Raw genomic sequence first — 114373 nt, 5'->3', positions numbered from 1 at the left:
CGGCGTGCCCCTGGCCGAGGCGGTGCTCGGCTGGGGCGCCGAAGCCTACGTGGCGTCCCGGGCGGCCCAGGCCGAGCGGACCGCCGAGCCGGACCCCGGCCCGCACCTCGCCGCCGGGCCCGGTGGAGGCGAGCACGCGGCCGGGTTCGCGGGCGGCGAGTCCTTCACGTCCACGGCACCCCCACCCGCACCCGCGGGCGGCGAGTCCTTCACCGGCACCGCCCCCGAACTCCCGGACGGCGAGCCGCTCGCCGCCCCGGCAGCGAGCCTCGCGGACGCCGGACCCTTCGCCGCCACCGAACCCGCCGCCACGGCGAGCGAGGGCCTCGCCGGCGCCCCCGCCCCCGAACCCCGCCGCCCCCGTTCCGCGCGCCGCGCCGAGTCCCGCCCCGCCTCGGGCCGTTCCGCGCCGCGCACCGGTCGGCGTGCCGCCTCTCGCGCGTCCGCCCCCGGCACGGAGCCCGCTGCCGACTCCGGCTCCGGCGCGGCGGACACCGAGCCCCGTTCCGCCTCCCGCCGCTCCGCGCTGCGGGCGGTCCGCCGGGCCCGCCGCCGCAACCTCGCCCTGGCCGTGGCGACCGTGAGCGGTCTGGTCGTACTGCCGCTGGTGCTGTGGACGGTGCTCGGCTCCGGCGACGGCGCCGCCCCCGCCGCGAGCGGCAAGGACGCGAAGACGCCCGGCTCAGGCTCCTCGACCACGAACCCGTCCTGGGTCGGTTCCGGGGAGACGGCCAAGGGCAATCTGCGCGGCCGGCTGCACAACCTCGCCTCCGGGCTCTGCGTCGGCATCGTCGGCAAGAAGGCCGTCGAGGGCGCCGAGACCGAGCTCACCACCTGCTCCTCGGCGGCGAGCCAGCAGTGGACGTACGAGACCGACGGACTGCTGCGCAGCGCCGACGCCCCCGACCTGTGCCTGGACTCCCGCCTCGGCTACTCGGTGCAGCTCGCCCCGTGCACCGGCGCGGGCGGCAAGGACATCCGCTACGACTTCACGCTCCAGGGCGCCCTGGTGCCCCGGGGCGACCAGGACCTGGCGCTCACCCCCGCCGCCACCGACGGCGCGGGCGCCCTCGTCCTCAAGACCCGCGCGGACACGGACGTCCAGCGCTGGGTCATCGACACCTCCAAGCCCGACCTGGAGATACAGAACGTCAACTGGGACGCCGACACCACTCCCTTGACGACCCCCTCCGCCCCGGCCACGCCCAAGGCGGCGAAGAGCCCGTCGCCGACCCCCACACCGTCGGCGACGGCGTCGGCCCCGCGGTCGACACCGTCGAGCACCAGCTCCGCGGACCCGTGCGCGTACAACCCGTACTTCTGCTCCGGCGACGGGCAGTACGGCGGCGGATGGGGCCACGGCCCCGGATACGGCGGCTATGGCGGTTACGGCCCCGGATACGGGGGCCGCTGACCAACGAAACGGCGCCCGGCGAAGCGGCGTCTCAGCCGTGGTGCGGCGGCGGGGGAGGCGGCATCGTCGTCAGGTCGGGCGCCGCCTCCGGCCACACCAGCAGCACCGGGCAGGGCGCGTGGTCGACGGCGAAGCGCACGGCCGGGCCCAGGCTGCGCGGGCCGAGCCGCGCCCGGTCCCCGTCGCGGGCCAGCACCAGCAGATCGGCGCCCTCGGCGGCGGCCACCACCTCACGCTCGACCCGGCCGGTCCGCTCCAGCCGGGTGCAGGGCCGCCCGAGCCGTCCGGCCGCCGCTTCTAGGAGCGCGGCGGCCGAACTGCCGCCGAGGTCCTCCAGCCGGGTGCCGGGATCGCGTTCCGGATGGCCGCGGCCGAGCAGTCCGGCGAAGGCGCCGTGCGCCACGCCCGGCACGTCCGGCCCGCTGACGTGCAGCAGCACCACCTCGGACGCGGTGGCGGCGTGCGTGCGCACCGCGTCCACACAGGCGGGCCAGGTGCCCTCCACCAGCCACACGATCACACGCATCCGCGTCCTGCCTCCCTCGGTCCCACCGGCCCGTCCCACCGGCCCGTCTCACACCACCTGGAGCGATCCCCACAGTGCCACCACGGCCAGGGCGAGCGAAGCGGGCACGGCGAGCAGCCCCAGCCGGGTGAACTCCCCGAGGTCCACGTCGTGCTCGTGCTGGTGCACGATCCGCCGCCACAGCAGCGTCGCCAGCGAACCCGCGTACGTCAGGTTCGGGCCGATGTTCACCCCGAGCAGCACCGCCAGCACCGCGCCGGGCCCGGCCGGCGTGGCCAGCGGCAGCAGGACCAGCACGGCGGGCAGGTTGTTGATCAGGTTGGCCAGGACGGCGGCCAGCGCGGCGACACCGAGCAGCGCGGGCAGCCCCGTACCGCCGGGCAGTACGTGCCCCAGCGCGTCGGCGAGCCCGTTGTCCACGACCGCGCGCACCACGATGCCCAGCGCCAGCACGAACGCCAGGAAGCCCGGGGCCGCCGCCCGCACCACCGTCATCGGCGTCGCCCGCCGCCGCAGCAGCGCCCGCCCGGCGAGCGCCAGCGCCCCCGCCGTCGCCGCCCAGGCCGGGTCGACACCGGCCGCGGACGCCACCACGAAGCCCGCCAGCGTGCAGGCCACGGTCACCAGCGCGAACAGCGGCAGCCCGGGCGCCTCGGCGGCCTCCTGGGGCGTGGGGGCCGCCGCCGACAGGTCACGGGCGAAGAACCGCCGGAACACCGCGTACTCGGCCCCGATCGCCACCAGCCACGGCAGTGCCATCAGCGCGGCGAACCGGGTGAAGCTCAGCCCGCTCGCCGCGAACGCCAGCAGGTTGGTCAGGTTGGACACCGGCAGCAGCAGCGACGCCGTGTTCGACAGATGGGTGCAGGCGTACACATGCGGCTTGGGCCGTACCCCGGTCCGGGCGGCCGTGGCGAACACCACCGGCGTCAGCAGCACCACCGTCGCGTCCAGGCTGAGTACGGCCGTGATCACCGACGCCAGCGCGAACACCGCCGTCAGCAGCCGCACCGGCCGCCCGGCCGCCCGGCCGGCCATCCACGCCCCGCACGCCTGGAACAGCCCCTCGACGTCGCAGAAGTGGGCGAGCACCAGGACCGCCGCGAGGAACCCGACCACCGGGCCCAGCCGCTCCGCCTCGGCCCGGGCGTGGTCCAGCGAGATCGCGCCGGTGGCGACGGCGATCCCGGCGGCGGGGACGGCCAGCACCGCCTCCGGCCACCCGAAGGGCCGTACGACGGCCCAGGCGAGCACGGCGACGAGCAGGACGACGGACAGGGCCTCGGCGAGCGGGGTGTTCAGGGCTCGGTCCTCCGCGAGGTGATCGGCTGGTGCGCGCCCATGAAAACAGACGCCGGTAAGAGGTCTACGACGCCCCGGTACCCGCTCCGCCCAGGAACTCCGCCCAGCCGCCCACCGGGGACTGCCCCGGCGAGAGGGTGCGCAGCTTGCGCAGCACGGCCGGGTCCTGCGCCTCCAGCCATGCCACGAGCTGCTTGAAGGAGACGAACCGCACGTCGTCGTACTCGGCCATCCGGCCGAAGGCCTCCTCGACGGCGTCCATGTAGATGCCGCCGTTCCAGCGCTCGAAGTGGTTGCCGATGAAGAAGGGCGCCCGGTTGCTCTCGTACGCGCGGCGGAAGCCCGCCAGGTAGGTGTCGCGGGCCTGGGCGCGCCATGTGCCGTACTGGGCGCGGTCGCCCAGCGGGTCCCCGGAGGACTGGTTGAACATCAGGTTGTAGTCCATCGACAGCACCTGGAAGGAGTGGCCGGAGAACGGTATGGACTGCAGCGGGAAGTCCCAGATCCGGCCGCCCTGCACCTTGCCCGGCCAGATCTGCAGCCCGCCGGGCGAGCTGGCGTCGTACTTCCAGCCCAGCGCGGCGGCCGTGGGCAGCAGCGCCGCCTGGCCCTCCAGGCACGGGGTGCGCCCGCCGATCAGCTCCTTGCGGTAGTCGAAGGGCAGCGGGTCGAGATCGGTGAAGCCGGTGTTCGTCCTCCACTCGGTGACGAAGCGGACGGCCTGGTCGATCTCGCTGCGCCACTCGGCGCTCGACCAGTCGCGCACGCCGCCCGCGCCGCAGAAGTGCCCGTTGAAGTGCGTGCCGATCTCGTGGCCCTCCAGCCAGGCGCCGCGCACCTGCTGCAGCGTGGCGTGGACGTGCCGGTCGGCGAGGTAGCCGATCGCGGACGCGCCGACCGGGTGCTGCGGCGGGTGGTACAGGTGCTTCTTGGACTCGGGCAGTGTGTAGATGCCGCTGAGGAAGAAGGTCATCGAGGCGTCGTGGTCGGCGGCCACCTTGCGGAACCGGGAGAACAGCTTGTTGCTGAGCTCGCCCGCGCCGTCCCAGGAGAACACCACGAACTGCGGCGGCCGGCTCCCCGCCTTCATCCGCGTCGCCTTCGGCTGGTGCGGCTGCGCCCCGGTGTCGGCGGTGGAGCCGTCGCCGATCGGCTTCACCGGCCGGGCCTGGGCCGTCTTCCCGCCGCCCCCGGAGCCGTCGCCGCCCACCGACAGTCCCCCGGCGGAGCAGGCGGACAGCGCGCCGAGCGTGCCCGCCGTCGCCCCCGCGGTCAGCAGACGCCTGCGTGAGATGCCGCTCATGTCTCGTCCCCGATTCCCTCGTCGCGGCCCCGTCGGGGCCGCCTCGCTGTGTGGTCGAGGGGTTCGATGAGGGGGTGCGGCGGAAAGATCGCGGCAGTCGGTGCCTGTTTCCTTCCTGTGACAGTCGTGGCCGTGTCATGACGAACCCCGCTGCCGGGGGAGGGGCGGCGGGGTCCGGGACCGGTGGGGCGTGGTGGGGCTCAGGCGCCCGTGCCGGGACTGAAGACGGTCAGGAAGACGGACGAGGAGTTGCCGGACACCGGCACCGGGCCGGCCGTCCACTTCGCCTTCAGCTGGTCCCGCTCGTCCGGCGGGGTGACCAGCAGCGCCGCCGGCTTCGCCGACTTGGCGCCGCTGACCTCCGGGTTGGAGAAGGACAGCCCCGCCCAGGCGCTCTGGCCGGGCTTCAGCGTGACCGTGGCGGGCTTGCCCGGGGAACGCTTGGGGTCCGGGCCGAGCTGGGTGCCGGAGGCGTTCACGAAGGCGGCGCCCGGATAGCCGTGCAGCGTGCAGGTCCGGGCGGACTTGTTGGTGAGCACGACGGGGAAGTTCTCCTGGCCCGCGCCCGGGTTGTTGCGGCCCACCGCGGCGCTCAGCTCCGAGGTGTGGCAGCGGGTGCTCGTGGCGGCGGTCGCGGTGCCGTCACCGCCCGCGCTCGCCCTGTCGGCCGGCTTCGCCGAGGACGCCGTGCCCGCCGGGACGACGGTACTCGGCGACACCGAGTCGCTGCTGCCCGCCGTGCCGGTCGCGTCCTTCGACTCGTCGGACGCGGGCGAGGCGTTCCCCGGCACCTTCTGCGGGGCACCGCCGCCGGTGTCGTCACCGCAGGCGCTCAGGAGGCCGAGCACGGCGACCGCACTTCCGAGCACGGCCGCTCGACACAAGGACTGGGACGTGTACGCCATGTCTGTCAACACTCCTGGAAGTCATGGCACGCGCCGCGCCGACGCGCACCTGCGGCGCGTGGTGCGCCGTCATGGGAGTCCGATGCGCGGGCCGCCGGAGAAGTTCGCGGTCCGCACGGTTTTCTCGCCGTTCTTCCGCGCGGTTGTTCACGTCACCCGTCAGGTGACCCGGAGCGAGCCGAGTATGCGTTCCGTGACGTCGGAGCCACCGCTCCGGCGGATCTGCACGTACACCTGGGGCTGGGCCGCGCCGCTCGCCGGGCGCAGCGCCGTCTCCGTGATCGAGCCGCCGCTGCCCGAGCAGTCGTCCCAGGCGCGTATTCGCCCCTCCCACGCCGTGCCCGTGTAGGCGCGGCTGCCCGCGTAGCGGCAGCCGCTGTGGGCGAGGGCGTTCACCTTCGCCGTCACGTCGCCGCGCTCGCTCAGGCCGATGAACACGCCGTCCACGTCCGCGCCGAGGTCGGGCCACTTCGCCAGGTCGTCGGCGACCGCCAGCCCCGGTTCGTGCCCGGACGCCAGGCCCAGGGCCGTCGGATTCCAGCCGGCGTCGCGCAGCCGGCGGCCCCAGCCGGAGGGCACCTCGGCCACGATCCGGCCGGTGGAGTCGGCGACCCGCACCTCACCGGCCGGTGAATCCGCCGAGGAGCGTCCGTGCAGCAGCGTGACCGTGACGGCCGCGGCGGCTGCGGCCAGGGCCGCGGCGACGGAGAGCGTGACGATGCCGATCCTGCCGCGCACACCGTCGAGCCGGCGCCGGGGCCGTACCCCGGACGCCCGCGCGGACAGCCGGTCCAGCTCGTCCGCGAACGCCGCGGCGCCGGGCCAGCGCCGCTCCCGGTCCGGCTCCAGGGCGCGCATCAGCGCGCGCTGGACCTCGTCGCCGAGGTCCGGACGCAGCCGCCGCGGCGGTACGACCCGGCCCGGCGCCCCGGGCACCGTGCCGGTGACCAGCTCGTAGCCGACCGCGCCCAGGCTGTAGACGTCGGCCCGCGCGTCGATGCCCGCGCCGGGCTCGGCCTGCTCCGGCGGCTGGTACCCGGCCGAGCCGGCGGCCAGGGTCAGGCCCGAGGCCTGCGCCAGGCTCTTGGCCAGCCCCAGGTCGGCCAGCAGCACCCGCCGGGTGCCGTCCGGCGCGGTGCGCAGCAGCACGTTGCTCGGCTTGACGTCCCGGTGCACGATCCCCGCCTCGTGCAGGTCGGCCGCGCTCCGGGCGGCCAACGCCGTGAGCCGCAGCGCCTCGGGCACCGGCAGCGGACCGTGGGCCAGCCGGTCGGCGAGGGTGCCGGCGTCGGCGTACTCCATGACGAAGTACGGCCTGCCGTCCGGGAGTTCACCGATGTCGTAGACCTGCACCACCCGGCCGGAGTCGGCCTTGCGCAGCAACCGCGCCTCGGACAGGAACCGGTCGCGCACATCGAGGCGGTGCGACCAGTTCTCGGCGAGGACCTTCACCGCCACCGGGGCCTGGAGCTGGTCGTCGTGGGCGAGCCACACCGTGCCGAACGCGCCTGCGCCGAGGCGTCGTTCCAGGCGATAGCGGCCGATCCGCTCAAGGGGGTGCATACGACTATCATGCCTGCTCGGAGATCGACTCGAGGGGGGACCCGCGGTGTACGACGCGGCGCTGACCGAAGACCTCGCCCGGCGTGCCGCCGCGGGCGACCGGGCGGCCCTGGAGCGGCTTTTGACGGAGGTCCGGCCCGAGGTCGTCCGGCGCTGCGGACGCTTCCTGCCCTGCCGGGAGGACGCGGAGGAGGCCGCGCAGGAGGTGCTGCTCCAGATAGCCCGGCGGATCTCCACCTTCGAGGGACGCAGCCGGTTCGGCACCTGGCTCTACACCGTCGTCGCCAACTGCGCCCGCCAGAAGTACCGGGAGCTGAAGCGGCGCGCCGCCGAGCAGCCCGCCGCGATCGAACCCTCCCAGTACGTCGACCCGCGCACCACCAGCGTCATCGCGGGCTCCCGCGTCGATCTGCTGGAGGCGCTGGACCGCCTGGAGCGGGAGCACCCGCACCTGGTGGCGCCGCTGGTCTACCGCGACATCTGCCAGCTGGAGTACGCCGAGGTCGCCGAGCGCGTCGGCATACCGCTCGGCACCCTGAAGTCCCGGCTGCACGAGGCCCGCAAGCAGGTGCGGCCCTGGCTGTCGGCGTCCTGAGCCGCCGCTCACCGGCCTACCGCTCGTCCTCGTGCAGCGCCAGCTCCGCCCAGATCGTCTTGCCCTCCCCCGTGTGCCGGCTGCCCCAGCGCTGGGTGAGCTGGGCGACCAGCAGCAGCCCCCGGCCGCCCTCGTCCCAGGTCTTGGCCCGGCGCAGGTGCGGCGCGGTGTGGCTGGTGTCGGACACCTCGCAGATCAGCGTGTCCGCGTCGTGGATGAGCCGCAGCCGGATGGGGCGGGCGCCGTAGCGGATGGCGTTGGTGACCAGCTCGCTGACCACCAGCTCCGCCGTGAAGGCGATCCCGTCGAGCGACCACCGCTCCAGCTGCTGGACGCACTGCTTGCGGATGGGGCCGACCAGTGCCGGATCGGCGGGGATGTCCCAGGTCGCCACCTGGGAGGCGGGCAGTCCCCGGGTGCGGGCGAGCAGCAGCGCCACGTCGTCGGCGGCGCCGTCCGGCGGCAGCAGGGCGTGCAGGATCCGGTCGCAGGTCTCCTCCAGCGAGTCCACGGACGCCGCCAGGGCCTCGTTCAGCAGCCGGTGGCCGGCCTCGGCGTCCCGGTCGCGGGACTCGATCAGACCGTTGGTGTGGAGGGAGAGCACGCTGCCCTCGGGCAGGTACAGCTCGGCGGACTCGAAGGGCAGACCGCCGAGTCCGAGCGGCGGACCGGCGGGCAGCTCCAGTTGCCGGGGCGGACCGCCCGGCGGGAGCAGCACGGGCGGGGGATGCCCGGCCCGGGCCAGGGTGCAGCGGCGGGACACCGGGTCGTAGACGGCGTACAGACAGGTCGCGCCGACCTCGCCGGGGCTGTCCTCGCCGGCCGACTCCTCCGACAGCCGGATCACGAGGTCGTCGAGGTGGGTGAGCAGCTCGTCCGGCGCGAGGTCGATGTCGGCGAGGGTGCGTACGGCGGTGCGCAGCCGGCCCATGGCGGCCGAGGCCTGGATGCCGTGGCCGACGACGTCCCCGACGACCATGGCGACCCGCATCCCGGACAGCGGGATCACGTCGAACCAGTCGCCGCCCACCCCGGCGCGCGCCGCGGGCAGATAGCGGGAGGCGGCCCGTACGGCGGCGGTGCGCGGCAGGGAGCGGGGCAGCAGGCTGCGCTGGAGGGCGAGGGCGGTCTCGCGCTCGCGGGAGTAGCGGCGGGCGTTGTCGATGCAGACGGCGGCGCGGGTGGTGATCTCCTCGGCGAGCAGCACGTCGTCCGCCGTGAACGGGTCGGGCCGCCGGTGCCGGGTGAGCACCGCGACCCCGAGGGTGCGGCCCCGGGCCTGGATCGGCACGGACATCGACGAATGGATGCCGTACTCCCGAACCCGCTCGGCGCGCGCGGGGTTCCAGTTCAGCCACTGCTCCAGATCCCCGGACGGCACCGAGGCGACGATCGTGCGGCCCGCCACCAGCGAGTCGGCCTGCGGGGAGAAGGCGGGGTAGAGCTCGATCTGGCCGGGCTTGGCCACCGCCTCCGGGGTGCCCGGCAGCAGGGACTGGTGGGCGACCCGGCGCAGCCGGACCGGCGCGGTGACCCGGGCCGGGGGCTCGCCGCCGTATTCGAGGAGGTCCAGCAGGTCGATGCTGACGAAGTCGGCGAGCGCGGGCACGCACACGTCCGCCAGCTCCTGCGCCGTACGGCCGACGTCGAGGGTGCTGCCGATGCGCACGCTCGCCTCGTTGACCAGTTGCAGCCGCTCCCGGGCCAGGTAGTTGTCGGTGAAGTCGTGGGCGGCCAGGCACACGCCCCGCACCCGTCCGTCGGCGTCGGTGACCGGGGCCATCCGGGCCAGCCAGGCGTGCGCGACGTCCTCCCCGCCGGCGCGCATGTACATCTGCACGTCCAGCGGGTGGCCGGTGGTGAGCACCTGGTGCAGGTTCCGTTCGAGTTCGTCGCTCTGCGGCTTGCCGCCGATCTCCGACAGCCTGAGTCCCCGTACGCGCTCCTCGGGCAGGCCGGTCACCTCGGCCATCGCCTCGTTCTGCCGGCGTAGCCGCAGCCGCTCGTCGTACACGGCGACGGCGCACGGGGACTGGGTCAGCGCCGCCGAGTCCAGCGGGTCGGCCGGGTCGTGCGGGCCGTCGCGCTCCAGCGGGGTGACGACGAGCCAGTCGGCGGGGCGGTTCTCGTGCGGCGGCCGGCGGTGGGCGAGCAGCCAGACCGAGACCGTACGGCCGTCCCGGTGGCGCAGTTCGACCGTGCCGTCCCAGCGCGGACCCGAGGGGAGCGGCCGGGCACCGTCGACGGCGAGCAGTTGCGCGGCCGGGCGGCCCACGACCTCGGCGGCCGGGTGGCCGAGCAGGCGCCGGGCGCCCTCGTTCCACTCGACCAGGGTGCCGTCGTCGCCGATGACAGCCCGGGCGGTGGCCGCATCGTCGAACGGATAGACCCGGCTCATCGTCGCCACTCCCAGCGCACACGCACAGTGAACAGGTGCACCACTTGGGTTCCAGCGTAGTGCGTGGCTCTCGTCGGCGGAGGGCAACCCCTGTCCGACCGGGCGGGGCGTGGTCAAGGGGGAATCCGGCCGATGGGACGACAGGGTGAGGAGCCGGCCCGCACCCTTGACGGACCGGTGTGCCATCACGTCAGAATCTGTTCGTTCACGATCAGTTGTGAGTACTTCTGGGCCCTATGAGGGAGAGCCGCCATGACGGTCACTCGCAGATCGGTTTTGGTCGCCGCCACGGCGGCCCCGACGGCCGGAGCGCTCCTGGGCGCACCGGACGCCCGGGCCGCCGAGGCGTCCGGCGCCGCAGGGGGACGCCGCACCGTCCCCCTGCGGGACGGCTGGCGCTTCGCGCTGGTCAACCCGGGCGGGATCACCGACCCGACCGGCGCGTACGCGAACGCCGCCGACCCCGGATACGACGACTCGGCCTGGCGCGAGGTCGCGGTGCCCCATGACTGGAGCATCGAGCAGACCCCGACCACCGAGCACGGCACGACCAGCGGCACCGGCTTCTTCCCCGGTGGCCTCGGCTGGTACCGCCTCGCCTTCACCCTGCCGCCGGCCCACGCGGGCAAGCGGATCTCGGTGGAGTTCGACGGCGTCTACATGGACTCGTACGTCTACTGCAACGGAACCCAGGTGGGCCGCCACCCGTACGGCTACACCGGCTTCGCCTTCGACCTCACCGACCTGGTGCACACCGACGGCAGGACGGAGAACGTCCTCGCGGTCAAGGTCCAGAACCAGTTGCCCAGCAGCCGCTGGTACTCGGGCAGCGGCATCTACCGCGAGGCCCGCCTGGTGGTGACCGATCCCGTGCACGTGGCCCGCTGGGGCACGTACGTCACCACGCCGGACATCACCGCCGAGCGGGCCGTCGTACGGGCGAGGACCGCCGTGGTGAACGAGACCGGCGGCGGCACGGACGTCCGGGTCGTCACCCGGATCCTGGACGCGGACGGCCGTACGGTCGCCCGTACGTCCTCCACGGTGGCCGTCTCCGGCACGGCGACCGAGGCCCACGAACTCACCGTCCCGAAGCCCCGCCTGTGGGACTTCGACACCCCCTACCGCTACACCCTGCTGACCGAACTCCGCGTGGACGGCCGGACCACCGACACCTACCGCACCCCGTTCGGCGTCCGCACCTACCGCTTCGACCCCGACGAGGGCTTCTCCCTCAACGGCACCCACGCCAAGATCAAGGGCGTCGACCTCCACCACGACCAGGGCGCCCTCGGCGCGGCGATAAGCGTCGACGCGGTGCGCCGGCAGATGACCATCATGAAGTCGATGGGCGTCAACGCCTTCCGCACCTCGCACAACCCGCCCTCGCCGCAGATGATCGAGGTCTGCGAGGAGCTGGGCATCGTGATGATGGTCGAGGCCTTCGACTGCTGGAAGACCGGCAAGACCAAGTACGACTACGGGCGGTTCTTCGACGAGTGGTGCGAGAAGGACGCCACCGAGATGGTCCTCGCCGCCCGCAACTCGCCCGCCGTCGTCCTGTGGTCGATCGGTAACGAGATCCCCGACTCCACCACCACCGCCGGTCTCGCCATGGCGGACCGGATCATCGGCGCCATCAAGGCGGCGGACGACACCAGGCCGGTCGTCATCGGCTCGAACAAGTACCACGGTGTGCCCGCCACCGGCTCCCCGGCCGACCTGATGCTCGCCAAACTGGACGGGCTCGGCCTCAACTACAACACCGCCAAGTCGGTGGACGCGCTGCACGCGAAGTACCCCGAGCTGTTCCTCTTCGAGTCGGAGTCGTCGTCGGAGACCTCGACGCGCGGCACCTACCAGGAGCCCGAACACCTCAACACCGGCGAGAACCACACACCGGGCCGGCGCGAGGTCTCCTCGTACGACAACAACCTCGCCTCCTGGACGATGAGCGGCGAGTACGGCCACAAGAAGGACCGGGACCGCAAGTGGTTCGCCGGGCAGTTCCTGTGGTCGGGCATCGACTACATCGGCGAGCCCACCCCGTACGACGTCTTCCCGGTCAAGGCGTCCTTCTTCGGCGCGGTCGACACCGCCGGCTTCCCCAAGGACATGTACCACCTGTTCCGCAGCCAGTGGGTGAGCGAACCGATGGTGCACCTGGTGCCGATGACCTGGAACCACGAAGCCGGGGACACGGTCGAGGTCTGGGCCTACGCGAACGTCCCCTCCGTCGAGCTGTTCCTCAACGGAAAGTCCCTGGGCGTGCGGGAGTTCGACACCAAGAAGACCACCGACGGCCGCGCCTACCTGGAGACCACCGAGGCCACCGGCGACGACAAGACCTTCACCGGCGGCCCCTACCCGGGCAGTTACACCAGCCCGAACGGCAGCGCGGGCAAGCTGCACCTGACCTGGAAGGTGCCGTTCGCCCCCGGTGAGCTGAAGGCCGTGGCCCGGCGGGACGGCAAGGCGGTCGCCTCCGACGTGCTGCGCACGGCCGGTGAGCCGCACGCGGTGCGCCTGACCGCCGACCGCGAGTCCCTTGCCGCCGACGGCCGTTCGCTGGTCTTCGTGACCGCCGACGTCGTCGACGCGCACGGCGTGGTGGTGCCCGGCGCCGAGCACCTCATCGCGTTCGACGTCAGCGGCGGCTCCCTCGCCGGACTCGACAACGGCCGCGAGGAGAGCGCCGAGCGCTATCAGGCGAGCACCCGCACCGCCTTCCACGGCAAGGCGCTGGCCATCGTGCGGTCGGGCACGAAGGCGGGCACCCTCAAGGTCACGGCACGGGTGGACGGCCTGCGCACGGGCACGGTCAGGGTGCGCACCACGACCGCCCGCTCGGTGGCCCGCACCCCCGCCCCCGACTTCCGGCCCGACCACCCCACGCCCCTCGACCATCCCTTCGCGGACGCCAGTTACTCCGGCCGCCCCGACACCCTCCCCGCCGCCGTGCTCGACGGCGACACGGCGACCGGTTGGTCCAACGCCTTCGCCAAGTCGGCGACCGCCCTGCTGCCCGCGTTCAACGGGGCCCGGACTGAGGACTGGGTGTCGGTCGACTTCGGCCGCGCCCGTGCCTTCGACCGGGTGGACGTGTCCTTCACGGTGGACGCCACCCACTCCCTGCCCGCCTCGGTCGAGGTCGCGGTCTGGGACGGGAACCGGTACGTGCCGGTGACGGGCGCGGCGGTGAACTGGGCCACCGCCTCGGACGCCCCGACCGTGATCACCTTCGACTCCGTGCGCGGCTCCCGGCTCCGGCTCACCCTGACGAGCCGCCATCCGGGCGAGCCGAAGGGCGCGGTACGGATCAGCCGTCTGGAGGTGTAGCGGCACACGGTGAACGGTCCGGACGGGACGTCGGTCGGCTTCTGTCCCGTCCGGACCGTTGACGGGGCGTCATGTCTCGCACAGCATGGCCTGCGTCCGTTCTCTGGGAGCGCTCCCACCTCGTACCGAGGAGCCCGACGTGAAACGACGCAGAACCGCACTGCTCGCCGTGGCCACCCTCCTCGCCACGGCGTTCACCGCCCTGCCGGCCGCCCAGGCCGGCGCCGAGGAGGTCGAACAGGTCAGGAACGGCACCTTCGACACCACCTCCGACCCGTGGTGGACGAGCAACGTCACCGCGGGTCTGTCCGGCGGGCAGCTCTGCGCACAGGTGCCCGCCGGCACGACGAACCGCTGGGACGCCGCCGTCGGGCAGAACGACATCACCCTGGTCAAGGGGGAGTCGTACCGGTTCGCCTTCAAGGCGTCCGGTTCCCCCGAGGGACACGTGGTGCGGGCGGTCGTCGGGCTCCAGGTGTCCCCGTACGACACCTGGCACGAGGTCAGCCCCCAACTGACCGTCTCCGGCGACGAGTACGCCTACACCTTCACCTCGCCCGTCGACACCGGTCAGGCGCAGGTCGCTTTCCAGGTCGGCGGCGCCGCGGACGCCTGGCGGTTCTGCCTGGACGACGTGTCGCTCCTCGGCGGGGTCCCGCCGGAGGTCTACGAGCCCGACACCGGACCGCGCGTCCGCGTCAACCAGGTCGCCTACCTGCCCAGGGGCCCGAAGAGCGCCACCCTGGTCACCGACGCCACCACGAAGCTGCCCTGGCGGCTGAGGAACGCCGGCGGCGCGACGGTCGCCCACGGCTGGACCGCCCCGCGTGGCACCGACGCGTCCTCCGGGCAGAACGTGCAGTCGATCGACTTCGGCGCCTACCGGGGCCGGGGCAAAAACTTCACGCTGGTCGCCGACGGGGAGACGAGCCACCCGTTCGACATCGGCACCGCTGCCTACGAGCGACTGCGCCTCGACTCGCTGAAGTACTACTACACGCAGCGCAGCGGCATCGCGATCAGCGACGCACTCCGGCCCGGCTACGGCAGGGCCGCCGGGCACCTGAACACCGCGCCCAACCAGGGCGACGCGAACGTCCCCTGCCGGCCCGGTCTGTGCGACTACACCCTCGACGTCACCGGCGGCTGGTACGACGCGGGCGACCACGGCAAGTACGTCGTCAACGGCGGCATCGCCACCTGGGAGCTGCTGAGCACCTACGAACGCGCCCTGCTGGCCCGCACCGGCCACCCCGGCAGACTCGGCGACGCGACCCTCGCCCTGCCCGAGAGCGGCGACAAGGTGCCCGACGTCCTGGACGAGGCCCGCTGGGAGCTGGAGTTCCTGCTGAAGATGCAGGTGCCGGACGGGCAGCCGCTGGCCGGTATGGCGCACGGCAAGATTCACGACGCGCAGTGGACCGGCCTGCCCCTGCTGCCCGCCGACGACCCGCAGAAGCGGGAGCTGCACGCCCCGACCACCCAGGCGACCCTGAACCTGGCGGCGACGGCCGCCCAGGCGGCCCGTCTGTACCGCCCCTACGACCGCGCCTTCGCCTCCCGCGCCCTGACCGCCGCCCGCAAGGCGTGGACGGCCGCGCTGGCCCACCCCGAGGTGTATCCCGACCCGGACGACGGCACGGGCGGCGGCGCCTACCCCGACGACGACGCGACCGACGAGTTCTACTGGGCGGCGGCCGAGCTCTACCTGACCACGGGGGAGAAGGGGTTCGCGGACCACGTCCTCGACTCCCCGCTCCACTCGGCCGATGTCTTCGGTCCCCTCGGCTTCGACTGGGGCCGCACGGCCGCGGCGGGCCGCCTGGACCTCGCGACCGTGCCCAGTGGGCTCCCCGGCCGGGACAAGGTGCGCCGGTCGGTGACCAAGGCCGCCGACACCTACCTGGCGACCCTGAGGTCACAGCCGTACGGCATGCCGTACGCGCCCGACGGCAACCGCTACGACTGGGGCTCCAACGCCCAGATCCTCAACAACGCCCATGTCGTCGCGACCGCCTACGACCTCACCGGCGCCGCGAAGTACCGTGACGGCGCACTCCAGAGCATGGACTACGTCCTCGGCCGCAACGCGCTGAACATCTCGTACGTCACGGGCTACGGCGAGGTCGACTCCCACAACCAGCACAGCCGCTGGTACGCCCACGAACTCGATCCGCAACTCCCGAACCCACCCCGGGGCACCCTCGCCGGAGGGCCCAACTCGAGCATCCAGGACCCCTACGCGCAGAGCCGACTCGGCGGCTGCGTGGGCCAGTTCTGCTACATCGACGACATCCAGTCCTGGTCGACGAACGAGACCGCGGTCAACTGGAACGCGGCGCTGGCCTGGATGGCGTCGTTCGTGGCGGATCAGGGGTAGCCGGTCTCAGGCCGCGTCGTGGAAGACCAGCCCCAGGGTCCGGCGGCGGCCGGAGCGGACGGTGCTCACGCCGTGCCGCATCGCTCCGGCCGACCAGCCGCGCTTGGTGCGGACCGGATGGTCCCGGGTGGTGAACACCAGGCCGTGGCCCTGGCGCAGGACGGTCGCGGTGCCCCGGGACTGGGCGCGGGGCCGCTGCTCGACCATCAGGAACTCGCCGCCGGTGTAGTCGGTCCCGTACTCGTCGAGGGCGACGACGACCTGGAGCGGGAAGAGCAACTCGCCGAAGACGTCGCGGTGCAGGGCGTTCCAGTCGCCCGGGCCGTAGCTCAGCAGGATCTGCGCCGAGCGGTCCTGGCCGGCGGCGTGGCAGCGGGCCAGCCAGTCCGTTAGGTCGTCGGGCCAGGGGGCGCTCCGGCCCAGCCGGGCCGCCCAGTCGCGGGCGATCGGCAGCAGCCGCGGGTAGAGGGCGGCGCGCAGCGCGGCCACCGGGACGGGCAGGTCGTGCGTGAAGTAGCGGTACGTGCCGGAGCCGAACCGGTGCCGGGCCAGGTCGACGGTGGTCCGGAACAGCTCCGGCCGCTCGTACAGGGCGGCCAGTTCGCCGCACTCGTCGGGCGTCAGCAGCCGGGCGGTCGGCGCGCAGCCGAGCGCGTCCAGTTCCTCGGCCAGTGCGGTCCAGTCGGTGCCCGCCACTCGGCGGCGGGCCCGGTCGGGGGTGAGCGTCATGACACGAGTCTGCCGCCGCGCCCGCCCTCGTACCGGCGGAAATCGGACCTGGCGCCCGGACGGCGTGGTACGCGCAAGGTACCGTTGAAAATACCATCTGACCTGCGGCTATTTACGCTTGAGTACCCGCGCGCTACCGTTGGGGCATGCCAGCCCTCAACGTGGAGTTCAGTGAGCGCGAGCTAGAGGACCTGCGGCAGATCGCCAAGGAGCGGGGTACGTCGATGAAGGCCCTGGTGCGCGAGGCGGCAGCCGCCGACATAGCGCGGCACCGCGCGCTGCAGGAGGGCGCGGAGGCGTTCCGCCGCTTCTTCGCCACCCACGCCGACGAGTTCGCGGCCGCGTTCCCCGACGACGAGCCCCCCGGCAAGGGCGAGGCCGCCTGACCATGCCGCCCGTCCTCCATATCGACGTGCCCTGGCTGCTCCAGCGCCACGAGGAAGTGCTGCCGGACCAGCCGACCATCAACGACTTCTCCGCCCTGGTCGCCGCCGTCGCCCGGCACCGAGTCGACCCGCCGCGCCTCGGCGTGGACTCCGACCCGGCCTGGCGGGCCGCCGCCCTGCTGCACACCCTCGCCCTGCTCAAGCCGCTGCCGTCGGCCAACGCGCGCTTCGCCTGCGCGACGGCGGTGGCGTACATGTTCGTCAGCGGGGCCGGTATCGACCCGCCCTACGGCGCCCTCGTCGACCTCGCCCGGGACCTGATGTCCGGCAAGAGCGATGTCTACGGCGCGGCGGACCGGCTCCGTTCCTGGCAGATCTGATCGCCGAACACGGTCGCCGATCCGGTACCCGCCCCCGCCGGCAGGGGAAGCCGCCCGGGGCTCGTGGTGCCGGCCCGGGGCCGCCGGCCGAGGGCGGGAGGAACGGGGCCGGCGGCCGGTTTCGCGCAGCAGAGCCGCCGTCCTGCGCGGGGCCTCCGAGAAGGGCCGGTTCCCAGTGCACTACCGGGCGGCGGAGGCCGGGAGCGTGCGCGGCGGCCCGGCGCGTGTGCGCGGTTCACACGGGGCGCACGGCGGAGCGAGTGCGCCTCCCCCAACGCCTTGTTGGGCTTTGGTCAGTTGTGCGAAGGTGAACCACTCGAGCGCACACGCACCAAAGGATTCCCTCCGTGCCCACCGCCCACCCCCCTCGTCCTCCTTACCCGCCGCCCGGCGGGGTCCCGGGAGAGTCCGACGAGTCACTCGCCGTCCGGCTGCGCGGCCGGGCGGAGGGAGAGGCCGGCTCGACCGTCGCGCTGCTGATGGCGCGGCACTGGCAGCCGGTCCAGGACTACGCGGCCATCTGCCTCGCCACCCAGGGCTCCAGCGTCCACATGGCCACCGCCGCCGCCTTCCACCAGGTCCTCGACCGGCTGGCGGCGGGCGAACCGGCCGCCGCGCTGCGGCCCCGGCTGCTGGTGACGGTACGCGACACGATCGCGCACTGGTCGGCCGACGACGGTCTGCCCGAGGTACTGCCGGACCTGGCGAAACCCGCCGGTGGCCGCGGCATGCGCGCGGTGCGGTCCATGACCCCCGACAACCGCGCCCTCGCCGCGCGGTCGTTCCAGGGACTGATTCCGCTCGCGCGGTGCCTGCTGTGGCACACCGAGGTCGAGGCGGAGCCGCTCGGCGTCCCGGCCGGTCTGCTCGGCATGGACGCCGACACCGCGGCAGCCGCGCTCGACCAGGCCCGGGAGGCGTTCCGCCAGGGCTGCGTCCGCGCCCACCGGGAACTCGCGCCGACGAAGGACTGCCGCTTCTACAACCGGCTCCTCGACGTGCCGATCCGCCGGGGCGGCGCCCTGCTCCCGGACGTACAGCAGCACCTCACCGCATGCCGCTACTGCCGCTACGCCGCCGAGCAGCTCGGCCATGTCGAGGCCGGCCTCGGCGTCCTGCTCGCCGAGGCGGTGCTCGGCTGGGGCGCCCGCCGCTACCTCGACTCCCGCCCGGGCCGGGCCGGTTCGGCGGTCCCGCACACCCGGGGCACCTCCCGCAGGGCCGGACGGCCCGGCGGGGGAGGGCGGCACCGTGTGCTGGGGCGGATCCCCCTCGCGGCGCGCGGCGCCCCCTGGGCGGCCCGGGTGCCGCGGACCCTGCTCACCGGCGTCGGGCTGGCCTCGGCCGGCCTGCTCGCGAGCGTCCTGGTGGCCGGACTTCTGCCGGACGGCGGGGACGGCACCGACCCGGTCGCCTCGACGGGCGCCTCCGGCGCCCGGGGCTCGGTGCCCGGAACCGGCTCCCAGGCCACGCCCGACGCCTCCGCCTCCCCGCCCGGTACGGCTCAGCTGCCCGTCGCGCCCCGGCGGACGCGGCTGCGCAACGCCGCCGCCGGACTGTGCCTGGACATCGAGGGCAGACCGAAGGCCGGCGGGAGGGTCACCCTGGCGGCGTGCTCGACGGCCTCGACCCAGCAGTGGACGTACGAGACCGACGGGTTGCTGCGCAGCGCGGCCGACTCCGACCTGTGCCTCGACTCGCGCGCGGACGCCGGCGTGGTGATCCTCGGCGGCTGCGCGGACGACAAGGCCCGGCGGGCCGACGACGTGCGCTACGACCTCACCGTCCGGGGCGAGTTGCTGCCCCGCTGGGACGAGAGCCTCGCCCTCGCCGCCACCACCGAGGACGCCGGCGCCGACATCGTCGTCAAGGTCCGCGACAGGTCCACCGGCCAGCGCTGGCTCACCGACCCGCCACGGGCGAGCCCCGGCTCCCTGTCGATCACCGGAACCGGCGGACCGTCCGCTCGGCCGACGCAGCTCTCGCGCCGGGGCACACACGCCTGACGGGCGCCCGGCCCCGGCGACCGAACGGGCCGGCGTCAGGCCTCGGCGGCCGACTCGCGCAGGATCCGGGCCAGTTCGCGCGGCCGGGAGAACATCGGCCAGTGCCCGGTGTTCATCTCGGCCGACTCCCAGCGCTCGCTCTTCAGCAGTTCGGCCACCGCGGGCAGCGGTGCGCGTCCGTCCAGCACGCACTTGATGTACGTCGCCGGCAGCTCGCTCAACGGGCGCTTGAGGACGGCCGGTTCGGTCAGGGTGGCGCCCGGGTGCGGGGTGCCGTCGGTGACGATGCGCCGGATCTGCTCGTCGGTCAGGTCCTGGCCTTCGTAGGCGGCCGGGGGAAGCGGCGGCCAGACGCCTCCGTGCGCGTCGAGGGCCTGCCGTATGTGGTCACTGGGGAAGCCCGCGAGGAACGACTCCCCGTCGGCCGGCACATTGGAGTCCACGAACACCACGCGCCGCAGCCGCTCGCCGATCCGCTCGGCCGCCTGCCCGACGGGCACGCCCGAGTAGCTGTGCCCGACCAGGACGATGTCCCGCAGACCGAGGCGTTCGACCTCGTCCACGATGTCCTGGACGTGCGTCTGCTGTCCGGCCGGGATCCCCCGCTTCTCGGCGAGGCCGGACAGGGTCACCGCATGGACGTCGTGCCCCGCCGCGCGCAGCTCGGCCGCCACCTCGTCCCACGCCCACGCTCCGAGCCAAGCACCCGCCACCAGTACGTAGTTGGTCATGACGACAACCTAGCGGACGGGTCTGACAACGCCCTGGGAACGGGACGTTCACGCCTCTTCGGCGTCCGGACCGGTCGTCTCCTGCGCGTCCGGCCCCTGCGCCCGTACCCGCTGGACGTGTTCGAGGGACTCCCGGAGTTCCGTGAGCCAGTCGTCGGTGTGCCGCTGGACCAGCCGTACGCACCAGGCGAGGGCGTCGCTGCGGCTGCGCGCGACCCCGGCCGCGATCAGCGTGTCGAGCACCTGGCGCTCGGGCTGCCGCAGGCGGGTCATCACGGGCGCCGCCACGTGTGTGAACAGGGCGCGCTCACCGTCGCACTCCACGCCCCAGGACACCTTCCTGCGGAACTGGTGCTCGGTCTCCCGGGCCACGGCGATCCGGGCCTCCCGGGTGCGTTCCCGGAACTCCTGGATCCGGCCCTGGACGGCCGCCTCCCGTTCGGCGGCCGAGACGTCCTCGGCGAGCCGGGGTGCGGGGATGCGGCCGATCACGGTGATCTCCTCGCGGTCGGCGGTCACCTCGACCAGCTCCTCGAAGAGGTCGTCGGGCAGGCGGCCGGTGAGCCACCCGCGCAGCTTCTCGTGGTGTTCTGAAGTAATCATGTAATAACGATTACTCTGCTTTCTCATGAACACAAGGGGTGGCGGAGGGGTGTGCCGAGAGCTGAACCGGAATGTTTCAGGCCTATTAACGAACTGATGAAATTCGGCCATTTGGCTGCTTGAGGCGATCAAGAACCGCACAGTTCCGGGGTTGGAACGCTCGAACTCCGTGACTTCACGCCACTGTTTCAACACGCAAGGTTACTGAAACCTGTGGGTTCGATGTGAGTTTCGACGGCGGACTCGGCAGAGTGGCGCACGCCGCTCCGGCACCTACCGGGCCGGACCGGCACCCCGTCTAATCGAGCGGAAGGATGCACACAATGCGGACCACCGCGCGCTGGGCAGCGACCCTCGGCCTCACGGCCGCCACTGTCTGCGGAACCCTCACCGGGGCCGCCGTCGCCGCACCGGGCAGCGCCCCGTCGTCGCTCTACGCCCCCTCGGCCCTGGTGCTCACCACCGGCCACGGCCAGAGCGCCGCGACGGCCACCCCCGAGCGCGCCGTCACCCTGACCTGCGCCCCGACGGCCTCCGGCACCCATCCGGCCGCCGCCGACGCCTGCGCGGAACTGCGCGGCGCGGGAGGCGACTTCGACGCCCTCAAGAGCAGCGGCGACGTGTTCTGCACCAAGCTGTACGACCCCGTGGTCGTCACGGTCGAGGGCGTCTGGCAGGGCAAGCGCGTCTCCTACGAACGCACCTTCGGCAACGCGTGTGTGAAGGACGCCTACGGCTCCCTCTTCGCGTTCTGAGGACCGGGATCGCCCGGTCCCCGCGACCGCCGGAACAGGCCCGCAGCTGGGGAGTGCGGACCCCTGTCTCGGGGACCTGAGTGATCTCGCACCGGGGGTCGGACGGGCGGAGTGGGGCCGCCCGCCGACCCCCGGTTTCATGTCCGCTTCCCGGGCCGCCCGTCCCGGGGCATCCCGGGAAGCGGCGGAAAACGTCCCAGCAGCCCGGCCGCGCGCAGCAGCCGGAGCAGCCGCGGCGCCTCGCACACCAGGCGCAGCCGCCCGCCGCGTTCCCCGGCCCGGGCCTCGGCCCGGCACAGCACACGCAGCCCCGAGCAGTCGAAGAACTCCACGGACCGCAGGTCGACCAGCACGTCCGGCCGCGGCCCCGCGGTCGCGGCGTCCAGATGTTCGGCCAGGAGGTCCGCCGTCGCGATGTCGATCTCACCCGAGACCACGACCACGGTGAACGGCCCGCCCGTCCACGTGCGGGCACACGGGTTCGCCGCCGGGCCCTGGGATCGGCGGGACTGCGCACCGACGCCCGGCAGGGGTCGTGGCTCGTCGAGGTCGTCGGCTTCCGGCGTCATTCTTCGCTCCACGTCGCCCGGTACGCCTTGGACCCGGGTAGTTACCCCGTCGGACACGCGGCCATCCCCGCCAGGCGGGTCCGCAAGATCAAATCCGCCCGATCGGGTGAACTCCAGACTGTGAGATTGACGCTGGAGGTGGCTTCGAGGCGGTCCTCAGGCCCTGCGCCGGTGACTGGTGTCGCACCAGGGATAGCGCCGGCTGCGTCGGCAGGTGCACAGGGCGACGCGGAACCGGTCCGAGGACACCGTGGTGCCGTCCTCCAGTTCCACCTCCACGGGGCCGTCGACGAGGATCGGGCCCCGCCGCTGCATGGTGACGCGCCGGGGCGGGGTGGGGCGCTGCGCGTCAGAGGGCACGTTCGGCACGGATGACCACCAGCTCTTCCTTCTCGTCGGCCGCCGACAGCAGTCCGCGCTCCCGCAGCCAGCCCTGCCGCGCCCGCAGTACGGGCCCGAAGGCGATCCAGCGCCGACGGGTCACCGCGGCCTTCAGACCGGCCGCGCGCAGCAGATCCACGGTGCGGTCGGGGTCGCTGAGCGCGGAATGGACGATCAGCAGGACACCACCGGGGCGCAGCAGGCCGGGTGCGTCCCGGCAGATCCGGTCCAGGACGAGACGGCCGTCCCGGCCCGCGTCCCAGGCGCGGGACCGGCCGCGCGGCTCCGGCCCGGTCTCGGGGGCGGGTACGTACGGCGGGTTGGCCAGGATCACGTCGAACGACCGTCCGTTCACCGGACCGAAGAGGTTTCCCCGCCGGATGTGGACCGGAAGCCGGGCCAGCCAGGCGTTCAGCCGGGCCGTCCACACCGCCCGCCGTGACACGTCCACCGCGGTCACCTCGGCGCCCCGCCGGGCGGCGACCAGGGCGAGGGCACCGCTTCCGGTACCCACGTCCAGCACCCGGGCGCCCGGTTCCAAGGGCTCCTCGGACAGGGCTTCGGCCAGCAGCTCGGTGTCGTGCTGGGGGGCGTAGACGCCCGGAAGTACCAGTGCATTCACACGGCGCGAGTACCCCGACATTCAGGAGATATGGTTCAAATCCCTGGTGATGGGAGTGCGCAGCGCGGAGCGTCCCGCCCGCCAGTCGTCCAGCAGCCGCCGGGCGAGGCGCTCCTCCAGGTATCCGGTGGCGTCGATACCGAAGGCGATGTCGTCCGCCAGGTGCGGCTCCTCGTCGAGCAGCCCGCCGATCACGTCGTGGCGCACCACCTGCTCGTGCACCGCGTCGGCCTCGACGTGCTCGTCGTAGAAGAACTCCGCGGCCGGCCCGGCGCCCGTACGGCGCATCGCCTCGGCCAGTCGCCGGGAGCCGGGGGAGGAGGTGATCTCGACCGCGGCGAAGTGGCCCACCAAGGCGCCGCGCAGCTCCCGGTGCAGGCCGAAGAGGGACATCAGGTTCACCGTCGCCAGCATCTCGGCCGTCGCGGCGTCCAGGTAGCGGCCGTAGGCGGTGTCCAGGCCCAGGTCCGTCATCAGGTCGGCGAACAGGCGGGCGTGCACCCGCTCGGGGCGGCCGCCGCCGTACTCGTCGAACTCCACGGCGGCCATCGCCGCCTTGGCCCGGCCCCACAGCCGCGGCAGCACCCAGGCGTGCGGGTCGGCCTCCTTCAGGTGGTACAGGGAGCGCTGCGCCGCGTACTCGCGCAGCTGCCACAGTTCGCCCTCGTCACGGAGGTAGTGGCTGACGCCGGAGCCGTCCACGGGCTCCACGAGGATCTCCGCGAGCGCGTCGTCGAGGCTGTCGTGGCCCGGGGTGTCGGCGCGCAGGGCGGACAGGAAGCGCCCCTCCATCTCCGCCCGGGCGCGCAGCAGGGCGGGGTCCCACTCGCGATCCGGGGTGACGCCCGCGAAGCCGCGGTAGTGCAGCTCGTAGCAGAGGTACAGGGCGAGCTGGAGATCCTCGCCGTACACGTCCGCCGCCGCGACGGCCTCATCGGCCGGCGGCGCCCCGGCCCCCAGCAGATACTCCTCGACGGCCGCGGACACCGGACCCCGTGCAGAGGGCAGCGCGGGCCCCTGGCTGTGCTCTTCCATGCCGCCCGGGTACCCGGACGAACCCCTGCCATCCCCACGTGACCAGCTGCCTCGATCGGCCGGGGTTCCTCGGCCCCCGGCCGGCCGCCCGTCCTCGGGGCCGCTTGGCCTCCGGGCTGTTCTCGGCTTCCTGGGTCGGTCACCCGGCCTGGGAGCCGCTTGGCATCCTGGGCCGTTCGCCCGGCCTGGGGGCTGCCTGGCTTCCGGGGCTGTTCGCCCGGTTCCCGGGGCGCCCGGCTTGCCGGGCTGGCCTCGGCGTCCTGGGCTGTTCGCCCGGGTCCTGGGCCGCCTGGCTTCCCGGGCTGTTCTCGGTTTCCGGGGCTGGCTGTCCGGCCTCCGGGCCGCCTGGCTTCCGGGGCTGTTCACCCGGCTCCCGGACGCCTGGCTTCCCGGCTGTTCTCGGCTTCCCGGGCCAGCCGCCCGGCCCCCGAGCCGCCCCCCCCGCCTACCCGGGCCGTCCGCCCACCCCCGCCCGGCCCCCGGTCAGTCCCCCCGCGACTCCTCCTGTGCTCGTGTGTTGGGGGTGATGGCCTCGGCGGCCTCGCCTCGGTCGTTGTCGGCGTGGGGGGAGTCGGTGGGGCGCCGCTCGGCCCGGGCGGCCTCGTCGAGGACCTCCTCCAGGGCGGTCTTGGGGTTGGGGTCGCGATTCTCGGGGTGGGACACGGCTGTCTCCTCTTGTACGTCGGTTGTACGTCGGTTGTCCGTCGGGGTCAGGGCGCGGCGCCCGCCACACGCAGCGGCACCGGGTCGGGCGGCGGGGGCTCGTCGGCGCGGCGGGTGGTCTCGGCCCACCAGGCCGGGCCGTCCTCGATGCGCCGCAGCAGGACGCCCTCGCGGATCGCCCACGGGCAGAGGCTGACCGCGCTGAGGCCGGTCAGCTTCATCACGGTGTGGCCCACCACCGCTCCGGCCAGGCTCTGCGCGGCGCGCGGCGCGGAGATGCCGGGCAGCCGGGCGCGCTCGGCGGCGGGCAGCGAGGCCAGCCGGGAGGCCGCCTCGCGCAGGTCGTCACGGCGCAACACCCGCTCCACGAACGGCCCGTGACGCCCCGGCGGGGCACCGCACAGCCGCCCCAGCTGCTGGAAGGTGCGCGAGGTGGCCACCGCGGAGCGCGGGCCCTCCCAGCGGATCCGCGCGGCCACGTCCCGCAGCTGGTGGCGGACCTTGCGTCTGAGGGCCCGCAGCCGCTCGGGCGACGGCGGGTCCTCGTCCGCGAGGAACTCGCGGGTCAGCCGCCCCGCCCCGAGCGGCAGCGAGGCCGCGAAGTCCGGCAACCGGCCGCGTCCGAAGGCGACTTCGAGCGAGCCGCCGCCGATGTCAAGGACCGCCAGCGGCCCGGCCTGCCAGCCCAGCCAGCGCCGGGCGGCGAGAAAGGTGAGCTCGGCCTCGACCTCGCCGGGCAGGGTGCACAGGTCGACCCCCGTCCCCGTCCGGACGGCCCGCAGGACCTCCGCCCGGTTCGGTGCCGCGCGCACCACGGCGGTGGCGAAGGCCAATGGCCCGGCCGCACCCCACCGGGCCGAGGTCCTGCTCGCCGCGGCCACCGCCGCCACCAGCTGCTCCACCGACTCGTCGGGGATCCGTCCCCCGGGCTCGACCTGTTCGGACAGGCGCAGCCGCCACTTGGCGGTGTGCACCGGCAGCGGCACCCCGCCCTCCGCGTCCGCCACCATGAGCCGCACCGTGTTCGACCCGACATCCACCACACTGATCCGCATGGACTGGCAAGTACCCGCTCGCGCCGTCTCATGCCCCTGGTACGGGCCCCGGAAATGACGAGGGGGCCGCCGTCTCCCTGCAGACGGCGGCCCCCTGGCACGGAGCGGCTCCCAGCGCCACGGCCCGGTCGGCCACGCTCACATGTGGACGACCGGCGCGGCGTCCGCGTCCTGCTCCGGCACCCCGCGCCGGAAGAGGGCGAAGCAGATCAGCGCGCCCGCCGCGAAGAAACCGGCCGACCACCAGAAGGCGGTGGTGTAGCTCTCGATGGTCGCCTGTGCCTGGACCAGCTTGCTGGTGGCGTCCCGGCCGGACAGGTAGTCGGTGGCGGCACTCGCCGCGAGGGTGTTCAGCAGTGCCGTACCGACGGAACCGCCCACCTGCTGCATGGCGTTGACGGTCGCGGAGGCGACGCCCGCGTCCTCGGCCGCCACCCCGCCGGTGGCCAGCTGCATGGCGGGCGGCATGACCAGGCCGAGGCCGATGCCGGTCACGACCAGCGGCGGAAGTACCGCGCTCAGGTAGTGCGAGCCGACCCCGATGCCGGTCAGCCAGGCCATGCCGGCCGCGGCGATCGCGAAGCCCAGCGCGATGACCGCCTTCGGGCCGACCCGCGGCACCAGGACGGTGGTGCCGAGCTGCGCGGTCACCATCAGCGCGCCGACCATCGGCAGGAAGGCCACACCCGTCTTCGTCGGGCTGAAGCCGAGGTTGAGCTGGAGGTAGTAGGTCAGGAACAGGAACACGCCGAACATGCCCGCGCCGGATATCAGCACGGCGAGGAAGGAGGCCGCGCGGTTGCGGTCGGTCAGGATGCGCAGCGGCAGCAGCGGGTGCGCGGCCCGGGTCTGCCACCAGGCGAAGGCCGCCAGCAGCACGCCGCCCGCGATCAGGAAGCCCCAGGTCAGCGGCGAACCCCAGTCGTGGGTCTCGGCGTTGGAGAAGCCGTACACCACGGAGAAGAGACCGGTCGCGACGAGGACCGTGCCCGGCACGTCGAGCTTGGAGCCCGCCGCGTCGCGGTGGTTGGCCAGCAGGACCCAGCCGCCGGCGAAGGCGACGACCGCGATGGCCACGTTGACGTACAGCGTCCAGCGCCAGTCGAGCGCGTCGGTCAGCACGCCGCCGAGCAGCAGGCCCACCGCGCCACCGGCACCGGCGATGGCGCCGTACACGCTGAACGCGCGCGCCCGCTCCCGGGCGTCGGTGAAGGTGGTGTTGAGCAGCGACAGCGCGGCCGGCGCGAGCAGCGCGCCGAAGGCGCCCTGCAGGGCGCGTGCCGTGACCAGCATGGTGAAGCCGTTCGCGGCGCCGCCGAGCGCGGAGACGGCCGCGAAGCCGACGACGCCTGTCAGGAAGGCGGTCTTGCGGCCGAACAGGTCCGCGATGCGGCCGCCGAGCAGCAGCAGCGAGGCGAAGGCCAGCGCGTACGCGGTCACGATCCACTGCCGGTTGCCGTCGGAGAAGCCGAGGTCGGCCTGGGCCGAGGGCAGCGCGATGTTCACGATGGTGGCGTCGAGGACCACCATCAGCTGCGCGAGGGCGATGACCGCGAGGATCCACCAGCGCTTCGACGAGGCGGCGGGCGACGACTCGGCGGTGCCCGCGCGGGCATCGTTCAGGGTCTTCTGTGACATGGGGGAACCACTCCAGGGAAGTCGTCCGGGGTCGGGGGATGGCCTGAGAGCAAAGAGAACGTAAACGAAACTGTTTCGTACGCTTCGAGCGTAGAGTACATCCAGCGAAACGGCAACGTTTCGTTGCTAAGTCCTCCCGAGGGGCTGATCCGCATGTCCGCCGCACGCACCGGTACCTACCTGACGTCGGACGACGGCCGCCCCGCCGTCCGCTTCGGCCGCACCTACGAGCACCCGGCCGACCGCGTCTGGCGCTTCGTGACCGACGCCGACGAGCTCGCCCAGTGGTTCCCGTCCCGCGCCGAGTTCGAGCCGCGCCCCGGCGCCACGATCCGCTTCAGCGGCGATCCGAACATGCCCGAGTCGACGGGCCGGGTGATCGCCGCCGACCCGCCCCGGCGACTGTCCTTCGCGTGGGGCGGCGACGAACTCCGCTTCGACCTGGAAGCGCTCGGCGAGGACCGCACCCGGTTCACCCTCACCGACGTCCTGGCCGCCGAGAACACCGCCGCCCGCAACGCCGCCGGCTGGGAGGTCTGCCTGACCGCGCTGGACGCGAAGGCGCGCGGCGAGGGGGCCGAGGGGCCCCATGGCGGGACCGGCGTGCTCTGGAAGGACTTCTACGACGGCTACGTCGAGGCCGGGTTCCCCTCGGGCGCGCCCGTGCCCGGCCTCGACTGACCCCTCACGCCAGCTGCCGCCGCACCAGCTCGTGCAGCCGGCCGCCGGTGTCCGCGAGCAGTTCGGCGGGCGGCCCCTGCTGGGCGACCTTGCCGTCCTCCATCACGATGACCCGGTCCGCGTCCAGCACGGTCGACAGCCGGTGGGCGATGACGACGCGGGTGGCGTTGAGCCCCCGCGTGCTGTCGATGACCGTGCGCTGGGTGTCGTTGTCCAGGGCGCTGGTCGCCTCGTCGAAGAAGAGGATGCGCGGGCGGCGGATCAGGGCCTGGGCGATCATCAGGCGCTGGCGCTGGCCGCCGGAGATCGCGCCGCTGCCCGAGACGATGGTGTGCAGCCCCATCGGCATCCGCTGGATGTCCTCGGCGAGCCCCGCCAGCTGGGCCGCCGCCATCGCCTCCTCCGGCGTGTACGGCTCGGTGCCGCAGATGACGTCCAGGATCGACCCGGTGAACGGCTGCGCGTGCTGGAGCACCACCCCGCACTGCCGCCGCACGGCCGACTGGTCGAGGGCGGCCAGGTCCTGGCCGTCGTACAGGACGCTGCCCGACACCGGCCGGTCGAAGCCGATCAGCAGCCTCAGCAGCGTGGACTTGCCGCAGCCGCTCGGGCCGACGATCGCCACGAACTCACCCGGCCGGATCTCGAAGGACACGTCGTCCAGGACCAGCGGGCCGTCGTCGGCGTACCGGAAGGACAGCCGCCGGGCCTCGAGGGCCCCGGACAGCGGGCCCGGCCTGGTGCTCGCGGCGCGCACCTCGGGGGTCGCCTCCAGCACCGGCTTGATCTCCTCGAACAGCGGCAGCGCGGCCACCGCCGAGACGAAGGAGCCGGTCAGCTGGGTGACCGAGGTGAGCAGCATGGTCACCGAGGTGTTGAAGGTGAGGAAGGCCGCCGCCGACATCGCGCCCCGGGCCGGACCCGCGAGCAGCATGAACATCAGCAGCGTGCACACCGGCAGGTAGACCGCGCCCAGCACCGTGGTGAGGTTCTTGATGCGGCCCACCTTCTGCTGCAGCTCCCGGCTGCGCGCGAACTCGCCCGCCCAGGCCGCGTACGCGTAGTTCTCCGCCGCCGCCACCCGCAGCTTCGGCAGACCGCGCAGGGTCTGGAACGCCTGGTTGTTCAGCTTGTTGCCGAGCACCACCAGACGCCGCTGCCAGCGCACCTGCCACAGCCCGAGCCCCAGGAACACGGCGGCGATGACCACGAGCATGCCGATCGCCGCCATCGCCATCGGCACGCTGTACCAGAACAGCAGCCCCAGGTTCATCGCGCCGATCGTGACCGACTGGGCGACCACCGGGCCGACGCCCGCCAGCAGCCGGCGGATCGCGCTGACGCCCATGGCCGCACTGGCCAGTTCGCCGGTGGACCGCTGGGTGAAGAACTTCGTCGGCAGGCGCAGCAGCCGGTCCCAGACGGCCGGTTGGAGGGTGGCCTCGATACGGCCTTCGAGGCGCAGGATGGTCAGGTTCTCCAGGAGCATGAAGGCGGCGGCCACCACACTGCTGACCATCACCGCCAGGCAGACCTGGACGATCAGCCCCTGCTGGGCCCTGGGCACGTACTCGCCGAGCACCTTGCCGGTGGCGATCGGCACCAGCGCGCCGATCACCACCGTCACCAGCCCGGCGAGCAGCAGGTTCACCAGGTCGCCGCGGGTGCCGCGCATGCTGAACCGGAGCAGGCCGAGCGGGCCGAGGCGCCGCTCGGGCAGCGGGCGGTAGAACATCACCGCGCGCGGCTCGAACTCCTCGGCGTTGGCCTTCTCGATCGGGGTCTCCCGGCCGGTCCCCGGATGCACCGCCACATAGCCGCCGCGCCGCCACAGCAGCGCCACCGGCGCCCCCGACAGCGCCCGGTGCCCCACCAGCGGGCCGACGTTCTCCCGCCACCAGCGCCCGTCCAGGCGTACGGCCCTGGTGCGCACCCGGGAGGCGAGGGCCACGCGCTCGACCGGGTCGAGGTGGTCGCCGCCGGTGCCGCTCTGCGCGGGTTCGGCGAGGGTGATCCCGGCCGCCTGGGCGACCAGCTTGCAGGCCGCGTAGCCGGCGTCGGCGTCGGCGGCCGTGGTGCGCTTCGTCGAGGCCTTGCCGATGGACGCCAGCAGGGTCCGGTCGGCCTGCTCGCGGACCGCCTCACCGGCCTTGATCCCGGCGGCCGTGCGCGTCTCGTGGGTGCGCTCCAGCTGCTCGATCCACCGGTCGAGGGTGGTCAGCAGCCGGTACTGCTGGTCGACCATGCTCTGCCACACGGCCGGGTCCATCAGCAGGTCGGCGGCGGCCTCGGCCCCGTACAGCGACCCGTACTGCACGCTGCCGGGCGGCACCTGCATCCAGAACACGTCGTCGTCGGTCGTCCCGGCGGCCGGATCGCCGGCCATCGGTGCCTGGAAGAGGACGGACAGGCTGCGGCCCGCACCCAGCGCGAGGGCGTACTCCAGCGGGCTGGAGGTCGGTGGCACGTACTGCGGGTTGCCGTACTCGTCGTACGACCAGGTCTGGGTGTTCGCGGGCTGGTACAGCTCGCGCAGCCCGATGCGGTGCACCACGCAGTCGCGCAACGGCCGGGCCACCAGCGTGTGTTGGGGGCCGGTGACCGGGCCGAGCAGCAGCGAGCCCGCCTCCAGGCGGCCGAGGTGGTGCCAGTGGCCCTGCTGCGCGGCGTCCACCGCGAACAGGTCCACGGCGCCCGCCGCGACCAGCCACAGCACCTGCGGGCCTTCCAGGTCCAGCCGGTTGAGCCCGGCGCAGTCGACCGGGGTGCCGAGCGCGCCCAGCGCGCCCAGTACGAGGTCGCCTTCGTGCACGGAGGTCATGTCACCGCTCCCTGACCAGCGCGGCGTACGCGCCGCCGTGTGCCACCAGTTCGGCGTGCCGGCCGCGTTCCACGATCGTCCCGTGCTGGAGCACGACGATCTCGTCGCTGTCGCGCACGGTGCTCAGCCGATGGGCGATCACCACGCAGGCGCAGCCGCGCCGGCGCAGGTTGTCCATCACGGTCTGCTCGGTCTCCGCGTCCAGCGCGCTGGTCACCTCGTCCAGGACGAGGATGCTGGGACGCCGGACCAGGGCCCGGGCGATCTCCAGACGCTGGCGCTGCCCGCCGGAGAAGTTCCGGCCGTCCTGCTCGACCTTGCTGTGGATGCCGCCCGGGCGGCGCATCACCACGTCGTACAGAGCGGCGTCCCTGAGGGCCTCCACCACGGCGTCGTCCGGGATCGAGGGGTCCCACAGGGCCACGTTGTCGCGGACCGAGCCCTCGAAGAGGAACACGTCCTGGTCGACGAAGGAGACGGAGGCGGCGAGCGCGCCGCGCGGGATGTCCTCCAGACGCTGCCCGTCGACGCGGATGACACCCTCCCACGGCGTGTACAGGCCCGAGATCAGCCGGGAGACCGTCGACTTGCCACTGCCCGAGCCGCCGACCAGCGCGACCTGCCGGCCGGGGCCGACGGTCAGGTCGAAGCCGGTGAGCAGGGGCTTGTCGAGGGGGCTGTAGCCGAAGGTGATGTTCTCCAGCTCGACGTGCCCGTGCAGGCGCCGCGTCGAATCGCCGGCGCCCGGACGGGCGTAGAGCGGGTCGGCCTGGAAGTTCTCCACGTCCTTCAGCCGGGCCACGTCGGCGGCGAAGTCCTGGATGCGGCCAGCCACCCCGTTCAGCCGGGTCAGCGGCGCGGTGAAGCGGGTCACCAGCGCCTGGAAGGCGACCAGCAGACCGATCGAGATATGGCCCTCGACCGCCCGCATCCCGCCGATCCACAGGATCAGCGCGCTGTTGAGGGTGGCGAGGGTGGGCGCGACCACGCCCAGCCAGGCGCTCGGCACGCCGAGCCGCTGCTGCTCCTCCAGAGTGGTGGCGTGCTGACCGGCCCACTTGCGGAAGTAGCCGTCCTCGCCGCCGGTCGCCTTCATCGTCTCGATCAGCTGGAGGCCGGTGTAGGAGGTGTTGGTCAGCCGCGCGGTGTCCGCCCGCAGCTTGGCGGTGCGGGTCGCGCGCAGCCGTACGACGAACCGCATCGCCACCACGTTGAGCAGGGCCACGCCGATGCCGACGATCGTCAGCTGCGGGTCGTAGGTGTACAGCAGCACCGCGTACAGCACGACCACGATCGCGTCCACGCCGGCCGCCGCGAGGTCGCGGGCCAGGGTCTCGGCCACCTGGTCGTTGGACTGCAGGCGCTGCACCAGGTCGGCCGGGCTGCGCTGGGCGAAGAAGGTCACCGGCAGCCGCAGCAGATGACGCAGGAAGCGGGCGCTGGAGAGGGTGGAGGAGACGATGCGGCCGTGCAGCAGGTTGGCCTGCTGCAGCCAGGTCAGCACCACCGTGAGCAGCACGCACCCGCCCATCGAGGCGAACAGCACGCCCAGCAGCGAGGTCTGATGGCCGATCAGGAACATGTCGATGTAGGTCCGGCTGAGCGCGGGCACCGCCGCGCCGACCGCCACCAGCAGCAGGCTGGCCAGCACGGCGGCGGGCAGCGTGCCGGCCGTGCCGCGCAGCCGGGCCGGCATCGCGCCGAGGACGCCGGGCCTGCGCCCGCCCCTGACGAAGTCCTCGCCTGGCTCCATCACCAGGACGACCCCGGTGAAGCTCCCGTCGAACTCCTCCATGGGCACGAAACGGCGGCCCTTGGCGGGGTCGTTGACGTACACCCCGCGGCGGCCGAAGCGGCGGCCCATGCCGTCGTAGACGACGTAGTGGTTGAACTCCCAGAACAGGATGGCGGGCGCCCGCACCTCGGCGAGGGCGGCCAGGTCCATCTGCATGCCCTTGGCCGTCAGCCCGTAACCGCGTGCCGCCTTCAGCAGGTTGCTGGCGCGCGAGCCGTCCCGGGAGACGCCGCAGGCGATGCGCAGCTCCTCCAGCGGGACATGACGGCCGTAGTGGCCGAGGACCATGGCGAGGGAGGCGGCGCCGCACTCGACGGCCTCCATCTGGAGGACGGTGGGGGTACGGACCGTCCCGCCCCGCGCCTTGGGGACCGTGCGCCGGGGCGGGGCGGCGCGGCGCCTGCCGCGGGTTTCCTGGGCGGTGGTCACGGCAGCAGCCAATCGACGGGACGCTGGTCGGCCAGCCGGATCGAACCCGTGGCCAGGGTCATGGAGTCGAGCCCGTACGGGGGTCCCCCGGCGGAGCTCCACCGGTAGCCGCTCCTGGTGCTCGACGACCTGTCGAGCCGGACCAGCACGGCCACCGGCCGTCCCTGCCTGGTGAACTGCTCGCCGAGCTGGCTGTCCCCGAGGAACGCGGCGATCGACTGCGCGGACTGGGCGGTGCGGTCCACCGACTGCACATGGCCGCGCAGCACCCCGTACTCCTGCGTGGACACCGACGACACGGTCAGGTCGACGGGGGCGTGCGCGGGGATCGAGGCGAGGTTCTCGGCCGGGACGTACACGGTCGCGTACAGCGGGTCCGAGGCGCGGGCGACCTTCTCCACGGCGGCGACGTCCGCTCCGGTACGGATGATCTGCCCGACGGTGGCGGCGAGCGCGGTGACCCGGCCGGCGGCGACCGTGCGGACGACCGATTCACCCCGGCCCGTACGGACCTTCAGTACGGGCGAGTCGGCGGGCAGCCGCTCGCCCTGCTTGGCGAGGACGGCGGTGACCTGGCCGGCGACCGGGCTCTGCAGGACGTAACTGCCCTCGGCGTGCGTGAGGATGGCGGGCGCGGCGACGGTGGAGGCGACCGATCCGGTCACCGCCCAGACGGAGGCGGCGGCCATGGCGACGACCGCGACGGACAGCGCGAGCCAGCCCTGCGGGCGGGCCAGGCGCACCGGGAGGTCGAGCTCTTCCGGTGACTGGAGCTTGGCGAGGGCCTGTTGGCGGAACTGCACGGAACTTTCCCTCACCTGGGGGAGACGGGACTGCTACGGCATCGACGAGTCCCGGAGCCGGGATCCGGCTCCGGGACTCATCGGCAACGCGGTGCGATCAGAGACCGGCGACCAGGTTGGTGAGCGGCTGGGTGTTCAGGCCGGTGACACCCTCGACCGTGCCGATGGCCGTGTCGGCCAGGCCGGCGACCGGGGCAACGCCGTTCAGGGCACCCGTGGCGCTGTTCAGGGCGTTCACGGAAAGACCGCCGGAGACGTTGTCGAGCTCGGCGTCGGAGATCTCGGCGGTCTGAACCTGGGGGGTGGAGTTCATGGTGGAACTTCCCTTCATATGGATATTTCACAAGGGGGGAGCGGCCCCCTCTGGGGGACAGATGACGGCCGCGACCGCGGGCGCCGGGCGCCCGTCTCCGGAAACCCTCAGCGGGCCCCGCGGTGCGATGGATCAAAGCACGCACGCGGCTCGCGCATCCAATCAACGACCCCTCTCACCTGCGCACTTGCTTTCAGGCAGGGGTCATCCGTGCAGGTGTGCGCACGGCTTGTCGGCGACATGTTCACAAGCGGCACGGCATCGGCGCATCCGATCCCTTGTCGCCGTGGCGGCGAATCCGGCACTCCGCACCAATGCCATGGGCGGGGCCGCGCGCTTGTGCAGATCCGCCGGTCGCCGTGACTTGGTTGGGCAGTCGATGTGCAGATTCCCTGAAGCAGGGATTCCGCTCCGGATGACCGACGGACCGTCACCGGCCGGTCGCGGTGTGTTCGGTGCTCAGCCCAGGAGCGCGTACACCGTGCTCGCGCGGGCGGCGAGTTCGCCCGAGTCCACGTCGGTCAGCGTGATGTCCGCGAACGCCATCCGGCGGCCCAGCTTGGTCAGCACCGCTTCGATCACGACATCCGAACCGGTCACCGCCCGCTGGAACGAGGTCGACTGCTGAACCGTCGTCATCGGGACGTAGGCGCCGCGGGCCGCCGACACCGCGATCACCGTCGCCGTGTCGGCCGCGGCCATGAGCGCCTGCCCCGAGAGCGCCCCGCCCTCCCGGGACAAGCGGTCCGACCAGGGCAGACGCAGGACGGCGCGGTCCTCGCCCACCGCCTCCACCACCAGGGCGAGTTCCAGCACCCAGGGCGCGAAGTTGGCGGAGAGGATCTTGTCGGCTTCGGCGGTGGTCATCGTCATATGGGGGATTGTTCCCGGCGCCGCCCGGCGACACGCGGAACCCGGCCGCGACTGGCCGATTCACCACCGCGCAAATTTTGTTGGCAAACGGAATTGAACACACCGGCCGCCTCCCGCGTACCAACTGCCAACCAGGCGCCCACGATTGACTGCCCCACAGCGGCAGACCCCCCGTTCCCAGGAGGTCGAGTAGTTTGAGTCACAAGCGAATGCCGAAGCGCAAGGCCGCGATAGCGGTGGGCGGTGTTGCGGCGCTCGGAGCGGCGGCACTCCTGCTGCCGAACGCCAACGCCTCCCAGGACGGCGCGGCGGGCGACACCTCCGCCGCCGCCCCCAAGACCCTGAAGGCGACGGACGCCTCGGATCTCGCTTCGCAGTTGGAAAAGCTGCTCGGCGACTCCTTCGCCGGCTCCTACTACGACGGCGACAGCAAGCAGCTGGTCGTCAACGTGGTCAGCGGCGACAACAACGTGATCGTCCAGGCCAAGAAGGCGGGCGCCGTCGTCCGCCAGGTCGAGAACAGCAGGGCCGAACTCCAGGCCGCCGCACGGACGCTGAAGACCAAGGCGACCATCGCGGGCACCTCCTGGGCGGTCGACCCCAAGAGCAACAAGATCCTGGTCACCGCCGACAGCACGGTCACCGGCGCCAAGTGGAACCGACTGGAGTCGACCGTCAAGGGCCTCGGCTCCGACATGGCGACCGTCAAGAAGTCCGCGGGCACCTTCAAGACCTTCGTGTCGGGCGGCGACGCCATCTTCGCCCAGGCGGAGGGCGGCACCGTCCGCTGCTCCCTCGGCTTCAACGTCACGGCCTCCGACGGCAGCCCCGCCTTCCTGACGGCCGGTCACTGCGGTGTCGCGGCCAAGCAGTGGTCGGACTCCGAGACCGGGCAGCCGATCGCCACCGTGGACCAGGCCACCTTCCCCGGCGAGGGCGACTTCTCGCTCGTCAAGTACGACGACGCCGCCACCCAGGCGCCCAGCGAGGTCAACGTCGGCAACGGCCAGACCGTCCAGATCACCCAGGCCGCGGAGGCCACGGTCGGTGAGACCGTCTTCCGGATGGGCTCCACCACCGGTCTGCACGACGGCGAGGTGACCGGTCTGGACGCGACCGTCAACTTCCAGAGCGAGACCGATCCGAACGGCGTCGACACCGTCAACGGCCTCATCCAGACGAACGTCTGCGCCGAGCCCGGCGACAGCGGTGGCTCCATGTTCACGCAGGACGGCAACGCGCTCGGCCTCACCTCCGGCGGCAGCGGCGACTGCACCAGCGGTGGCGAGACCTTCTTCCAGCCGGTGACCACCGCCCTGGAGGCCACCGGCGCCACCCTCGGCGACGCCGGTGCCGGCGCGGGTGACCAGGCGGGCGGCGACGAGCAGGCCGGCGGCGACGAGGTCGGCGGCGCCGACCCGTCCGCCTCGGCGGGCGACGAGGCCGGTGCGGGCGACCAGGCCGGTGCCGGTGACGAGGCCGGTGCGGGTGACGAGGCCGGCGCCACCGCCGACCCGTCCGCGACGGCCGGCGACCAGAACGGCGCCGAGGACCAGAGTGGTACGGGCGAAGAGGCCGGCGCCGACGACGGGTCCCTCACCGAGACCCACTGATCGGCCTCACCAGCGGTTCCGGCCGACGGTGGACGGTCCGGCCCTCCGGCGGGAGGGCCGGGCCGCGTCGTCGTGTCCGGGCCCCTGCCCGCTCAGCCGTCCGGCCGCGCCCGCAGCAGCAGCACCGCCACGTCGTCGACCCGCTCCCGCGCCGCCGCACTGTGCCGGACGAGCTCGTCGGCCAGCCGCTGCAGCGGCAGCTCCCCGCACTCCGTGAGCAGCGCGCCGAGGTCGCACAGGGCGTCCTCGATGTCGACGCCCGGTGACTCGACGAGGCCGTCCGTGTAGAGGACGAGGACCGAGCCGGGGGCGAGGGCGACCTGCGTGGTCGGGTACGTCGCCGAGGCGTCGATGCCCAGCAGCGGCCCTCCGGCCAGGTCCAGCACCCGCACCCGCCCGTCCGGGCGTCTGAGCAGCGGCGGCGGATGCCCCGCCCGCGACATCACGGCACGGCCGTGCGCCGGATCGAGCCGCAGGTACAGACAGCTCGCGAACAGGTCCACGCCGAGGTCGATGAGCAGCCGGTTGGTGCTGCGCATGACCTCCTGCGGCGGCTGCCCCACGGTCGTGTACGCCCGTACACCGGTACGGATCTGTCCCATCAGCCCGGCCGCGGTCACGTTGTGCCCCTGGACGTCCCCGATCACCGCCGCCGGCAGCGGACGCGCGGGCACCAGGTCGTAGAAGTCGCCGCCGATCTCCATGCCCCGGGTCGCGGGCACATAGCGCGCGGCGGCCTCCAGACCCGGCAGCCGCGCCAGCGAGTGCGGCAGCAGGGCCTCCTGCAGACCGTGCGCCAGCCGGTGCTTGGCGTCGTACAGCAGGGCCCGCTCCAGGGCCTGCGCGATCAGGCCGCCGAGGCTCGTCAGCACCGCGCGCTCCTCCGCGGGGAAGACATGGGGTTCCGCGTAGGCGAGCACACAGGTGCCCACCGGCCGCCCGGAGGCGATCAGCGGCAGGTACGCCCAGGCCGCGAAGCCGTCCGGGGTCTGCTGCCGCTGCGGATACAGGCGCTCCAGGTGCTCCCGGGACTCGAAGAACCCGGGCACCCCGCTGTACAGGGCCTGTGTGCCCGGGGTCCGCCCGGTCAGCGGCAGCCCGTGGAACCGCTCGACGGCCCGCGGGTCCGGATACCCGCGGTGGCCCAGCACGTGCAGCCGGCCGCCCTGCGAGCCGAGGATCACCAGGGCCCGGCTGCCCACGGCCGGGGCGATCTCGTCCGCGACCAGCTGGACGACGTCCTGCACGCCGACCGCCTCGGTCAGCGCACCGGCCAGGCTCAGCACCGTGGAGATGGTGACCAGCCGGGACGGGCCCGCGTCGCCGGACAGCGGCGCGTCGCGTGCCATCTCCGCGACCCCCCGGGCCCGGCTGACGCGTACGCTCAGCCCGGTCGTGCTCGGGTACAGCCGGAACGACAGCCAGGTGCCCGGCGGGCGCAGCGCCAGGAACGACGTCACGTGCTGGCTGATCAGCGCGGCCCGGTAGCGGTCCTCGTACACCGGGTCGTTCAGCCAGGGCACCGACGACCACGGCTGGGTGCCGAGCAGCTCGCCCACCGGTCTGCCGAGCAGCTCGCCGGCCGCCTCGTTGGCGAAGGCGACCCGGCCGTGCAGATCGAGCGAGACCAGCCCGTACGGCAGCCGCGCCACCATCCGCGCCGCCTCGACCGTGCCCAGCGTGCCGGCCACGCCCGTCACGGGCGGCGCCGCCAGCAGGTCGGGCTCGGGGCGCAGTGGGCGGTTCTGCCTGGCCATCCGCTCCAGGCGCGTGGCGAGCCGGTCGCAGGCCGCCGTCAGCTGCTCCCGCTCCCGGTCGGACAGCTCGGGCGGGTGCGAGCCCGGCCAGGTCACGAAGACGGAGCCGTACGCGGCGGTCGCGGTCGCCACGGGGACGGCGGCCAGCGCGAACGGGTAGGGCAGCACCACCGCGATGCGCGGATAGCGGCGTGCCATGTCCTCCTCGCCGCCCACCCAGACCAGCCGCCGCTCGCGCAGGGCCTCCGCGACCGGGATCGGCGCGCTCAGCCCCACCCGCTCCCAGGGCGCGGCGAACGCCCGGGGCAGGCCCGCCATCACGGCCATCTCCAGCACCGGCTGGTCGGGCGCCAGCAGGTACACCGCCCCGGAGTGCGCGCGGACCTCGTCCATCATCGCGGCCAGCGCCACCGACAGCATCGGCTGCCCGGCCCGCGCCTCGGCGGCGGCCGGCGCCTGCCCGGACGTCTGCCCGTCGGACACGCCGACCACCTCCTCGTACGGCCGCGCGGCGCATCCCCCGGGGTCAAGACTCCCCCCTCGCGGCGCCCGGCGCACGGCGAGCGGCACGGCGGCGGGCGGCCACCCATACCCCCTCCGCCCCGGACCATGCCCCCTCAGTCGATGCGCGGCGCGGCGAACGGGCGCCGCGAGTGCGCCCCCGCGCACCCCGATGGCCGGTTCTTCGCGCCCTCCTACGGTCACAGGAGCCAACAATGGGGCACGCGCTGAACACGTGACGAAGTACGGCGAGCTGAAGGGGCGGCAGTGATCGGAGTACTTCTGGTGCACGACGTGTGTCTGGTGCGCTCGGTTCTGGCGGAGTGGCTGCGGCGGGAGCCCGACCTGAGGGTGGACGACACGCCGTGGCGCGGCGTGGCCGCACGGGTGCGGTCCTTACGGCCGGCGGTGTGCGCGGTGGACCTGGAGCGCGCGAACGGCTACGGCGTGCCGCCGCTGGGCGATCTGTGCCCGCCGCTGGGCACCGGCTCCCCGCGTCCGCGGCTGCTGGTGCTGGCCGCGGCGGACCGGCCCGGGCTGCTCAAGCGCGCGGCCGAGGCGGGGGCGCTCGGCTACGTCGACAAGGAGGGTTCGCCGGACAGACTCGTGCGCGCGATCCGGCGCGTCGCCGAGGGGGAACGATTCGTCGACGACTCGCTGGGCTTCGGCTTCCTCAAGGCGGCGGAGATGCCGCTGACCCGCCGTGAGCTGAGCGTGCTGTCGCTGGCGGCCGGAGGAGCGTCCATCGCGGAGATCGCCGGGAGCCTGCACCTGTCCCACGGCACGGTACGCAACTACATGGCGGCGATCACCCGCAAGACCGGGGCCCGCAACCGCATCGACGCGATCCGCATCTCACAGGGGGAGGGCTGGCTGTGACGGCCCGGCGGCCGACGCGGGGGTCCAGCCGCCGACCAGGTCGCGGTACAGGGCCGAGGTCCCGAGGAGCTCGTCGTGGGTTCCGTACGCGGTACTCCGCCCGTCCATCACCAGGACGCGGTCCGCTCGGCGCGCCGAGCTGATGCGGTGGGCGACGACGACCAGGGTGCCGCCCGGCCGCCCGGCGAAGGCCCGTTCAGCGCGGGCCTCCGCCTCCGGGTCGAGATGGCAGGTCGCCTCGTCCAGCAGCGCGAGCGGCGCCCGCGACAGATACGCGCGGGTCAGCGCGATCAGCTGCCGCTCGCCCGCGGACAGCGCCGCCGGATCGACCTGCCCGGCCGGCCCGCCCAGCGTCTCCAGCAGCGGGCCGAGCCCGACCGCGCCGGCCGCGGCCAGCAGCTCCTCCTCGGGCACCGGGTCCGCGCGGAAGTGGCCCAGGTTCTCGGCGAGGGTGCCGGTGTGGACGTACGCCTCCTGCGGGATCAGCACCCGCCGGGTGGCCGCCTCCCGGCTCGGTACGGGATGCCCGTACACCCGGACCGACCCGTCCCCGGGTTCCAGCAGCCCCGCGGCCAGAGCGGTCAGCGTCGACTTCCCGATCCCGCTCGGCCCCACGACCACCAGATGCCCGCCCTCCGGCACCACGAGGTCCAGCCCGTCGAGGACGGGCGCGCCGGCGCCGTAGGAGAAGGTGACGGAGGCGAGGGCGAGGGCGGGGGGCGGCGCCGCGGGCGCCGGGGCGGGGCGCTCGGGGTGGGCGTACGGGGCCCGCCTCGCGGGCAGGGCGCAGGCCCCTTGCTCCGGTGGCACCAGCCGCCGTAGGACCACGGTGAGGCGGGAGCCGCTGGTGCCGAGGCCGTGGACGAGGTTGTGCAGGGCGGGGAGGAGGGACTGGGCGACGTAGGCGAGGGCGCCGACCAGGGCGCCCGGGGTGACGCCGTGGGCGAGGAGCCAGGGGGCGGTGGCGAGCAGGAGGACGACGGGCAGCTGGCCGCCGAGCGCCAGGGACGCCACCCGCAGGACGCCGAAGCGGGCCAGGGAGCGGGCGGCCCGCAGTTCGGCGTCGACGCGGGAGCCCATACCGGCTCCGGTCCGTTCCTCCGCGCCGGCCGCCGTCACGTCGCGCAGGCCGGGGCATACGGCGCCCCACTCCCCGGCGAGGGCCTCGTCGGCGACCAGGAAGGCCTCCTGCCGCCGGGCCAGCGGGCGCAGCGTCGCGGTGAACAGGCACACCCCGGCCAGCAGCGGCGGCGCGACGACGAGGAGGAGCCTCGGGGCGAGGGAGAAGAGACCCGCCAGCGCGCCCACGGCGGTGAAGACGAAGGAACGCGAGACCATCACCAGGCCCGCCAGGCTGTCCCGCGCGATCTCCACCTGCTGGGTGAGCCCCGACAGCGCCCCGCCGTCCGCCTCCCGCACCCCGCGCCCCACCACCCGCTCCACGAGCCGGTCCCGCACCGGCTCGACCAGCGCGGCGACCGCCCCGTACACCCGCCCGGTCCCGTACGCCCCGGCCACCACTCCCAGTGCGGCCACGCCGAGCCACAGCAGCCCGACCCCGGCCCGGGCGGACAGGAACCCCTGGTCCAGGGCCCGGGCGAGGGCGTACCCGACGAGGAAGGTCTGCCCCGCCTCCAGCACCGACCACCCGCCGAGCCGCGCCAGCACCCGCCATCGCGCCCGCGGCAGCACCAGCGACCGCACCGTCACCGCCGCACCCCTTCCTCCGCGCAGAACACCGCCCGGTACGCCGGATCCCGCCACAGCCGCGCGTGCGGCCCGAGCGCCCGTATCCGCCCCCCGTCCAGCCAGGCCACCGCGTCGGCGCGGGCCGCCGTCGCCGCGCGGTGGGCGACGAGCAGGCGGGTGGGGCGGGTGTCGCCGGTCAGCAGGGCCTCGGTGACGCGGTGTTCGGTGACCGTGTCGAGGCTGGAGAGGGCGTCGTCGAGGATCAGCAGCCGCCCGTCGTGGGCGAAGGCGCGGGCCAGGCCGAGGCGCTGGGACTCGCCGCCCGAGTGGGGGGCGTCCACGCAGGCGGTGGCATAGCCGTGGGGGAGGCGGCGGACGAAATCGTCGGCGTCGGCCCGGCGGGCGGCGGCCCGGACCCGCTCGGGGGCGGGGGAGGGCAGGCCCAGGGCGATGGTGTCCTCGATGGTGGTGCCGAGGAGGGCGGGGCGTTCGAAGGCGTAGGCGACCGCGCCGCGCAGCTCGTCGTGGGTGAGGTCGGGCAGCGGCACACCGTCCAGCAGGACCTGTCCTTCGTCCGGGTCGGCCAGGCGCCCGGCGAGGGCCGCGAGCAGGGACTTGCCGGCGCCGGAGCGGCCGACGACGGCGAGTGTCGTGCCGCCGGGGACGTCCAGGCCGACGCCGTCGAGCACGGCGCGTCCGCCGCGCCGGGCGGTGACGCCGCGCAGCTGCAGACGCCCGGGGCCTGGCGGCAGCCGGCGCGGGCCGTACCCGGGTACGGGCTCGGCGAGCACCTCGCCCAGCCGCCGGGCCGCCGCCCCGGCCCGGGACAGTGCGGCGACCTGGCCGACCAGTACGCCCACGCCGCCCGCGAGGACGGCGTACCGGGAGGCGGCGAGCACCTCGCCGACGGACAGGCGGTGCCGGGTGAGCAGGAACCCGGCCATGGCGACGACGCCCAGCTGGAGCAGCGGCGCCACGGCCGTCGCCCGCGCCGCGGCCCGCCCCTGCACCTGCCACATGCGGTGTCCCGCCCGGGACAGCTCGGGCAGCGGCCGCAGGATCCGCGCCGTCTCCCGGTCCTCGGTGCCGGCCGCGCGGATCGTGCGGGCGCCGCCGACCGCCTCCGCGAGTGCCGCCGCGATCCCGCCCTGCACCCGCTGGTAGTCCGCCGCGCACCGCGAGGTGTCGCGGGCGAAGGCGCGCAGCAGGAGTGCGAGGAGCGGCGCGCCGGTGAGCAGCACGGCCGCCAGCCGCCAGTCGATGAGGCCGAGGGCGACCACGCCCCCCACGGGCCCGGCGAGGGCGGCGAGCAGCGCGGCGAGTGCTCCGGGCGCCGTCCCGGCCTGCGCGGCGCCGCCGACCAGACGGGCGACCAGGTCGCCGGAGCCGAAGCGGTCCGTGGCACGTGGCCCGAGCGCCAGCACGTGCCCGGTCAGCCGCCGCCGCAGCCATGCCGCCGCCCGCCCGTCGACGGTGCCGGCCAGGACGCTCGCGCAGCCGTCCAGGGCGGCGAGCAGCAGCACCAGTCCCGCGCACGCCCACACCCAGCGGGCCGCCGGGCCGTGCGCGAGCAGTACGTCGAGGGTCCGGCCCAGCAGGGCCGGAAGCAGCAGGCCGGCGGCGGTGGCGGCGGTGCTCACCGCGCACAGGGCGGCGCAGCGGGCCGCTTCGTGCCGGGTCGCCGCGCGCAGCAGGGCGCGGGCCCGGAGGGGCACCAGGTCGTCGTCGGCGCGGATCGTCATCGGGGTGCGGGCCTCCCGCAGGGCGACGTGAGAGGGAGCTGCGGCCCCGGGCGTCCCCCTCCGGTGGGAGAGGGACGCCCGGAGCCGTGGGCGGTGCGTCAGAGACAGAGCAGGACGCTCGCCGCCGAGACGCAGGAGAGCAGGCTCGCCGTGCTCGCGCCGCCGCCGCCGGTGTGCTCGTCGGATTCCATCGTCTGCAGGTCGAGCAGTGCCATGGTGGTGTCCTTTCCGTCGGTTCCTTGAATCCCTCGGTGGGGACGGGGTGGTGTCACGACTCCGCCAGGTCGCGGAGCCGCGTGGTGGGGGCCGCCGGGGGCGGCTGCAGGAACGGCAGGTGTGCGGTGCCCTCGCCGTCGAGGGCCGCCGCGAGCGCGAGCAGGCACCCTGCCGTTCCGGTGGCGAGGTCCATGGACAGCCGCATCATCTGGTGCCCGGGGAAGGCCAGTTGGCCCTGGTAGGCCATGGCGAACCAGCCGAGCCCGGCGATCTGTTCGTCCAGCCGGGACGGTGTGGCACCCGGCACGGTGGTGCGGCTGAGGTGCAGGATCATCCCGGCGCGGCCCTGGAAGAGGCCGGGCTGGGCGTAGAAGCGCGAGGTGGCGGCGGTGAGGATGCCGGCCCGGGCGCGCTCGAACCCGCCGGGGTCGCCGGGGGCGTGCGCGAGGTAGTCGTCGAGGACCAGGCCGATGCCGGCGCTGCCGTCGCCGAGGTAGGGCAGCGTCCGCCAGCCCTCGTCCACCTCCAGGCCGCCGCCCTTGTCCTGCACCACGCAGCGCGCCAGGTCGCGGCGCAGCGCCTCGGCGGCGGCCGTCAGCAGCCGGGGCTCGCCGGTCTCCTCGTACCGCCGCAGCAGGAACAGCGCGGGCCCGCTCGCGCCCCGCAGCAGCCCGGCCCGCCGCCGGGGCGTGTCCGGGAGCGGTTCGGCGAGGCGGCGCAGCAGGATCTCGGCGGCCTCGGCGGCCCGTTCGGCCAGTTCCCGCTCGCCGGTCGTGCGCGCCAGGCCGTCGAGGACCAGGCCCAGTCCGGCCAGCCCGCCGTGCAGGTCGGAGGAGAGGTGCTGCCACTTCTCCCGGAGGATGCCGTCGACCAGGTCCAGAGCGCGCTGCCGGTGGCCGAGCCGGTCGAGGACGAGGGCGACGCCCGCGAGACCGTCGTACAGCCCGAGCGGGGTGCCCGGCGGCGGTGGCGCGGTGTGCGCGAGGAGCCAGCGCTCGCCCTCCTCGTACCGGCCCGCGCCCGTCTCCGCCAGCGCGTACAGCACCCCGGCCGCGCCGTGCGCGAGGCCGAGTCCGCCGCCGTCGGAGAACTGCGCGATGTCGCCGGGGAAGAGCCGGTCGTCGCGCTCCGGGGTGGCCGAGGCGAGGATCGCCTTGACCATGGAGTCCCGGCTGGAGGGCCAGTCTTCGGGGGGCACCGGCTGGATCGGCGCCACCGAGCGGGCAGGGCCCGCGGTGGCCCGGGTGATCTCCGCGACCGCCTCGTCCAGGAAGGCGCGCGGCACGTCGGGGAACTGCTCCGCGACGACCTCGGCCAGATGCGCCGCCTTGCCCCGGTCGACCACGAACAGCGTGGTCACGGGCAGGAACAGGGCCAGCCGCAGACAGGCCAGCGCATACCGGTCGACGTCCGGGCCCCTGCGGTCCGGCGGGGCGAAGAAGCCGGGGTGGGCGACGACCTGGCGGCCCATCTCCCGCGCCGGGGCGGCGGCCTCGAAGTCGATGAGGAAGACCGACTCCTCGTCGGGCGCGACCATGATGTTGAAGACGTGCAGGTCGTTGAAGACGAGCCCGCGCGCGTGCACCGCTTCGACGGCCCTCTCGACCGCCCGGTGGATGCGCAGCGCCCACGCCGTGTAGTCGGCGACGGCCCCAGGATCGGGGTCCGGGTTCAGCAGCGGGTGGCGCTCGGCGAAGAAGGAGTTGAGCGGACGCCCGTCGAGGAAGTCCATGACCAGGAAGCGGTGGTCGCCCAGCGTGAACCAGTCCCGCACCTCGGGCACCACACCGGTCCCGGCGACCCGTTCCAGGGCGGTTTTCTCGCGCTCCAGCCGGGCCACCGCGTCCGCGCCGTCGGCGGCCAGCCCCGCGTGCGGCCGGCCCTCCTTCAGCACCACCCGGCGCCCGTCGCGCAGGTCGGTGCCCGCGTACACACCGCCGCCGTTGGAGAAGTGCAGCGCCTTCTCGATGCGGTACGGCAGTTCGCCGACCGTCGTGGTGTTGCGGGCCGCGAGATGCGGTTCGAGGAAGGACGGCAGGGTGATCCACTCGGGGACCTGGAAGGACGGCGCCCGCCGGTCCGGTACCAGCCTGTCCTCGCCGTCGCGCACCGCCGGCACCAGCGAGCCGCGCTCGTCGACGACATAGGCGCGGGCGAACGCGCCGTAGCGGACGTAGAGCGGACCGTCGTGCCAGCGCAGGTCGGTCAGGATGTACGGCCCCTCGAAGCCCTTCAGCAGCGCGCCCAGTTCCCGCAGCACCCGGTGCAACCGCTCCTCGTCGGCCGGGTAGACGGTGACGAACTTTCCGCTGGTGTCGCGGCCCGCGTACTTGGCGTTGCGCAGATGGAGCAGGTGCGGGGCCGGCACGAACTTGAACGGGATGCGGCGCGGCACGCAGTAGTCCCAGACGAGCGCGGCGATCCGCTCCGCGTTCGCCTGGGTGGCCGAGGCATGGACCTTCCAGCCCTGGGCGGGCGACGGCGCCGGCGTGCCGTCCGCGTCGAGCGGCGTCAGCGTCAGCCAGTCGCCGGTGCGCGCCGCGTGCCAGCCCTCCGGGACCTCGCGCCGCGCCGTGTCGAACAGCGGCGCGGTGTCCCCGCCGGCCGCGGACAGCCGGTCGGGCGTGTCGTAGAAGTGCCTGTCGGCGAGCGCGTACACCTCGTACCGCTTGTCCATGCCGTCCCCTCCTTGGCCCGCAACGACCTTCCCAGCCCCCCGGTGGGCGCGGACAGTCACGGCTGTCACGAGGTCGGTATGCGGAACGCATGGGTAAAGACATGTTCGGCACCTTTCGAGCGCCGGCCCGCCGTCGGCTCCATGGAACGGCCACAGGGGCTGCGCAGGGCCTCCATAAGCGCTGTAATGGCGAACGTGGTCAGTGAGGGCGCTGCGGTGCGCAGGACGAGAACGGAGCGTGCCGAACTTGCCCTCGAAACGGTCACGGCCGATCACGCGTCCCCGGATCGGCTGCGCCGCGTCCTCGAACAGGCGCTCGTCTTCGCGGGTGCGGCGTTCGCCGGGGTGTACGCGCCCGGCGAGGACGGCACCGCGCTGTGCCTGGTGGAGTGGGCCGGCCTGCCCCGCACCCTGTACGGGCTGCGCGACAGCTACCCCACCGCCGGACGGGCCCCCGTGGCCGAGGCCCACCGCATCGGACGGCCGCTGTGGCTGGGCCCCGAGGAACTGGCCGCCTGCCCGCAGGCGCGGCGCACACCGGCCCAGGACTTCTCGCTGGCGGCCCTGCCCGTGCCCTTGGACGGCGGCGGCTGCCTGCTCGCCGTCACCGAGAGCCCCGGCGGGTTCGGCACCGAGGACCGCGCCTGCCTGGAACTGATCGCCGACGCCGTCGCCTGGCCCGCCCCCGCCCGGGCCGCCGACACCGGCGAGCTGCCCGCCGACGCCTTCAGCCTCGCCATGGACACCGGCCGCATCGAGGTCGGCGACCGGATCCTGGAGCTGTTCGGGATCGTCCGGCGGGACTTCGACGGCAAGGTGGAGACCCTGCTCGGCCGGACCGTGCCGGAGGACCTGCCCGCGCTGATGTCGGTCGTCGAGGCCGACCACATGTCCATCGGCGAGCGCGAGCTGGAGTTCCGCATCCTGCAGCCCTCCGGCCGGCCGAAGTGGCTGCGGCTGCGCGGCCGGCTGGTGCCCGGCGGCGAGGGGCTGCCGGCCCGCCTGGCCGGCACCGTCGCGGACGCCTCCACCCTGCGCTCCGACGTCACCGACGTGGCCCGCATCCAGCGCCTGGCCGCCGCGCTCGCCACCGCCGGCACCGTCAAGGACGTCAGCCAGGCGGTCGTCACCGCCCTGCGCGGGCCCCTGCGGGCGGACCGGATCGCCCTGGCCGAGCTGGAGAACGACCGCCTGGTGGTCACCGTCCTCGACCCGCCCGAACCCGAGTCCTGGCCCGAGCTGTGGCGCACGGAGTGGCGCACCGAGTGGCCCGACGCGCCGGTACGGGCGATGCCCACGCTGGCCGCCGCCCTGCGCGCGGGGCGCACCCGGCTCTGGCCCGCCGGCACCCCCCTGGAACCCGCCCTCGCCGAGGTCGGCCCCGGCGGCCTCGCCGTCCTGCCGCTGCCCGCCGGGGGCCGGATGGCCGGCGCCTGTCTGATCGGCTGGGACCAGCCGCACGACTTCGGCCCCGACGAGCACGCCCTGCTCACCGCCGTGGCGACGCTGGCCGGCCAGGCCCTGATGCGCGCCCACGCCTTCGACGCCGAGCACGAACTGGTCGGCATGCTCCAGCGCACCCTGCTGCCGCGCCGCCTGCCCAAGCTGCCCGGAGCGGTCGCCGTCGCCCGCTACCTGCCCACCACCGCCGGGCTGGAGGTCGGCGGCGACTGGTACGACGTCATCCCGCTGCCCGACCACCACGTCGCCCTGATCATCGGCGACGTCCAGGGCCACAACGCGGGCGCCGCCACCCTCATGGGCCAGATGCGCACCGCCCTGCGCGCCTACGCCACGGAGGGACACCCCCCGGACGTGGTCGTCTCGCACGCCAACCGCCTGCTGATGGAGCTGGAGACGGACCTCTTCGCCACCTGCTGCTATGTCGACGTCGACATGGAGGAGGGCTCCGCCTGGTGCGTACGGGCCGGGCACCTGCACCCGGTGCTGCGCCACCCCGACGGCTCCACCACCGTCGTGGAGACGGAGGGCGGGCCGCCGCTCGGCGTCCTCGCCCAGGCCGAGTTCCCGATGACCCCGCTCCGGCTCCAGCCCGGCACCGTGCTCGCGCTGACCACGGACGGCCTGGTGGAGTCCGCCGAGGAGGACCTCGACGACGGCATGGACCGCCTCGCCCGCGACCTGGCCGACTCCGACCCCGCCCACCTCGGTCTCGTCGCCGACGCCCTGCTCGGCAAGGCCCACCGCGAGGACGACGTGGCCCTGCTCCTGCTGCGCTACGACGGCATGGCCGTACGCCCGCTCAGGGAGAACTGGACGGTGTGGCGGGTCCCGGAGGCCGTCCGGCACGCCCGCCGCTTCACCCGGCGCACCCTGCGGGCCTGGGGTGTGTCCGAGGAGGGGATGGACGCCGTGCTGCTGGTCGTCTCCGAACTCGTCACCAACGCCCTGGTGCACACCGACGGTCAGGTACGCCTCGACCTCACCCTTTTCAACCTCCGGCTGCGCGTCGCCGTCGCCGACGTCTCGCCGCGTACGCCGATCAAGCCCACGAGCATCGGCTGGGAGGCCACCGGGGGCCGCGGCATCCTGCTCGTCGAGGCCATGTCGGCGGCCTGGGGGACGTTGCCGGTGAGCGGCGGCAAGCAGGTGTGGGCCGAGCTGGCGCTCGACGGCTGACCAGGGCGGGCGACCCGCCACACGGGTGCGGGTACGGGCCGCGCCCGGCAGGTCGCCGGGGTCCGCCGGGCCGCCGTGCCTAGGGTCCTTGCCGTGGCACACACCTTCGAAGAGCTCGTGCAGAAGCAGCGCGCGGCCCAGGCGGCGCACGCGAGGGCCATGGGACTGCGGGACGCGTACGGCCCCCCGGCCCAGGGGCAGTGGACCGGCCCCCAGTCGTCGACCTACGAGACGGCCCTGCGGGCCTGGCGCGACCTGGCCCGCGAGGTGCAGACGGCGCTGGGCGAGTACGCGAAGGAGACGGGCCGGTCACGGACCGAGGTCGAGGCGGAGGTGCAGCGCGCGGCGGCGGAACCGGAGGAGACGTGACCGCGCCCGAGCCGTCGGGCGAGGCCCGCGGTGAGCGGCTCGCCGACGCCCTCGACGCCCGGCTGCCGGCCCTGGACGCCGGGTCGCTGCTGCGCAAGGCGTTCCCCCACCACTGGTCCTTCTTCCTGGGCGAACTCGCGCTCTACAGCCTGCTCGTGCTGATGCTCACCGGCGTGTGGCTGACCTTCTTCTTCGAGCCCGAGATGCGCGAGGTCGTCTACTCCGGGTCCTTCGTGCCGCTGCGGGGGGTGCCCATGTCGGCGGCCTTCGACTCCACCCTGCGCATCAGCTTCGACGTGCGCGGCGGCCTGCTGATGCGGCAGACGCACCACTGGGCCGCGCTGGTGTTCGTCGCCGCGATCGGCCTGCACATGCTGCGGATCTTCTTCACCGGCGCCTTCCGCAGGCCCCGCGAGCTGAACTGGGCCGTCGGGCTCACCCTGTTCGTACTCTCCCTCGCCGAGGGCTTCGCCGGCTACTCGCTCCCCGACGACCTGCTCTCCGGCACCGGGCTGCGTATCGCGCAGGGCATCATGACCTCCCTGCCGGTGGTGGGGACGTACGTCAGTTTCCTCGCGTTCGGCGGCGAGTTCCCCGGGCACGACATCATCACCCGGCTGTACCCCGTGCACATCCTGCTGCTGCCGGGCGCGCTGATCGCCCTGGTCACCGTCCACCTGGTGCTGGTCTTCCACCTCAAGCACACCCAGTGGCGCGGACCGGGCCGCCGGGGCGGCAACGTCCTCGGCAAGCCCCTCCTCCCGCAGTTCACCGCCTCCTCCGCCGGACTCTCCCTCATCGTCTCCGGCGCACTGGTCCTGCTGGCCGCCCTCGCCCAGGTCAACCCGGTCTGGAACTACGGCCCCTACCGGCCGGACCTGGTCTCGACCGGCTCCCAGCCCGACTGGTACGTCGGCTTCCTGGAGGGCGCGCTGCGGCTGACACCGCCGTGGGAGACGAACGTCGCCGGGCACACCCTCATGTGGAACGTCCTGCTCCCGGCGGTCGTGCTGCCCGCCCTGCTGTTCCTCGTGCTGTACGCCTATCCGTTCGTGGAGCAGCGCCTGACGGGGGAGTGGAACCAGGAACGGCACCTGTGCGACCGGCCGCGCGAGCGTCCCGTGCGGACCGGCCTGGGCGTCGCCGGGACGGTCTTCTACGGAGTACTGCTCTTCGCGGGCGGCAACGACATCGTCGCCCAGACCTTCCGGATCTCGGTGAACGCCCTGACCTGGGTACTGCGCATCGCCCTGCTCGTCGCACCGGTCGCCGCGTTCCTGGTGACCCGCTGGGTGTGCCTGGCCCTGACCGAGGCGGAGCGCCACCGCCTGACCAAGGGCGTGCCCACCGGCGAAGTACGACAGGACGTCACCGGCGGCTACGACTCCGACCACCACCCACCGGGCACCTTCCGCCCCGGCGCCCCCCGACGGCCCCTCACCGGTCCGCGTCCCGCGAAACCACCCCCACCCGCCCGCCGTAACCGATGAGCAACCCGCGCGGGAGGAAGGCCGCGCGTCACCGGTCCGCGTACTGGAAGACCATCCCGAACACCCCGCGCGCCAGCACGCCGCAGCCGAGGACGAACAGCCACAGGCCGAACACCACCCCGGTGGCCGCCAGGGCGAAGCCCAGGGCCGTGACGATCGGCCAGGTGCTCTCGTCCGGGAAGAACGCGACCGGGCCGGCGCCGTCGGCGACCTCGGCGTCCTTTCGGTCCTGGGCCCGTGTGCCGCGACGGCGGTACTGCACCGCGCAGAAGAACGAGACCACGGCGGCCATGCCGAAGGCGACGACCAGGGTCGCCGTGCCCGCGGGTTCTTTCGACCACACGCCGTAGAGCGCGGCGGTCCCGGCGAAGAACAGGGCGACACCGCCCCACAGGAAGGCCTCGGCCTTCATCGCTGTCCCTCCCGCTCGGCCCGTCTGACGATCGCGGGATGGTGCAGGTCGAAGGCGGGCGACTCCGACCGCACCCGGGGCAGCGCCACGAAGTTGTGCCGGGGCGGGGGGCAGGAGGTGGCCCACTCCAGGCCCCGCCCGTACCCCCAGGGGTCGTCCTCCGTGACGGCCGGGGCCCGGGTGGCGGTGCGCCAGACGTTGTAGAGGAACGGCAGGGTGGAGACGCCGAGCAGGAACGCCCCGGCCGTCGAGAGGGTGTTGAGCAGGGTGAAGCCGTCGTCGGGCAGATAGTCGGCGTAGCGGCGGGGCATGCCGCTCTCACCCAGCCAGTGCTGCACCAGGAAGGTCAGCTGGAACCCCGGGAAGAGCAGCCAGAAGTGCAGCTTGCCGAGCCGTTCGTCCAGCATCTTCCCGGTGAACTTGGGCCACCAGAAGTAGAAGCCCGCGAACATCGCGAACACCACCGTGCCGAACAGCACGTAGTGCAGATGCGCCACGATGAAGTACGAGTCGGTGAGGTGGAAGTCCAGCGGCGGCGAGGCGATCAGCACCCCGCTGAGCCCGCCCAGCAGGAACGACACCAGGAAGCCCAGCGACCACAGCATCGGCGTCTCGAACGACAGCGAGCCGTGCCACATCGTCCCGATCCACGCGAAGAACTTGATCCCCGTGGGCACCGCGATCAGAAAGGACATGATCGAGAAGAACGGCAGCAGTACCGCGCCGGTGGCGAACATGTGGTGCGCCCACACCACCGCGGACAGCATGGTGATCGCGATGGTCGCGCCGATCAGCGGCAGATACCCGAAGAGCGGCTTGCGGGAGAAGACCGGCAGGATCTCCGAGACGATGCCGAAGAACGGCAGCGCCACGATGTAGACCTCCGGATGCCCGAAGAACCAGAACAGGTGCTGCCACAGCAGCGCGCCCCCGTTCGCAGCGTCGAACACATGCGCCCCGAACTTCCGGTCCGCCTCCAGCACCAGCAGCGTCGCGGCGAGCACCGGGAACGCGGGCAGCACCAGGATCGAGGTGAACAGCACGTTCCAGGTGAAGATCGGCATCCGGAACATCGTCATGCCGGGCGCGCGCAGACACATGATCGTGGCGATGAAGTTCACCGCGGTCAGCGTCGTCGACACGCCCGTGACCACCAGCCCCATCACCCACAGGTCACCGCCCGCGCCGGGCGAGAAGTACGCGCTGTTCAGCGGCGCGTAGGCGAACCAGCCGAACGCCGCCGCACCACCGGGCACCACGAAGCCGGACACCACCATCAGCCCGCCGAAGAGGTACATCCAGTACGACAGCGCGTTCAGCCGTGGGAAGGCCAGGTCCGGGGCGCCGATCTGCAGCGGCATCACGGCGTTGGCGAACCCGGCGAACATGGGCGTCGCGAACAGCAGCATCATGATCGTGCCGTGGATGGTGAAGAGCTGGTCGTAGTCCTGCTCGCTCATGAACTGCAGCCCCGGACGCGCGAGCTCGGCCCGCATCCCGAGCGCCAGCAGCCCGCCGAGGAGGAAGAAGCAGAACGACGTGACCATGTAGAGCCGGCCGATCACCTTGTGGTCGGTGGTCGAGGCCCAGCGGAGCAGGGTGCGGCCGGGTGGGGGCGCGGTGACGGCGTACCGTTCGACGACCTCGCTGACGTCGCTGTCGTCCGAGATTTCCGAAAGTTCCGACATCGTCCGCGACGCTACTCCGGGGGCGGGTCGGCCGGCCCGCGCCACGCCGGGGCCATCGACCAGGCATTCGTCGCCCCGGCCCGGGTACCCGCCGTCCATGGACACTGCCATCAACGAGGCCGCCGGAGCCGTCTCCGCCTTCGGATACATCGCCATCCTCGTCGTGGGCGTCGCCATCACCGCCGGACTGGTGTGGGCCTTCCGGCTGGGCATGCGGGTGCGCCGGCGCGAGTCGCCGCCGCCCCGCCCGGACGAGCAGCCCACGCGCCCGGCCTCCGGGCCGGTGTACGAGACGCGTGAGGTGCGCGAACCGGACGAGGTGCCGCGGGCGGCGGACGGGAGCGAGCGGCTCACCCCGCACCAGCTCGGTTCCTCCGGCAGCAGGCGCGCCGACGACCAGCGGCGACCGCGCTGGGAGCCCGGTTCGAGCGGCTCGTTCGGCGGCGGTGGCGGGGGCCGTACGTGACGGAAACAGCAGAGAGAAGATGAGACGTCGTGACCGTGCACAGCAATGAGAAACCCGCCGTCGGCTTCCCCGAGACGGGCTGGTCGAAGGCCCGTCGGCGGCGGGACAAGGGGGTCCGTACCTGTCTGCCCGCCGTCGTGGACCGGGGTGGCCGGCGGGAGGCGTCCCCGGGGCAGGACAGCAACATCGTCCGGGGTGAGGACTGACCGCACCGGACGCGCACGCCGGAGCCACACTGTCGTAACAAATTCGCACAACAAACAAACGTCCGAACCGGACGATCACCTATAAGCTGTGGCAGATGAAGGCTCTGGTGCTCTCCGGCGGTGCCGGTACCCGGCTGAGGCCGATCACCCATACGTCGGCCAAACAGCTGGTGCCCGTGGCCAACAAGCCGGTGCTCTTCTACGGGCTGGAGTCCATCGCCGCGGCGGGCATCACCGAGGTCGGCATCATCGTCGGCGACACGGCCGCCGAGATCGAGGAAGCCGTCGGCGACGGCTCCAAGTTCGGCCTGGACGTGACCTACATACCCCAGGAACGGCCGCTGGGCCTCGCCCACGCGGTGCTGATCGCGCGGGACTTCCTCGGCGAGGACGACTTCGTGATGTACCTCGGGGACAACTTCGTCGTGGGCGGCATCCGCGACCTCGTCGAGGGTTTTCGCGCCAGCCGCCCCGACGCCCAGATCCTGCTGACCCGCGTCCCCGACCCCCGTTCCTTCGGCGTCGCCGAACTGGACCCGGCCGGGCAGGTGATCGGCCTGGAGGAGAAGCCCGAGCACCCCAAGAGCGACCTCGCCCTGGTCGGGGTGTACCTGTTCACCCCGCTGGTCCACGAGGCGGTGCGGGCCATCAAGCCGTCCTGGCGGGGCGAGTTGGAGATCACCCACGCCATCCAGTACCTCATCGACACCCGCGCCGATGTGCGCTCCACCGTCATCGAGGGCTACTGGAAGGACACCGGCAACGTCGGCGACATGCTCGAGGTCAACCGCGTGGTCCTGGAGAGCGTGGAGCGGCGGATCGACGGCGAGGTGGACGAGCTGTCCGAGACGGTCGGGCGGGTGGTCGTCGAGGAGGGGGCGCGGATCGTCAACTCACGGATCGTCGGCCCCGCCGTCATCGGGAGGGGGACCCTGGTCGGTGACTCCTACGTCGGCCCGTTCACCTCGATCGCGGAGAACTGCCGGATCACGGACAGTGAGCTGGAGTTCTCCATCGTGCTGCGGGACTCCTCCATCGACGGGGTGGGCAGGATCGAGTCCTCGCTGATCGGCCGGCATGCCGAGGTGACCCCGGCGCCCGGCGTGCCCAGTGCCCACCGACTCGTCCTCGGAGACCACAGCAAGGTGCAGATCCGTTCATGAATCTCCTCGTCACCGGCGCCGCCGGATTCATCGGCTCCAGTTACGTCCGCGCACTCCTCGCCGACGACGCGCCCGACGCGCCGCGCGTCACCGTGCTGGACAAGCTCACCTACGCGGGCACGCTCGCCAACCTGCCCGTCGGCCATCCGCGCCTGGTGTTCGTCCAGGGCGACATATGCGACGCCGACCTGGTGGACAAGCTCATGGCCGAGGCCGACCAAGTGGTGCACTTCGCCGCCGAGTCGCACGTGGACCGCTCGATCGAGGGCGCGAGCGAGTTCGTGCTCACCAACGTGGTCGGCACCCAGACCCTGCTGGACGCGGCCCTGCGCTACGGCGTCGGCCCGTTCATCCACGTCTCCACCGACGAGGTCTACGGCTCCATCGACTCCGGCTCCTGGCCGGAGACCCACCCCCTCGCGCCCAACTCCCCGTACTCCGCCTCGAAGGCCTCCTCCGACCTGCTGGCCCTGGCCTACCACCGCACCCACGGCCTGGACGTGCGGGTCACCCGCTGCTCCAACAACTACGGACCGCACCAGTTCCCCGAGAAGGTCGTCCCGCTGTTCGTCACCAACCTCCTCGACGGCCACCAGGTCCCGCTGTACGGCGACGGGCGCAACGTCCGCGACTGGCTGCACGTCGAGGACCACTGCCACGGCGTGGAACTGGTGCGCACCAAGGGCCGCCCCGGCGAGGTGTACAACATCGGCGGCGGCACCGAACTCAGCAACAAGGAGCTCACCGGGCTGCTGCTGCGGGCCTGCGGGGCGGGCTGGGACCGGGTGGAGTACGTCGCCGACCGCAAGGGCCACGACCTGCGCTACTGCGTCGACTGGAGCAAGGCCCGCGACGAACTCGGCTACCGGCCGCGCCGCGACTTCGCGGCCGGGCTCGCCGAGACGGTCGCCTGGTACCGGGACAACCGCGCCTGGTGGGAGCCGCTGAAGCGGCGCTCCGGGCAGGGCGCCCGATGAGGTGGCTGGTCACCGGCGCGGGCGGCATGCTCGGCCGTGACACCGTCGAGGAACTGCACCGGCGCGGCCAGGACGTGACGGGCCTGGACCGCACCGCCCTGGACATCACCGACGCGGACGCCGTCCGCCGGGCGTTCGACACGCACCGCCCCGGCATCGTCGTCAACTGCGCCGCGTACACGGCCGTCGACGACGCCGAGACCGACGAGGCGCGGGCGCTCACGGTCAACGGCGACGGGCCGCGGCTGCTCGCCCGCGCCTGCGCCGAACGCGGCGCCCGCCTGATCCACGTCTCCACCGACTACGTCTTCTCCGGCGAGGCCCGCGACACCCCCTACCCGGAGGGCCATCCCCCGGCGCCGCGCACCGCGTACGGCCGCACCAAGCTGGCGGGGGAGCGGGCGGTCCTGGAAGAACTCCCGGACGCCTCCGCCGTATTGCGCACGGCCTGGCTGTACGGCGTCCACGGCCGCAGCTTCGTCCGTACGATGCTGGAGCTCGAAGGCCGCCGGGACACCCTGGACGTCGTCGACGACCAGCGCGGGCAGCCCACCTGGAGCGCCGACGTCGCCGTCCGTGTCGCGGACCTCGGCCCCGAACTCTCCCGGGACGCGGGCGCGCGCGGTATCTTCCACGCCACCAGTTCCGGCGAGGCCAGCTGGCACGAACTGGCCCGGGAGGTGTTCCGGCTCGTCGGCGCCGACCCGGACCGGGTGCGGCCCACCGGCAGCGACTCCTTCCCCCGGCCCGCACCCCGCCCCGCCTACAGCGCCCTCGGGCACGACCGGTGGCGGGAGGCGGGCCTCGAACCGCCGCGGGACTGGCGGTCCGCCCTGCACGAAGCACTGCCCCACATCCGCAAGGAGATGTCTCAGTGAAACGGCACGAGTTCCTGCGGGAACTCCACAAGGTCACCGCGAACCGCAACTACCTGGAGATCGGCGTCAACGACGGCCGCAGCCTGACGCTGTCCCGGGTGCCCAGCATCGCGATCGACCCGGCGTTCAAGGTGGTCACGGAGATCCGCTGCGACGTCCACCTGGCGAAGGCGACCAGCGACGACTTCTTCGCCCGGGACAACCCCCTCGCGCACCTGAGGGGCGGCCGGCACCCGCTGCGCAACCTGGCCCGCAACCGCAGCCCGTTCGGCTACTGGCAGCGCACCACCCTGGACCTGTCGTTCATCGACGGCATGCACCTGTTCGAGTACGCGCTGCGCGACTTCATCAACATCGAGAAGCACTCGGACTGGGCCAGCGTGATCGTCTTCGACGACATGCTCCCGCGCAACGTGGACGAGGCGGCCCGCGACCGGCACACCAACGCCTGGACCGGCGACGTCTACAAGCTCGTCGAGATACTGAACCGCTACCGCCCGGACCTGGTGACGGTCCTGGCCGACACCGCGCCCACCGGTCAGCTGGTCGTCTTCGGCGCCGACCCGGGCAACACGGTGCTGAAGGACAGGTACGACGAGATCATCGCGGAGTTCGAGGTCCCCGACCCGCAGAAGGTGCCCGAGTCGATCCTGGAGCGGACCACCGCCGTCAAGCCGGAGACCCTGCTGTCCGCGGGCTTCTGGAAGCCGCTGGTGGCGGCCCGCAACCGCGGCACCAAGCGGTCCCGCGGCTGGGAGCCCCTGCGTCGCGCGGTGGAGCAGCTCGGCGTCAGCCACTGAGCCGTCGTCTCACCGGCCCGCGCGCAGCCGCGCGTAATGGGCGGAGCAGTCCGCGTACGTGGGAAGCAGTCCGGACCGCTCCGCCTCGGCCAGTGAGGGGGCCGCCGCGTCCTTCTCGGACAGCAGCGGCTCGATGCCCTCGGGCCAGGCGATGCCCAGCCCGGGGTCGAGCGGGTGCAGCCCGTGCTCGTGCTTCGGCGCGTACCCTGCCGAGCACAGGTACACCACCGTGGCGTCGTCGGTGAGCGCCATGAACGCGTGCCCGAGCCCTTCGGCGAGGAAGACGGCGTGCCGGGTGTCGTCGTCCAGCCGCACCGCCTCCCACCGGCCGAAGGTGGGCGAGCCGACCCGGATGTCCACCACCACGTCCAGCACGGCGCCGCGCACACAGGTGACGTACTTGGCCTGCCCGGGCGGCACGTCGGCGAAGTGGATCCCGCGCAGCACCCCCCGGCGGGAGACCGAGCAGTTGGCCTGGGCGAGCGCGAGGTCGTACCCGGTGGCCTCCCGGAACTCCTCGCCCCGGTACCACTCGTGGAAGCTGCCCCGGTCGTCCGGGAACACCTTGGGTTCCAGTACCCAGGCGCCCGCTATCTCCAGTGCCCGCACGCTGTCACGCCCTCCGTGAGTCCTTCGCCGTCATCCTCCGCCGGGCCGCGCCCGCCACGCGCCGCGCCGTGCGCACCAGTCGCCGTACCAGGCCGGGCGCCGGGGGCCCGGCCACCCGGACGTCACCGGCCCGGCTCACGTGCAGGGCCAGCGGCAGGGCGAGGTAGCGCGGCGCCCCCGCCTCCGGGGCCAGGCACAGCTCCGGCCGCCATGTAGCGCCCTTCATGGCGGTCAGCGGCAGCTCGGTCTGCAGCAGTGATCCGTTGTCGTCGGCGGGGGTGAGCGTCCCGGTCTCCCGCAGGGGGCCGCCCGGCGCGGTGCCGGCCCAGCGCACAGGGACGTCGGTGCGGTCGGCGACGTACAGCGGCAGCGCGAGACTGAGCCGCCGGTCGCCGGAGACCGCCGCGTCCTCGGGGGTGAGCCCGCCGAGGCCCAGCGCCCTGGCCGCCCGGTCGACGTCCAGGGAGAAGTTGTCGTACTGCTTGGTCCAGTACGGCAGCACCACCCGGCCGGCGACCACGCCCGCGGGCGGGGTGGGGCGCCCGTGCCGGGGGACCGGGCCCAGGCGGCAGTCCTTGCTCCAGCCGCCGAGGCCGAGCCGGACGTACGCGTCCCACAGGCCGGCGTCCAGCGGGGCGCCGCCCGCCGCGTCCGCGGGGTCGACGGTGGCGGTGGCGCGCAGCACCAGCCGGACGCGCCCGTCCTCGGCGGGGACGCGCTCGCGGGTGAGCTCCACCGGCTGGAAGAAGGAGGCGGAGCTGGCGCGGTCGCGCAGGACCAGCTCGGCACTCGCCTTCTCGAAGCCGTCCACGGCCGCCGCGCCCAGCCAGGCCGCCGCCTCGTCCAGGTCCCGGGGCGCGCCGTCGGCGGGGGCGCCGGGGGCGTCGGCGTCGAAGGTCAGTGCCCGGCCGGCACAGTGGTACTCGGCGGTGAAGGCGACCCGCAGCGTGCCGTCCCGCCACTCGACCCCGGTCGGTACGGCCCGGGGGACGACGCCGGTCTCGTACTCGGCGTAGGCGACCAGCTCGTCGTAGCGGTCCTCGCGGATCAGCGCGGCGACGATCCGCTGGCCCGGGCGCAGGCCGGGGGCGACGCCGGGGCCGAACCGTTCCAGGATCAGCCCGCGCATCTCCTGGAACAGCTCCCGCCGGTAGTCGTCCGGCTTCCTGAGCAGACGGCGTCCGCTCATCCGCTCGACGATCTCCACGCGCAGCCAGCGGCGCAGCAGCCGGTCGCGCAGGGGACCCGGCTCGGTGTACCGCTCGACGACGTCCAGGGCCTCACGGAGGTTCTTGAAGTAGCCGACCGCGTCGAAGCGCTGGAAGCCCGCGTTGGAGGCGTCCTCGCGTCTGACGTGGTAGTAGCAGACGTAGTCGCCGAGCACCGAGACGTTGTCCGCGCGCAGGTAGGCCTCGGTGACGAAGACGTGGTCCTCCAGGCGCCGCCGGCCCTCCGGGAAGCGCAGGCCGGTGCGGTCCAGGAAGGCGCGCCGGAGCATCTTGTGCGGGGTGAGGCTGTCGATCAGCGGCGCGTTCTCGACGGTGGCGCGCGGACGGTTGCGGCGGAACAGCTCCACCGGCACCGTTCGGCCCTTCCCGGCCATCTTTCCGACGACCACGTCGGCCTTGTTCGCCACCCCGTAGTCATACATGCGTTCGAGGGCTTCGTCGCCGAGGTAGTCGTCGTTGTCGACGAACATCACGAACTCGCCCCGGGACGCCTCGATGCCCACGTTCCGCGGTCTGCCCGACCAGCCGGAGTTCTCCTGGTGGATCACCCGGATGTGCGGGTGCTCGGCGGCGAGTGCGTCCAGGCGGGCGGGGGTGTCGTCGGTGGAGCCGTCGTCGACGAAGATCACCTCGAACTCGTCGGGAGGCAGCGACTGCCGCAGCATCGAGGCGACGCAGTCCTCGATGTAGGGCCCGGGGTTGTACACGGGGACGATGACGCTGACCTTGACCGGCATCCGGTTTTCAAGCCCCCTTAGCTCGCCACCCGCCGCATGGGTGACATGGTGCGCGTGGCCGAATGCTAACCCGGCCCCTTGTATGGACGTTTGTTCGGACTCTCCTCGGTGTGTCCCGGCCGGCTGGGGTCACCGCCGCGTTGCACCGGCCGGACCCGGGGTACCCGCCGGTCACTGGGGCGGGGACAACGTCGACGGCGACTTCGAGGACGTGAGCAGATGACACCTCCCGTGGCGGACGTGGCCGACGTGGCGGGCCTGGAGGCGGCGCTGCGAGCCGAAGTCGACGGCGAGGTCCGCTTCGACGCGGGCAGCCGGGGCGCGTACGCCACCGACGGCTCGAACTACCGGCAGGTGCCGATCGGCGTCGTGGTCCCCCGCACGGTCGAGGCGGGGGCGCGGGCCGTGGAGGTCTGCGCGAGGTTCGACGCCCCCGTCCTGTCCCGCGGCGGCGGCACCAGCCTCGCGGGGCAGACCACCAACACGGCCGTCGTCATCGACTGGAGCAAGTACTGCCACGCGCTGGTCTCGGTGGACCCCGAGGCCCGGACCTGCGTGGTCGAGCCGGGCATCGTCCTGGACGAACTCAACCGGCAACTCGCCGACCACAAGCTGCAGTTCGGGCCCAAACCGTCCACGCACAGCCACTGCGCGCTCGGCGGCATGATCGGCAACAACTCCTGCGGCGGCTCGGCCCAGGCATACGGCAAGACCGTGGACAACGTGCGCCGCCTGGAGATCCTCACCTACGACGGCGTCCGCGCCTGGGTGGGGCCGACGCCCGGGGCCGAACGGGAGCGGATCGCCGCCCGCGGCGGACGGCTGGCCGAGATCTACGACGGCCTGGACCGCATCGTCACCGAGTACCTGGCCGACATCCGCCGCGGCTACCCGAAAGTCCCCCGCCGGGTCTCCGGCTACAACCTCGACTCCCTGCTGCCCGAGAACGGCTTCGACCTCGCCAAGGCCCTGGTCGGCAGCGAGGGCACACTGGTGACCGTCCTGCGCGCCGAACTCGACCTGGTGCCGGTGCCGCCGTACAAGTCGCTGCTGGTGCTCGGCTACGACGACATCTGCGCCGCCGCCGACGACGTACCGAACATCCTCGCGCACTGCTCGCCCAGCCAACTGGAGGCCCTCGACGGGCGGATGGCACAGCTCATGCGCGAGGAGGGCGCCTACCTGGACTCGCTGGGTGTCCTCCCCGAGGGCGACAGCTGGCTGATGGTGCAGTACGCCGGCGACAGCCAGGAGGACGTCGACGAACAGGCCCACGCGCTGCTGCATGCCGTCGGCCGCGGAGAGAAGGACGCGAACGTCGCCTTCTCCGACGACCCGGCACGCGAGGAGAAGATGCTCAGGGCCCGCGAGGCCGGGCTCGGCGTGACCGCGCGGCCCCCGGACGACCGGGAGACCTGGGAGGGCTGGGAGGACTCCGCCGTACCGCCGGAGCGGCTCGGTGACTATCTGCGCGACCTCAAGCGGCTGTTCGAGGCGTTCGACTACGACCGCCCCTCCCTGTACGGGCACTTCGGGCAGGGCTGTGTGCACACCCGCATCCCCTTCGGGCTGAAGACCGCCGAGGGCGTTGCGGACTTCCGCCGCTTCCTGGAGAGCGCCGCCGACCTGGTGGCCTCCTACGGCGGCTCCCTCTCCGGTGAGCACGGCGACGGCCAGTCCCGGGGCGAGCTGCTCACTCGTATGTTCGGCGAGCGGCTGGTGACCGCCTTCGGTGAACTGAAGGCCCTGCTCGACCCCCGTGACCGGATGAACCCGGGCAAGGTCGTCCACCCCAACCCCGTCGACGGGCAGCTGCGCCTCGGTCCCGCCTGGCGCCCCGCCACGCCCGAGACGCACTTCGGCTTTCCGGAGGACGAGCGCTCCTTCACCCGCGCCGTGATGCGCTGCGTCGGCATCGGCAACTGCCGCAGCCACTCCGGGGGCGTGATGTGCCCCTCGTACCGCGCCACCAAGGAGGAGGAGCACTCCACCCGCGGCCGGGCCCGGCTGCTCTTCGAGATGCTGAACGGGCACGCCGACTCCGCCGTCAAGGACGGCTGGCGCTCCACCGAGGTCCGCGACGCCCTCGACCTCTGCCTGGCCTGCAAGGGCTGCAAGTCGGACTGCCCGACCGGGGTCGACATGGCGACCCTCAAGGCCGAGTTCCTCGCCCACCACTACGAAGGCCGACTGCGGCCCGCCGCCCACTACTCCCTGGGCTGGCTGCCGGTGTGGGCGCGGCTGTCCCGGATCTCCCCGGCGCTGGTCAACAGCGCGCTGCACGCCCCCGGCCTCGCCCGGCTGGGCAAACGGCTGGCCGGCGTGGCGGCGGACCGGCCCGCGCCGGTGTTCGCCGAGCGGTCCTTCCTCCAGTGGTGGCGGGAGCGCGGCGCGCCGGAACCCGACCCGGCCGACCCGCGGACCGTGCTGCTGTGGCCCGACACCTTCAGCACCTACTTCCACCCCTCGATCGCCATCTCGGCCGTCCGCGTCCTCGAAGACGCGGGCTTCCGGGTCGCCGTACCCGACAAGCCGGTGTGCTGCGGCCTGACGTGGATCTCCACCGGACAGCTCACGGTCGCCGAGAAGGCGCTGCGCCGCACCCTCGGCGTGCTGCGCCCCTACCTGGAAGCGGGCACCCCGGTCATCGGCCTCGAACCCTCCTGCACCGCCGTGTTCCGCGCCGACGCGCCCGAGCTGATGCCCGACGACCAGGACGTGCGCCGGCTGGCCGGGCAGGTCCGCACCTTCGCCGAACACCTCGTGCACCACGCGCCCGACGGCTGGCGACCGCCGCGGCTCGCCCGGCAGGCGACCGTGCAGACCCACTGCCACCAGCACGCCGTCATGAAGTCCGACGCCGACCGCGAACTCATGCGCCGCGCCCACCTGGAGGCCGACGTCCTGGACGAGGGCTGCTGCGGCCTGGCCGGCAACTTCGGCTTCGAGCGCGGCCACCACGAGGTCTCCATGGCCGTCGCCGAACAGGGCGTCCTGCCCGCCGTACGGGAGGCGGCACCCGGCAGCCTGCTGCTCGCCGACGGCTTCAGCTGCCGCACCCAGATCGAGCAGGGCGACACCGGCCGCCGCGCCCTGCACCTGGCCGAGGTGCTGGCCCTGGCGATGGACGGCACCCTGCCCAGCACCCGGCCCGAACGCCTGGCCGAGCGGCCCCCGGAGCCCTCCCGCACGGCCCGCTGGGCGGCCACCGCCTCGGCCGTCGCGCTGACCGGCGCGGTGGCCGGCGCCGCCCTGCGGCTGCGGCGCCGCTCGTGACCCGGGCGGCGCACGCGTACCCCCACCCCTCCCGGGAGGAGAACATGACGGACCAGCCGGTCGTCGAGCAGGTGGACTGCTCCGTCTACACCGTGCCCACCGACGCGCCCGAGGCCGACGGCACCCTCGCCTGGGACAGCACCACCCTCGTCCTGGTCACCGTCCGCAGCGGCGAGGTGAGCGGACTCGGCTACACCTACGCGCCCGCGGCCGCCGCGGACGTCGTGGACGGCCCGCTCGCCCAGGTCGTCACCGGCTCGGCGGCGTTCGACGTGCCACGCCTGAACGAGGAGATGTGCCGCGCGCTGCGCAACGCGGGCCTGCCCGGCATCGGCGCCGAGGCCGTCGCCGCCGTCGACATCGCCCTGTGGGACCTCAAGGCCCGCCTGCTCGGCCTGCCCCTCGTCGGCCTGCTCGGCGCCGCCCGCGTCGACGTCCCCGTGTACGGCAGCGGCGGCTTCACCACGTACGACCACCGGCGGCAGGACCGGCAGCTGCGCGGCTGGGCCGAGGAGGAGGGCATCCCCCGCGTCAAGATAAAGATCGGGGAGTCGTGGGGCCGCCGCGAGGAACGCGACCTGGAACGGGTCCGCCGGGCCCGCGCGAGCGTCGGCGACTCCACCGCCCTGTACGTGGACGCCAACGGCGGCTACCGCGCCAAACAGGCCCTCCGCGTCGCCGACGCCCTCGCCGGCCAGGGCGTGACCTGGTTCGAGGAGCCGGTCTCCTCCGACCACCTCACCACCCTCGCGGCCGTCCGCGACCGCGCCCCCATGGACGTCACCGCGGGGGAGTACGGCTACACCCTCCCGTACTTCGAGCACATGCTCGCCGCCGGCGCGGTGGACTGTCTCCAGGCCGACGCCACCCGCTGCGGCGGCATCACCGTCTGGCTGCGCGCCGCCGCCCTCGCCCACGCCCGCGGCCTGGACGTCTCCGGGCACTGCGCCCCGCACGCCCACGCGCACGCCGCCGCCGCGGTGCCCAACCTGCGGCACCTGGAGTGGTTCCACGACCACGTACGCATCGAGCGCATCCTCTTCGACGGTGTCCTCGACCCGGCCGGCGGCGACATCACTCCGGGCGCCGACGGCACGCCCGGCCTGGGACTGACCCTCGCCGCCGAGCGCGCCCGGCCCTACCGGGTCCGCTGAACGAGGAAGGGGCCCATGAGCACACACTTCGCACCGCACGCCCTGCACGACTACGCCCTGCTGGCCGACGGCGAACGCGGCGCGCTGATCGGGCCCGACGGCGCCGTCGTCTGGCTGTGCGCGCCCGGCTGGCACGACGACGCCGTCCTCGCCTCCCTCATCGGCGGCCGGGGCGGCTACGCCGTCACCCCGCGCGCCCCGTTCGTCCCGGGCGGCTACTACGAGGACGGCACCCTGGTGTGGCGCAGCCGCTGGACCACCACCGAGGGCGTCGTGGAGTGCCGGGAGGCACTCGCCTTCCCCGGCGAGGAGGGCCGCGCGGTCCTGCTGCGCCGTCTGCACGCCGTCGACGGCCCGGCCCACCTCACGGTCGTCCTCGATCCGCACGCCGACTACGGCCGCGCCCCGCTGGACTGCGCCCACCGCCAAGACGACGGCGTGTGGCATCTGAACACCGGCCCCCACCGGCTGCGCTGGCAGGGCGCGCCCGCCGCGACCCCGCGCGAGCAGGGGCTGACCGCCGAGATCGTCCTGAAGCCGGGCGAGAGCCACGACCTGGTCCTGGAGTGCTCCACCTCCCCGCTCCCGCGCACCCCGCCGCGCGCCGAGCAGGCCTGGGCCGCGACCGAAGAGGCCTGGCGGCGGGCCGTACCCCCGCTGCGGCACACCATCGCCCCCGGCGACGCCCGCCGCGCCTGCGCCGTCCTGCGCGGCCTGACCACCCACGGCGGCGGCATGGTCGCGGCGGCCACCACCAGCCTGCCCGAACGCGCCGAGGAGGGCCGCAACTACGACTACCGGTACGTGTGGATCCGCGACCAGAGCTACGCGGGCCAGGCCGCTGCCGCCGCGGGCATCCCCGAACTCCTCGACGACGCCGTCCGGTTCGTCGCCGCGCGGCTGTGCGCCGACGGTCCCCGCCTCGCCCCCGCCTACACCGTGCGCGGCACCCCCGTCCCCGGCCAGCGCGAGCTCGACCTGCCCGGCTACCCCGGCGGCTTCGACCGGATCGGCAACCGGGTGGGGGACCAGTTCCAGCTCGACTGTTTCGGCGAGGCCCTGCTGCTGTTCGCCTCGGCCGCCGAACACGACCGCCTCGACGCCACCGCGGACCAGGCCGCCGGTATCGCCGTACGCGCCATCGCCGACCGCTGGCGCGAACCCGACGCCGGGATCTGGGAGTTGTCGCCGCGGGAGTGGACCCACAGCCGGCTGATCTGCGTCGCCGGACTGCGCGCCCTCGCCGCGGCCGACCCGCGCCACCCGCGCGCCGACACCTGCGCCCGGCTCGCCGACACCCTCCTCGCCGCCGCCTCGGCCACCTCCCTGGACCCCGGCGGGCACTGGCGGCGCAGCCCCGACGACCCCGGCGTGGACGCGGCGCTGCTGCTGCCCGGCGTCCGCGGCGCCCTGCCCCCCGACGACCCCCGCACCCGCGCCACCCTCGACGCCTGCCACCGCGCGCTGGCCGAGGACCACTTCCTCTACCGCTTCCGCCACGACGACCGGCCCCTCCAGGACGCCGAGGGCGCCTTCCTGCTCTGCGGGTTCGTCATGGCACTGGCCGAACACCAACGGGGCCGGACCGTCGCCGCACACCGCTGGTTCGAGCGCAACCGCGGCGCCTGCGGCGCGTCGGGCCTGTACGCCGAGGAGTTCGACGTCGCCCAGCGGCAGCTGCGCGGCAACCTCCCGCAGGCCTTCGTGCACGGCCTGCTGCTGGAGACCGCGGCCCGGCTGGACGGGGCGGACACACAGCCCGTACACCCCCTCGACGAAAGGACCTGACCATGCCCGCCACCGTCGTCATCACCGGTGCCAGCGCCGGCATCGGCCGCGCCACCGCCCGCCTCTACGCCCGGCGCGGCGCCGACGTCGTGCTCGTCGCCCGGGGCCGCGGCGGTCTGGAGGCCGCCGCCGACGAGGTCGCCGCGCTCGGCGGCCGTCCCCTGGTGCGGGTCGCCGACACCGCCGACCCGGACCAGGTGGAGGCCGTCGCCGAGGCGGCCGAGAAGGAGTTCGGCCCCATCGACGTGTGGATCAACTGCGCCTTCTCCAGCGTGTTCGCCCCCTTCGACGAGATCACCGCCGAGGAGTACCGCCGGGTGACCGAGGTGACCTACCTCGGCTTCGTCAACGGCACCCGGGCGGCGCTGAAGCGGATGCTGCCGCGCGACCGGGGCACCATCGTGCAGGTCGGCTCCGCGCTCGGCGAGCGGGCGATCCCGCTGCAGTCCGCGTACTGCGGCGCCAAGCACGCCATCAACGGCTTCACCTCCTCGCTCCGCGTCGAGCTGCTGCACCGCGGCAGCAACGTGCACGTCACCGTCGCCCAGATGCCCGCCGTGAACACCCCGCAGTTCGACTGGGTGCGCTCCCGCCTGCGCAAGCACCCGAGCCCGGTCCCCCCGATCTACCAGCCCGAGGTCGCCGCCCGGGGCGTGCTGTACGCCGCCGACCACCCGGGACGCAAGCAGTACTACGTCGGCGCCACCACCGTCGCCACGATCTGGGCCAACCGGCTCGCCCCCGCCCTGCTCGACCGCTATCTGGCCCGCACCGGCTTCGACGCCCAGCAGACCGACCAGCAGCCCCCGACCGGCCGCAACAACCTCTTCGAACCCGTCGACCGGCGGCCCGGCGACGACCACGGCGCCCACGGCGTCTTCGACGACACCGCCCACGACCGCTCCTGGCAGGCCGCCCTGGCCCGCCACCCCGCGGCGACGGCGCTGGGCACCGGCCTCGCCGCGGTGACCGCACTGCGGGGTATCCGGCGCCTCGCCAAGTCCGGCTGAAAGCAGCCGGACGCTCGCACGTCGCCCCGCCACCCCGGCACCGCAACGGCCCGCCGGGCGGGGCGCGTTGATCTGCCCTAGGCTGACCGTGTGCGCCTGCTCCTCATGTCCGACACGCATCTCCCCAAGCGCGCCAAGCGGCTGCCGGACCAGCTCCTGGCCGAACTCCCGCACGCCGACGTGGTGTTCCACGCCGGGGACTGGGTGGACATCGACACCCTCGACCTGCTGGAGAGCCGCAGCCGCCGGCTGATCGGCGTCTACGGCAACAACGACGGCCCGGACCTGCGTGCCCGGCTGCCCGAGGTGGCGTACGCCGACCTGGGCGGCCTGCGCTTCGGCGTGATCCACGAGACCGGCCCCGCCGAGGGCCGCGAGGCCCGCTGCGCCGCCCGCTTCCCCGACCTGGACGTCCTGGTCTTCGGCCACAGCCACATCCCGTGGGACACCACCGCCCCGGGCGGCCCGCGCCTGCTCAACCCCGGCTCCCCGACCGACCGCCGCCGCCAGCCCCACTGCACCTACCTGACGGCGTCCGTCGCCGACGGCGTGCTGACGGACGTGACGCTGCACCGGCTGCCGCCGCGATGAGGGCCGTCCCCGCGCGGTTGTGCCAGGATGCGGCGATGATCTCCAGCTTCCCCATACCGCCGGTCGTCCCCGCGGGTGCGATGTCCGGCGCCGCCCAGCCGGTGCTCGCCCTGCCCAACGGCCTGGAACTGCGCCCGTGGCGCCCGGCCGACGCCGACGCCCTGCTGGCCGCCGGACAGGACCCGGCGATCCGCCGGTGGAACCTGTTGAGCGTGGACAGCCGCGAGGAGGCGAGCGGGCGGATCGAGCGTATGCGGGAGCGGTGGCGGGCAGAGACCGGCGCCGTCTGGGCCGTCGCCCGCCCGGACGGCGAGGTGCTGGGCCTCATCGGCTGGAACGACATCGACCTCGCGGGCGGCAGCGCCGAGATCGTCTACTGGGTGCTGCCCGCGGCCCGCGGCGGCGGCATCGTCGTGGAGGCGGTGCGGCGGGTCAGCCGGTGGGCCCTGGACGACCTCGGCCTGCACCGCCTGCGGCTGTGCCACGCGGTGGCCAACCCCGCGTCCTGCCGGGTCGCCGAGAAGGCGGGCTATCTGCTGGAAGGCACCATGCGCGGCGCCCTGCTGCACGCCGACGGCTGGCACGACCAGCATCTGCACGCCCTCGTCCGGGGAGACCTCTGACGGCCGGGGCGGTCGCTGCTCGGCGTGACCGTCGGATCACGGAACGAGATCCGGGCCGCTCCATCGAAGGGAACGGCCCGGGCACTGTGGATGATGCGCTGTCACGGACCTCCTTCCGGGGAGTACGGCTGAGGACATGCATGCCTCATCGTGCTGTTGCGCCGCCTACCCGTGAGCGCGCGCCTCACACACGGATTACGTCAAGGACGGGAAAAAAATCCGTGGACACCCGAGCGGGCGGTTGGGTGGGATGAGCCGATGCTGATCGACGCCCCGCTCGTCCGCCGTCTGCTGGCCGCCCAGTTTCCGCAGTGGGCCCACCTTCCCCTCGCCCCGGTGCCGCGCTCCGGCATGGACAACGCCACCTTCCGGCTCGGCGACGAGCTCTCCGTCCGGCTGCCCCGCTACCCGCACTGGGCCGGTCAGGTCGAGCGCGAACAGCGCTGGCTGCCCCACCTCGCCCCGCACCTGCCGCTCGCCGTCTCCCAGCCGGTGGGGCGGGGCGAGCCGGGTGAGGGCTACCCCCACCCGTGGTCCGTCTACCGCTGGCTGCCGGGCGAGCAGGCCCGCACCGAGTCGCTCACCGACCCGCGGCGCACCGCCCTCGATCTCGCCGGGTTCATCACCGCCCTGTGGGCCGTCGACGCCACGGGCGGGCCAGGCCCCGAGCAGAGCAACGCCTTCCGCGGCGTCCCGCTGGGCGACCCGCGCGACTCCATCGCCCACGAGGCACGCGTCCGCCCCAAGATCGAGGCGTTGAAGAGTGCGGGCATGGTCGACGCCGGCCTGGTGACCGAGGTGTGGGAGGCGGCCCTCGCGGCTGAGCCCTGGCACCGGGAGCCCGTCTGGGTCCACGGCGACCTCGACCCCGGCAACCTCCTGGTCAGGGACGGCGGACTCACCGCCGTGATCGACTTCGGCACCCTCGCGGTGGCCGACCCCGCCGTCGACCTGCTCCCGGCCTGGAAGTTCCTGCCCGCCCACGTCCTGGGGACCTTCCGCGAGGCCGTCGCCACCGACGACGCGACCTGGGCCCGCGCCCGGGGCTGGGCCCTGGCGAGCTCCCTCCCCGTCCCCGACGACCCGTACTTCCAGCAGGACCCGTCCCGGGTGACCACCGCACTCCGCCATCTGGAGGCGGTGCTCGCCGACCATCGCCGGGAGGCGGGCTGACGGGGGGTGTGGACACGCCCTACGGCATTCCGGCCCCTCCGCCCGCCCCGCCCCGCGCGTGGATGGCCCCCTCGGTGACCGTCAGCGGGGCCCCGCTTCCGCCCCACCGCAGGGCGACGATCTCCGCGGCCACCGACACGGCGACCTCCTCCGGTGTGCGGGCGCCGAGGTCCAGGCCCAGGGGGGAGCGCAGCCGGGACAGCTCGGCCGGGGTGAGGCCGGTCTCGGTGAGGCGTTTGCTCCGGTCGGCGTGGGTGCGGCGGCTGCCCATCGCCCCGATGTACGCGGCCGGCCGGCGCAGGGCCTCCCGCAGCAGCGGTACGTCGAACTTGGGGTCGTGGGTGAGCACGCAGATCACCGTGCGGTCGTCGGTGTCCGTGGCGCGCAGATAGCGGTGCGGCCATTCCACGACCACCTCCGCGCCCTCCGGGAAGCGGGCCGGTGCGGCGAACGCCGGCCGGGCGTCGCACACGGTGACCCGGTAGCCGAGGAAGGCGCCGATGCGGGCCACCGCCGCCGCGTAGTCGATCGCGCCGAACACCAGCATCCGCGGCGGCGGCGCGAAGGACTGCAGGAACACCGTGACGGAGTCCTCGCGCCGCTCTCCGTGGGGCCCGTAGTGCCGAAGGCCCGTCGCGCCGAGGGCGAGCTCCCCGCGCGCGTCGGCGGACACGGCCGCGTCCAGCCCGGTGGACCCCAGCGTCCCGGCGGTCGTCTCGGGCCACACCGCGAGGGTGGCCCCGCGCGGGGCGGGCCCGTCGACCACGCTCGCCACCGTCACCGGCTCCGCGCCCGCGACCGAGGCCGCGACCGCGCCGAAGGAAGGGTCCAGCTCGGGCGTGACGGGCCGGACCAGCAGGGTGATCTCGCCGCCGCAGGTGAGCCCCACCGCGAAGGCGTCCTCGTCGCTGTAGCCGAAGGTCTCCAGCCGGGCCTCGCCGCTCGCCACGACCTCCTGGGCGAGGTCGAAGGCCGCACCCTCGACACAGCCCCCGGAGACGCTGCCCACGACCTCCTCGTCCGGGCCGACGGCCATCGCCGCGCCCGGCCCGCGCGGGGCGCTGCGGCTGACCGCGACGACCGTGGCGAGCCCGAACGGCACATGAGCGGCGTACCACCCGCTCAGCACCGGGAGAATGTCCCGCATCGTGCGTTCCTCCTCGCCCCGCGCTGTAGTTGAACGTTAATCCGTTGGTGTCGTGCTCCACCTTCTGCTGCACTGCACCGGTCGAGTTTCCGCAGACCCAAGGAGCAGCAATGCGCGCACCGTTCATGTCCGGCCAGGAAGGAACGACCCACTCACACAAGGACATGACGCTTCGTGCATTTGCTCAACTTGGGAATCCTCGCGCACATCGACGCAGGTAAGACCAGCCTGACCGAACGGCTGCTGCATGCGGCCGGGGTGACCGACGAGATCGGCAGCGTCGACGCGGGCACCACCCGCACCGACACCCTCGCGCTGGAGCGGCAGCGCGGCATCACCATCAAGTCCGCCGTCGTCTCCTTCCCGCTGGACGGCGTGAGCGTCAACCTGATCGACACCCCCGGTCACCCGGACTTCATCGCCGAGGTGGAGCGGGTGCTCGGCGTGCTGGACGGCGCAGTCCTGGTCGTCTCGGCCGTCGAGGGCGTACAGGCGCAGACCCGTGTCCTGATGCGCACCCTGCGCCGGCTGCGCATTCCCACCCTGGTCTTCGTCAACAAGATCGACCGGCGTGGGGCGCGCGAGGAGGACGCGCTGCGGACGATGGCCCGCCGGCTCACCCCGGCCCTGGTGCCGATGGGCACGGCCGCCGCACTGGGCACCCGCGCGGCCCGCTTCGTGCCCGGCCTCGGCCCGGCCGCGCTGGACGTCCTCGCCGACCACGACGACGAGCTGCTCGCCGCCTATGTCGAGGGCGCCGCCGTACCGCCCGGCCGCCTGCGCGCCACCCTCGCCGACCGCACCCGGCGGGCCCTCGTGCACCCCGTCTACTTCGGCTCAGCCGTCACCGGCGCGGGCGTAGCCGAGCTGGTCGGCGGCATCCAGGAGCTGCTCCCCGCCGCCGGGGGCGATCCCGGCGGGCCGCTGTCGGGCACGGTCTTCAAGGTGGAGCGCGGCCCGGCGGGGGAGAAGGTGGCCTACGCGCGGATCTTCTCCGGCACCCTGCGCGCCCGCGACCGGATCCCCTTCGGGGACGGCCCCGAGGAGGCCAAGGTCACGGCGGTGAGCGTCTTCGAGGAGGGCACCGAGGTCCGCCGGGACAGCGTCGGCGCGGGCCGGATCGCCCGGCTGTGGGGCCTGGGCGGCATCCGGATCGGCGATGCGATCGGCCTGCCGAGGACGGCGTACGAGCACCACTTCGCGCCGCCGACCCTGGAGACGGTCGTGGTCCCCGGGCCGGGCGCGGACCGGCGGTCGCTGCACCTCGCGCTCACCCAGCTGGCCGAGCAGGACCCGCTGATCGACGTACGGCACGACGAGGTGCGGCAGGAGACCTCCGTCTCCCTCTACGGCGAGGTGCAGAAGGAGGTCGTCCAGGCCACCCTCGCCGACGAGTTCGGCCTGGACGTCACCTTCCGGGAGACGACGACGATCTGCGTGGAGCGTCCCGTCGGCACCGGCGCGGCCGTGGAGTTCAACAAGAAGGACCCGAACCCGTTCCTGGCCACCGTCGGCCTGCGCGTCGACGCGGCCCCGGCCGGCTCGGGAGTCGACTTCCGGCTCGCGGTGGAGCTGGGCTCCATGCCGTACGCCTTCTTCAAGGCCGTCGAGGACACCGTCCGCGAGACGCTCGGCCAAGGGCTGCACGGCTGGCAGGTCACCGACTGCACGGTCACCATGACCCACTCGGGCTACTCGCCCCGGCAGAGCCACGCCCACCAGGGCTTCGACAAGAGCATGTCGAGCACCGGGGCCGACTTCCGCGGCCTCACCCCGCTCGTCCTGACCGAGGCACTGCGGCGCGCGGGCACCCGGGTGTACGAGCCGATGCACCGCTTCCGGATCGAGGCCCCGGCGGACACGCTGGGCGCCCTGCTGCCGGTGCTCGCCCGGCTGGACGCGGTGCCGCGGACCACCTCGACACGGGGGGCCGTCTGCGTCCTGGAGGGCGCGGTCCCGGCCGCCCGGGTGCACGGACTGGAGCAGCGGCTGCCGGGGCTGACCCGGGGCGAGGGCGAGCTGGAGAGCGCCTTCGACCACTACGCGCCCATCACCCGCGGCACGGTGCCCGAACGGCCGCGCACCGACCACAACCCGCTGAACCGCAAGGAGTACCTGCTGAAGGTGACGAACCGGGTGAGCGGTTGAGGACCGAGGGGCGGCCGAGCCCGAACTTACTCCAGAGTCAGAGGTGTTGACTGTGTCTTGACATCGCCGGACTGTAGTGGACATGTCGAATATCCGGGCGCGTCTGATCGTTGTCCTGGTTGTCCTCTGTGGATTCCTGACGGTGGCGGGCGCCCAGCCCGCCACCGCCGCCACCCCTGCCGACTCCCTCTGGTTCGACGGCACCTCCCTCACCGTGCAGAACGGCCGCTTCACCGACGGCCAGGGCCGCGAGGTCGTACTGCGCGGCTACAACGTCTCCGGCGAGACCAAGCTGGAGGAGAACGGCGGCCTGCCCTTCGCCTCGGTCGCCGACGCGAGGAAGTCCGCGACCGCACTGCGCGCCCTCGGCGGCGGCAACGCGGTCCGCTTCCTGCTCTCCTGGGCGCACGCCGAGCCCGTGCGCGGCCAGGTCGACACCGCCTATCTGGCCGCCGCCACCGACCAGATGCGCGCCTTCCTCGACGCAGGCATCCGCGTCTACCCCGACTTCCACCAGGACCTCTACTCCCGCCACCTCTTCAACACCGGAAGCTGGTACACGGGCGACGGCGCCCCCAAGTGGGCCGTGAGCGCCGGGATTTACCCTGCTGAGTCCTGCGGGATCTGCCTCTTCTGGGGCCAGAACATCACCCAGAACTCGGCCGTGACGAAGGCGCAGTACGACTTCTGGCACAACGCCTACGGCCTCCAGGACGCCTTCCTCGCCACCGCCCAGCAGACCTTGGCATACGTCCGACAGCACCTCACCGACGCCGAGTTCGCGGGCGTCGTCGGCTTCGACCCGTACAACGAGCCGTACGCGGGCACATACGAGTCCGGGCAGACCAGCCGCACCTGGGAACGGGACCTGCTGTGGCCCTTCTACCAGAAGTTCCGGGCCCGCATGGACGCGGCCGGCTGGCAGGCCAGGCCCGTCCTCGTCGAGCCCAACCTCTTCTGGAACTCCAACATCTCCTCCCAGAAGCAGGAGGGCGGCCTGCTGGACGCGGGCACGCTCGGCTCGCGCTACGTCTTCAACACCCACTTCTACGACCAGAAGGCCATCTCCGGCATCCTGATGTGGGGCAAGGCGGGCGACGGCCAGTACGCGACCGACTTCGCGGGCGTCCGCGACCGGGCCTCCGCCGCCGGTACCGCCGCCCTGGTCAGCGAGTTCGGGCACCCGCTGTCGGGCACGGTGGCGGACAAGGCGCCGACCGTGCTCAAGGCGATGTACCAGGCCCTGGACTCCCGTCTGCCGGGGGCGAGTTGGTGGTCGAACCCGGCCTCCTCCGGCCCGGTCCTGTCCGGCACCCAGTGGCAGTGGGACCTCTACAACGGCCGCCACCACGAGCTGATGAACGACAACCCCGACAAGGTGCGCACCTCCGGCGACGCCTGGAACGACGAGGACCTCTCCGCCGTACGGCTCGACGACTCCGGCACGGCGACGCTGCGCCAGGACGCCCGGCTCCTCGACCGGCTCTATCCGGGCGCGACGGCGGGCACGACGCTCGCCTTCACCTACGAGGACCGCTCCCGCGACGGCTCGACCACCCTCACCTGGAACCCGGTGCCGAGCTCGCTGCCCAACGTGTCACGGCTGGTCGGCTCCGGCCAGTACGGACTGCTGGTGTGGCGCTCGGACAGCGGTACGGCACCCACCGAACTGCACCTCCCGGCGTCCTTCCCCACCGCCGCGACCACCGTCGTCTCCGACCTCGGCACCACGTACGCGCCGCCGGCGTACACGGCCTCGACCCCGGTCGGCGTGGCACCGGAGCCGGGCGGCACGGGCAGCCGCCGCCTGCTGCTCACCGACACCGACTCCGGTGCCCCGCACTACGCGCTGGTGACCAACGGCGCGACGAGCACACCGTCCGCCGACCTGCTCGGCGCGGCGAAGTCCGAGCTGGCGGCGTGGGCGGCGGCCCGCTTCTGACCCGCGGCGGCCTCCGGGGCGCGCACCCGCCCCGGAGGCCGCACAAGGACCTCAACCGCCGGACGGGCCGGTCCAGTCCGTCTGCACATGGCCCACCCGGACCCGCTGCGGATGATCGCCCACCGCCACGGAGGTCACCTTCTTGCCGGTGGCGAAGTCGATGGCCGTGACCTGGTCGGCGCCGCTCTCGGAGACGACACAGTCCTTGCCGTCGCCGCTGACCGTGGCCCAGTAGGGCTTGGAGGCGGTGACCAGCGGGCCCTCCTGGAGGGTGGCGCGGTCGACGACGGTGGCGTAGTCGTCCATGGTGCCCGCCACGCACAGCTTGGTGCCCGAGGGGTTCATCGAAAGGCCGTGGTGGCGCGAGTCGTTGACCCAGGTGGTGCGGTCCTCGCTGGTCGCCGGGTTCTTCGGCAGGGTCTTCATCCGGGTGATCTTGTCGGTGGCGACGTCGTACTCCAGGAAGCCGTTGAAGAAGGACACCTGGAAGTACAGCTTGGACTCGTCGGGGGAGAACACCGCCGGGCGGACCGCGTCGGAGAAGTCCTTCAGGCCGTAGGCGTCCAGCCGGCTGCGCATGTCGATGACCTTGACCTGCTTGTACGTCGTCGCGTCCACCACCGTGATGTGGCGGTCGCCCTTGGTCCAGTCCCAGGCCGGGTCGTCGAGGGAGGTGTTGACGTCCCCGATGGCCATGTTCCAGATGTACTTGCCGTCCCTGCTGAAGATGTTCTCGTGCGGCTTGTCGCCGGTGGCGAACGAGCCGAGCTGCTTGCCGGTGCTGATGTCCAGCACGTGCACGGTGTTGGCGGTGGAGGCGGAGACCGCGACCCGGGTGCCGTCCGGGGAGACGGCCATGTGGTCGGCGCGGTAACCGGACACCGGGAAACGCCAGTTGATCTTCCCGGTGGCCAGGTCGATCGAGACCACGTCGGCGAAGCTCGGCCGGGAGACCACCACCGACTTGCCGTCGGGCGTCGAGTACATGTCGTCCACGAACTGGTCGTGGCCCTCGCCGACGCTGTTGCGGATGGCCTGGAAGTAGATCCACTTGATCGGATCGGCGTTGATCTCCGCCATCCGCTGGTCCTTGTCCGGGATGACGTTGATCCGGCCCACCTTCGCGAAGTCGCCGGAGGACTTGATGACGTCCGCGGTGCCCTCCCAGTTGTTGCCCACGAAGAGCACCTCGCGCAGGGCGGAGGCGTCCGAGGCGGTGGACGCGGCAGAGGCGGCGGTGGCGGGTGCGACGACGGTCAGGACGAGTGCGGCGGCCAGGGAGCCGAGGTGCCTGGATCGGAAGGCAGGCATGACTGCTCTCTCCTCTGAGAAATCTGAACACGGGTGCTTTCACAGTCAACTTACTGAAAAGTAAGGAGGGGGCGGCCTTCTCGACAAGATGCGTGCACGACAAGATTGGCCCCGGGGTGGATGACAAAGGGGGAAGCGTGGCGGGCAGGCTCAGGGCGCCGACGGGCCGTTACGGCGGCAGGTCCGCCGAGGAACGCAAGGCCGAGCGGCGCCGCCGCTTCCTTCAGGCCGCGCTCCAGCTGTTCGGCGACAGCCCCGGCTTCCGCGCGACGACCGTCGCCGCGCTGAGCCAGACGGCGGGGCTGTCCACCCGGCAGTTCTACGAGGAGTTCCGCACCCTGGAGGACGTGCTCGCCGCGCTCCACCTGGAGGTCAACGACTGGGCCGAACAGGCGGTGCTGGAGGCCCTGGCGGAGGCGGAGACGCTGCCGCTGGCCGAGCGCGTCACCGTCCTCTTCCGCGCCTACGCCCGCGACGTCACCTCCGACCCGCGTCGCATCCGCATCACCTTCGTCGAGATCATCGGCGTCAGCCCGCGCCTGGAGGAGCAGCGGCTCGCCCGCCGCGCCCGCTGGGTCGACCTGATCTGCTCCGAGGCGACGGCCGCCGCGGCACGCGGGGAGGCGGCACCCCGGGACTACCACCTGGCCGCCACCGCGTTCATCGGCAGTGTCAACGGCCTCCTGCACGACTGGAGCGCGGGCTGGGTGGACGCCACCCTGGACGAGGTGGTCGACGAACTGGTCCGGCAACTCCTGGGAATCCTGCGGCCGCGGGGGTGGGGCGGGGAGAGCTGAGCTCATCCGGCGAGCCGGTCCACCGCTTCCCTCACCGGCGCCGCTCCGTCCTCCGCCCGGATCCGGGCGCCCAGGGAGCATGCCCGTTCGCCGTGTCCTGGCGGGCGGCGCGGACGAGAGCCGCTGACAGGGTGTCGACGGTCTGGCCGCACCGCGGCACCGCGGCCGGGGCCACGCCGAGGGCGACCAGGCGGGCGGACCAGAAGCCCTCGTCGAACTGGACCGGGAGGGCACGGCCGGGACCCCCGGCCCGCAGTCCGGCCGCGGTCGTCCCCGCGCCCGCGCGGTGCACGACCGCGGCCCATGTGCGGGAACAGCGCCGAGTGCGGGACCTGTGCGCTCAACCGTCCGGCGTCGGGCCTCGGGCACCGCGGAGGCGAAGACCCGCTCCACGGCCAGGTTGACCCCGTGCCCGGCGATCCGGTTCCCGGCCCCGCCCCAGGAGCCGCCCCCGAGCACCGGCGGCGCGAACTCCCTTGTGTGGGCCGGCGGTTGCAGGTACAGCCCCAGACATTCCACCGGCATGCGGCGGACGGTAGCCAGCCCCCGCCAGCGATCGAAGAGCTTCCGGAAAACCCCCGCAACGCCGGGCCAGTATGGCGGCGCGGCACCGGGCGCGGGGCGAACCGCTGGGCGGGACCGCCGATTTCAGGCCTTCCGCCCTCTCCGCCGTCACTCCTGTCGCATCCGTTGACTTCGACCTCCGGCGGCTCTACGTTCGGCGCGCGACGCGTTCGGACTGCCGATCCTTGTTCGAAATATCGACGCTCATGACGCCCCGTAGGAGCCGCATGTACCCCCCACCCCGATCCACCGGCAGCGCTCTGGTGCGACTGTGCAGAGCCGCCGCCGTACGCGCCCTCGTCCTGGCCCTGACCGCGACCGCCGCTCTTCTCTTCGCCCAGCCCGGCACGGCCCAGGCGGCGACGACCCGTCAGATCGCCGTGCCCACCGCCCCCATGGGCTGGGCCTCCTGGAACAGCTTCGCCGCGAAGATCGACTACAACGTCATCAAGCGGCAGGTCGACGCGTTCGTCGCCGCGGGCCTGCCGGCGGCCGGATACAAGTACATCAACATCGACGAAGGCTGGTGGCAGGGCACCCGCGACAGCGCCGGGAACATCACGGTCGACACCGGTGAGTGGCCCGGCGGCATGAGCGCCATCGCCGACTACATCCACAGCAAGGGCCTCAAGGCCGGCATCTACACCGACGCGGGCAAGGACGGCTGCGGCTACTACTTCCCCACCGGCCGCCCCGCCGCGCCGGGTTCGGGCAGTGAGGGCCACTACGACCAGGACATGCTGCAGTTCTCCAAGTGGGGCTTCGACTTCGTCAAGGTCGACTGGTGCGGCGGTGACGCCGAGAAACTCGACGCGGCGTCGACGTACCAGGCGATCAGCGGCGCGGTCACGAAGGCCTCGGCGGCCACCGGCCGGCCGCTCACCCTCTCCATCTGCAACTGGGGTTACCAGAACCCCTGGAACTGGGCGCCGGGCCAGGCCCCGATGTGGCGGACCAGCACCGACATCATCTACTACGGCAACAAGCCCTCGATGACGAACCTGCTGTCCAACTTCGACCAGACCCTGCGCCCCACGGCCCAGCACACCGGCTACTACAACGACCCGGACATGCTGATGGTCGGCATGGACGGTTTCACCGCCGCCCAGAACCGCACCCACATGAACCTGTGGGCGATCTCCGGCGCCCCGCTGCTGGCCGGCAACGACCTGACCACGATGACCTCGGAGACCGCCGCCGTCCTGAAGAACCCCGAGGTCATCGCGGTCGACCAGGACACGCGCGGACTGCAGGGCGTCAAGCTCGCCGAGGACACCACCGGGGCGCAGGTGTACGGCAAGGTGCTGTCGGGCACCGGCAACCGCGCGGTCGTCCTGCTCAACCGCACCTCCGCCGCCAGGGACATCACCGTGCGTTGGTCCGACCTCGGCCTGACCAACGCCTCCGCGACCGTCCGCGACCTGTGGGCCCGCTCCAACCTGGGCAGCCACGGCACGAGTTACACCACCAGCGTCCCGGCCGGCGGCTCGGTGATGCTCACGGTCACCGGCGGCACCGAGGCCGGGAGCAGCACGTACACGGGTACGGCCGGCTTCACCGGCGTGGTCGCCGGCAGCACCGGCGTGAAGACCGTCGACGTCTCCTACACCAACACCGCCTCCACCGCCCGCACGGCCACGCTCCAGGTCAACGGCCAGGGCAGCACCACGGTCTCCTTCCCGCCGACCGGATCGAGCGCGGGCACGGTCTCCGTCGCGGTCGGCCTGTCCAAGGGCTCCACCAACAAGCTCACCTTCACCGGCGCCCCGGCCCTCGACTCCATCACCGTCCGACCACTGCCCGGAGCGAGCGGCACCCAGGCCGTCGGCAAGCAGTCCGGCCGCTGCCTGGACATCTACAACAACACCATCACCAACGGCACCCAGGCCGAGCTGTGGGACTGCAACGGCGGCCAGAACCAGTCCTGGACGTACACCGACCGCAAGGAACTCGTGCTGTACGGCAACAAGTGCCTGGACGCCCACAACCTCGGCACCAGCAACGGCACCAAGGTCGTCATCTGGGACTGCAACGGCCAGAACAACCAGAAGTGGAACGTCAACGCCGACGGCACGATCACCAACGTCAACGCGGGCCTGTGCCTGGACGCGAACAACGCGGGGACGGCGAACGGGACGCCGATGGTCCTGTGGTCCTGCGGTGGCGCCGACAACCAGAAATGGTCGTTGAACTGACGGTCAGCGGCACGGTGGGTCGTACGGCTCGCCGGGTACGTAGGTGGTCCACTCCTTCTGGGTGATCACATCACCGACGCTTCTGCAAAGGAGCCAGGTGAGGTCCGAGGGTTCGGTGGACCACACGTCTACGGTGGCGCCGGTGGCGGCAAGGAAGGGCTCTCCCTGGGAGCTGTACGACAGGCTCCCGAATTCGCCCCCGAGGCCGCCGGTGCCGTAGGCGAACGAGGCCTGGTAGACCGGAGCCTTCGGGTCGCTGACGTCCCACAACTCGATGTGGCCGCCGATGCCACCCTCGTGGTCTGCGGAGCTTGCCCAGGCCAGGGTCTTGCCGTCGGGGCTGAAGGTGACGCTTCCGTCGGAGTCGAGCGTGCGCATCACGACGGGTTCGTCGGTGATCCGGCCGTCCTCGACGCGCCAGAGGCGAGTGGTGTCCTCGCTGTCGGTGACGGCGAGCAGTTTTCCGTCCGGGCGGAAGGCGGCCTCCGACACCATGGCGCCCGGTGTGAGCAACCGGGTCGGCTGGGACACCGGACGCCGCGGGTTCGTCAGTGACCAGGAGAGCAGTTCGTCAGGGGCGTTGGCGACCAGGAGCCGGCCCTTGGGGGCGAAGGCGACGAAGAAGAAGTGGCCCTCCATGGACGCGGTCTGCCGGGGGCGCGAGACGTCGGTGATGTCGAACACCCTGACGGCTGACTGCTCTCTCACCCCGGGGGTGCTCTTGTCGTTGTTGTCGACGACGGCCAGCAGGTGTCCGTCCGCGCTGAAGGAGATGTCCTCGACGCCGCTGGTCACGTCCCTGATGGTGGCGATGACCGGTGCGCCGTGCCGGTTGGTGTCGCGCAATCGGACGACGTGCTTGGTACCACTCAGTTCGCTGAGAGCCAGGATCCGCCCGTCCGGGCTGAAGGCGGCTCCCTCCGCGCCGATGTCCCCACTGCCCGGCAGTTGGGCCAGCCTCTTGTGGAGCGTCGCGGAACCGCTCAGGTCCCACAACGCACCGCCGTTGGCACCGTGGATGACGAGCAGCCGCCGGGCCCCGCCGCTGAACCTCGCGGTCGTCTGGAAGCCGGACGGGGCCGGTCCGAAGCTGGACGCCGCGGTGGGCCGCGTCCTGTTCTCCACGTACCACGACAGGACTCCGTGCTTGGTGGCCCGCAGCAACTGGTCGCGCGGCGTGAAGAGCACCGGACCCGTCGTCTTGTCGGCGTTCGCGATCTTTCCCAGCTCGGCGGACTTCACCAGGTTATGGCGTGAGGTGACGTCCCAGAGAGCGGTGGAGGCCCCGCAGCCGGTGGCGAGAGTCTTCCCGTCCGGACTGAACGCGGCGGAAGCCAGGTTCATCGCGCAGGAGGTCATCCAGCTTTCCTTCGCCGTGCCCGCCAGCGTCGGCTGTCCCCGGCCCCGGAGTTTCCACAGGCGGACACCGTACTTCTCCCCGTCCCCCGGACCGGCCAGCAGCCGGCCGTCCGGGCTGAACACCACCCGGTGCAGCGGCTTGCCGGCCAGGTCGTAGTCGACGGAGTGCGGCCTGAGACCGGGAAGGACCGCCCGCGCGGCGGTGTGCCGCTGGTCCGATGTGTCCCACAGCCGCACCTTGCCGTCACGGCCGGCGCTGGCCAGAAGACGCCCGGACGGCGCGAAGGCGAGCGAGTCGACGTCCCCGGTGTGCCCGCTCAAGGTGCGCACAGGGCGCGGGGCCGACCGGTCGGCGATGTCCCACAGCCGGATGCCTCCGTCGACGCGGCCGACGGCGAGCAGGCGATTGTCCGGACTGATCGCCAACGACAGGTCCCCGGTCGTCTGTCGCACGGGGAGGGTGACGCGGCGGGGGTGCCGGGGCGCGGTGACGTCCCACAGCCCCAGCCGACCGCCGGCCTTGGCACCCGCTCGCACGGCGGCCACGAGCCGCCCGTCAGGGCTGAGCGCCACCGCTCCGGTCCGCGGCTGGCCGATGTGTCCCAGTCCCGCACCGTGGGCCGTGTCCCACAATGCGACTTCGGAACCCGTGGCGATCGCCATCCTGTTGCCGTCGGCGCTGAGCGAGATGTCGTCGGCGGGGGCGGAGCCCTGGAAGACGCCCGGCAGATCCATACTGGCGAGCATGGACGCCGTGCCGATGCGCGGATCCAACCGATGGGCGACCATGCTGAGTTGCTTGGCCAGCTCCGGCCTGCTCTCCTGCAGTCTGTCCGCCTCGGAGTTGATCAGCCGGGCGACGGCCCGCCGCCGCTGATCCGCCTCCCGCTGCCCCGACATCCACGCCAGGACTCCGCCCGTCCCGGCCAGCAGGGTCAGCACGCACAGGCAGGCGATGACGGCCGTGCGTATGCGCACCCCACGGCGTTCCTGGAGCCACGACCGGTGCAGGAACTCCGTGAGCCGCGGCTCCAGTCGGTCGTCGGTGATGCCGAGGCGTTCACGGGCGGCGGCGAGCCGGGCGCCGCGATAGAGCAACGAGGTGTCCTTGCCCGCCCGCCACCAGGCATCGGCATCGACGGCGACCTCCTGACGGGTGCGCAGCCATTCCCGGTCCGTGTCGATCCACTCGCGCAGCAGCGGCCAGGCGGTCAGCAGGGCGTTGTGGCTGATGCGCACGGTCCGCTCGTCGAGCACCAGCAGCCGCGCCGCGGCCAGCCGGTGCAGGGCCCGCTCGGCCGCCCGCGGATCGGGCAGGCCGTCCAGCAGCTCGCTCCGGTCGACCGGGCGGCTGGTGTCGGGCGCCTCGTCGTCGATGCGCACCAGACGCGGCAGCATCCGGCGTACGGCGGCACGGCCCGCGTCGTCCAGGAGCCCGTACGTCTCGTCGGCCGTCTGTTTGATGGCGTGGTCGATGCCGCCGCTGCTGCGGTAGCCGGCGACGGTCAGGCGGCTGCCGCGCCGCTGCCGCCAGGTCGCCCAGAGGGTGTGGGAGAGCAGCGGCAGGGTTCCGGTCTGGGACTGGGCCAGCCGGGCGGCCCCCAGCTCGTGGATGAGCAGGTCCGCCAGTCCTTCGTCGAGTTCCAGACCGACGGCCCCGGCCGGGCGCTCGATCGCGGCCCTGAGCTCCTCCTGGCGCATCGGCCCGACGAGCACCTGGTTCTCGCGCAGCACCGAGGCCAGTTCGGGCAGGGTCTGGGCGTGTCCGTAGAAGTCGGCGCGCAGGGCGGCGACCACGAGGGTCCCGGCCTCGGCCATGGCCGCCAGCGCGGTGAGGAACGTCGTCCGCTCGGACCGGTTGCGGCAGGCGGTGAAGAGCTCCTCCAGCTGGTCCACGACCAGGACCAGACGCCGCTGACGCTCTGGGACAAGGTCGCGGGCCCACTCGGCGGCCACCCCGGGATCCTCGGACAGAAGAGCCGCCTCACCCGCGCCGTCGGTACGGAGCGCGGCGGCCAGACTGCGAGCGGGGTGTTGGCCGGGGGCGAGGACGACGCACGGCCAGGCGGCCGACCCCGGCAGCAGCGGGCTTCCGGTCCGCAGGGCGGCGAGGAGACCGGCGTGCAGCAGTGAGGTCTTGCCGGCACCGGACGGCCCGACCACGGCCAGCGGCCGGCCCTGCTCCACGGCCCGGACGCAGGCGTGGAGCAGTTCGTCGACCAGTTCGTCCCGGCCGTGGAAGAACCCGGCGTCGTCCACGGTGAACGGTTCGAGGCCCGGGTACGGGCAGGGGCCCGGCGCCGGTTCCTCGGCCGCGGCGCCGCCCGGTTCGGCGGGCGCCGGCGCGGCGGCGTTGACGGCGACGACCAGCCCGCCGGAGCGGTCGCCGGCCTGGCGGCGCGGCAGCGGCCCACCGCGTGCCCGCAGCGCACGGAACAGGTGGTCGTAGACGTCGTCCAGGGTGAGCAACCGCGGCGCGCGCGGTTCGCCTTCCTTCAGCAGGCCGATCAACTCACCGGTCAGAGCGGTGTGTTCGGCGCCGTCGGGGGCCAGCGCGAGCTGCTCGGCCGAGCCCATCAGGTACATCCCGTGACCGGCGGGCAGGCTGAAGGCCGCGGGCCGCGGCACACCGGCGCCGAGCCGGGCCCGTCCGGAGAAGCAGCAGTCCAGGACGACGATCACCGACGCCGCGCGGCACATCGTGAGGGCCTCGCGCAGCGCCGAGAACGACAGCGCCTGGTGCGCGGCGAGACCTGGGGTCAGCCGGTCGGTGGCGCAGGCGGCGAGGTACAGCTCGTCACCGGGGCCGATGAGGCCGTGCCCCACGAAGTACACGAGCAGGGTGCTCTCCGCCTGCTGTGCCACGTCGGCGATCGCCAGCGCCATCGTCCGGGCGTCCGCCGGGTCCACCAGGGTGTGCAGCCGGTCGAGGGTCACTCCGCAGTGTTCGACCAGTGCGTCCGCCAGGGCCTCGATGCTGCGGGCCACCGCCGGTACGGACGTCAGTGTCGGGCCGTGGTGCGTGCCGGTGCCGATGAGGAGCACCCGGGCGCCGGAGGACGCCAGCGCGGTGGTGGGACGGGACCTGGCCGGGGGCACGACGGGCCTGGTCATAACCCGCTGCCGTCCGGTTCCCGGCCGCCGTCGAGCATCTGGGACGTGTCGGCCACGAAGGCCCGCAGTTCCTGGGGGGTCATCGGTCCGACGAGCTTCGTGGAGATCTCCAGCGAGGCGCCGTCGGGCCGGGTCGCCTTGACGGTGACGTCGGCGTGACGGTTGCGGATCCATGCCACCACGGCGGTGGTGAGTCCGGTGGCCGCCCCGCCCGAGCCGAGCGCGACCACCAGGCCGTCCAGTACCGGCCCCAGCGTGCCGGGCACCGGTGGTCTCTCGTGCGGGGTGACTCTGCCCCGCAGTTCGTCCTCCCCGGCGAGCCACGCGAGCAGCGAGCGCGTCTCGTCGGCGTCGACACCGGTGGTGACACCGCCGTCGGCATCGTCACCGACACGGACATCCACGCGTACGTCCACAGGTTCCCCCGATCCTGCATCCTCCGGCGCACACCGAACCGACGCCGGTACCGCTGTCGGGCACCAGGGTAGGGGAGTTGGCGGAGCCTGACCCGGGATCCGTGAGGCACGTGACCCGAACGAGTCACCGCCGGGGCAGGGACAGCACCACCAGTCCCGTCGCCGCCAGCAGGGCGCATCCCAGCAGGAACCAGGCCAGCAGCCGTCGGCGCAGGGCGTGGTACGCCGTCTCGTAGGACCGGCGCAGCTCCTCGCCGCGCTGGGCGGTGCGGCGCCATGAGGTGCGGGCCAGCGCCAGGAACTCGGCCTCCAACTGCCGCTCCAGAGCCGCCCGTTGGGTGTCCGTCAGCCAGCCGAGCCCGACGGCGGCCCGGGCGGCGGCCGTACGGCCCTCCTCGCGGGCGGCCGCGATCAGCAGATGGCCCTCGATCTCGTGGACGAGGGTCCGCGCGTCGGGGGAGTGGTCGTCCCTGGTCGTCATGGCGCCGTCAACTCCCGTCCGGGCAGCGGGGTTTCCACTCCAGGGTGATGCAGGTCGAAGGCGGGGGACTCGCTGCGGATCCGCGGGAGGGCGACGAAGTTGTGGCGGGGCGGCGGGCAGGAGGTGGCCCACTCCAGCGAGCGGCCGTAGCCCCAGGGGTCGTCGACCTCGATCTTCTCGCCGTACCTGGCGGTCTTCCAGACGTTGTAGAAGAACGGCAGCAGGGACGCTCCGAGCAGGAAGGAGAAGATCGTCGAGACGGTGTTGAGCGTCGTCAGGCCCTCGACCGCGAGATAGTCCGGAATCCTGCGCTGCATGCCGCCTGCGCCCAGCCAGTGCTGGACCAGGAAGGTGCCGTGGAAGCCGACGAACAGCGTCCAGAAGGTGATCTTGCCGAGGCGCTCGTCGAGCATCCTGCCGGTGAACTTCGGCCACCAGAAGTGGAAGCCGGAGAACATCGCGAAGACGACCGTGCCGAAGACCACGTAATGGAAGTGCGCCACCACGAAGTACGAGTCGGAGACGCCGAAGTCCAGCGGCGGTGAGGCGAGCATGACGCCGGTCAGTCCGCCGAAGACGAACGTGATGAGGAAGCCGGTGGCCCACAGCATCGGGGTCTCGAAGGACAGGCTGCCCTTCCACATGGTGCCGATCCAGTTGAAGAACTTCACCCCGGTCGGGACCGCGATCAGGAAGGTCATGAAGGAGAAGAACGGCAGCAGCACGCCACCGGTGACGTACATGTGGTGCGCCCACACCGTCACGGACAGACCGGCGATCGAGATCGTCGCGGCGATCAGACCCATGTAGCCGAACATCGGCTTCCGGGAGAAGACCGGGATCACCTCGCTGATGATGCCGAAGAACGGCAGGGCGATGATGTACACCTCTGGATGGCCGAAGAACCAGAAGAGGTGCTGCCACAGGAGTGATCCGCCGTTGGCGGCGTCGAAGACATGGGCGCCGAACTTGCGGTCCGCCTCCAGGGCGAACAGCGCGGCGGCCAGCACCGGGAAGGCCAGCAGGACCAGGACACCGGTCAGCAGCACGTTCCAGGTGAAGATCGGCATGCGGAACATGGTCATGCCCGGTGCGCGCATGCAGATGATCGTGGTGATGAAGTTGACCGAGCCGAGGATGGTGCCGAAGCCGGAGAAGGCCAGACCCATGATCCACATGTCGGCGCCGGCGCCGGGGCTGCGGATCGCGTCCGACAGCGGGGCGTAGGCGAACCAGCCGAAGTCGGCCGCACCCTGCGGGGTGAGGAAACCACCGACGGCGATCAGCGAGCCGAACAGGTACAGCCAGTAGGCGAACATGTTCAGCCGCGGGAAGGCCACGTCCGGCGCGCCGATCTGCAGCGGCATGATCCAGTTGGCGAAGCCGGCGAACAGCGGCGTCGCGAACATCAGCAGCATGATCGTGCCGTGCATCGTGAACGCCTGGTTGAACTGCTCGTTCGACATGATCTGCAGGCCCGGCCGGGCCAGCTCGGCACGCATGAACAGCGCCATCACGCCACCGACGCAGAAGAACGAGAACGCCGTCACCAGATACAGCGTGCCGATCGTCTTGTGGTCCGTGGTGGTCAGCCATTTGAGGTTGTCGCTCATACCCCGCCTGTGTCCGGGCCCCCGCACGCGGGTCACACTCGGGCGACGCGACGAGAATCACGGACATGGGTGTGACGATCCGGACGGTGCCGGACACGAACCGAACATGAGCAACGACGAGATATTCGCCGCTGCCTATCGCGAGCACTACTGGGCGGTCAGCCGCTATGTCGCGCGGCGACTGGACGGGCGGACCAGCGAGGTGGAGGAAGTGGTGGCAGAGGTGTTCACGGTCGCCTGGCGGCGCCGGGCGGACCTGCCGCCGTCACCGCTGCCCTGGCTGTACGGGGTGGCACGCAACTGCCTGGCGAACGCGGTACGCGGGTACGGGCGCCGGCGCCGCCTGGTGGACCGCCTGGGCAACGACGAGACCGCGCACGGACGGCAGATCGTGGACAGCCCCGACACCGAGAGCCCCGGCGCCTGGGTGCACGAGGCACTGGCCCGGCTGACCCCGGGCGACCAGGAGGTGCTGCGGCTGACCACGTGGGAGGAACTGGACATCGACGAGGTCGCCGTCGCCCTCGGCTGCGGCCGACGCGCGGCGGCGATGCGCCTGCACCGGGCCCGCCGCCGGCTCAGAGCCGAGATCGACCGCCTGCAACCCGCCTGCGCTGCCGCGGCGACACCCTCCAAGGAACACGGCCATGGCTGACGAACTCGAACTGCTGCGCAGCGCCAACCCGGTGCCCGCCGACGGCCCCCACTTCGGCGACGGCCCGCTGGACCACCGTGCCGAGCGGCACCTCGACCGGCTGCTGCACGCTCCCCGCACCGGGCGCCGCCGTCCGTACGTCCGCCTGGCGTGGGCCCTGGCGGCCACCGCCGTCGTCGTGGCGACCGCCCTGACGGTGCTGGTCGGCGGCCCGAGCACCACCCCCGCCGTGGCCGCGCCCCGCCCGCTGGTGGTGCGGGCCGGCTCCACGCCCGTACCGCTGAAACAGCTGGCCGAACTGGCCGGGACGGCCGCGTCCGACGGCTCCCCGGTCCTGCGCAAGGGCACCCATGTGCAGACCTGGAGCATGGGCATGAGCGACGACAAGCCGCCCGTCACGCTGCCCGAGGAACGTGTCGTGCGGTGGCGGGCGGACGACAGCCACACGGAGCTCGTGGTGGCGACCGACCCGCTCCACCCCGGCCACCCCGTCCTCACCGACGAGGGCGACGAGCCGCGCCAGGTGGCGGACGGCCACGTCATCAGCAGGCGGACCTACCCGCCGAGCTGGAGCGACGCCCCGCCCGAGGCACGGCCCCCGCACGACGTCGCCCGGCTGCGCGCCTACCTCACGGAGACCGCCCGCACCGAGTCCCCGACCACACCCGAACTCCTCGACGCCGTCCACGCGTTGCTGGACCACTGGACGCTCGGTGCCCGCGAGTCGGCGGCCCTCGTCCGGCTGCTGGCGGACACCGGCGGCCTCAGGCCCGTCGGGCAGGTGACGGACCGGCTCGGGCGGCCCGGCCAGGCGTACGTCTACGACGGCGAGGCCGCCCGCCGCATGCTGATCATGGACCCGGCCACCGGCACCGTCCTCGGCCTGGAGTTCACGGCCACCAGGGCCGATCCCGAGTACGGTCTCAAGGCCGGGGACGTCATGGAGTACAGCGCCTGGATGCGCTGATCACCAAGGTCCGGGCCGGCCGGGCGCCGGCCCGGACCCTCGCGGTCTTCCTCCCTACTCGTCCCAGGCCTGGATCATGATCTGCTCGGCGATCTTCCCGTCGCGCAGCGTGATCATCGACTCGGCGAGGACCTTGACGCCGTCCGAGTACTCGCAGGACTCGCTGAAGGCGGCGCCGTCGCCCTGGACGACGCACCGCTCCAGCTTGTGCGTCATGTCGCGGCCGTAGACGTCGTCGAGCATCTCGGCGATCTCGGACCGGCCGTGCAGGACCTTGGGATGGCTGGGCTGGGTGTTGCGGTCGACGATGCGGATCTCCGCGTCGTCCGTGTAGAGCGACAGCAGTGTGTTCCCGGTGTTCCCTTCTATGCCCCGGCGCAGTGTCTCGGTGTCGAAGGCGGAGCCTGCCGCAGTGCCCATGGTGACCTCCTTCGAGGGCCGCGGCCCATGCGGGAACGGGCCGCTGGGGACCCCTCCTTCGAGACTCCTCCGCCTCAGCGGCCTCGGCAAGCGCAGTCCCGGCGAGCCGGCGGGCGTCAGTCCGCCGTGGCCAGGAACTGGGTCGCCGCCAGCTCCGCGTACAGCGGATCGGCCGCCACCAGCTCCCGGTGCGTGCCCACCGCGCGCACCCGCCCCGCGTCCATGACCACGATCCGGTCGGCCATCGTCACGGTGGACAGCCGGTGTGCGACGACCAGCACGGTGGTGGAGCGCGCGACGTCGGCGACCGTGTCCCTGAGGGCCGCCTCGTTCACCGCGTCCAACTGGGAGGTCGCCTCGTCCAGGAGCAGCAGCCGCGGTCGGCGCAGCAGTGCCCGGGCGATGGCCACCCGCTGCCGCTCCCCGCCCGACAGCTTGGTCCCCCGGTGCCCGACCAGTGTCTCCAGGCCCCGCGGCAGCCGGGCGGTCAGCCCGTCCAGGCGGGTCGTCTTCACCACCCGCGCCACCTCGTCCTCGGACGCCTCCGGATTCCCGAGCAGCAGGTTGTCCAGCAGCGAGCCGGACAGCACCGGGGCGTCCTGCTCCACATACCCGATGGCGGAGCGCAGCCTGGGCAGCTCCCAGTCCGCGAGGCTCACGCCGTCCAGGGCGATCTCGCCGGAGTCGGGGTCGTAGAACCGCTCGATGAGGGAGAAGACGGTCGTCTTGCCCGCGCCGGACGGTCCGACGAACGCCGTCATGCCCCGGGCCGGTATCTCGAAGCTGACCCCGTGGTGGACGTACGGCAGGTCGTCGGCGTACCGGAAGCGCACGTCCGTGAAGGCGAGCGCCGCAGGCTCGGCCCCGGCGGACGGCAACGGGGCGGGCGCCGAGGCCGGTTCGGCCGGCAGCCGCAGCGCCTCCTGGATCCGGGCGAGCGCCCCGGCGCCCGTCTGGTACTGGGTGATGGCGCCGACGACCTCCTGGATCGGCGCCATCAGGTAGAAGACGTACAGCAGGAACGCCACCAGCGTGCCCACGTCGATCGCGCCCGTCGCCACCCGTGCCCCGCCGACAGCGAGGACGGTGATGAAGGCGCCCTGCATGGCCAGCCCGGCCGTGTTGCCCGCCGCGGCCGACCACTTGGCGGCGCGCACGCTCTGCCGCCACGACTCCTCGGCCGCCGCGTGCAGCGTGGCCTCCTCCCGGTGCTCGGCGCCGGACGCCTTCACCGTGCGCAGCGCGCCGAGGATCCGCTCCAGCGAGGCGCCCATCACCCCGACCGCGTCCTGCGCCTGCCGGCTCGCCTTGTTGATGCGCGGCACGATCGCGCCGAGCACGGTGCCCGCGCCCAGGACCACCGCCAGCGTGACGGCCAGCAGAACGGGGTCGACCAGGGCCATCATCACCACCGTCGCGAGGAGCGTGAGCCCGCCGGTGCCGAGGGCGACCAGCGACTCGGTGGTCACCTCGCGCAGCAGGGTGGTGTCGGAGGTGATCCGGGCCATCAGATCGCCCGGCTCGCTGCGGTCCACGGCCGTGATCTTGAGACGCAGCAGGTACGACGACAGGGTGCGCCGCGCTCCGAGCACCACCGACTCGGCGGTGCGGCGCAGCACGTACGAACCCAGCGCGCCCACCGCCGCGTTGGCGACGACCAGGCCCGCCATGACCAGCAACGGGCCGGTGATGGACCGGTCGTGCGACAGGTCGTCGATGAGCCCCCGCGCCACCAGCGGCAGCAGCAGCCCGGTCCCCCCGGTGACCAGCGAGAGCACCGCGCCCGCCAACAGGGCCCGGCGGTGGGGCCGTACATAGCCGAGGAGCAGCCGCCACGCGGGCGGCTCCTTCGGTTCCCTCGCTGCGTCGCTCACAGTGCTCCCTGTCCTCGATGAGGCCGGCGGACCTCAGGCTATGTCGGCCGTCGCGTCCGGCGCGGAAAGTTGTCCGTGAGCTGCGCCGTGCTCGCCGCGGTTACCGATCATTCGCGCGCTAGGGTCGCCGGAGCAGGAGTATCGACGGAAGGAGCCGGACCATGGCGCAGGAAGTACGCGGCGTGATCGCACCGGGCAAGGACCAGCCGGTGCGGGTCGAGACGATCGTCGTTCCGGACCCGGGGCCGGGAGAGGCCGTGGTGCGGGTCCAGGCCTGCGGGGTCTGTCATACCGATCTGCACTACAAGCAGGGCGGGATCAGCGACGACTTCCCCTTCCTGCTCGGTCATGAGGCGGCGGGTGTGGTGGAGTCGGTGGGCGAGGGCGTCACCGATGTCGCGCCGGGTGACTTCGTGGTCCTCAACTGGCGTGCGGTGTGCGGTCAGTGCCGGGCGTGTCTGCGCGGGCGGCCCTGGTACTGCTTCGACACCCACAACGCCAAGCAGCGGATGACCCTGACCGACGGTACCGAGCTGTCCCCGGCCCTGGGGATCGGTGCCTTCGCGGAGAAGACACTGGTGGCGGCCGGTCAGTGCACCAAGGTCGATCCGGCGGTCTCGCCGCAGGTCGCGGGGCTGCTGGGGTGCGGGGTGATGGCCGGGATCGGTGCCGCGATCAACACGGGGAACGTCGGGCGGGGTGACTCGGTGGCGGTCATCGGGTGCGGCGGAGTCGGGGACGCGGCCGTCGCCGGGTCGCACCTGGCGGGAGCGGCGAAGATCATCGCGGTGGACATCGACGACCGCAAGCTGGACAAGGCCCGCGAGCTGGGCGCCACCCACACGGTCAACTCGCGCGAGAAGGACGCGGTGGAGGCGATCCGTGAACTGACCGGCGGCTTCGGCGCGGACGTCGTCATCGAGGCGGTCGGCCGCCCGGAGACGTACAAGCAGGCCTTCTACGCCCGCGACCTGGCCGGGACGGTCGTCCTGGTCGGGGTGCCGACCCCGGAGATGAAGCTGGAGCTGCCGCTGCTGGACGTGTTCGGGCGTGGCGGGGCGCTGAAGTCCTCCTGGTACGGCGACTGCCTGCCCTCCCGGGACTTCCCCCTGCTGATCGACCTGCATCTGCAGGGGCGCCTGCCGCTGGAGCAGTTCGTGACCGAGACCATCCGGCTCGACGAGGTGGAGAAGGCCTTCGAGCGGATGCACCAGGGCGACGTCCTGCGCTCGGTGGTGGTGCTCTGATGGCCGCGCGCATCGAACGCCTCGTCACCTCCGGGCAGTTCACCCTCGACGGCGGCACCTGGGACGTCGACAACAACGTGTGGATCGTCGGCGACGACCGCGAGGTGATCGTCATCGACGCCGCCCACGACGCCGACGCCATCGCCGAGGCCGTCGGGGACCGCCGCCTGACGGCGATCGTGTGCACCCACGCCCACAACGACCACGTCGACGCCGCGCCCGCCCTCGCCGACCGCACCGGCGCCACGATCTGGCTGCACCCCGCCGACCTCCCCCTCTGGCAGCTCACCCACCCGGACCGGGAGCCCGACGCCCACCTGGCCGACGGCCAGGTCATCGAGGCGGCCGGCGCCGACCTCACCGTGCTGCACACCCCCGGCCACGCGCCCGGCGCGGTCTGCCTGTACGACCCCGGGCTGGGCGCCGTCTTCACCGGCGACACCCTTTTCCAGGGCGGACCCGGCGCCACCGGCCGCTCCTACTCCCACTTCCCGACCATCATCGACTCCATCCGCGACCGCCTCCTCACCCTGCCCCCGCAGACCAAGGTCCTCACCGGCCACGGCGATCCGACCACCATCGGAGCCGAGGCGCCCCACCTGGAGGAGTGGATCGAGCGCGGCCACTGACCCCGGGCCCCGCCGGAGTCGAAGGACCTGAACGAAAGGCCGCGCCGCTGAGACACCACGGCACGCCGACGCGGAAATGGCGACAGGAGATGTCCGGCTTCTCCGACACCCTGGACGGCGACAGCAGTCGTACGGATAAGGGAGGCCGGACATGCCGGGTCCGCTGGAGGGCAGAGTCGCGCTGGTCGCGGGGGCGACGCGGGGAGCGGGGCGCGGGATCGCGGTGGAGCTCGGCGCGGCCGGTGCCACCGTCTATGTCACCGGGCGCAGCACCCGCGCGCGGCGCTCGGAGTACGACCGGCCCGAGACCATCGAGGACACCGCCGACCTGGTCACCGAAGCCGGCGGCCGGGGCATCGCCGTACCCGCCGACCACCTGGACCCGGCGCGGGTACGGGCGCTCGTGGACCGGATCGCGGACGAGTCCGGGCGGCTCGACGTCCTGGTCAACGACATCTGGGGCGGCGAGCACCTGTTCGCCTGGGACACCCCGCTCTGGGAACACGACCTGGACGACGGGCTGCGGCTGCTCCGCCTCGCCGTCGAGACCCACGCCATCACCGGCCACCATGCCCTGCCGCTGCTGCTCAGGCACCCCGGCGGCCTGGTGGTCGAGGTCACCGACGGAACCGCCGAGTACAACCGCGACACCTACCGGGTGAACTTCTTCTACGACCTGGCCAAGGCGTCCGTCCTGCGGATGGCCTTCGCCCTCGGCCACGAACTCGGCCCGCGCGGCGCCACCGCCGTGGCGCTGACCCCGGGCTGGCTGCGCTCGGAGATGATGCTCGACAACTTCGGGGTACGGGAGGAGAACTGGCGCGACGCCCTCGACCGCGTCCCCCACTTCGCCATCTCCGAGACCCCGCGCTACGCCGGCCGCGCCGTCGCCGCCCTCGCCGCCGACCCCGAGGTGGCCCGCTTCAACGGCGCGTCCCTCTCCAGCGGGGGACTCGCCCGGGAGTACGGCTTCACGGACCTCGACGGCAGCCGCCCGGACGCCTGGCGGTATCTCGTCGAGGTGCAGGACGCGGGCAGACCGGCCGACACCACGGGCTACCGCTGACCGCCCACGGGAACACGGGCAGAAGCACACGCCGTCTGCCGCCGTCTGCCCTGCCGGTGGTCCCGGCCGTACCGTCTTGGCCATGACCGACCTCAAGCGCTTCGCAGGACACGGAGTTCTCGTCACCGGCGCGGCCCGCGGCATCGGCGCCGCCGTCGTCCGCCGCCTCGCCGAGGAGGGCGGACGGGTCCTGGCGACCGACCGGGACCTGCCCGAGGCCGAGCGGACCGCCGCCGCGCTGCGCGAGCGGGGGCTGGCGGTGGAGGCGTACGGATGCGACGTGGGCGACCGGGAGTCCGTGGCGGCGGCCGTCGCCCGCGCCGTCGCCGCCTTCGGCTCGCTCGACGTCCTGGTCAACGGCGCCGCGCACTGCACTCCCGACACACCGCTGTTCGAGGAGCAGCCGGAGGAGTCCTGGGCCCTCGACCTCGACGTCACCCTCACCGGCGCCCACCGCTGCTGCCAGGCCGCCCTCCCGCACCTCGCCGCCTCCGGCCGGGGCGCCATCGTCTCCATCGGCTCGGTCAACGCCGCGCAGGACTTCGGCAACCACGCCTACAGCGCCGCCAAGGCCGGGCTCGGCGCGCTCACCCGCACCCTGGCCGGGCACGCGGCCCCGCGCGGGGTCCGGGTCAACCTCGTCGAACCCGGCACGGTCCGCACCTCGGCCTGGGAAGGGCGCGAGGCCGACCTCGACGCCGTGCGCGCGCTCTATCCGCTCGGCCGGGTCGGCGAACCGCGGGACATCGCCGCCGCCGTCGCCTTCCTCGCGTCCCGGGACGCGGCCTGGATCACCGGCACCACCCTCCGTGTGGACGGCGGACTCACCGCCGTCCACACGGGGTTCCACACGGCGCTCCGGCAGCGCCCCGAGGGCTGAGACTCACCCCGTCGTCGCGAGCGCGTCCAGCACCCGCCGGACATCGTCCTCGCCGGTGCGCCAGTTGCTGAAAGCCGCCCGCAGCCCGGGCACGCCGTCGTACACCGTCGGCGTGAGGAACGCCTCGCCGGAGGAGGCGACGGCCCCGGCCAGGACGTTCACCCGTTCCTGGGTGGGCTCGTCGGCGAGGGTGAAGCAGACGACGTTGAGCCGGACCGGCGCCAGCAGCCGCAGCCCCGGCAGGGCGTCGATGCCCGCGCCGAACCGCCGGGCCAGGGCGACGTTCCGCTCGACGATCTCGCGGTGGCCCTCGCGGCCGTAGGCGACGAGGGAGAACCACGCGGGCAGGGCCCGCAGCCGCCGGGAGTTCTCCGGGGTCAGGTGCAGGAAGTCGGGCTCGCCGGCCGGCAGGCCGAGGTACGGCGAGGCGTTGTGGAACACGGCCACCTGCAGATCGCGGCGGCGGGTGAACTGGACGGCCGCGTCGTAGGGGACGTTGAGCCACTTGTGCAGGTCCACGCAGACCGAGTCGGCCGCGTCGAGCCCGTCCACGAGGTGGGCGTGGGCGGGGGAGAGGGCGGCGAAGCCGCCGAACGCCGCGTCGACGTGCAGCCAGAAGTCGTACCGCTCCTTCAGGGCCGCGATCGCCCGCAGGTCGTCGAAGTCGACGGTGTTCACCGTTCCGGCGTTGGCCACCACGATCGCGGGCCGGCCGCCGAGTTCGGCCAGCGCGGCGTCGAGCGCGGTCACGTCGACGGCCTCACGGTTGCCGGCCTGCAGGGGCACGGTCCGCAGCCGGTTCCGTCCGATGCCCAGCACGGACAGCGCCTTGGACACGCTGGAGTGCGGGCTGCCGGACAGCACGTCGACCGGGCCCAGCGCGGCGGCCCCGTCCCGGGAGACGTCCACGCCCAGCCGCTCGCCCAGCCACTCCCGGGCGACGGCGAGGCCCACGGTGTTGGACACGGTCGCCCCGGTGACGAACGCCCCGCTGTGCGCCTCGCCCAGCCCGAACAGCTCGCGCAGCCAGGCCACCGTCTCGCGCTCCAGAGCCGTCGCCCAGGAGCCCGCGGAGCCGGAGACGTTCTGGTCGTAGGCGGCCGTCAGCCAGTCCCCGGTGACCGACGCGGGTGTCGCGCCGCCGGTGACGAAGCCGAGGTAACGCGGCCCAGCCGAGCCGGAGAAGCCCGGCGCCCACCGCTCGGCGAACCGCGCGAGGGCACCCTCGGCGCCCGCGCCCTCGGTGGGGAGGGCGGCCCGGGCGGGCGCCGGTTCCGGCCGGGCCACCGGCCGGTCGGCCAGGCCATCCAGTTCACGGGCGGCGAAGTCCCGGGCGGACTGCAGGAGTCGGGGGAGCCGGTCGAGATCGCCGGCGAGCGTGCGATGCATGAGCCGCAGCGTACGAGGGGCGGGACACCGTGGCCTGGTCCACCTGAGGGAAACTGGATCGATGCACACTGGTTTCGTCGCCGCGCTCGGTGCCTGGCGTGCTCAGGACGGCCCCCTGGCCCGGTCGCTGTGCGCGGCCGTACGGGACGCGGTGCTCGACGGGCAGCTGCCGGCCGGCACCAGGCTGCCGTCCGAACGTGACCTCGCCCGCACCCTGGGCGTCAGCCGCGGCACGGTGGTGACCGCGCTGACCCTGCTGCGGGACGACGGCTGGCTGCACACCCGGCACGGCAGCGGCAGCGTCGTCCGCCTGCCCGCCCGGCTCACCGAGCGCCTCACCCCTTGGTCCCTGGACCGGGGCGGGGCCCGCGACGCGGACATCGACCTCACCCTCGCCGTCACCGCCGCACCCCACGAGGCCTGCCTCGCCGCCCTCGACCGGGCCGCCGGGCGCAGCGCGGCCCTGCTCGTCGACTCCGGCGTCGCCACGGCGGGCCTGCCCGGCCTGCGCGAACTGCTCGCCGACCGCTACACGCGCGCGGGCCTGGCCACGCGGCCCGAGCAGATCCTGGTCACCTCCGGCGCCCAGGCCGCGCTCACCCTGCTCCTGGACCACCTGCACACCGATCGCCGGGCACCGGTCGCGGTCGAGAGCCCGGCCTACCCCGGCGCCCTGGCCGTCCTGCGCCACCGCCGGGCCCGGCTGCTGCCCGTGCCCGTGTCGGCCCGCGACGGCTGGGACACCGACCGGCTCGCCGCCGCCGTACGGGAGCGACGCCCCCAACTCGCCTACCTCGTCCCCGACTTCCACAACCCCACCGGCGCCCACATGCGCGCGCCCACCCGTCGTCGGCTGGCCGGACTCGCCGACCGGCACGGACTCACCCTCCTCGTCGACGAGACGATGCGCGACCTCGACCTGAGAACACCGCCCGGCACGGAACCCCACCTCTCCGGGCCCCGCGTCATCCAGATCGGCTCCACCTCCAAGACCCTCTGGAGCGGTCTCAGGGTCGGCTGGATCAGGGCGGGAGCGGACCTCGTACGGGCGCTGCGCCGCAACCCGCTGCAGGCCCAGCTCTCCCCGCCGCCCCTGGAGCAGCTCGTCGCCGCCGACTTGCTCGGCGACCCGCTGGAAGCCGTCCTCACCGACCGCCGCGCCCGGCTCCGCGCCCAGCGCGACCACCTCGCCGCGCTGCTCGCGGACACCGGGTGGACGTACACCGTTCCCGACGGCGGCCTCTGCCTGTGGCCGCGCCTCGACGCCTCCACGACCGCCCTCGCCACCCGGGCCGCCCACCGCGGCCTCGCCGTGACCCCGGGCCCCCTCTTCGCCGCCGACCGCGCCACCCTGACCCGCCACCTGCGCCTGCCGTTCACGGCGACCCCCGAGACGCTGACGCGTGCGGTCGGGATCCTGCGGGAGTGCCTCCGGGCCGAGGACACGTGAGGCGGCCTGTTCGGCGCGGTGACGAAGTTCACCGTTTCGTCACGGCGTGACCCTTCCCGCAACCATCGCCCCCGCCCGTGTGTCTACTTGTCCGGATTCGCAGGAATGTTGAGTGGTGAAGAAGGGGAAGTGCCTGGCATGGGTGGGGAGATACGCAGACGAAGCGCTGTCGCGCTCGGGATCACGGGACTGGTGGCACCGCTCACGCTGGCGCTGAGCGCGCCCGCGGCGCAGGCGGCGAGCTGTACGACGCAGGCGGGGCCGTACCAGAAGCAGGTGGAGAAGTTCCTCGGCCGTCCGGTCGACGGCAAGCAGTCGGCCGCCGACTGCAAGGCCATCCGGGCCTTCCAGAACAAGCACGGCATCACGCCCGCCATCGGCTACGCGGGTCCCGTCACCTGGGGCGTGATGGACCTGATGAACAAGCAGAAGGCCGTCGGGAGCGACCCCAACAAGGACGGCAAGTGCCCGGTGAACAAGGGCCGCATCGCCTGCGTGAACCTCACTCTCCAGCTGAGCTGGATCCAGGACGGCGACAAGCTGGTCTACGGTCCGGTGCCGGTGCGCACGGGCCGGGACGGGTACGAGACCCGTACCGGTCTGAAGAAGATCTACTGGCGGGACATCGACCACGTCTCGACCATCTACGACGTGCCCATGCCCTACAGCCAGTTCTTCGACGGCGGCCAGGCCTTCCACTCGGTGAACCTCAGCATGTGGAACCCGCCGGGCTCGCACGGCTGCGTCAACATGACGACGACGGCCGCCAAGAAGTACTGGTCGCTGCTGAAGAAGGGTGACGACGTGTTCGTCTACGGCCGCAAGCCGGGCACCTGAACCGTCATGCCCGTGGCGCGTCCCCGAAGTCAGGGATCTCCAGCCGGACCCCGCCCTGTCGCGCGGACTCGTGCGCGATGATGCCCGGCAGGGTGTAGCGGGCCGCGACCCAGGCGTTCACCGAGGGCAGGGTGCGGGTGTTCACCGCGGTCACGAAGTCGTCGGCCAGGAAGTGGTGGCTGCCCTCGTGGCCGTTGTGCAGGTGGTCGAACTCCCGTGGCAGCCGGGAGCGGTCGTGCACCGGCGCCGATCCGGAGGTGAACGCGGCCCGCAGCTCCGGCGCGACGTGCCGCAGGGACGGGTCGTCGGGGGACATGGTGGGCTTGGGCTCCAGGAGTTCCGTGATGTCCTTCACCCCTTCCTTGTCCTGCCACAGGGCGACCGTGGCGAGTTGCTCCATGCTGGCCTCCGTGCCGAAGAACCGGAACCGTGACTCCCGTATGTGCGACGGGTAGCCGACCCGCCGGAACTCGTTCGTCCGGAACGAGCCGCCGCCCGCCACCTCGAACAGCGCGGTCGCGTTGGAGAAGTCGTTGCCGAACTGGCTGACCTCCTTGTCGAACACGCCGTCCCCGCGCCCGTCGACGACACCGATCGCCGACACGCTGACCGCGTGCGTCCGCCAGGCCCCGAGCACCCCGCCCACCGAGTGCGTGGGGTACAGCAGCGGCGGATAGCTGGCGGTCGCCTTCCAGTTCTCGCCGCCGCTGTACCGGTACGCCTCGTAGAACCCCAGGTCCATGTCGTGGACGTAGTCGCCCTCGGCGTAGAAGAGCCGCCCGAAGGCGCCCTCGGCGAGCTGGTCGCGGGCGTGCACGGTGGCCGGGTTGTACTGGCTGGTCTCGCCCATCATGTAGGTCAGTCCGGTCGCCCGCACCGCGTCGACGATCGCCGCGATCTCCTCCGTGCTGACGGCCATCGGTACGGCGCTGTACACGTGCTTCCCGGCGTTCAGCGCCCGCAGGACCAGCGGGCCGTGGGTCCAGCGCTGGGTGAAGATCGCGACCGCGTCGACCGCCTTCGACTCCAGCATGTCCTCGTACGTGGGGAAGGTGCCCGCGAGCCCCTGCGCGGCGGCGAGCCGCTCGGCCCGCTCCGGCAGGAGGTCGGTGACGTAGACGTCACCCACTCCGGGATGGGCGTGGAACAGGGTGGCGAACTGACCGGAGAACTGTCCGGCTCCGACGATGCCAAGGGAGAAGGTCATGGAGTTACTTTTGGTCTGAAAGAATATGGGTGTCAAGAGGCCCGCTGCGACGGGATTGCCCGCGCCGGGGTGGCCTCTTTGTTTCCGATGCGAAAGAAAAAGGGGAGTCGACCTTATGACCACCGCCCCCACGGCCGGATGGCACCCGCTGAGCCCCGCGGAGCGCTCCGTGGCGATCGAGGTGCTCGTCCACGGCCCCCTCTCGCGCACCGAACTCGCCCGGCGGCTGAACCTCTCGGCGGGCAGCCTCACCCGGCTGACCAAACCGCTGATCGAGTCCGGCCTGCTGGTCGAGGTGCCCGACGGGGTCGCCGCGGCCCAGGCGCGTCAGGGGCGGCCCTCGCAGCCGCTGGACGTCGTCGCCGACTCCCGCGCCTTCCTCGGGTTCAAGGTCACCGAGGACATGGCCTACGGCGTCGTCACCACCCTGCGCAGCGAGGTGGTCGCCCGCCTCGACCGCCCGCTCACCGGCCACGACCCCGGCGAGGTGGCCGACCTGCTGGCCGCGATGACCGCAGAGCTCGCCGTCGGCCCCCCCGCCCCGCTCGCGGGCATCGGCATCGGTGTGGGCGGCCTGGTCCGGGAGCGGGCCGTGGTCGGCGACTCCCCGTACCTGGGCTGGCGGGACGTCCCCCTGGCCCGGCTGGTGGGGGAGCGCACCGGACTGCCGGTGGTCGTCGAGAACGACGTCGCCGCCCTGGTGGAGGCCGAGACCTGGTTCGGCGCGGGCCGCGGCCTGGACCGCTTCGTCGTGCTGACGATCGGCGCCGGCATCGGCTACGGGCTGGTGCTGGGCGGCAGGCGGGTGCCGCATGCCGAGGAGGACCGGGGGTTCGGGCGCCACTGGATCATCCAGCCCCACGGCCCGCTGACCCCGGACGGCGCCCGCGGCAGCGCCGTGTCCCTTCTCACCATCCCCAGCATCCGCTACCAGATCCGGGCCGCCACCGGCCGCGACGCGACCTACGAGGAGATCCTCGCCCGCGCCGCCGAGGGCGAGCCCATGGCCGCCCGGGTGGTCGACGAGGCGGCGCGGGCCCTGGGCACGCTGGTCGCCCAGATCGCCAACTTCGTCATGCCGCAGCGGATCCTGCTCGCGGGGGAGGGGGTCGGGCTGATGGACGTGGCCGGTGCGGCGGTGGACGAGACGATCCGCTCCCACCGCCACCCGCTGGCCGAACCGGTCGGACTGGAGACGAAGGTGTCCGACTTTCACGACTGGGCGCGCGGGGCGGCCGTGCTGGCCATCCAGGTTCTGGTGCTCGGCACCGTCGAGGGGTGAACTCTCCGTGACTCCCCGCCCTCTTGACGTGATGAGCAACACGGTCTGAAATGTCCGAATAGCTCGTACTTACTCACGGCGCCTTCACGGCGACCGGCATATGCTTCACATCATGTCCACCACTGTTGAAGCCGTCTCCGAGCGATCGGCCGCGGAGGTCAACGAGGAGATCCGGGCCCTGTGGCTCCGGTCGGGCGGGACACTGACCACCGAGCAGCGCGAGGAGTACCAGCGGCTCGTGTTGGAGTGGGCCGCGGCCACCCCTCAGTAGGCCTCGGGCCTGTCCACTGGGACAGGCCCTACTTTTTTAACCCCACGTGGCCGAGTAATACCGCTGATACGCCTTGCGGTCCTGTTCCGCGCGGATGTACCGCGTCGCGACCAGGGCGATCAGGCTGCCCGCGATGACCAGCAGCCCGGGGCCGATGTTCCGGGTGTCGGTGAGCCGGGCCAGAAGGGTCTCGCCGTCCGCGGTCCCGGTGACCGGTGCCGAGGAGCCGGGCGAGGCCGCGCTGGGCGCGATCGCGCTCTGGGTGGACGAGGCGGACGGCGCGGGAGAGGCGCCCTGGCCGCCGGCGGCGTTCTGCGTCGACGCGATCAGCTGGACACCGAGCGCGGACATCGCCTTCGTCACCGGCTGGAAGAAGGTCGTACCGCCCGTGGTGCAGTCGCCGCTGCCGCCCGAGGTCACCCCCAGCGCGATGCCCTCCGAGAACATGGGACCGCCGCTGTCGCCCGGTTCGGCGCACACATTGGTCTGGATGAGGCCGGTGACGGTGCCCTCGGGGTAGTTCACGGTCGCGTTGAGCCCGGTCACCTGACCGTCGCGCAGCCCGGTCGTGCTGCCGCTGCGGAACACCCGCTGGCCGACCGTGGGATCGGCCGCGCCGGTGATCCGCACGCCGTTGCCGTTGCCGATGGCCACCACGTCCGCGCCGTCGCCGGCCTTCCCGGACGTGTACTGGATGAGCGAGAAGTCACCGCCGGGGAAGCTGTTCTGGACCGTCTTGCCCAGCTGCTGGTTGCCCTGGTTGTCGGCGAACCAGATGGAACCGGAGGGCCCGCAGTGACCGGCCGTGAGGATGAAGTCGCTCTTGCCGTCGGTGACGTTGAAGCCCGCCGAGCAGCGGCCGTTGGTGGAGAGGATCGGCTGCGCCCCGTTCAGCCGGGTGGTGAAGGTGCTCTGCGTGCGCTCCATGCGCACGAAGCCGCCGATGCCCTCGGCCACCTTCGACAGCCGGTTCCAGTCGGCCTTCGACACGGTCTTGTCGGCCTGCACCACGACCTCGTTGGTCCGGTAGTCCAGCGACCACGCGGTGCCCGCCACCCGGGGCGCCGAACGCAGCGTGGCGGCGGCCGACTTGAGCTCCTTCATGCTGTGGCCCACGACCTTCGCCTCGGCCCCGGCCTTCTTCACCACGGCCGCCGCCTCCTGGTCGGTGACCGCGACGACCGGGCGTCCGTCGGCGCTGATCCAGCTGCCCGCCGTACGGGTCGTGCCGAGCTTCGCGGTGAGCGCGGTGCCGGTGCTCCCGGCCTTGTCCGCCGAACTGGACGGCACGGCGGACGTGCCGGGAGTCTCGCTCGCCATGGCCTGGGTGACCATCACGCCTCCCAGCAGGAGTCCGCCGACCGCCGCCAGCTGTGTCACCCGCCGGACGACCCGTCGTCGTGCGTGCCTCATGCATGGCTCCCGAACCCCGAACGCACGGTGTCTCAACACCGCGGGGCCCTCCGGTCGTTGAGTGCCCTGTCCTTCATACGTGGCTCGGGGCGACGGCGTTCACCGCCGTCATGATCTTCTCAGTCCTTGCGGGCCACTCCCGCGAACATGGCCACTTCGTCCGGCTCGGCCCCGTCGCCGGGCTCCGGGCGCCAGCGCGAGCAGGACACCACCCCCGGCTCCAGCAGCCGCAGACCGTCGAAGAAGCGGGCGACGTCCTCGGGGGTGCGCTGGGTGAGCTTCGGCGTGCCGTGCTCGTTCCAGAACGCGACCGCCTCGTCCACATCCGGCATCGACGGGCTGGTGATGGTGTGGGAGAGCACCAGATGGCTCCCCGACGGCAGCCGGTCCACGAGCCGGCGCACCAGGCCGTACGGGTCCTCGTCGTCGCCGACGAAGATGACCACGCCGAGCAGCATCAGCGCGACCGGCTCGCTGAGGTCCAGGGTCTTCGCGGCGTGTTCGAGGATCGCGTCGACGTTGCGGAGGTCCTCGTCGAGGTAGTCGGTACGGCCCTCGGGCGTGCTGGTGAGCAGGGCCCGCGCGTGCGCGAGGACCAGCGGGTCGTTGTCGACGTACACGATCCGGCTCTCCGGAGCGACGCGCTGGGCGACCTCGTGCGTGTTGTCGGCGGTGGGCAGCCCGGTACCGATGTCCAGGAACTGGCGGATGCCGAGGTCGCCCACCAGGTGCCGCACGGCCCGCCCCAGGAACAGACGGTCCGCGCGGGCGTACTCGCCGATGCCCGGGTGCAGTTGCCGGATCTGGTCGCCGGCCGCGCGGTCGACCTCGTAGTTGTCCTTGCCGCCGAGCCAGTAGTTCCAGATCCGGGCCGTGTGCGGCTGGCTGGTGTTGACGCGGGCGCGCAGCGACACGGCCACGTCGTTGGTGGCTGCCGGGTTGTCGGTCACGGGGGGTCAGCTCCTGGATGCCTGATGAAGGAGGTACAGGGGTCAAGAGGCAATCTAGACGCCGGAGTTGATCTCCGCCGGTCGTCCGGGGTTTTCCACGTCCGGACCCGCGGCCCGCGCCCGGGTCCGCCGCACGCCCCGGCCCCCTATCTTGAGCCCCATGACCAGCATCCCTCACGACACGCCAGGTGAACCGAATCCGCTGCGCGTACTCACCCTGGAGCGGCTGCGATGTCGTACGAGCATGAAATGGCGCACCTACCCCGAGGACGTGCTGCCGCTGTGGGTGGCCGAGATGGACGTGCCGCTCGCCCCGGCAGTGGTCCGCGCCGTCACCGAGGCGCTGGAACTCGGGGACACCGGCTACCCGGCGGGCACCGCCTACGCCGAGGCGCTGGCGGCCTTCGCGGCCCGGCGGTGGGGCTGGGACGGGCTCGCGGTGGAGCGCACCGCGATCGTGCCCGACGTGATGCTGGGCGTGGTCGAGATGCTCAAGCTGGTCACCGGGAACGGGGATCCGGTGGTGGTCAACACCCCGGTGTATCCGCCGTTCTTCCCGTTCGTCACACACCTGGGCCGGCGGGTGGTCGAGGCCCCGCTCGGCGCGGACCTGCGCATCGACCTCGATGTGCTGGAGGAGGCCTTCCGGGCGGCGGTCGCCGGCGGCGGGCGGGCCGCGTACCTGCTCTGCAGCCCGCACAACCCGACCGGCACCGTGCACACGGCCGACGAGCTGGCCGCCGTCGCCGCGCTCGCCGAGCGGTACGGCGTGCGGGTCGTGGCCGACGAGATCCACGCCCCGCTGGTCGCCGCCGGTGCCGCCTTCGTGCCGTATCTGGCGGTGCCGGGCGGGGAGCGCGGGCTGTCGCTGATGTCGGCGTCCAAGGGGTGGAACCTGGCCGGGCTCAAGGCCGCGCTCGCCGTCGCCGGGCCCGGGGCCGCCGCCGACCTCGCCCGGCTGCCCGAGGAGGTGGGCCACGGCCCCAGTCACCTCGGTGTCATCGCCCACACCGCGGCCCTGCGCGACGGCACCGGCTGGCTGGACGCCCTGCTGACCGGCCTCGACGACAACCGGCGCCTGCTCGCCGGACTGCTCGCCGAGCACCTGCCCGCGATCCGCCACCGCCCGGCCGAGGCCACCTACCTCGCCTGGCTCGACTGCCGCGCCCTCGGCCTCGGCGACGACCCGGCCGAGGCCTTCCTGACCCGCGGCCGGGTCGCCCTCAACTCCGGGCTCCCGTTCGGCACCGGCGGCGCCGGGCACGTACGCCTCAACCTCGCGACGTCACCGGAGGTGATCACGGAAGGGGTGCGGAGGATGGCGGCGGCCCTACGAGGAGCCGGCCGTCCGGGGGCCGGGCCGACGGCGTCCTCCTAGACTGCGGATATGGACGACTCGCCGCTGGAGCGGCTCTCCGCGGGCAAGTACCTGCTGGTCACCAGCTACCGCAAGGACGGCACCCCGGTCCCCACACCCGTCTGGGTGGTACGGGACGGGGGCGCGCTCGGCATCTGGACGGCCGCCGACTCCTGGAAGGTCAAGCGGATCCGCCGCCGCCCCGACGTCCTCGTGGGCCCCTGTGACGCGCGGGGCCGGCCGACCGGCGACCAGATCCCGGCCACCGCCGAGATCCGCGACGCGGCCACGGCCGAGCGCTACCGGGGGCTCGTCGCCCGCAAGTACGGCGTCTTCGGCCGCCTCACGCTGCTGGGCAGCCGCCTGCGCAGAGGGCGGGACGGGACGGTGGGGGTCACGGTCACCCTCGGGACCTGACGGAGACGGCCGGCGGGGCCGCGGCCGGTGTGCCGCGGCCCCGCCGGTGTGCGGTGCACGGTCACGGCGCGTTCAGCACCGTGCCGTCCATGACCAGCCCGCCCGACTGCGGGCCGCCCTCGTCGTCGACCTGCTGGAAGCGCACGGACTCCTCGGACTCGGCGACCCGGTCCTTGACCGTGGGCAGCGTCACGTCGCTGCTCAGCCTGCCCGCCGGGACGTCCACCCACAGGTAGAGGTTCTCCACCTTGGACAGCGGACGCTCCGGGTTCGGCGACGCTCCGGCGGCGTCCCGCAGCCAGGCGGGGTCGACGTCCTTCGTGGACAGCTCCGTTCCGGAGACCGGCACCACCATGAACGCCGTACCGAGGCCCACGTCGGTGGCCTCGGACAGCGACATCCGCCACTTGAGGGTCTGTCCCTCGGTCACCCGTCCGGCCACCGGGGTCACGGTGATCTTCGGCGCCGGGTCGTCGTTGCGGACGGTGATGCCGCCCCGGTAGGAGCCGACGACCGTGCCCTTCACCGCCTTGACCAGGATGTCGTGCGGTACGTCGTCGCCGTACCGGGTGTTCCCCTCGACCTTGACCGGTACGTCGATGTCCTGACCGCCGGGCCGCACCGTCACCAGCCGGTCCTTGGTCTGCCCGGTGACCGGGTCGACGACGTACACCCGCACCTGGCCGCTGCCCTGCCCGGACACCTGGACCGGCACCCGGTAGGTGCGCACGCCCGAGTCGCCCTCGTCGACCGTGGTCCGGCCGACGTCGACGCGCCCCAGCGCCGCCGCGTGCACCGCGGGCGTGCCGGGCCGCCAGCCCCAGGCGTCCATCAGCCAGGCCTGCCCCGACCGCGAACGCGGCGTCAGCCCGAGGGACTTGACGTGCCGCAGGTCGAGTCCGGCCCGGCCGGCCGCCGTCAGCGGCACGCGCACCTCGCGCGCCCAGTACGACGCGGTCCGCTCACTGCCCGGCAGCCCGTCCACCCGCACCCGGCCCAGGTTCGCCTTGCGGCCGGAGGTGTCGGTGAGGGACACGTCCAGCTGGGTCCCGGTGGTGTTCTGCGGCACGATCACCCGCAGGGTCAGCGCCTTGGCGCCGCCGAGGGACACCGGCTTTGCCGGGCTGATCCGGGCCGGGGAACCGGCCGAGGTCCAGCGCAGCGCGACGGCGTGCCGCCCCGCCTCCTTCTGCGTCTCCCACATCGCGAAGTGCGGTGAACCGCCCTTCACGTTCCGTCCCAGGCAGGCGACGGCCGGGTCGGGGTCGACCGCGGCGCACAGCCGCGCGCCCGACACGGTCACCTTGTCGTCCGGCAGGAACCGGGCGCCCCGGTTCGCACCGACCGCGTGGCTGAGCACCCGCGCCGGGTCCGCCGAGGGGGCACGCCGGCCCGAACCGTCGAGCAGTGGACGCACCCGGTCGTCCCCGGCGACGAACAGCCGGGCCGCGGCCGCGATGTAGGTCGAGCCCGCCTTGTGCTGCTGGTTGGCGGTCAGCCGGGTGGCCGCGCCCTTGCCGCACACCCGGTCCCGGTGGTCCGGGTCGTCCCAGAAGTCGTCCTCCGCCGGAGCCTGCGCCTGCCCCGGCGTCCACTCGGTGTTGAAGAAGTTGTGGTTGGCGCCGACCACGTACACGGCGCTGTGCGGGGCGGTGCCGCGGCTGACGCCCCGGGTGCCGTCGACGTACACCTCGCCCTGGAGGTCGGAGACGTCGCCGTCGCAGCCCGGCAGGATCGACACCGACGGCACGTCCGGCACCGGGTTCTGGCCGAAGACGGTCGGGCCGATCAGCACGGTGCCGCTGATGTGCCAGCGCACCGGCCCGTGGTAGCCGTCCTGGTCGGCGGGCGGCGGGTACAGGCTGTCCAGCGCGGCCCGGTTCACACCCTCGCCGCCCCGGGAGTGCCCGACCAGCAGCACACGGGAGGGGTCGGCGCGCGGGGCGTCACGGACCACCGGCGGTGCGGCGTCGGGGTGTTCGGCCCAGTCGGCCCACTGGGCCAGATGCAGCCGCACCAGCGACGAACGGGCCTGCGCCCCGCCGTCCTCGGCGGCCCAGTCCTGGCCGTTGACGCCGTTGGCGGAGACCGACACCGTCACATAGCCCTGCGAGGCCAGCAGCTTCTGGTCGCGCAGATAGCCGCGGTGGCTCGGCACCGGCTTGCTGCCGGCCTTGCACGGCCAGTCGCCGGTGATGTTGCCGTGCGAGGTGTAGCAGGTGTAGTGGCGGCCGTGCAGGAACAGCGCCAGCGGCCTGCGCCCGGTGGCCCCGGTCGGCGCCACCACCACGCCCTTCATCTCGACCGGCTCCGAAAACCCGGGCAGCTTGACCGACTTGAGGGTGTACTCACCGGTCACCGTGCGGTACGAGCCGGGCTTGCCCGGGTCCACGCGGCCCGCGGGCAGCGGCGCCGGGGGCCGGGCCGCCGCCGCATCGTGGTCCTGCGGGGCGGCGTCGGACTTCTCGGCGTCCAGCCTCCGGCCGCCCGACCACACTTCGAGACTCTTCAGGCCCGCCGAGCGCACCCCGTCCAGGCCGAGGCGGAAGCTGTGCCCGTCCTTCCCCGGCGCCGGAACGCCCAGCAGGCGTCCCGCCGTACGGAACTCCACGCGCGCGTCTCCCATGGGCACCCGCGCGGCCGACCGCCACACCAGCTGCGGCGCCGAGCGCGTACCGGCGATGTGCCAGCCCGGTGGGAGGCTCTCCCCGGCCGCCGCCAACGCCCCTCTGTCCGGTGGCTGTTGCGCCTGCGCCAACCCCGGGGATCCTCCCGCCACCGCGAGTAACACCGCGGCGGTGACCCATATTCGCCGGGCACGGACCACTGTTTCCCCTCCTCGAACGCCGAGTCGGGGCACCCCGGCCGTCCCGGGGGCCCCTCGCGTTCCGGAGGACGGGAAGGGGAGGCTGTGGGTTGCCTGTGCGGCTCGGATGAATTCGTTCGAGCGCCGACGACGGCTGCGCGGGAAAGGGCGCGCCCCCGGCGGTGGTGAGGGACCGTCAGCTCCAGGCCCGGTACGGCTCGTCGAGCAGCTGGAAGACCGGCTCGCCCCGCACCGGGTCCTTGGTCGTGGCCAGCTGCACACGGTCCCCGCTGTGGATGCCGATGGGCGGACCCATGACCCGTCCGCGTACGACGAAGCCCTCGGCCATCTCTATCAGCGACACGTTGCGCGCGGCGGGCGTGTTGCGGTGCACCACGGTGGCGTGGCGGACCGTGCCCCGGCCGCCGCTGCGCTCGGTGCGCAGGTCGCTGCCCTGGCACACCGGACACAGGAGCCGGTGGTACATGGCGGTGCCGCACCAGTTGCAGCGCTGGAAGACGAGGGTGTCCTTGGAGTCCGTGAGGTCCGCGGGACGGGGATCGAGGACGCCCGTGGCGGAGCCGGCCGCCGGATGAGCGGCGCTTCCTGAAGGGTGGTACACGCTGTCAACTCCCTGCGCTCGGCCGGAATCCGCGCACCCGGCCCGAGCCGCGCACGCATGTGCGCGGTTCACCGTGCCACCGTGCACGCCGACAGAGTATGGCACTCAGTGCCACTCGTAAAGGCACTGCGTACCCCTAATCTGCGGACCGGACGGACTCCAGTTCCTGCACCACCCGCCACAGCGGGGCCCCACGCCGGGAGACGAGCACGATCACGTCCTCGGGTCGCTGCCCGGCGGGCAGCACCACGGGGGGCCGGTCGAAAGCCGACTGCACGTATCCCAGCGCGTGGTCCACCGCCGCGTTCGCGTCGTCCCGGCCGTCCGAACGCAGCCAGGAGCGCAGCGCGTTGTTGTGCGCCGCGACCACCGCCGCCGCGATCACGTCCGCCCGCAGCGTCCCGTCGGGCCGGCCCGCGAAACGGCCGCGCAGGTACTCGGCGAGCGCCCGCTCGTAGCGCCACACCACGGACAGCTCGTACGCGCGCAGCCCCGGCACCTTCTTGGTGAGGCGGTAGCGCTGCACCGAGAAGGTGGGGTTCTCCGCGTACATGCGCAGCACCAGCCGGGCCGCGTCGCACACCCGCCGCACCGGCTCGTGCTCCGCGCCGCTCGCGGCCAGGAACGCGGTCATGTCGGCCAGACAGCGTTCGTGGTCGGGGAAGACCACGTCCTCCTTGGAGGGGAAGTAGCGGAAGAACGAACGCCGTCCGACCCCGGCGAGCGCCACGATGTCGTCCACGGTGGTCTGTTCGTAGCCGCGTTCCAGGAACAGCCGGAAGGCCGCCGCCACCAGGGCGTCCCGCATGGGCGGCTTCGTGGCGGGGCCCGCGCTGCTGGAGCTCATGGACGTGAACGTAGCACCTGTCCGGATGTCGTGGCACTCAGTGCGGCTTTCGGGGAACTGAGTGCTTTCTGAACCAGGGGGTCGGTGCTTCCGTATCACTGCCCGGGGACGGAAGGAGAACAGTGTGACGACACCGACCGATCCGGGCCGGCCGCAGCGCGGCCCGGTCCTCGAACCCATCCGCGTCCTGCGTCCCCGCCGCCTCGACACCCTCGCCGAGCTGATGAGGGAGATGGAGCAGGACGCGGCACGCGCGGACGCCCCCCAGGGGCAGGAACCCGTCGAGGACAGGACCGAGGAACTGCCCCGCGTCTCCGACGCCCCGACCGGGACCCCGCCCGCCGCGCCCGGCACCGGCGCCTTCGGGTTCGGCCCGGGACTGCGCCGCGCCGCCGTCACGGTGGCCGTCGCCGCGGCCGCGCTGGTCGGCTTCGGCTGCGCCCTCCTGCTGCCCGGCCGGCAGGACACCGCCACGGCCGCCCAGCCGGCCCAGCCGTCCGCCACCGCCCCCGCCACCTCCGCCGCGCCCGCGACGACCGGCCCCACCGCGACGACCGGCCCCACCGCCGCCACCGACCCGGACGGCGCCGGCACCCTTCGGGAGGGCGACAGCGGCGCCGAGGTCACCGAGCTGCAGGAACGCCTGCTGCGCATCCCGGACGTCTACCGCGACGGCGCCACCAGCGGCCACTACGACGCCACCCTCACCGCGGCCGTGGCCCGCTTCCAGCTCTGGTACGGCATCAGCGGCGACGAGACCGGCGTCTACGGCGACGACACCCGCCGCTCCCTGGAGTCCCGCACCAGCCTGGCCACCGGGTGACGGGCGGCGCGGGGGGTGAGCCGGCGGGAACCGGGGGCACCCGTGGGGTGAGCCGACGCCGGTCGGCGGGATCGGCGACGGAGGTGGGACGGGCATGGCGGACGCCAACGTGTTCATGGACCGGCTCGATCCCGACATGTGCGTGGTCACGGCCGCGACGGGCGAGGAACGCTCGGGCTGCCTGGTCGGGTTCGCCTCGCAGTGCTCCCTCAAGCCCGTGCGGTTCGCGGTGTGGCTGTCCAAGGCCAACCACACCTACCGGCTCGCCCGGGCCGCCGACTGCCTCGCCGTCCATCTGCTGACCCGCGACCAGTACGAGCTGGCGGCCCTGTTCGGCGGCGAGACGGGCGACCGGGTCGACAAGTTCGCCCGTGTGCCCTGGCGGCGCGGGCACGGCGGGGCGGTCGTCCTTCAGGACGCGGCGGCCTGGTTCGTCGGCACCGTGCGGGAGCGCACCGACGGCGGCGACCACGTCGGCTTCCTCCTCGACCCCGTCGAGTGGGGTGAGCGGCGCGACGGGCCCCTGCTGCGGCTCACCGACACCCTTGCCATCGACCCCGGTCATCCGGTGGACTGACCCGGCCGGCGCTCGATCGAACGCCCGGCAAGGCCCTGGGAAAAATCCGGCGGCGCGGGACTGACGTGCCCCGCCCTGGGCAGCCATCACGCGGTCGGCCCGAGCCGTCGGCCCCGCCGGACCGTACGACCGAAGGCCATCCCGATGACCGGCTCCCGCATCCCGGGCCTCGTGCTGCCCACCGTGTTCCTGCTGGCCGTCGTCGTGGGCCTGTGCTGGTACTGGCGCCACCGCGACGACGACTAGATCTCGGGCGGCACCCGGATGTCCAGGACGCACACGTCGTCCCGTCGCTCGCCCTCCAGCATCACGGCGAGCAGGGCCTCCAGGGAGCCGGGCTCCTCGCAGTGGTGGGCGAGGGCGGCGTGGGCGAGGCGGGCGAGGCCCGCGTCGAGGCCCTCGCCGGGCCGCTCGACCAGACCGTCGGTGTACAGCAGCAGCCGGTCGCCGGGTTCCAGACGGCACTCGGCGGGCTGGTAGACGGGTGACGCGGACGCTCCGAGCAGCATGCCGGCGGGCCGGTCGAGGTAGCGCGCCTCGCCCCCGCGCAGCAGCAGTGGCGGCGGGTGTCCCGCCTGCGCCCAGGCCAGCCTGCGGCCCTCGGGCTCGTAGCGGGCCAGGACCATGGTGGCGGTGCCGTGGCTGTCCCGGGAGTGCAGCAGCAGCGTGTTCAGCCGGGTCAGCGCGCCGGTCAGCGACGAACCGGTGCTGACCATGCCCTTCGCGGTGAAGCGGAGCTGGGCCATGGTGGCGACCGCGTCTATGCCGTGACCGGCCACGTCGCCGACCACGAACAGCGCGTTGTGGTCGGGCAGCTCGATGGCGCTGAACCAGTCGCCGCTGACGTGGATCTGCGACTGGGCGGGCACGTAGGTCACGTCGACCCGCAGCCCGGCGAGCTCCACCGTATTGTTCGGCAGCGGCAGCAGCGCGTGCTGCAGCCGGGCGGCCATCGCCCGCTCCGCCTGCAGGATGCCGCGCTGCATCAGGACCGCCCGCTCGCTCTCCACCAGCGCCAGCTCCGCGCTGCGCTGCGCGGTGAGGTCCTGCACGAAGCCGTGCACCTCGACGGGCGTGCCGTCCTGGTCCGCCACCGCCTCCGCGACGGCTCGCAGATGCCGGAACCCGCTGCCCACGCCGATCCGGAACGGTACGTCCACCGGCCCGCCGTCGCGGACGAGCTCGGTGACGGCACGGGAGAGGACGGGCGCGTCCTCGGGCACGACCAGGTCCGGCAGCCGCTCCAGGGGGAGGGGGCCGTGCTCGGGATCCCGGCCGAGGATGTCGTACACCTGGTCCGACCACGAGGCCTCTTGGGTGACCAGGTTCCAGTTCGCCCAGCCGAGGTTGCCGAGCCGCTGCACGTCGGCCAGGCGCTGTTCCTGCCGGTCGGAGAGGTCGTGCCGGATCCAGCTGACCACCAGCCCGTCGCCCAGCCGCGCCGCCCGCACCGAGTAGGTCGCGGTCTGCGCCACCCCGTCCGCCATCTCCTGGTACGCGAACGGCTCGCCCTCGAAGGGCTCCCCGGTCAGGAGCGCCGTCAGATACCCCTGCCACAGCGGCTCGCCCGCCACGGACGGGTAGCACTCGAGGATGCGCAGGCCGATCAGCTCGCGTCCGGTGCGGCCGAGGACGTCGACCGAGCCGGGGGCCGCGGCGTCGATGCGGTAGTCCTCCACCTCGCCCGACGGGGCGCGCAGCGGGGTCAGCAGGATCGCCGTGCCCGGCAGCACGTCGAACACGGCCTGCACCGCCTCGGCGACGTTCGAGGCGGCGTGGTCCGGCGGTGCGTCGAACGCGCGCAGCCGGCCGGCGCAGAGCCGGGCGACGGCCAGCAGGAGCTCCCGTGTGCGGGGGGCGAAGGGTCCCCCGCGCCCGCGCAGCACGCCGAGCGCCACGTCGGCCGTGTGTCCGGTCGGCACGGGCAGCCAGGCGCGCGACCGCCAGCGCTCGGGCGGGTCCCCTATCAGCAGGTACCGGGTCCGGTCCGTGGGGAGGTCCTCCAGCCAGCGCGGCTCCCGGGCCCGCAGGGTGTCCAGTGGGGCGACCCCGTTCAGCGGCGGAATCCGGTGCCACTGGGCGGCCAGCGTGTCGCCGATCCCGGCGTGCCCGATCAGTTCGAGTCCGCCTTCGGGCAGCCGCGCGTACAGCAGGACGGCGTCCGCCCCCACCTCCGGCCCGAGCCGCTCCCGCAGGCACTCGGCGAGCTCCCGCGGCGAACCGACGCCCACCAGCGCCTTCCCGAGCCGCGCCAGCGTCTCGGCGTGGTCGTCGGGCCCTGCGGCCTGAAGCGCGGTACCGGTCCGGGCGGGGGCTCCGGCGACCGGCTCGAAGTCACGGTCCGGCTCCGCGCCGCCGTCCGGCTCCGCGCCGCCGTCCGGCTCCGCGCCCCCGGCGGGGTCCACCGCGCGCGGCCCCGCGTCATCCGTGGCCCCCGGGTCACCGGACTCGTCCCGTGGGGGCATCAGGGCGCCGAGGGTCAGCCAGCACTCCTCGATGAGGGTGCGGTTCCCGGCCTTGGCGCGTTGCAGCAGCTCCTCGTGCGCGCTGTCCGGGGTGCATCCGGTCAGGGCCATCAGGGCGCCCTTGGCCCGCTCCACGACGGCGGAGGTCGCCGCCAGCTCCTGGAGCCTGTCCATCTCCGCGCGCTGCCTGGCCACGACCTTGGACAGCGCCGCCAGGTCGGGGACGCCGCCGGTCTGCGGGGGAGGGGCGGGCTCGCTCGTCACGCGACGAGCATTGCACATCGGGGCGGGTCCGATCACTCCCGTACCGGGCACGAGTTCCCCCGGCGGCCGGACCCCTGGGACGGGTGGTCCCGAGCAGGGTGGACGGCGCCCCGGGGAGCGGCCGGAAAAGGGCAGGTCGCCGCGGCTGGTTCGACCGTCGTGCGCGGTCAGCGGCCCGTGCTGTGGCCGACCAGCGCCTCGGTGACCGCCCGGACGCTGCGGGCGATGTGCTGCAGCTGGAGCACCTCCGCCGCGTACAGCTTGATCGTGTGCTCGATGACCGACTCGGGCATGCCCAGCACGGGCAGCTCGGCGCGTGCGGTCTGCAGCGCGGTCCGGGCCACCCGTATCTCGTGCTGCACCTGGATCTGGGCGTGCCGGGCGAGCAGCACGGGGTGGCGGATCAGCGCCGGGTAGCTGGCGTAGCGGGCCGGGACCAGCTCGCGCAGCCACTTGGCGGCCGAGCGCTCCCAGTCGTAGCTGCCGGGCGTCTTGACCTGACAGGGCCAGTCGGGGCTGACGGTGCGCGTCGTCGTGAGGGTCATGATCATCGCTTCCGGGTGTGCGGCGTCGTGAGGGGTGGTCCGACGGGGTGGGGCGGCCCCGGCCTAGGGGATGACCGGGGCCGCCACGGGCGCTCGCGCAGGCGATGCCCGATCGAACACCCCTGGCGCCGACGCGGGTAGGGGGCGGCGGCTGGGAGTGTCCGTGCAGGGGCCCCGGGGGCCGGTCGCCGGCGCGGCGTGTGGTGCTGCGTGCGCATGGGCGGTCCGTTCGGCTTTCTCGGGGCGCGTGCGAGGGGTGAGTCCTTGGGTGCGGACCGTGCCCGGAGTGGGCCGGGTGCGATCCGTGAGCAGTATTTATATATGCCGTCGGCTTTGCAAGGCGTATGAAAACATTCATGCGTGTTTTGGGGTGAATGATCCCCGTACGAGGCCGAGCGGAACGGTTGGTGCTGTCAGTCCTTGAGGAAGAACTGGTGCTGCTCGGCGACCTGCTCGTACTCCTCGAGCCGCGCCTGGGTGCGCTCGGGGTCGGCGTCGGTCATGGCCTGCAGCAGCGCGGCGGCCATCAGGCCGGGGGCGGCGTAGGAGTCGAAGACCAGCCGGGAGCCGGTGCCGGTGGTGAAGGTGACGTCGGCCTCGTCGGCCAGCGGCCCCAGTGCCAGGTCGGTCACCAGGGCGACCTTGAGTCCGGCGCCGCGCGCGACCCGGATCGCGGTGAG

Annotated in this window: 93 protein-coding genes and 1 pseudogene (2 of these 94 running past the window's edge); 45 read left to right on the top strand and 49 right to left on the bottom strand. The window is 73.1% G+C overall.

Annotated elements, in window-relative coordinates; all coding sequences use genetic code 11:
* Positions 1–1414, top strand: partial view of a ricin-type beta-trefoil lectin domain protein gene (locus tag ACZ7L0_RS26220; RefSeq protein WP_471244999.1) — the 3' portion only. 728 nt of this gene lie to the left of the window's left edge; the window shows 1414 of its 2142 coding nt (coding positions 729–2142); its start codon lies beyond the left edge, outside the window; its stop codon occupies positions 1412–1414.
* Positions 1415–1445: 31 nt separating this feature from the next.
* Here ACZ7L0_RS26220 and ACZ7L0_RS26215 read toward each other — a convergent pair whose 3' ends face one another.
* From ACZ7L0_RS26215 to ACZ7L0_RS26195, 5 genes are all read right to left on the bottom strand, one after another.
* Positions 1446–1940 carry a universal stress protein gene (locus tag ACZ7L0_RS26215; protein WP_471244998.1) on the bottom strand — a complete coding sequence of 165 codons (495 nt, stop codon included), beginning with the start codon at positions 1938–1940 and terminating at the stop codon, positions 1446–1448.
* Between the two features lie 48 nt (positions 1941–1988).
* Entirely contained in the window at positions 1989–3242 is a 1254-nt protein-coding gene (locus tag ACZ7L0_RS26210; RefSeq protein WP_471245108.1) for an SLC13 family permease, read from the bottom strand.
* A 64-nt stretch (positions 3243–3306) separates the two neighbouring features.
* Positions 3307–4545, bottom strand: coding sequence for a polysaccharide deacetylase family protein (locus tag ACZ7L0_RS26205; RefSeq protein WP_471244997.1), 1239 nt, complete (start codon positions 4543–4545; stop codon positions 3307–3309).
* A gap of 200 nt (positions 4546–4745) precedes the next feature.
* A complete protein-coding gene (locus ACZ7L0_RS26200; protein WP_471244996.1) occupies positions 4746–5450 on the bottom strand; it encodes a DUF4232 domain-containing protein in 705 nt (234 codons plus the stop codon).
* 159 nt (positions 5451–5609) lie between these two features.
* Positions 5610–7013, bottom strand: coding sequence for a serine/threonine-protein kinase (locus tag ACZ7L0_RS26195; protein WP_471244995.1), 1404 nt, complete (start codon positions 7011–7013; stop codon positions 5610–5612).
* Positions 7014–7059: 46 nt separating this feature from the next.
* Here ACZ7L0_RS26195 and ACZ7L0_RS26190 point away from each other — a divergent pair, with 46 nt between their 5' ends.
* Positions 7060–7608, top strand: a complete 549-nt coding sequence (locus ACZ7L0_RS26190) for an RNA polymerase sigma factor (protein ID WP_471244994.1) — start codon at positions 7060–7062, stop codon at positions 7606–7608.
* A gap of 16 nt (positions 7609–7624) precedes the next feature.
* Here the strand turns inward: ACZ7L0_RS26190 and ACZ7L0_RS26185 are convergent, their stop codons facing one another.
* Positions 7625–10006 carry a SpoIIE family protein phosphatase gene (locus tag ACZ7L0_RS26185; RefSeq protein ID WP_471244993.1) on the bottom strand — a complete coding sequence of 794 codons (2382 nt, stop codon included), beginning with the start codon at positions 10004–10006 and terminating at the stop codon, positions 7625–7627.
* A gap of 252 nt (positions 10007–10258) precedes the next feature.
* Between ACZ7L0_RS26185 and ACZ7L0_RS26180 the strand changes: the two genes are divergently transcribed.
* Positions 10259–13345 carry a glycoside hydrolase family 2 TIM barrel-domain containing protein gene (locus tag ACZ7L0_RS26180; protein ID WP_471244992.1) on the top strand — a complete coding sequence of 1029 codons (3087 nt, stop codon included), beginning with the start codon at positions 10259–10261 and terminating at the stop codon, positions 13343–13345.
* A 139-nt stretch (positions 13346–13484) separates the two neighbouring features.
* On the top strand, positions 13485–15725 hold the full coding sequence (locus ACZ7L0_RS26175; RefSeq protein ID WP_471244991.1) for a glycoside hydrolase family 9 protein: 2241 nt from the start codon (positions 13485–13487) through the stop codon (positions 15723–15725).
* Positions 15726–15731: 6 nt separating this feature from the next.
* Here ACZ7L0_RS26175 and ACZ7L0_RS26170 read toward each other — a convergent pair whose 3' ends face one another.
* Positions 15732–16454 carry a 2OG-Fe(II) oxygenase gene (locus ACZ7L0_RS26170; protein ID WP_471244990.1) on the bottom strand — a complete coding sequence of 241 codons (723 nt, stop codon included), beginning with the start codon at positions 16452–16454 and terminating at the stop codon, positions 15732–15734.
* A 146-nt stretch (positions 16455–16600) separates the two neighbouring features.
* Between ACZ7L0_RS26170 and ACZ7L0_RS26165 the strand changes: the two genes are divergently transcribed.
* From ACZ7L0_RS26165 to ACZ7L0_RS26155, 3 genes are all read left to right on the top strand, one after another.
* Positions 16601–16840, top strand: coding sequence for a hypothetical protein (locus tag ACZ7L0_RS26165; protein WP_471244989.1), 240 nt, complete (start codon positions 16601–16603; stop codon positions 16838–16840).
* Between the two features lie 2 nt (positions 16841–16842).
* Entirely contained in the window at positions 16843–17220 is a 378-nt protein-coding gene (locus tag ACZ7L0_RS26160) for a toxin Doc (protein WP_471244988.1), read from the top strand.
* 347 nt (positions 17221–17567) lie between these two features.
* The gene (locus tag ACZ7L0_RS26155; protein ID WP_471244987.1) at positions 17568–19226 is read left to right on the top strand and encodes an RICIN domain-containing protein; all 1659 of its coding nucleotides are present in this window, start codon (positions 17568–17570) and stop codon (positions 19224–19226) included.
* A gap of 35 nt (positions 19227–19261) precedes the next feature.
* Here the strand turns inward: ACZ7L0_RS26155 and ACZ7L0_RS26150 are convergent, their stop codons facing one another.
* Together ACZ7L0_RS26150 and ACZ7L0_RS26145 are read right to left on the bottom strand one after the other, a co-directional pair.
* Positions 19262–19957, bottom strand: coding sequence for an alpha/beta fold hydrolase (locus tag ACZ7L0_RS26150; protein WP_471244986.1), 696 nt, complete (start codon positions 19955–19957; stop codon positions 19262–19264).
* A gap of 48 nt (positions 19958–20005) precedes the next feature.
* The gene (locus ACZ7L0_RS26145) at positions 20006–20560 is read right to left on the bottom strand and encodes a hypothetical protein (RefSeq protein ID WP_471244985.1); all 555 of its coding nucleotides are present in this window, start codon (positions 20558–20560) and stop codon (positions 20006–20008) included.
* 323 nt (positions 20561–20883) lie between these two features.
* Here ACZ7L0_RS26145 and ACZ7L0_RS26140 point away from each other — a divergent pair, with 323 nt between their 5' ends.
* Positions 20884–21315, top strand: a complete 432-nt coding sequence (locus tag ACZ7L0_RS26140) for a protease inhibitor (RefSeq protein ID WP_471244984.1) — start codon at positions 20884–20886, stop codon at positions 21313–21315.
* 137 nt (positions 21316–21452) lie between these two features.
* Here ACZ7L0_RS26140 and ACZ7L0_RS26135 read toward each other — a convergent pair whose 3' ends face one another.
* The 7 genes from ACZ7L0_RS26135 to ACZ7L0_RS26105 form a co-directional block, all read right to left on the bottom strand.
* Positions 21453–21884, bottom strand: coding sequence for an STAS domain-containing protein (locus ACZ7L0_RS26135; RefSeq protein ID WP_471244983.1), 432 nt, complete (start codon positions 21882–21884; stop codon positions 21453–21455).
* Positions 21885–22040: 156 nt separating this feature from the next.
* Entirely contained in the window at positions 22041–22253 is a 213-nt protein-coding gene (locus ACZ7L0_RS26130) for a CDGSH iron-sulfur domain-containing protein (protein WP_471244982.1), read from the bottom strand.
* Entirely contained in the window at positions 22234–22908 is a 675-nt protein-coding gene (locus ACZ7L0_RS26125) for a HemK2/MTQ2 family protein methyltransferase (RefSeq protein ID WP_471244981.1), read from the bottom strand. The genes ACZ7L0_RS26130 and ACZ7L0_RS26125 overlap by 20 nt, the downstream gene beginning before the upstream one ends.
* A complete protein-coding gene (locus ACZ7L0_RS26120) occupies positions 22909–23922 on the bottom strand; it encodes an iron-containing redox enzyme family protein (RefSeq protein WP_471244980.1) in 1014 nt (337 codons plus the stop codon).
* Positions 23923–24405: 483 nt separating this feature from the next.
* Positions 24406–24585 carry a hypothetical protein gene (locus tag ACZ7L0_RS26115; protein ID WP_471244979.1) on the bottom strand — a complete coding sequence of 60 codons (180 nt, stop codon included), beginning with the start codon at positions 24583–24585 and terminating at the stop codon, positions 24406–24408.
* 47 nt (positions 24586–24632) lie between these two features.
* The gene (locus tag ACZ7L0_RS26110) at positions 24633–25640 is read right to left on the bottom strand and encodes a Ppx/GppA family phosphatase (protein ID WP_471244978.1); all 1008 of its coding nucleotides are present in this window, start codon (positions 25638–25640) and stop codon (positions 24633–24635) included.
* Between the two features lie 138 nt (positions 25641–25778).
* A complete protein-coding gene (locus ACZ7L0_RS26105) occupies positions 25779–27278 on the bottom strand; it encodes an MFS transporter (protein WP_471244977.1) in 1500 nt (499 codons plus the stop codon).
* A 153-nt stretch (positions 27279–27431) separates the two neighbouring features.
* Between ACZ7L0_RS26105 and ACZ7L0_RS26100 the strand changes: the two genes are divergently transcribed.
* Complete coding sequence (locus ACZ7L0_RS26100; RefSeq protein ID WP_471244976.1) at positions 27432–27959, top strand: SRPBCC family protein; 528 nt, start codon at positions 27432–27434, stop codon at positions 27957–27959.
* Positions 27960–27963: 4 nt separating this feature from the next.
* Here the strand turns inward: ACZ7L0_RS26100 and ACZ7L0_RS26095 are convergent, their stop codons facing one another.
* The 5 genes from ACZ7L0_RS26095 to ACZ7L0_RS26075 form a co-directional block, all read right to left on the bottom strand.
* Positions 27964–30780 (bottom strand): NHLP bacteriocin export ABC transporter permease/ATPase subunit, encoded by a 2817-nt coding sequence (locus ACZ7L0_RS26095; protein WP_471244975.1) that lies wholly within the window; start codon positions 30778–30780, stop codon positions 27964–27966.
* Between the two features lies 1 nt (position 30781).
* Positions 30782–33004, bottom strand: coding sequence for an NHLP family bacteriocin export ABC transporter peptidase/permease/ATPase subunit (locus ACZ7L0_RS26090; RefSeq protein WP_471244974.1), 2223 nt, complete (start codon positions 33002–33004; stop codon positions 30782–30784).
* Positions 33001–33807, bottom strand: coding sequence for a hypothetical protein (locus ACZ7L0_RS26085; protein ID WP_471244973.1), 807 nt, complete (start codon positions 33805–33807; stop codon positions 33001–33003). Before ACZ7L0_RS26085 ends, ACZ7L0_RS26090 begins: the two co-directional genes overlap by 4 nt.
* Before the next feature lie 97 nt (positions 33808–33904).
* Positions 33905–34120 (bottom strand): type A2 lantipeptide, encoded by a 216-nt coding sequence (locus tag ACZ7L0_RS26080; protein WP_471244972.1) that lies wholly within the window; start codon positions 34118–34120, stop codon positions 33905–33907.
* A gap of 459 nt (positions 34121–34579) precedes the next feature.
* On the bottom strand, positions 34580–34993 hold the full coding sequence (locus ACZ7L0_RS26075; protein ID WP_471244971.1) for a PaaI family thioesterase: 414 nt from the start codon (positions 34991–34993) through the stop codon (positions 34580–34582).
* 209 nt (positions 34994–35202) lie between these two features.
* Between ACZ7L0_RS26075 and ACZ7L0_RS26070 the strand changes: the two genes are divergently transcribed.
* Complete coding sequence (locus tag ACZ7L0_RS26070; protein WP_471245107.1) at positions 35203–36606, top strand: S1 family peptidase; 1404 nt, start codon at positions 35203–35205, stop codon at positions 36604–36606.
* Between the two features lie 92 nt (positions 36607–36698).
* On the opposite strand, the gene ACZ7L0_RS26065 is transcribed toward ACZ7L0_RS26070, so the two are convergent.
* The gene (locus ACZ7L0_RS26065) at positions 36699–38855 is read right to left on the bottom strand and encodes a SpoIIE family protein phosphatase (RefSeq protein ID WP_471244970.1); all 2157 of its coding nucleotides are present in this window, start codon (positions 38853–38855) and stop codon (positions 36699–36701) included.
* Positions 38856–39131: 276 nt separating this feature from the next.
* On the opposite strand from ACZ7L0_RS26065, the gene ACZ7L0_RS26060 reads away from it, so the two are divergent.
* Positions 39132–39743, top strand: coding sequence for a LuxR C-terminal-related transcriptional regulator (locus ACZ7L0_RS26060; RefSeq protein ID WP_471244969.1), 612 nt, complete (start codon positions 39132–39134; stop codon positions 39741–39743).
* On the opposite strand, the gene ACZ7L0_RS26055 is transcribed toward ACZ7L0_RS26060, so the two are convergent.
* The 4 genes from ACZ7L0_RS26055 to lanKC all read right to left on the bottom strand — a co-directional run bounded on the left by ACZ7L0_RS26055 (position 39720) and on the right by lanKC (position 46067).
* Positions 39720–41447, bottom strand: coding sequence for an ATP-binding cassette domain-containing protein (locus ACZ7L0_RS26055; protein ID WP_471245106.1), 1728 nt, complete (start codon positions 41445–41447; stop codon positions 39720–39722). The two genes, ACZ7L0_RS26060 and ACZ7L0_RS26055, sit on opposite strands and share 24 nt — an antisense overlap.
* Before the next feature lie 2 nt (positions 41448–41449).
* Positions 41450–43174 carry an ABC transporter transmembrane domain-containing protein gene (locus ACZ7L0_RS26050; RefSeq protein ID WP_471244968.1) on the bottom strand — a complete coding sequence of 575 codons (1725 nt, stop codon included), beginning with the start codon at positions 43172–43174 and terminating at the stop codon, positions 41450–41452.
* Positions 43175–43272: 98 nt separating this feature from the next.
* Positions 43273–43389: a SapB/AmfS family lanthipeptide gene (locus ACZ7L0_RS26045; protein WP_289937569.1), complete on the bottom strand. Its 117-nt coding sequence runs from the start codon at positions 43387–43389 to the stop codon at positions 43273–43275.
* 53 nt (positions 43390–43442) lie between these two features.
* A complete protein-coding gene (gene lanKC / locus ACZ7L0_RS26040) occupies positions 43443–46067 on the bottom strand; it encodes a class III lanthionine synthetase LanKC (RefSeq protein ID WP_471244967.1) in 2625 nt (874 codons plus the stop codon).
* A gap of 186 nt (positions 46068–46253) precedes the next feature.
* Between lanKC and ACZ7L0_RS26035 the strand changes: the two genes are divergently transcribed.
* The 3 genes from ACZ7L0_RS26035 to qcrB all read left to right on the top strand — a co-directional run bounded on the left by ACZ7L0_RS26035 (position 46254) and on the right by qcrB (position 50566).
* Positions 46254–48707: a SpoIIE family protein phosphatase gene (locus ACZ7L0_RS26035; protein WP_471244966.1), complete on the top strand. Its 2454-nt coding sequence runs from the start codon at positions 46254–46256 to the stop codon at positions 48705–48707.
* Positions 48708–48800: 93 nt separating this feature from the next.
* Positions 48801–49076 carry a hypothetical protein gene (locus ACZ7L0_RS26030; RefSeq protein ID WP_471244965.1) on the top strand — a complete coding sequence of 92 codons (276 nt, stop codon included), beginning with the start codon at positions 48801–48803 and terminating at the stop codon, positions 49074–49076.
* Entirely contained in the window at positions 49073–50566 is a 1494-nt protein-coding gene (gene qcrB, locus ACZ7L0_RS26025) for a cytochrome bc1 complex cytochrome b subunit (protein WP_471244964.1), read from the top strand. The genes ACZ7L0_RS26030 and qcrB overlap by 4 nt, the downstream gene beginning before the upstream one ends.
* A 28-nt stretch (positions 50567–50594) precedes the next feature.
* Here qcrB and ctaF read toward each other — a convergent pair whose 3' ends face one another.
* Both ctaF and ctaD (ACZ7L0_RS26015) read right to left on the bottom strand, forming a co-directional pair.
* Positions 50595–50978, bottom strand: coding sequence for an aa3-type cytochrome oxidase subunit IV (ctaF, locus tag ACZ7L0_RS26020; protein WP_471244963.1), 384 nt, complete (start codon positions 50976–50978; stop codon positions 50595–50597).
* Entirely contained in the window at positions 50975–52666 is a 1692-nt protein-coding gene (gene ctaD, locus ACZ7L0_RS26015; RefSeq protein WP_471244962.1) for an aa3-type cytochrome oxidase subunit I, read from the bottom strand. Before ctaD (ACZ7L0_RS26015) ends, ctaF begins: the two co-directional genes overlap by 4 nt.
* Before the next feature lie 97 nt (positions 52667–52763).
* Here ctaD (ACZ7L0_RS26015) and ACZ7L0_RS26010 point away from each other — a divergent pair, with 97 nt between their 5' ends.
* From ACZ7L0_RS26010 to ACZ7L0_RS25985, 6 genes are all read left to right on the top strand, one after another.
* Positions 52764–53132: a DUF6479 family protein gene (locus ACZ7L0_RS26010; protein WP_471244961.1), complete on the top strand. Its 369-nt coding sequence runs from the start codon at positions 52764–52766 to the stop codon at positions 53130–53132.
* 29 nt (positions 53133–53161) lie between these two features.
* Positions 53162–53338 carry a hypothetical protein gene (locus ACZ7L0_RS26005; RefSeq protein WP_471244960.1) on the top strand — a complete coding sequence of 59 codons (177 nt, stop codon included), beginning with the start codon at positions 53162–53164 and terminating at the stop codon, positions 53336–53338.
* A 95-nt stretch (positions 53339–53433) separates the two neighbouring features.
* On the top strand, positions 53434–54501 hold the full coding sequence (locus tag ACZ7L0_RS26000) for a glucose-1-phosphate thymidylyltransferase (protein ID WP_471244959.1): 1068 nt from the start codon (positions 53434–53436) through the stop codon (positions 54499–54501).
* On the top strand, positions 54498–55478 hold the full coding sequence (rfbB, locus tag ACZ7L0_RS25995; protein WP_471244958.1) for a dTDP-glucose 4,6-dehydratase: 981 nt from the start codon (positions 54498–54500) through the stop codon (positions 55476–55478). The genes ACZ7L0_RS26000 and rfbB overlap by 4 nt, the downstream gene beginning before the upstream one ends.
* Positions 55475–56356: a dTDP-4-dehydrorhamnose reductase gene (rfbD, locus tag ACZ7L0_RS25990; protein WP_471244957.1), complete on the top strand. Its 882-nt coding sequence runs from the start codon at positions 55475–55477 to the stop codon at positions 56354–56356. The genes rfbB and rfbD overlap by 4 nt, the downstream gene beginning before the upstream one ends.
* Positions 56353–57156, top strand: coding sequence for a class I SAM-dependent methyltransferase (locus ACZ7L0_RS25985; RefSeq protein ID WP_471244956.1), 804 nt, complete (start codon positions 56353–56355; stop codon positions 57154–57156). Before rfbD ends, ACZ7L0_RS25985 begins: the two co-directional genes overlap by 4 nt.
* A gap of 9 nt (positions 57157–57165) precedes the next feature.
* On the opposite strand, the gene rfbC is transcribed toward ACZ7L0_RS25985, so the two are convergent.
* Positions 57166–57765 (bottom strand): dTDP-4-dehydrorhamnose 3,5-epimerase, encoded by a 600-nt coding sequence (gene rfbC, locus ACZ7L0_RS25980; RefSeq protein ID WP_471244955.1) that lies wholly within the window; start codon positions 57763–57765, stop codon positions 57166–57168.
* A 4-nt stretch (positions 57766–57769) separates the two neighbouring features.
* Positions 57770–59731: a glycosyltransferase family 2 protein gene (locus ACZ7L0_RS25975; protein ID WP_471244954.1), complete on the bottom strand. Its 1962-nt coding sequence runs from the start codon at positions 59729–59731 to the stop codon at positions 57770–57772.
* Between the two features lie 219 nt (positions 59732–59950).
* Here ACZ7L0_RS25975 and ACZ7L0_RS25970 point away from each other — a divergent pair, with 219 nt between their 5' ends.
* The 7 genes from ACZ7L0_RS25970 to ACZ7L0_RS25940 all read left to right on the top strand — a co-directional run bounded on the left by ACZ7L0_RS25970 (position 59951) and on the right by ACZ7L0_RS25940 (position 69346).
* Positions 59951–63007, top strand: coding sequence for an FAD-binding and (Fe-S)-binding domain-containing protein (locus tag ACZ7L0_RS25970; protein WP_471244953.1), 3057 nt, complete (start codon positions 59951–59953; stop codon positions 63005–63007).
* A 44-nt stretch (positions 63008–63051) separates the two neighbouring features.
* A complete protein-coding gene (locus tag ACZ7L0_RS25965; RefSeq protein WP_471244952.1) occupies positions 63052–64161 on the top strand; it encodes an enolase C-terminal domain-like protein in 1110 nt (369 codons plus the stop codon).
* Between the two features lie 15 nt (positions 64162–64176).
* On the top strand, positions 64177–65949 hold the full coding sequence (locus ACZ7L0_RS25960; RefSeq protein ID WP_471244951.1) for a glycoside hydrolase family 15 protein: 1773 nt from the start codon (positions 64177–64179) through the stop codon (positions 65947–65949).
* A 2-nt stretch (positions 65950–65951) separates the two neighbouring features.
* Positions 65952–66959, top strand: coding sequence for an SDR family oxidoreductase (locus tag ACZ7L0_RS25955; RefSeq protein ID WP_471244950.1), 1008 nt, complete (start codon positions 65952–65954; stop codon positions 66957–66959).
* Between the two features lie 90 nt (positions 66960–67049).
* Entirely contained in the window at positions 67050–67550 is a 501-nt protein-coding gene (locus ACZ7L0_RS25950; protein WP_471244949.1) for a metallophosphoesterase family protein, read from the top strand.
* A gap of 35 nt (positions 67551–67585) precedes the next feature.
* Positions 67586–68173 (top strand): GNAT family N-acetyltransferase, encoded by a 588-nt coding sequence (locus ACZ7L0_RS25945; RefSeq protein WP_471244948.1) that lies wholly within the window; start codon positions 67586–67588, stop codon positions 68171–68173.
* Between the two features lie 258 nt (positions 68174–68431).
* Positions 68432–69346 carry an aminoglycoside phosphotransferase family protein gene (locus ACZ7L0_RS25940; RefSeq protein WP_471244947.1) on the top strand — a complete coding sequence of 305 codons (915 nt, stop codon included), beginning with the start codon at positions 68432–68434 and terminating at the stop codon, positions 69344–69346.
* A gap of 19 nt (positions 69347–69365) precedes the next feature.
* On the opposite strand, the gene ACZ7L0_RS25935 is transcribed toward ACZ7L0_RS25940, so the two are convergent.
* Positions 69366–70493, bottom strand: a complete 1128-nt coding sequence (locus tag ACZ7L0_RS25935) for an XdhC family protein (RefSeq protein ID WP_471244946.1) — start codon at positions 70491–70493, stop codon at positions 69366–69368.
* Positions 70494–70667: 174 nt separating this feature from the next.
* Here ACZ7L0_RS25935 and ACZ7L0_RS25930 point away from each other — a divergent pair, with 174 nt between their 5' ends.
* Both ACZ7L0_RS25930 and ACZ7L0_RS25925 read left to right on the top strand, forming a co-directional pair.
* On the top strand, positions 70668–72641 hold the full coding sequence (locus tag ACZ7L0_RS25930) for a GTP-binding protein (RefSeq protein WP_471244945.1): 1974 nt from the start codon (positions 70668–70670) through the stop codon (positions 72639–72641).
* Between the two features lie 82 nt (positions 72642–72723).
* Positions 72724–74583 (top strand): endoglycosylceramidase, encoded by a 1860-nt coding sequence (locus ACZ7L0_RS25925; RefSeq protein ID WP_471244944.1) that lies wholly within the window; start codon positions 72724–72726, stop codon positions 74581–74583.
* Between the two features lie 51 nt (positions 74584–74634).
* Here the strand turns inward: ACZ7L0_RS25925 and ACZ7L0_RS25920 are convergent, their stop codons facing one another.
* Complete coding sequence (locus ACZ7L0_RS25920) at positions 74635–75894, bottom strand: YncE family protein (RefSeq protein WP_471244943.1); 1260 nt, start codon at positions 75892–75894, stop codon at positions 74635–74637.
* 137 nt (positions 75895–76031) lie between these two features.
* On the opposite strand from ACZ7L0_RS25920, the gene ACZ7L0_RS25915 reads away from it, so the two are divergent.
* A complete protein-coding gene (locus ACZ7L0_RS25915; RefSeq protein WP_471244942.1) occupies positions 76032–76691 on the top strand; it encodes a TetR/AcrR family transcriptional regulator in 660 nt (219 codons plus the stop codon).
* Between the two features lie 2 nt (positions 76692–76693).
* On the opposite strand, the pseudogene ACZ7L0_RS25910 reads toward ACZ7L0_RS25915, so the two are convergent.
* Positions 76694–77237, bottom strand: a pseudogene (locus ACZ7L0_RS25910) (glycosyltransferase); the annotation flags it as partial.
* A 245-nt stretch (positions 77238–77482) separates the two neighbouring features.
* On the opposite strand from ACZ7L0_RS25910, the gene ACZ7L0_RS25905 reads away from it, so the two are divergent.
* Positions 77483–79450: a ricin-type beta-trefoil lectin domain protein gene (locus tag ACZ7L0_RS25905; protein WP_471244941.1), complete on the top strand. Its 1968-nt coding sequence runs from the start codon at positions 77483–77485 to the stop codon at positions 79448–79450.
* Between the two features lie 3 nt (positions 79451–79453).
* Here the strand turns inward: ACZ7L0_RS25905 and ACZ7L0_RS25900 are convergent, their stop codons facing one another.
* The 4 genes from ACZ7L0_RS25900 to ctaD (ACZ7L0_RS25885) form a co-directional block, all read right to left on the bottom strand.
* Positions 79454–83923 (bottom strand): caspase, EACC1-associated type, encoded by a 4470-nt coding sequence (locus ACZ7L0_RS25900; RefSeq protein ID WP_471244940.1) that lies wholly within the window; start codon positions 83921–83923, stop codon positions 79454–79456.
* Positions 83920–84327, bottom strand: a complete 408-nt coding sequence (locus ACZ7L0_RS25895) for an effector-associated constant component EACC1 (protein WP_471244939.1) — start codon at positions 84325–84327, stop codon at positions 83920–83922. Before ACZ7L0_RS25895 ends, ACZ7L0_RS25900 begins: the two co-directional genes overlap by 4 nt.
* 136 nt (positions 84328–84463) lie before the next feature.
* Entirely contained in the window at positions 84464–84820 is a 357-nt protein-coding gene (locus tag ACZ7L0_RS25890; protein ID WP_471244938.1) for a hypothetical protein, read from the bottom strand.
* Positions 84817–86433, bottom strand: a complete 1617-nt coding sequence (gene ctaD / locus ACZ7L0_RS25885) for an aa3-type cytochrome oxidase subunit I (protein WP_471244937.1) — start codon at positions 86431–86433, stop codon at positions 84817–84819. The genes ACZ7L0_RS25890 and ctaD (ACZ7L0_RS25885) overlap by 4 nt, the downstream gene beginning before the upstream one ends.
* A 106-nt stretch (positions 86434–86539) precedes the next feature.
* On the opposite strand from ctaD (ACZ7L0_RS25885), the gene ACZ7L0_RS25880 reads away from it, so the two are divergent.
* Both ACZ7L0_RS25880 and ACZ7L0_RS25875 read left to right on the top strand, forming a co-directional pair.
* Entirely contained in the window at positions 86540–87088 is a 549-nt protein-coding gene (locus ACZ7L0_RS25880; RefSeq protein WP_471244936.1) for an RNA polymerase sigma factor, read from the top strand.
* Positions 87081–88055 carry a CU044_5270 family protein gene (locus tag ACZ7L0_RS25875; protein ID WP_471244935.1) on the top strand — a complete coding sequence of 325 codons (975 nt, stop codon included), beginning with the start codon at positions 87081–87083 and terminating at the stop codon, positions 88053–88055. Before ACZ7L0_RS25880 ends, ACZ7L0_RS25875 begins: the two co-directional genes overlap by 8 nt.
* Positions 88056–88109: 54 nt before the next feature.
* Here the strand turns inward: ACZ7L0_RS25875 and ACZ7L0_RS25870 are convergent, their stop codons facing one another.
* Both ACZ7L0_RS25870 and ACZ7L0_RS25865 read right to left on the bottom strand, forming a co-directional pair.
* A complete protein-coding gene (locus ACZ7L0_RS25870; RefSeq protein WP_471244934.1) occupies positions 88110–88475 on the bottom strand; it encodes a nuclear transport factor 2 family protein in 366 nt (121 codons plus the stop codon).
* 116 nt (positions 88476–88591) lie between these two features.
* Complete coding sequence (locus tag ACZ7L0_RS25865) at positions 88592–90349, bottom strand: ABC transporter ATP-binding protein (protein WP_471244933.1); 1758 nt, start codon at positions 90347–90349, stop codon at positions 88592–88594.
* A 161-nt stretch (positions 90350–90510) separates the two neighbouring features.
* Between ACZ7L0_RS25865 and ACZ7L0_RS25860 the strand changes: the two genes are divergently transcribed.
* The 4 genes from ACZ7L0_RS25860 to ACZ7L0_RS25845 all read left to right on the top strand — a co-directional run bounded on the left by ACZ7L0_RS25860 (position 90511) and on the right by ACZ7L0_RS25845 (position 94171).
* A complete protein-coding gene (locus ACZ7L0_RS25860; RefSeq protein WP_471244932.1) occupies positions 90511–91596 on the top strand; it encodes an S-(hydroxymethyl)mycothiol dehydrogenase in 1086 nt (361 codons plus the stop codon).
* Positions 91596–92225 (top strand): MBL fold metallo-hydrolase, encoded by a 630-nt coding sequence (locus ACZ7L0_RS25855; RefSeq protein WP_471244931.1) that lies wholly within the window; start codon positions 91596–91598, stop codon positions 92223–92225. Before ACZ7L0_RS25860 ends, ACZ7L0_RS25855 begins: the two co-directional genes overlap by 1 nt.
* Positions 92226–92376: 151 nt before the next feature.
* Positions 92377–93291 carry an SDR family oxidoreductase gene (locus ACZ7L0_RS25850; RefSeq protein ID WP_471244930.1) on the top strand — a complete coding sequence of 305 codons (915 nt, stop codon included), beginning with the start codon at positions 92377–92379 and terminating at the stop codon, positions 93289–93291.
* Between the two features lie 82 nt (positions 93292–93373).
* Positions 93374–94171, top strand: coding sequence for an SDR family NAD(P)-dependent oxidoreductase (locus ACZ7L0_RS25845; RefSeq protein ID WP_471244929.1), 798 nt, complete (start codon positions 93374–93376; stop codon positions 94169–94171).
* 3 nt (positions 94172–94174) lie between these two features.
* Here ACZ7L0_RS25845 and ACZ7L0_RS25840 read toward each other — a convergent pair whose 3' ends face one another.
* A complete protein-coding gene (locus tag ACZ7L0_RS25840; RefSeq protein ID WP_471244928.1) occupies positions 94175–95560 on the bottom strand; it encodes a pyridoxal phosphate-dependent decarboxylase family protein in 1386 nt (461 codons plus the stop codon).
* A gap of 61 nt (positions 95561–95621) precedes the next feature.
* Between ACZ7L0_RS25840 and ACZ7L0_RS25835 the strand changes: the two genes are divergently transcribed.
* Both ACZ7L0_RS25835 and ACZ7L0_RS25830 read left to right on the top strand, forming a co-directional pair.
* Positions 95622–97010 carry an aminotransferase-like domain-containing protein gene (locus ACZ7L0_RS25835; protein WP_471244927.1) on the top strand — a complete coding sequence of 463 codons (1389 nt, stop codon included), beginning with the start codon at positions 95622–95624 and terminating at the stop codon, positions 97008–97010.
* Positions 97011–97148: 138 nt separating this feature from the next.
* A complete protein-coding gene (locus ACZ7L0_RS25830; RefSeq protein ID WP_471244926.1) occupies positions 97149–97847 on the top strand; it encodes a L,D-transpeptidase family protein in 699 nt (232 codons plus the stop codon).
* 4 nt (positions 97848–97851) lie between these two features.
* On the opposite strand, the gene ACZ7L0_RS25825 is transcribed toward ACZ7L0_RS25830, so the two are convergent.
* Positions 97852–99054, bottom strand: coding sequence for a Gfo/Idh/MocA family protein (locus ACZ7L0_RS25825; RefSeq protein WP_471244925.1), 1203 nt, complete (start codon positions 99052–99054; stop codon positions 97852–97854).
* 115 nt (positions 99055–99169) lie between these two features.
* Between ACZ7L0_RS25825 and ACZ7L0_RS25820 the strand changes: the two genes are divergently transcribed.
* Together ACZ7L0_RS25820 and ACZ7L0_RS25815 are read left to right on the top strand one after the other, a co-directional pair.
* Positions 99170–100336 carry an ROK family transcriptional regulator gene (locus tag ACZ7L0_RS25820; protein WP_471244924.1) on the top strand — a complete coding sequence of 389 codons (1167 nt, stop codon included), beginning with the start codon at positions 99170–99172 and terminating at the stop codon, positions 100334–100336.
* 112 nt (positions 100337–100448) lie between these two features.
* Positions 100449–100607: a hypothetical protein gene (locus ACZ7L0_RS25815; protein WP_471245113.1), complete on the top strand. Its 159-nt coding sequence runs from the start codon at positions 100449–100451 to the stop codon at positions 100605–100607.
* Between the two features lie 36 nt (positions 100608–100643).
* Here the strand turns inward: ACZ7L0_RS25815 and ACZ7L0_RS25810 are convergent, their stop codons facing one another.
* Together ACZ7L0_RS25810 and ACZ7L0_RS25805 are read right to left on the bottom strand one after the other, a co-directional pair.
* Positions 100644–102020: a S1 family peptidase gene (locus ACZ7L0_RS25810; RefSeq protein WP_471244923.1), complete on the bottom strand. Its 1377-nt coding sequence runs from the start codon at positions 102018–102020 to the stop codon at positions 100644–100646.
* Positions 102021–102139: 119 nt separating this feature from the next.
* A complete protein-coding gene (locus ACZ7L0_RS25805; RefSeq protein ID WP_471244922.1) occupies positions 102140–102970 on the bottom strand; it encodes an SAM-dependent methyltransferase in 831 nt (276 codons plus the stop codon).
* Between the two features lie 160 nt (positions 102971–103130).
* Between ACZ7L0_RS25805 and ACZ7L0_RS25800 the strand changes: the two genes are divergently transcribed.
* Both ACZ7L0_RS25800 and ACZ7L0_RS25795 read left to right on the top strand, forming a co-directional pair.
* Positions 103131–104348 (top strand): MalY/PatB family protein, encoded by a 1218-nt coding sequence (locus tag ACZ7L0_RS25800; protein ID WP_471244921.1) that lies wholly within the window; start codon positions 103131–103133, stop codon positions 104346–104348.
* A gap of 9 nt (positions 104349–104357) precedes the next feature.
* Positions 104358–104744, top strand: a complete 387-nt coding sequence (locus tag ACZ7L0_RS25795) for a PPOX class F420-dependent oxidoreductase (protein ID WP_471244920.1) — start codon at positions 104358–104360, stop codon at positions 104742–104744.
* A gap of 61 nt (positions 104745–104805) precedes the next feature.
* Here the strand turns inward: ACZ7L0_RS25795 and ACZ7L0_RS25790 are convergent, their stop codons facing one another.
* The 3 genes from ACZ7L0_RS25790 to ACZ7L0_RS25780 all read right to left on the bottom strand — a co-directional run bounded on the left by ACZ7L0_RS25790 (position 104806) and on the right by ACZ7L0_RS25780 (position 109019).
* Positions 104806–107571, bottom strand: a complete 2766-nt coding sequence (locus ACZ7L0_RS25790; protein ID WP_471244919.1) for an alpha/beta hydrolase — start codon at positions 107569–107571, stop codon at positions 104806–104808.
* A gap of 175 nt (positions 107572–107746) precedes the next feature.
* Positions 107747–108172 (bottom strand): Zn-ribbon domain-containing OB-fold protein, encoded by a 426-nt coding sequence (locus ACZ7L0_RS25785; protein WP_471244918.1) that lies wholly within the window; start codon positions 108170–108172, stop codon positions 107747–107749.
* 136 nt (positions 108173–108308) lie between these two features.
* Positions 108309–109019 (bottom strand): TetR family transcriptional regulator, encoded by a 711-nt coding sequence (locus ACZ7L0_RS25780; protein WP_471244917.1) that lies wholly within the window; start codon positions 109017–109019, stop codon positions 108309–108311.
* A 124-nt stretch (positions 109020–109143) separates the two neighbouring features.
* Here ACZ7L0_RS25780 and ACZ7L0_RS25775 point away from each other — a divergent pair, with 124 nt between their 5' ends.
* Positions 109144–109842, top strand: a complete 699-nt coding sequence (locus ACZ7L0_RS25775; RefSeq protein ID WP_471244916.1) for a peptidoglycan-binding protein — start codon at positions 109144–109146, stop codon at positions 109840–109842.
* Positions 109843–109936: 94 nt separating this feature from the next.
* Positions 109937–110419 carry a flavin reductase family protein gene (locus ACZ7L0_RS25770; RefSeq protein ID WP_471244915.1) on the top strand — a complete coding sequence of 161 codons (483 nt, stop codon included), beginning with the start codon at positions 109937–109939 and terminating at the stop codon, positions 110417–110419.
* Positions 110420–110661: 242 nt separating this feature from the next.
* Here ACZ7L0_RS25770 and ACZ7L0_RS25765 read toward each other — a convergent pair whose 3' ends face one another.
* From ACZ7L0_RS25765 to ACZ7L0_RS25755, 3 genes are all read right to left on the bottom strand, one after another.
* Positions 110662–113058, bottom strand: a complete 2397-nt coding sequence (locus ACZ7L0_RS25765) for a SpoIIE family protein phosphatase (RefSeq protein WP_471245105.1) — start codon at positions 113056–113058, stop codon at positions 110662–110664.
* Between the two features lie 257 nt (positions 113059–113315).
* Positions 113316–113699 (bottom strand): hypothetical protein, encoded by a 384-nt coding sequence (locus ACZ7L0_RS25760; RefSeq protein ID WP_471244914.1) that lies wholly within the window; start codon positions 113697–113699, stop codon positions 113316–113318.
* 407 nt (positions 113700–114106) lie between these two features.
* Positions 114107–114373, bottom strand: partial view of a MurR/RpiR family transcriptional regulator gene (locus ACZ7L0_RS25755; RefSeq protein ID WP_471244913.1) — the end only. The gene runs 657 nt beyond the window's last position; the window shows 267 of its 924 coding nt (coding positions 658–924); its start codon lies beyond the right edge, outside the window; it ends in the stop codon at positions 114107–114109.

The sequence above is a fragment of the Streptomyces sp. NPDC039424 genome (assembly GCF_055639495.1).
This window is presented reverse-complemented; position numbering and strand designations above follow the sequence as displayed.

Bases quoted from the DNA above. Each gene is read 5' to 3' on its own strand.
- ACZ7L0_RS26205 (WP_471244997.1), bottom strand. From the start codon at position 4,545: ATGAGCGGCATCTCACGCAGGCGTCTGCTGACCGCGGGGGCGACGGCG.
- ACZ7L0_RS25820 (WP_471244924.1), top strand. From the start codon at position 99,170: ATGACCACCGCCCCCACGGCCGGATGGCACCCGCTGAGCCCCGCGGAG.
- ACZ7L0_RS26135 (WP_471244983.1), bottom strand. From the start codon at position 21,884: ATGACGCCGGAAGCCGACGACCTCGACGAGCCACGACCCCTGCCGGGC.
- ACZ7L0_RS25840 (WP_471244928.1), bottom strand. From the start codon at position 95,560: ATGCATCGCACGCTCGCCGGCGATCTCGACCGGCTCCCCCGACTCCTG.
- ACZ7L0_RS25870 (WP_471244934.1), bottom strand. From the start codon at position 88,475: ATGGGCACTGCGGCAGGCTCCGCCTTCGACACCGAGACACTGCGCCGG.
- ACZ7L0_RS26165 (WP_471244989.1), top strand. From the start codon at position 16,601: ATGCCAGCCCTCAACGTGGAGTTCAGTGAGCGCGAGCTAGAGGACCTG.
- ACZ7L0_RS25880 (WP_471244936.1), top strand. From the start codon at position 86,540: ATGAGCAACGACGAGATATTCGCCGCTGCCTATCGCGAGCACTACTGG.
- ACZ7L0_RS26215 (WP_471244998.1), bottom strand. From the start codon at position 1,940: ATGCGTGTGATCGTGTGGCTGGTGGAGGGCACCTGGCCCGCCTGTGTG.
- ACZ7L0_RS26070 (WP_471245107.1), top strand. From the start codon at position 35,203: ATGCCGAAGCGCAAGGCCGCGATAGCGGTGGGCGGTGTTGCGGCGCTC.
- ACZ7L0_RS25970 (WP_471244953.1), top strand. From the start codon at position 59,951: ATGACACCTCCCGTGGCGGACGTGGCCGACGTGGCGGGCCTGGAGGCG.
- ACZ7L0_RS26145 (WP_471244985.1), bottom strand. From the start codon at position 20,560: ATGATTACTTCAGAACACCACGAGAAGCTGCGCGGGTGGCTCACCGGC.
- ACZ7L0_RS25850 (WP_471244930.1), top strand. From the start codon at position 92,377: ATGCCGGGTCCGCTGGAGGGCAGAGTCGCGCTGGTCGCGGGGGCGACG.
- ACZ7L0_RS25945 (WP_471244948.1), top strand. From the start codon at position 67,586: ATGATCTCCAGCTTCCCCATACCGCCGGTCGTCCCCGCGGGTGCGATG.
- ACZ7L0_RS25770 (WP_471244915.1), top strand. From the start codon at position 109,937: ATGGCGGACGCCAACGTGTTCATGGACCGGCTCGATCCCGACATGTGC.
- ACZ7L0_RS25780 (WP_471244917.1), bottom strand. From the start codon at position 109,019: ATGAGCTCCAGCAGCGCGGGCCCCGCCACGAAGCCGCCCATGCGGGAC.
- ACZ7L0_RS25795 (WP_471244920.1), top strand. From the start codon at position 104,358: ATGGACGACTCGCCGCTGGAGCGGCTCTCCGCGGGCAAGTACCTGCTG.
- ACZ7L0_RS25890 (WP_471244938.1), bottom strand. From the start codon at position 84,820: ATGACGACCAGGGACGACCACTCCCCCGACGCGCGGACCCTCGTCCAC.
- ACZ7L0_RS25760 (WP_471244914.1), bottom strand. From the start codon at position 113,699: ATGATCATGACCCTCACGACGACGCGCACCGTCAGCCCCGACTGGCCC.
- ACZ7L0_RS25855 (WP_471244931.1), top strand. From the start codon at position 91,596: ATGGCCGCGCGCATCGAACGCCTCGTCACCTCCGGGCAGTTCACCCTC.
- rfbD (WP_471244957.1), top strand. From the start codon at position 55,475: ATGAGGTGGCTGGTCACCGGCGCGGGCGGCATGCTCGGCCGTGACACC.
- ACZ7L0_RS26170 (WP_471244990.1), bottom strand. From the start codon at position 16,454: ATGACGCTCACCCCCGACCGGGCCCGCCGCCGAGTGGCGGGCACCGAC.
- ACZ7L0_RS26140 (WP_471244984.1), top strand. From the start codon at position 20,884: ATGCGGACCACCGCGCGCTGGGCAGCGACCCTCGGCCTCACGGCCGCC.
- ACZ7L0_RS25960 (WP_471244951.1), top strand. From the start codon at position 64,177: ATGAGCACACACTTCGCACCGCACGCCCTGCACGACTACGCCCTGCTG.
- ACZ7L0_RS26050 (WP_471244968.1), bottom strand. From the start codon at position 43,174: ATGACGATCCGCGCCGACGACGACCTGGTGCCCCTCCGGGCCCGCGCC.
- ACZ7L0_RS25860 (WP_471244932.1), top strand. From the start codon at position 90,511: ATGGCGCAGGAAGTACGCGGCGTGATCGCACCGGGCAAGGACCAGCCG.
- ACZ7L0_RS26200 (WP_471244996.1), bottom strand. From the start codon at position 5,450: ATGGCGTACACGTCCCAGTCCTTGTGTCGAGCGGCCGTGCTCGGAAGT.
- ACZ7L0_RS26010 (WP_471244961.1), top strand. From the start codon at position 52,764: ATGGACACTGCCATCAACGAGGCCGCCGGAGCCGTCTCCGCCTTCGGA.
- ACZ7L0_RS25765 (WP_471245105.1), bottom strand. From the start codon at position 113,058: ATGGACAGGCTCCAGGAGCTGGCGGCGACCTCCGCCGTCGTGGAGCGG.
- ACZ7L0_RS25800 (WP_471244921.1), top strand. From the start codon at position 103,131: ATGACCAGCATCCCTCACGACACGCCAGGTGAACCGAATCCGCTGCGC.
- ACZ7L0_RS26125 (WP_471244981.1), bottom strand. From the start codon at position 22,908: ATGTCGGGGTACTCGCGCCGTGTGAATGCACTGGTACTTCCGGGCGTC.
- ACZ7L0_RS25830 (WP_471244926.1), top strand. From the start codon at position 97,149: ATGGGTGGGGAGATACGCAGACGAAGCGCTGTCGCGCTCGGGATCACG.
- ACZ7L0_RS25955 (WP_471244950.1), top strand. From the start codon at position 65,952: ATGCCCGCCACCGTCGTCATCACCGGTGCCAGCGCCGGCATCGGCCGC.
- ACZ7L0_RS26035 (WP_471244966.1), top strand. From the start codon at position 46,254: ATGGCGAACGTGGTCAGTGAGGGCGCTGCGGTGCGCAGGACGAGAACG.
- ACZ7L0_RS25835 (WP_471244927.1), top strand. From the start codon at position 95,622: ATGCACACTGGTTTCGTCGCCGCGCTCGGTGCCTGGCGTGCTCAGGAC.
- ACZ7L0_RS26195 (WP_471244995.1), bottom strand. From the start codon at position 7,013: ATGCACCCCCTTGAGCGGATCGGCCGCTATCGCCTGGAACGACGCCTC.
- ACZ7L0_RS25965 (WP_471244952.1), top strand. From the start codon at position 63,052: ATGACGGACCAGCCGGTCGTCGAGCAGGTGGACTGCTCCGTCTACACC.
- ACZ7L0_RS25815 (WP_471245113.1), top strand. From the start codon at position 100,449: ATGTCCACCACTGTTGAAGCCGTCTCCGAGCGATCGGCCGCGGAGGTC.
- ACZ7L0_RS26160 (WP_471244988.1), top strand. From the start codon at position 16,843: ATGCCGCCCGTCCTCCATATCGACGTGCCCTGGCTGCTCCAGCGCCAC.
- ACZ7L0_RS26105 (WP_471244977.1), bottom strand. From the start codon at position 27,278: ATGTCACAGAAGACCCTGAACGATGCCCGCGCGGGCACCGCCGAGTCG.
- ctaD (WP_471244937.1), bottom strand. From the start codon at position 86,433: ATGAGCGACAACCTCAAATGGCTGACCACCACGGACCACAAGACGATC.
- ACZ7L0_RS26100 (WP_471244976.1), top strand. From the start codon at position 27,432: ATGTCCGCCGCACGCACCGGTACCTACCTGACGTCGGACGACGGCCGC.
- ACZ7L0_RS25940 (WP_471244947.1), top strand. From the start codon at position 68,432: ATGCTGATCGACGCCCCGCTCGTCCGCCGTCTGCTGGCCGCCCAGTTT.
- ACZ7L0_RS25905 (WP_471244941.1), top strand. From the start codon at position 77,483: ATGTACCCCCCACCCCGATCCACCGGCAGCGCTCTGGTGCGACTGTGC.
- ctaF (WP_471244963.1), bottom strand. From the start codon at position 50,978: ATGAAGGCCGAGGCCTTCCTGTGGGGCGGTGTCGCCCTGTTCTTCGCC.
- ACZ7L0_RS26080 (WP_471244972.1), bottom strand. From the start codon at position 34,120: ATGAACTCCACCCCCCAGGTTCAGACCGCCGAGATCTCCGACGCCGAG.
- ACZ7L0_RS26180 (WP_471244992.1), top strand. From the start codon at position 10,259: ATGACGGTCACTCGCAGATCGGTTTTGGTCGCCGCCACGGCGGCCCCG.
- ACZ7L0_RS25875 (WP_471244935.1), top strand. From the start codon at position 87,081: ATGGCTGACGAACTCGAACTGCTGCGCAGCGCCAACCCGGTGCCCGCC.
- ACZ7L0_RS25935 (WP_471244946.1), bottom strand. From the start codon at position 70,493: ATGCGGGACATTCTCCCGGTGCTGAGCGGGTGGTACGCCGCTCATGTG.
- ACZ7L0_RS25900 (WP_471244940.1), bottom strand. From the start codon at position 83,923: ATGACCAGGCCCGTCGTGCCCCCGGCCAGGTCCCGTCCCACCACCGCG.
- ACZ7L0_RS26045 (WP_289937569.1), bottom strand. From the start codon at position 43,389: ATGGCACTGCTCGACCTGCAGACGATGGAATCCGACGAGCACACCGGC.
- ACZ7L0_RS25845 (WP_471244929.1), top strand. From the start codon at position 93,374: ATGACCGACCTCAAGCGCTTCGCAGGACACGGAGTTCTCGTCACCGGC.
- ACZ7L0_RS25925 (WP_471244944.1), top strand. From the start codon at position 72,724: ATGTCGAATATCCGGGCGCGTCTGATCGTTGTCCTGGTTGTCCTCTGT.
- ACZ7L0_RS25975 (WP_471244954.1), bottom strand. From the start codon at position 59,731: ATGCCGGTCAAGGTCAGCGTCATCGTCCCCGTGTACAACCCCGGGCCC.
- ACZ7L0_RS26150 (WP_471244986.1), bottom strand. From the start codon at position 19,957: ATGACCAACTACGTACTGGTGGCGGGTGCTTGGCTCGGAGCGTGGGCG.
- ACZ7L0_RS25810 (WP_471244923.1), bottom strand. From the start codon at position 102,020: ATGAGGCACGCACGACGACGGGTCGTCCGGCGGGTGACACAGCTGGCG.
- rfbB (WP_471244958.1), top strand. From the start codon at position 54,498: ATGAATCTCCTCGTCACCGGCGCCGCCGGATTCATCGGCTCCAGTTAC.
- ACZ7L0_RS26095 (WP_471244975.1), bottom strand. From the start codon at position 30,780: ATGACCTCCGTGCACGAAGGCGACCTCGTACTGGGCGCGCTGGGCGCG.
- lanKC (WP_471244967.1), bottom strand. From the start codon at position 46,067: ATGGACAAGCGGTACGAGGTGTACGCGCTCGCCGACAGGCACTTCTAC.
- ACZ7L0_RS26075 (WP_471244971.1), bottom strand. From the start codon at position 34,993: ATGACGATGACCACCGCCGAAGCCGACAAGATCCTCTCCGCCAACTTC.
- ACZ7L0_RS26000 (WP_471244959.1), top strand. From the start codon at position 53,434: ATGAAGGCTCTGGTGCTCTCCGGCGGTGCCGGTACCCGGCTGAGGCCG.
- ACZ7L0_RS25920 (WP_471244943.1), bottom strand. From the start codon at position 75,894: ATGCCTGCCTTCCGATCCAGGCACCTCGGCTCCCTGGCCGCCGCACTC.
- ACZ7L0_RS25825 (WP_471244925.1), bottom strand. From the start codon at position 99,054: ATGACCTTCTCCCTTGGCATCGTCGGAGCCGGACAGTTCTCCGGTCAG.
- ACZ7L0_RS26185 (WP_471244993.1), bottom strand. From the start codon at position 10,006: ATGAGCCGGGTCTATCCGTTCGACGATGCGGCCACCGCCCGGGCTGTC.
- ACZ7L0_RS26120 (WP_471244980.1), bottom strand. From the start codon at position 23,922: ATGGAAGAGCACAGCCAGGGGCCCGCGCTGCCCTCTGCACGGGGTCCG.
- ACZ7L0_RS26110 (WP_471244978.1), bottom strand. From the start codon at position 25,640: ATGCGGATCAGTGTGGTGGATGTCGGGTCGAACACGGTGCGGCTCATG.
- ctaD (WP_471244962.1), bottom strand. From the start codon at position 52,666: ATGTCGGAACTTTCGGAAATCTCGGACGACAGCGACGTCAGCGAGGTC.